Annotated in this window: 100 protein-coding genes; 54 read left to right on the top strand and 46 right to left on the bottom strand. The window is 71.6% G+C overall.

Annotated features, from left to right (window positions below; genetic code table 11):
* Positions 1–57 precede the first annotated feature (57 nt).
* From ACTJJZ_RS10790 to ACTJJZ_RS10770, 5 genes are all read left to right on the top strand, one after another.
* Positions 58–813 (top strand): IclR family transcriptional regulator, encoded by a 756-nt coding sequence (locus ACTJJZ_RS10790; RefSeq protein ID WP_440721185.1) that lies wholly within the window; start codon positions 58–60, stop codon positions 811–813.
* A gap of 447 nt (positions 814–1,260) precedes the next feature.
* Complete coding sequence (locus ACTJJZ_RS10785; RefSeq protein ID WP_440721184.1) at positions 1,261–2,778, top strand: xanthine dehydrogenase small subunit; 1,518 nt, start codon at positions 1,261–1,263, stop codon at positions 2,776–2,778.
* Positions 2,775–5,165, top strand: a complete 2,391-nt coding sequence (gene xdhB / locus ACTJJZ_RS10780; protein WP_440721183.1) for a xanthine dehydrogenase molybdopterin binding subunit — start codon at positions 2,775–2,777, stop codon at positions 5,163–5,165. Before ACTJJZ_RS10785 ends, xdhB begins: the two co-directional genes overlap by 4 nt.
* Positions 5,166–5,356: 191 nt before the next feature.
* Positions 5,357–6,184, top strand: a complete 828-nt coding sequence (gene xdhC, locus ACTJJZ_RS10775) for a xanthine dehydrogenase accessory protein XdhC (protein ID WP_440721182.1) — start codon at positions 5,357–5,359, stop codon at positions 6,182–6,184.
* A gap of 189 nt (positions 6,185–6,373) precedes the next feature.
* Complete coding sequence (locus ACTJJZ_RS10770) at positions 6,374–8,026, top strand: APC family permease (protein WP_440721181.1); 1,653 nt, start codon at positions 6,374–6,376, stop codon at positions 8,024–8,026.
* A 21-nt stretch (positions 8,027–8,047) separates the two neighbouring features.
* Here the strand turns inward: ACTJJZ_RS10770 and ACTJJZ_RS10765 are convergent, their stop codons facing one another.
* The 3 genes from ACTJJZ_RS10765 to ACTJJZ_RS10755 all read right to left on the bottom strand — a co-directional run bounded on the left by ACTJJZ_RS10765 (position 8,048) and on the right by ACTJJZ_RS10755 (position 10,862).
* The gene (locus ACTJJZ_RS10765; protein WP_440721180.1) at positions 8,048–8,587 is read right to left on the bottom strand and encodes a YaeQ family protein; all 540 of its coding nucleotides are present in this window, start codon (positions 8,585–8,587) and stop codon (positions 8,048–8,050) included.
* Positions 8,588–8,772: 185 nt separating this feature from the next.
* On the bottom strand, positions 8,773–10,287 hold the full coding sequence (locus tag ACTJJZ_RS10760) for an NCS2 family permease (RefSeq protein ID WP_440721179.1): 1,515 nt from the start codon (positions 10,285–10,287) through the stop codon (positions 8,773–8,775).
* Between the two features lie 47 nt (positions 10,288–10,334).
* Positions 10,335–10,862, bottom strand: a complete 528-nt coding sequence (locus ACTJJZ_RS10755; RefSeq protein WP_440721178.1) for a nucleoside deaminase — start codon at positions 10,860–10,862, stop codon at positions 10,335–10,337.
* A gap of 243 nt (positions 10,863–11,105) precedes the next feature.
* Between ACTJJZ_RS10755 and ACTJJZ_RS10750 the strand changes: the two genes are divergently transcribed.
* The 5 genes from ACTJJZ_RS10750 (at position 11,106) to moaA (ending at position 15,461) form a co-directional block, all read left to right on the top strand.
* Positions 11,106–11,507 (top strand): TOBE domain-containing protein, encoded by a 402-nt coding sequence (locus ACTJJZ_RS10750; protein ID WP_440721177.1) that lies wholly within the window; start codon positions 11,106–11,108, stop codon positions 11,505–11,507.
* Positions 11,507–12,298 carry a molybdate ABC transporter substrate-binding protein gene (gene modA / locus ACTJJZ_RS10745; protein ID WP_440721176.1) on the top strand — a complete coding sequence of 264 codons (792 nt, stop codon included), beginning with the start codon at positions 11,507–11,509 and terminating at the stop codon, positions 12,296–12,298. Before ACTJJZ_RS10750 ends, modA begins: the two co-directional genes overlap by 1 nt.
* Positions 12,295–13,137, top strand: a complete 843-nt coding sequence (locus ACTJJZ_RS10740) for an ABC transporter permease (RefSeq protein ID WP_440721175.1) — start codon at positions 12,295–12,297, stop codon at positions 13,135–13,137. The genes modA and ACTJJZ_RS10740 overlap by 4 nt, the downstream gene beginning before the upstream one ends.
* Positions 13,134–14,300 carry an ATP-binding cassette domain-containing protein gene (locus tag ACTJJZ_RS10735; protein WP_440721174.1) on the top strand — a complete coding sequence of 389 codons (1,167 nt, stop codon included), beginning with the start codon at positions 13,134–13,136 and terminating at the stop codon, positions 14,298–14,300. Before ACTJJZ_RS10740 ends, ACTJJZ_RS10735 begins: the two co-directional genes overlap by 4 nt.
* A 66-nt stretch (positions 14,301–14,366) precedes the next feature.
* The gene (gene moaA / locus ACTJJZ_RS10730) at positions 14,367–15,461 is read left to right on the top strand and encodes a GTP 3',8-cyclase MoaA (RefSeq protein ID WP_440721173.1); all 1,095 of its coding nucleotides are present in this window, start codon (positions 14,367–14,369) and stop codon (positions 15,459–15,461) included.
* A gap of 84 nt (positions 15,462–15,545) precedes the next feature.
* Here the strand turns inward: moaA and ACTJJZ_RS10725 are convergent, their stop codons facing one another.
* Complete coding sequence (locus ACTJJZ_RS10725; RefSeq protein ID WP_440721172.1) at positions 15,546–15,953, bottom strand: molybdenum cofactor biosynthesis protein MoaE; 408 nt, start codon at positions 15,951–15,953, stop codon at positions 15,546–15,548.
* Positions 15,950–17,083 (bottom strand): ThiF family adenylyltransferase, encoded by a 1,134-nt coding sequence (locus tag ACTJJZ_RS10720; protein WP_440721171.1) that lies wholly within the window; start codon positions 17,081–17,083, stop codon positions 15,950–15,952. Before ACTJJZ_RS10720 ends, ACTJJZ_RS10725 begins: the two co-directional genes overlap by 4 nt.
* Positions 17,084–17,175: 92 nt before the next feature.
* On the opposite strand from ACTJJZ_RS10720, the gene ACTJJZ_RS10715 reads away from it, so the two are divergent.
* The 3 genes from ACTJJZ_RS10715 to ACTJJZ_RS10705 are packed head-to-tail and all read left to right on the top strand — an operon-like array spanning position 17,176 to position 18,427.
* Entirely contained in the window at positions 17,176–17,466 is a 291-nt protein-coding gene (locus tag ACTJJZ_RS10715; RefSeq protein WP_440721170.1) for a MoaD/ThiS family protein, read from the top strand.
* Positions 17,467–17,477: 11 nt separating this feature from the next.
* On the top strand, positions 17,478–17,948 hold the full coding sequence (gene moaC / locus ACTJJZ_RS10710) for a cyclic pyranopterin monophosphate synthase MoaC (RefSeq protein WP_440721169.1): 471 nt from the start codon (positions 17,478–17,480) through the stop codon (positions 17,946–17,948).
* The gene (locus tag ACTJJZ_RS10705; protein WP_440721168.1) at positions 17,945–18,427 is read left to right on the top strand and encodes a MogA/MoaB family molybdenum cofactor biosynthesis protein; all 483 of its coding nucleotides are present in this window, start codon (positions 17,945–17,947) and stop codon (positions 18,425–18,427) included. Before moaC ends, ACTJJZ_RS10705 begins: the two co-directional genes overlap by 4 nt.
* A gap of 103 nt (positions 18,428–18,530) precedes the next feature.
* Here ACTJJZ_RS10705 and ACTJJZ_RS10700 read toward each other — a convergent pair whose 3' ends face one another.
* From ACTJJZ_RS10700 to ACTJJZ_RS10685, 4 genes are all read right to left on the bottom strand, one after another.
* Positions 18,531–21,734: an efflux RND transporter permease subunit gene (locus ACTJJZ_RS10700; RefSeq protein ID WP_440721167.1), complete on the bottom strand. Its 3,204-nt coding sequence runs from the start codon at positions 21,732–21,734 to the stop codon at positions 18,531–18,533.
* Positions 21,735–21,737: 3 nt separating this feature from the next.
* Complete coding sequence (locus ACTJJZ_RS10695; protein ID WP_440721166.1) at positions 21,738–22,313, bottom strand: TetR/AcrR family transcriptional regulator; 576 nt, start codon at positions 22,311–22,313, stop codon at positions 21,738–21,740.
* Positions 22,314–22,420: 107 nt separating this feature from the next.
* Complete coding sequence (locus ACTJJZ_RS10690) at positions 22,421–22,786, bottom strand: fluoride efflux transporter FluC (protein WP_440721165.1); 366 nt, start codon at positions 22,784–22,786, stop codon at positions 22,421–22,423.
* Positions 22,783–23,190 (bottom strand): fluoride efflux transporter FluC, encoded by a 408-nt coding sequence (locus ACTJJZ_RS10685; protein ID WP_440721164.1) that lies wholly within the window; start codon positions 23,188–23,190, stop codon positions 22,783–22,785. The genes ACTJJZ_RS10690 and ACTJJZ_RS10685 overlap by 4 nt, the downstream gene beginning before the upstream one ends.
* 194 nt (positions 23,191–23,384) lie before the next feature.
* Between ACTJJZ_RS10685 and ACTJJZ_RS10680 the strand changes: the two genes are divergently transcribed.
* The gene (locus ACTJJZ_RS10680) at positions 23,385–24,137 is read left to right on the top strand and encodes a Pr6Pr family membrane protein (protein WP_440721237.1); all 753 of its coding nucleotides are present in this window, start codon (positions 23,385–23,387) and stop codon (positions 24,135–24,137) included.
* A 59-nt stretch (positions 24,138–24,196) separates the two neighbouring features.
* On the opposite strand, the gene ACTJJZ_RS10675 is transcribed toward ACTJJZ_RS10680, so the two are convergent.
* On the bottom strand, positions 24,197–25,585 hold the full coding sequence (locus ACTJJZ_RS10675; protein WP_440721163.1) for an FAD-dependent oxidoreductase: 1,389 nt from the start codon (positions 25,583–25,585) through the stop codon (positions 24,197–24,199).
* A gap of 194 nt (positions 25,586–25,779) precedes the next feature.
* Positions 25,780–26,601: a MerR family transcriptional regulator gene (locus tag ACTJJZ_RS10670; RefSeq protein ID WP_440721162.1), complete on the bottom strand. Its 822-nt coding sequence runs from the start codon at positions 26,599–26,601 to the stop codon at positions 25,780–25,782.
* A gap of 106 nt (positions 26,602–26,707) precedes the next feature.
* Between ACTJJZ_RS10670 and ACTJJZ_RS10665 the strand changes: the two genes are divergently transcribed.
* The 3 genes from ACTJJZ_RS10665 to ACTJJZ_RS10655 all read left to right on the top strand — a co-directional run bounded on the left by ACTJJZ_RS10665 (position 26,708) and on the right by ACTJJZ_RS10655 (position 30,811).
* Positions 26,708–29,212: a glycogen/starch/alpha-glucan phosphorylase gene (locus ACTJJZ_RS10665; protein WP_440721161.1), complete on the top strand. Its 2,505-nt coding sequence runs from the start codon at positions 26,708–26,710 to the stop codon at positions 29,210–29,212.
* A gap of 118 nt (positions 29,213–29,330) precedes the next feature.
* Positions 29,331–30,182 carry a DUF4097 family beta strand repeat-containing protein gene (locus ACTJJZ_RS10660; protein ID WP_440721160.1) on the top strand — a complete coding sequence of 284 codons (852 nt, stop codon included), beginning with the start codon at positions 29,331–29,333 and terminating at the stop codon, positions 30,180–30,182.
* Positions 30,179–30,811: a PadR family transcriptional regulator gene (locus tag ACTJJZ_RS10655; RefSeq protein ID WP_440721159.1), complete on the top strand. Its 633-nt coding sequence runs from the start codon at positions 30,179–30,181 to the stop codon at positions 30,809–30,811. The genes ACTJJZ_RS10660 and ACTJJZ_RS10655 overlap by 4 nt, the downstream gene beginning before the upstream one ends.
* Before the next feature lie 57 nt (positions 30,812–30,868).
* On the opposite strand, the gene ACTJJZ_RS10650 is transcribed toward ACTJJZ_RS10655, so the two are convergent.
* Positions 30,869–31,420 (bottom strand): universal stress protein, encoded by a 552-nt coding sequence (locus tag ACTJJZ_RS10650; RefSeq protein ID WP_440721158.1) that lies wholly within the window; start codon positions 31,418–31,420, stop codon positions 30,869–30,871.
* A 150-nt stretch (positions 31,421–31,570) separates the two neighbouring features.
* Here ACTJJZ_RS10650 and ACTJJZ_RS10645 point away from each other — a divergent pair, with 150 nt between their 5' ends.
* Positions 31,571–31,756, top strand: coding sequence for a DUF3073 domain-containing protein (locus ACTJJZ_RS10645; RefSeq protein WP_440721157.1), 186 nt, complete (start codon positions 31,571–31,573; stop codon positions 31,754–31,756).
* Between the two features lie 142 nt (positions 31,757–31,898).
* Here ACTJJZ_RS10645 and ACTJJZ_RS10640 read toward each other — a convergent pair whose 3' ends face one another.
* Complete coding sequence (locus tag ACTJJZ_RS10640) at positions 31,899–32,969, bottom strand: LacI family DNA-binding transcriptional regulator (protein ID WP_440721156.1); 1,071 nt, start codon at positions 32,967–32,969, stop codon at positions 31,899–31,901.
* 194 nt (positions 32,970–33,163) lie between these two features.
* Here ACTJJZ_RS10640 and ACTJJZ_RS10635 point away from each other — a divergent pair, with 194 nt between their 5' ends.
* Positions 33,164–34,930: a glycoside hydrolase family 35 protein gene (locus ACTJJZ_RS10635; protein ID WP_440721155.1), complete on the top strand. Its 1,767-nt coding sequence runs from the start codon at positions 33,164–33,166 to the stop codon at positions 34,928–34,930.
* A gap of 47 nt (positions 34,931–34,977) precedes the next feature.
* Entirely contained in the window at positions 34,978–35,802 is an 825-nt protein-coding gene (locus tag ACTJJZ_RS10630) for an MOSC domain-containing protein (RefSeq protein WP_440721154.1), read from the top strand.
* Between the two features lie 45 nt (positions 35,803–35,847).
* Here the strand turns inward: ACTJJZ_RS10630 and ACTJJZ_RS10625 are convergent, their stop codons facing one another.
* From ACTJJZ_RS10625 to purM, 3 genes are read right to left on the bottom strand one after another with little or no spacing between them, the layout of a single operon-like run.
* Positions 35,848–37,167, bottom strand: coding sequence for an MFS transporter (locus tag ACTJJZ_RS10625; RefSeq protein WP_440721153.1), 1,320 nt, complete (start codon positions 37,165–37,167; stop codon positions 35,848–35,850).
* A 13-nt stretch (positions 37,168–37,180) separates the two neighbouring features.
* On the bottom strand, positions 37,181–38,656 hold the full coding sequence (purF, locus tag ACTJJZ_RS10620; RefSeq protein ID WP_440721152.1) for an amidophosphoribosyltransferase: 1,476 nt from the start codon (positions 38,654–38,656) through the stop codon (positions 37,181–37,183).
* A 6-nt stretch (positions 38,657–38,662) separates the two neighbouring features.
* Positions 38,663–39,826 (bottom strand): phosphoribosylformylglycinamidine cyclo-ligase, encoded by a 1,164-nt coding sequence (purM, locus tag ACTJJZ_RS10615; RefSeq protein WP_440721151.1) that lies wholly within the window; start codon positions 39,824–39,826, stop codon positions 38,663–38,665.
* 214 nt (positions 39,827–40,040) lie between these two features.
* Here purM and ACTJJZ_RS10610 point away from each other — a divergent pair, with 214 nt between their 5' ends.
* The 3 genes from ACTJJZ_RS10610 to ACTJJZ_RS10600 all read left to right on the top strand — a co-directional run bounded on the left by ACTJJZ_RS10610 (position 40,041) and on the right by ACTJJZ_RS10600 (position 42,125).
* Positions 40,041–40,772: a hypothetical protein gene (locus ACTJJZ_RS10610; RefSeq protein WP_440721150.1), complete on the top strand. Its 732-nt coding sequence runs from the start codon at positions 40,041–40,043 to the stop codon at positions 40,770–40,772.
* Between the two features lie 37 nt (positions 40,773–40,809).
* Positions 40,810–41,460 (top strand): PRC-barrel domain-containing protein, encoded by a 651-nt coding sequence (locus tag ACTJJZ_RS10605; RefSeq protein WP_440721149.1) that lies wholly within the window; start codon positions 40,810–40,812, stop codon positions 41,458–41,460.
* 65 nt (positions 41,461–41,525) lie between these two features.
* Positions 41,526–42,125 carry a zinc-binding alcohol dehydrogenase gene (locus ACTJJZ_RS10600; RefSeq protein WP_440721148.1) on the top strand — a complete coding sequence of 200 codons (600 nt, stop codon included), beginning with the start codon at positions 41,526–41,528 and terminating at the stop codon, positions 42,123–42,125.
* Between the two features lie 42 nt (positions 42,126–42,167).
* Here ACTJJZ_RS10600 and ACTJJZ_RS10595 read toward each other — a convergent pair whose 3' ends face one another.
* Positions 42,168–42,485, bottom strand: coding sequence for a potassium transporter Trk (locus ACTJJZ_RS10595; protein ID WP_440721147.1), 318 nt, complete (start codon positions 42,483–42,485; stop codon positions 42,168–42,170).
* Positions 42,486–42,540: 55 nt separating this feature from the next.
* A complete protein-coding gene (locus tag ACTJJZ_RS10590) occupies positions 42,541–42,909 on the bottom strand; it encodes a sterol carrier family protein (protein WP_440721146.1) in 369 nt (122 codons plus the stop codon).
* A gap of 69 nt (positions 42,910–42,978) precedes the next feature.
* On the opposite strand from ACTJJZ_RS10590, the gene ACTJJZ_RS10585 reads away from it, so the two are divergent.
* Positions 42,979–43,674: an NUDIX hydrolase gene (locus ACTJJZ_RS10585; protein WP_440721145.1), complete on the top strand. Its 696-nt coding sequence runs from the start codon at positions 42,979–42,981 to the stop codon at positions 43,672–43,674.
* 223 nt (positions 43,675–43,897) lie between these two features.
* A complete protein-coding gene (gene purD, locus ACTJJZ_RS10580; RefSeq protein ID WP_440721144.1) occupies positions 43,898–45,175 on the top strand; it encodes a phosphoribosylamine--glycine ligase in 1,278 nt (425 codons plus the stop codon).
* A 142-nt stretch (positions 45,176–45,317) separates the two neighbouring features.
* Here purD and ACTJJZ_RS10575 read toward each other — a convergent pair whose 3' ends face one another.
* The 3 genes from ACTJJZ_RS10575 to ACTJJZ_RS10565 all read right to left on the bottom strand — a co-directional run bounded on the left by ACTJJZ_RS10575 (position 45,318) and on the right by ACTJJZ_RS10565 (position 48,190).
* Complete coding sequence (locus ACTJJZ_RS10575) at positions 45,318–46,784, bottom strand: MFS transporter (protein ID WP_440721236.1); 1,467 nt, start codon at positions 46,782–46,784, stop codon at positions 45,318–45,320.
* Between the two features lie 121 nt (positions 46,785–46,905).
* On the bottom strand, positions 46,906–47,514 hold the full coding sequence (locus ACTJJZ_RS10570) for a PadR family transcriptional regulator (protein WP_440721143.1): 609 nt from the start codon (positions 47,512–47,514) through the stop codon (positions 46,906–46,908).
* Between the two features lie 100 nt (positions 47,515–47,614).
* Entirely contained in the window at positions 47,615–48,190 is a 576-nt protein-coding gene (locus tag ACTJJZ_RS10565) for a GNAT family N-acetyltransferase (protein ID WP_440721142.1), read from the bottom strand.
* A gap of 114 nt (positions 48,191–48,304) precedes the next feature.
* Between ACTJJZ_RS10565 and ACTJJZ_RS10560 the strand changes: the two genes are divergently transcribed.
* A complete protein-coding gene (locus ACTJJZ_RS10560; RefSeq protein ID WP_440721141.1) occupies positions 48,305–49,195 on the top strand; it encodes a phosphoribosylaminoimidazolesuccinocarboxamide synthase in 891 nt (296 codons plus the stop codon).
* A gap of 136 nt (positions 49,196–49,331) precedes the next feature.
* Entirely contained in the window at positions 49,332–50,678 is a 1,347-nt protein-coding gene (locus ACTJJZ_RS10555; protein ID WP_440721140.1) for a uracil-xanthine permease family protein, read from the top strand.
* 98 nt (positions 50,679–50,776) lie between these two features.
* On the opposite strand, the gene ACTJJZ_RS10550 is transcribed toward ACTJJZ_RS10555, so the two are convergent.
* The 4 genes from ACTJJZ_RS10550 to ACTJJZ_RS10535 all read right to left on the bottom strand — a co-directional run bounded on the left by ACTJJZ_RS10550 (position 50,777) and on the right by ACTJJZ_RS10535 (position 55,628).
* Entirely contained in the window at positions 50,777–51,403 is a 627-nt protein-coding gene (locus ACTJJZ_RS10550; protein WP_440721139.1) for a response regulator, read from the bottom strand.
* The gene (locus tag ACTJJZ_RS10545) at positions 51,400–52,695 is read right to left on the bottom strand and encodes a sensor histidine kinase (RefSeq protein ID WP_440721138.1); all 1,296 of its coding nucleotides are present in this window, start codon (positions 52,693–52,695) and stop codon (positions 51,400–51,402) included. The genes ACTJJZ_RS10550 and ACTJJZ_RS10545 overlap by 4 nt, the downstream gene beginning before the upstream one ends.
* Before the next feature lie 385 nt (positions 52,696–53,080).
* Positions 53,081–54,166 (bottom strand): LacI family DNA-binding transcriptional regulator, encoded by a 1,086-nt coding sequence (locus ACTJJZ_RS10540; RefSeq protein ID WP_440721137.1) that lies wholly within the window; start codon positions 54,164–54,166, stop codon positions 53,081–53,083.
* A gap of 4 nt (positions 54,167–54,170) precedes the next feature.
* A complete protein-coding gene (locus ACTJJZ_RS10535; RefSeq protein WP_440721136.1) occupies positions 54,171–55,628 on the bottom strand; it encodes a GH1 family beta-glucosidase in 1,458 nt (485 codons plus the stop codon).
* 425 nt (positions 55,629–56,053) lie between these two features.
* Here ACTJJZ_RS10535 and ACTJJZ_RS10530 point away from each other — a divergent pair, with 425 nt between their 5' ends.
* From ACTJJZ_RS10530 to ACTJJZ_RS10515, 4 genes are all read left to right on the top strand, one after another.
* Positions 56,054–56,575, top strand: a complete 522-nt coding sequence (locus tag ACTJJZ_RS10530; RefSeq protein ID WP_440721135.1) for an adenine phosphoribosyltransferase — start codon at positions 56,054–56,056, stop codon at positions 56,573–56,575.
* Between the two features lie 143 nt (positions 56,576–56,718).
* Positions 56,719–56,967: a phosphoribosylformylglycinamidine synthase subunit PurS gene (purS, locus tag ACTJJZ_RS10525; protein ID WP_440721134.1), complete on the top strand. Its 249-nt coding sequence runs from the start codon at positions 56,719–56,721 to the stop codon at positions 56,965–56,967.
* Positions 56,964–57,671, top strand: coding sequence for a phosphoribosylformylglycinamidine synthase subunit PurQ (gene purQ, locus ACTJJZ_RS10520; protein WP_440721133.1), 708 nt, complete (start codon positions 56,964–56,966; stop codon positions 57,669–57,671). Before purS ends, purQ begins: the two co-directional genes overlap by 4 nt.
* A 295-nt stretch (positions 57,672–57,966) precedes the next feature.
* Complete coding sequence (locus ACTJJZ_RS10515; protein WP_440721132.1) at positions 57,967–58,542, top strand: dihydrofolate reductase family protein; 576 nt, start codon at positions 57,967–57,969, stop codon at positions 58,540–58,542.
* A gap of 170 nt (positions 58,543–58,712) precedes the next feature.
* On the opposite strand, the gene ACTJJZ_RS10510 is transcribed toward ACTJJZ_RS10515, so the two are convergent.
* Together ACTJJZ_RS10510 and ACTJJZ_RS10505 are read right to left on the bottom strand one after the other, a co-directional pair.
* A complete protein-coding gene (locus ACTJJZ_RS10510; protein WP_440721131.1) occupies positions 58,713–60,269 on the bottom strand; it encodes an SDR family NAD(P)-dependent oxidoreductase in 1,557 nt (518 codons plus the stop codon).
* Positions 60,266–60,901, bottom strand: coding sequence for a TetR/AcrR family transcriptional regulator (locus ACTJJZ_RS10505; protein WP_440721130.1), 636 nt, complete (start codon positions 60,899–60,901; stop codon positions 60,266–60,268). The genes ACTJJZ_RS10510 and ACTJJZ_RS10505 overlap by 4 nt, the downstream gene beginning before the upstream one ends.
* A gap of 95 nt (positions 60,902–60,996) precedes the next feature.
* Between ACTJJZ_RS10505 and ACTJJZ_RS10500 the strand changes: the two genes are divergently transcribed.
* The 3 genes from ACTJJZ_RS10500 (at position 60,997) to ACTJJZ_RS10490 (ending at position 64,912) form a co-directional block, all read left to right on the top strand.
* Entirely contained in the window at positions 60,997–61,839 is an 843-nt protein-coding gene (locus tag ACTJJZ_RS10500) for an alpha/beta fold hydrolase (RefSeq protein WP_440721129.1), read from the top strand.
* A 268-nt stretch (positions 61,840–62,107) separates the two neighbouring features.
* Positions 62,108–63,028, top strand: a complete 921-nt coding sequence (locus ACTJJZ_RS10495) for an NAD(P)-dependent oxidoreductase (RefSeq protein ID WP_440721128.1) — start codon at positions 62,108–62,110, stop codon at positions 63,026–63,028.
* 222 nt (positions 63,029–63,250) lie between these two features.
* Positions 63,251–64,912, top strand: coding sequence for a glycoside hydrolase family 13 protein (locus ACTJJZ_RS10490; protein WP_440721127.1), 1,662 nt, complete (start codon positions 63,251–63,253; stop codon positions 64,910–64,912).
* A gap of 12 nt (positions 64,913–64,924) precedes the next feature.
* On the opposite strand, the gene ACTJJZ_RS10485 is transcribed toward ACTJJZ_RS10490, so the two are convergent.
* From ACTJJZ_RS10485 to ACTJJZ_RS10455, 7 genes are all read right to left on the bottom strand, one after another.
* Positions 64,925–66,208 carry an MFS transporter gene (locus ACTJJZ_RS10485; RefSeq protein WP_440721126.1) on the bottom strand — a complete coding sequence of 428 codons (1,284 nt, stop codon included), beginning with the start codon at positions 66,206–66,208 and terminating at the stop codon, positions 64,925–64,927.
* Between the two features lie 106 nt (positions 66,209–66,314).
* Positions 66,315–68,600, bottom strand: a complete 2,286-nt coding sequence (locus ACTJJZ_RS10480) for a glycoside hydrolase family 3 N-terminal domain-containing protein (protein ID WP_440721125.1) — start codon at positions 68,598–68,600, stop codon at positions 66,315–66,317.
* Positions 68,597–69,721, bottom strand: a complete 1,125-nt coding sequence (locus ACTJJZ_RS10475; RefSeq protein WP_440721124.1) for an ABC transporter permease — start codon at positions 69,719–69,721, stop codon at positions 68,597–68,599. Before ACTJJZ_RS10475 ends, ACTJJZ_RS10480 begins: the two co-directional genes overlap by 4 nt.
* A 2-nt stretch (positions 69,722–69,723) precedes the next feature.
* Entirely contained in the window at positions 69,724–70,860 is a 1,137-nt protein-coding gene (locus tag ACTJJZ_RS10470; protein WP_440721123.1) for an ABC transporter permease, read from the bottom strand.
* Positions 70,857–71,669, bottom strand: coding sequence for an ABC transporter ATP-binding protein (locus ACTJJZ_RS10465; protein ID WP_440721122.1), 813 nt, complete (start codon positions 71,667–71,669; stop codon positions 70,857–70,859). Before ACTJJZ_RS10465 ends, ACTJJZ_RS10470 begins: the two co-directional genes overlap by 4 nt.
* Positions 71,666–72,490, bottom strand: a complete 825-nt coding sequence (locus ACTJJZ_RS10460) for an ABC transporter ATP-binding protein (RefSeq protein WP_440721121.1) — start codon at positions 72,488–72,490, stop codon at positions 71,666–71,668. The genes ACTJJZ_RS10465 and ACTJJZ_RS10460 overlap by 4 nt, the downstream gene beginning before the upstream one ends.
* A gap of 82 nt (positions 72,491–72,572) precedes the next feature.
* Entirely contained in the window at positions 72,573–74,243 is a 1,671-nt protein-coding gene (locus ACTJJZ_RS10455; RefSeq protein WP_440721120.1) for an ABC transporter substrate-binding protein, read from the bottom strand.
* Between the two features lie 138 nt (positions 74,244–74,381).
* Between ACTJJZ_RS10455 and ACTJJZ_RS10450 the strand changes: the two genes are divergently transcribed.
* The 5 genes from ACTJJZ_RS10450 to ACTJJZ_RS10430 all read left to right on the top strand — a co-directional run bounded on the left by ACTJJZ_RS10450 (position 74,382) and on the right by ACTJJZ_RS10430 (position 78,604).
* The gene (locus tag ACTJJZ_RS10450; protein WP_440721119.1) at positions 74,382–75,050 is read left to right on the top strand and encodes a TetR/AcrR family transcriptional regulator; all 669 of its coding nucleotides are present in this window, start codon (positions 74,382–74,384) and stop codon (positions 75,048–75,050) included.
* Between the two features lie 79 nt (positions 75,051–75,129).
* On the top strand, positions 75,130–76,344 hold the full coding sequence (locus ACTJJZ_RS10445; RefSeq protein WP_440721118.1) for an amidohydrolase: 1,215 nt from the start codon (positions 75,130–75,132) through the stop codon (positions 76,342–76,344).
* Positions 76,345–76,488: 144 nt separating this feature from the next.
* On the top strand, positions 76,489–77,298 hold the full coding sequence (locus ACTJJZ_RS10440) for an ABC transporter ATP-binding protein (RefSeq protein WP_440721117.1): 810 nt from the start codon (positions 76,489–76,491) through the stop codon (positions 77,296–77,298).
* Positions 77,291–78,073 (top strand): ABC transporter permease, encoded by a 783-nt coding sequence (locus ACTJJZ_RS10435; protein WP_440721116.1) that lies wholly within the window; start codon positions 77,291–77,293, stop codon positions 78,071–78,073. Before ACTJJZ_RS10440 ends, ACTJJZ_RS10435 begins: the two co-directional genes overlap by 8 nt.
* 51 nt (positions 78,074–78,124) lie before the next feature.
* A complete protein-coding gene (locus ACTJJZ_RS10430) occupies positions 78,125–78,604 on the top strand; it encodes a hypothetical protein (RefSeq protein ID WP_440721115.1) in 480 nt (159 codons plus the stop codon).
* Between the two features lie 59 nt (positions 78,605–78,663).
* Here the strand turns inward: ACTJJZ_RS10430 and ACTJJZ_RS10425 are convergent, their stop codons facing one another.
* Positions 78,664–79,356, bottom strand: coding sequence for a GTP pyrophosphokinase (locus ACTJJZ_RS10425; protein WP_440721114.1), 693 nt, complete (start codon positions 79,354–79,356; stop codon positions 78,664–78,666).
* 339 nt (positions 79,357–79,695) lie between these two features.
* Here ACTJJZ_RS10425 and ACTJJZ_RS10420 point away from each other — a divergent pair, with 339 nt between their 5' ends.
* The 8 genes from ACTJJZ_RS10420 (at position 79,696) to ACTJJZ_RS10385 (ending at position 90,128) form a co-directional block, all read left to right on the top strand.
* The gene (locus tag ACTJJZ_RS10420; RefSeq protein ID WP_440721235.1) at positions 79,696–81,669 is read left to right on the top strand and encodes an APC family permease; all 1,974 of its coding nucleotides are present in this window, start codon (positions 79,696–79,698) and stop codon (positions 81,667–81,669) included.
* Between the two features lie 169 nt (positions 81,670–81,838).
* The gene (locus ACTJJZ_RS10415; RefSeq protein WP_440721113.1) at positions 81,839–81,979 is read left to right on the top strand and encodes a hypothetical protein; all 141 of its coding nucleotides are present in this window, start codon (positions 81,839–81,841) and stop codon (positions 81,977–81,979) included.
* Positions 81,976–82,065: a potassium-transporting ATPase subunit F gene (locus ACTJJZ_RS10410; RefSeq protein ID WP_440721112.1), complete on the top strand. Its 90-nt coding sequence runs from the start codon at positions 81,976–81,978 to the stop codon at positions 82,063–82,065. Before ACTJJZ_RS10415 ends, ACTJJZ_RS10410 begins: the two co-directional genes overlap by 4 nt.
* A complete protein-coding gene (kdpA, locus tag ACTJJZ_RS10405; RefSeq protein WP_440721111.1) occupies positions 82,065–83,747 on the top strand; it encodes a potassium-transporting ATPase subunit KdpA in 1,683 nt (560 codons plus the stop codon). Before ACTJJZ_RS10410 ends, kdpA begins: the two co-directional genes overlap by 1 nt.
* Positions 83,744–86,005 (top strand): potassium-transporting ATPase subunit KdpB, encoded by a 2,262-nt coding sequence (gene kdpB / locus ACTJJZ_RS10400; protein WP_440721110.1) that lies wholly within the window; start codon positions 83,744–83,746, stop codon positions 86,003–86,005. The genes kdpA and kdpB overlap by 4 nt, the downstream gene beginning before the upstream one ends.
* A 39-nt stretch (positions 86,006–86,044) precedes the next feature.
* Positions 86,045–86,698 (top strand): potassium-transporting ATPase subunit KdpC, encoded by a 654-nt coding sequence (gene kdpC, locus ACTJJZ_RS10395; protein WP_440721109.1) that lies wholly within the window; start codon positions 86,045–86,047, stop codon positions 86,696–86,698.
* Positions 86,699–86,739: 41 nt separating this feature from the next.
* Positions 86,740–89,451, top strand: a complete 2,712-nt coding sequence (locus ACTJJZ_RS10390) for an ATP-binding protein (RefSeq protein WP_440721234.1) — start codon at positions 86,740–86,742, stop codon at positions 89,449–89,451.
* The gene (locus tag ACTJJZ_RS10385) at positions 89,448–90,128 is read left to right on the top strand and encodes a response regulator (protein WP_440721108.1); all 681 of its coding nucleotides are present in this window, start codon (positions 89,448–89,450) and stop codon (positions 90,126–90,128) included. Before ACTJJZ_RS10390 ends, ACTJJZ_RS10385 begins: the two co-directional genes overlap by 4 nt.
* A gap of 59 nt (positions 90,129–90,187) precedes the next feature.
* Here the strand turns inward: ACTJJZ_RS10385 and ACTJJZ_RS10380 are convergent, their stop codons facing one another.
* The 3 genes from ACTJJZ_RS10380 to ACTJJZ_RS10370 form a co-directional block, all read right to left on the bottom strand.
* Positions 90,188–92,392, bottom strand: a complete 2,205-nt coding sequence (locus ACTJJZ_RS10380) for an iron ABC transporter permease (RefSeq protein WP_440721233.1) — start codon at positions 92,390–92,392, stop codon at positions 90,188–90,190.
* A gap of 19 nt (positions 92,393–92,411) precedes the next feature.
* Entirely contained in the window at positions 92,412–93,437 is a 1,026-nt protein-coding gene (locus ACTJJZ_RS10375; protein ID WP_440721107.1) for an ABC transporter substrate-binding protein, read from the bottom strand.
* A gap of 290 nt (positions 93,438–93,727) precedes the next feature.
* Positions 93,728–94,597: an ABC transporter ATP-binding protein gene (locus tag ACTJJZ_RS10370; protein WP_440721106.1), complete on the bottom strand. Its 870-nt coding sequence runs from the start codon at positions 94,595–94,597 to the stop codon at positions 93,728–93,730.
* Between the two features lie 29 nt (positions 94,598–94,626).
* Here ACTJJZ_RS10370 and ACTJJZ_RS10365 point away from each other — a divergent pair, with 29 nt between their 5' ends.
* Entirely contained in the window at positions 94,627–95,586 is a 960-nt protein-coding gene (locus ACTJJZ_RS10365; RefSeq protein WP_440721105.1) for a siderophore-interacting protein, read from the top strand.
* Positions 95,587–95,803: 217 nt separating this feature from the next.
* Here the strand turns inward: ACTJJZ_RS10365 and ACTJJZ_RS10360 are convergent, their stop codons facing one another.
* A complete protein-coding gene (locus ACTJJZ_RS10360) occupies positions 95,804–98,641 on the bottom strand; it encodes a helix-turn-helix transcriptional regulator (RefSeq protein ID WP_440721104.1) in 2,838 nt (945 codons plus the stop codon).
* Between the two features lie 245 nt (positions 98,642–98,886).
* Entirely contained in the window at positions 98,887–99,225 is a 339-nt protein-coding gene (locus ACTJJZ_RS10355) for a hypothetical protein (RefSeq protein ID WP_440721103.1), read from the bottom strand.
* A 178-nt stretch (positions 99,226–99,403) separates the two neighbouring features.
* Between ACTJJZ_RS10355 and ACTJJZ_RS10350 the strand changes: the two genes are divergently transcribed.
* The gene (locus ACTJJZ_RS10350) at positions 99,404–100,441 is read left to right on the top strand and encodes an FUSC family protein (RefSeq protein ID WP_440721102.1); all 1,038 of its coding nucleotides are present in this window, start codon (positions 99,404–99,406) and stop codon (positions 100,439–100,441) included.
* Between the two features lie 230 nt (positions 100,442–100,671).
* Here ACTJJZ_RS10350 and ACTJJZ_RS10345 read toward each other — a convergent pair whose 3' ends face one another.
* Positions 100,672–102,516, bottom strand: a complete 1,845-nt coding sequence (locus tag ACTJJZ_RS10345) for a glycoside hydrolase family 35 protein (RefSeq protein WP_440721101.1) — start codon at positions 102,514–102,516, stop codon at positions 100,672–100,674.
* Between the two features lie 173 nt (positions 102,517–102,689).
* On the opposite strand from ACTJJZ_RS10345, the gene ACTJJZ_RS10340 reads away from it, so the two are divergent.
* Together ACTJJZ_RS10340 and deoD are read left to right on the top strand one after the other, a co-directional pair.
* The gene (locus ACTJJZ_RS10340) at positions 102,690–103,352 is read left to right on the top strand and encodes a DNA alkylation repair protein (RefSeq protein WP_440721100.1); all 663 of its coding nucleotides are present in this window, start codon (positions 102,690–102,692) and stop codon (positions 103,350–103,352) included.
* A gap of 196 nt (positions 103,353–103,548) precedes the next feature.
* A complete protein-coding gene (gene deoD, locus ACTJJZ_RS10335; protein ID WP_440721099.1) occupies positions 103,549–104,262 on the top strand; it encodes a purine-nucleoside phosphorylase in 714 nt (237 codons plus the stop codon).
* Positions 104,263–104,386: 124 nt separating this feature from the next.
* Here the strand turns inward: deoD and ACTJJZ_RS10330 are convergent, their stop codons facing one another.
* On the bottom strand, positions 104,387–104,785 hold the full coding sequence (locus ACTJJZ_RS10330) for a hypothetical protein (protein WP_440721098.1): 399 nt from the start codon (positions 104,783–104,785) through the stop codon (positions 104,387–104,389).
* On the opposite strand from ACTJJZ_RS10330, the gene ACTJJZ_RS10325 reads away from it, so the two are divergent.
* A complete protein-coding gene (locus ACTJJZ_RS10325; RefSeq protein WP_440721097.1) occupies positions 104,784–107,348 on the top strand; it encodes a DEAD/DEAH box helicase in 2,565 nt (854 codons plus the stop codon). The two genes, ACTJJZ_RS10330 and ACTJJZ_RS10325, sit on opposite strands and share 2 nt — an antisense overlap.
* A 5-nt stretch (positions 107,349–107,353) precedes the next feature.
* Here ACTJJZ_RS10325 and ACTJJZ_RS10320 read toward each other — a convergent pair whose 3' ends face one another.
* Complete coding sequence (locus ACTJJZ_RS10320) at positions 107,354–108,397, bottom strand: hypothetical protein (protein ID WP_440721096.1); 1,044 nt, start codon at positions 108,395–108,397, stop codon at positions 107,354–107,356.
* A gap of 184 nt (positions 108,398–108,581) precedes the next feature.
* Here ACTJJZ_RS10320 and ACTJJZ_RS10315 point away from each other — a divergent pair, with 184 nt between their 5' ends.
* On the top strand, positions 108,582–109,697 hold the full coding sequence (locus ACTJJZ_RS10315) for a M4 family metallopeptidase (protein ID WP_440721095.1): 1,116 nt from the start codon (positions 108,582–108,584) through the stop codon (positions 109,695–109,697).
* A complete protein-coding gene (locus tag ACTJJZ_RS10310) occupies positions 109,678–110,148 on the top strand; it encodes a protealysin inhibitor emfourin (RefSeq protein WP_440721094.1) in 471 nt (156 codons plus the stop codon). The genes ACTJJZ_RS10315 and ACTJJZ_RS10310 overlap by 20 nt, the downstream gene beginning before the upstream one ends.
* On the opposite strand, the gene ACTJJZ_RS10305 is transcribed toward ACTJJZ_RS10310, so the two are convergent.
* From ACTJJZ_RS10305 to ACTJJZ_RS10295, 3 genes are all read right to left on the bottom strand, one after another.
* Positions 110,139–110,363 (bottom strand): hypothetical protein, encoded by a 225-nt coding sequence (locus ACTJJZ_RS10305; protein ID WP_440721093.1) that lies wholly within the window; start codon positions 110,361–110,363, stop codon positions 110,139–110,141. The genes ACTJJZ_RS10310 and ACTJJZ_RS10305 overlap by 10 nt on opposite strands.
* A 125-nt stretch (positions 110,364–110,488) precedes the next feature.
* The gene (locus ACTJJZ_RS10300; RefSeq protein WP_440721092.1) at positions 110,489–111,544 is read right to left on the bottom strand and encodes a DUF998 domain-containing protein; all 1,056 of its coding nucleotides are present in this window, start codon (positions 111,542–111,544) and stop codon (positions 110,489–110,491) included.
* Positions 111,545–111,660: 116 nt separating this feature from the next.
* On the bottom strand, positions 111,661–112,227 hold the full coding sequence (locus ACTJJZ_RS10295) for a hypothetical protein (protein WP_440721091.1): 567 nt from the start codon (positions 112,225–112,227) through the stop codon (positions 111,661–111,663).
* Between the last annotated feature and the right edge of the window lie 196 nt (positions 112,228–112,423).

The raw sequence follows: 112,423 nt of genomic DNA, 5'->3' as shown, positions 1-112,423 counted from the left end.
CCTGGCAAGTCTTTCCGCTATGCGGATGCATGCCTCCAGAGCGCGAAAGGTTCCGCCATGGCCGCCAAGGCACCCACCACCGTGAAGTCGGTGACGCGCGTCTTCGATCTGCTCGAGCTCATCGCGGGAGCCGGGGGCTACCTGACCATCAGCCAGATCTCGCCGATGGCCGGCCTCCCGCTCACGACCACGCACCGGCTGCTGCAGACGCTGATCGAGTGCGGCTACCTGCGCCAGCTGTCCGATCGCAGCTACGCCCTGGGTCCGCGCCTCGTCCGCCTCGGCGAGATCGCGAACCGGCAATTCGGCGCGATCGCGATGCCCCAGCTGAAGTCGCTGGTGAGCACGCTCGGCGAGACGGCCAATCTGGCGACCCTCGACGACGACCGGGTGGTCTACGTCTCGCAGGCGCCCTCGCCGCACGCCATGCGCATGTTCACCGAGGTCGGCGGCCGCGCGCACCTGCACTCCACCGGCGTGGGCAAGGCGATCCTGGCGCAACTCTCGGACGACCAGGTGCGCGCGATCGCCGCACGCACCGGGCTGCCCTCCTCGACGCCGAAGTCGATCGTCTCGATCGACGCGCTGCTCGAGGATCTGGCGCTCACGCGCGAGCGCGGGTACGCGATCGACGACGGGGAGCACGAGGTCGGAGTGCGCTGCTACGCCACGCTCGTCCCGAGGATGCCTGCGCTGACGGCCATCTCGGTGTCGGTCCCGATGGCGCGGGTGGACGAAGGTTTCGCGGATCGCGCGATTCCCGTCATGCAGGGGATCGCCGAGGAGATCTCGACGGCCGCCAACGCGCACTGACATACGCGGCTGGTTTCCGCTGTGCGGTTGCCGAAGCCCGCAAAGCGAAAAAGTCCTTGCGGACGGCACCGCCCCGCGATACCCTGGGATCCAGGCCTAGGCGGGTTACGACTGTGAACCATCTACCGGGCAACCACGGCGATGTCGCCGGGGATCAGACCCGGGTTCCGACCCGCTCGCGACCTCTGCGCATCGCCTCTCACAGGCGCCTTTCCGAAGGCGCCTCGACCGGGAGGTGCTCATGTTCGATCCGCAGACCGCTGCCGCCGGCGGTCGCGTCCCGGGCGCGTCGCGCCCCGGGTTCCTGCGCCCGTTCCCGGCCTCCCGCTCCGCGGCCCGTTCCACGGCCGCCGCAATCCCCGCGTACCCCTTGTCCTGACATCGCCCACGCGGCACGATCGCCTTAGGACGACGATCGGGTGTGTCGCCGGCTCCGAGGAGACTCCCATGACAGACATCGCCGTCACCGTCAACGGCCAGCGCCGTGACCTCGCGGGAACGCCCGCGCACGCCACCGCCCTCGACTGGCTCCGCGACACCGGTCTCTCCGGCAGCAAAGAGGGCTGCGCGGAGGGCGAGTGCGGCGCCTGCGCGATGCTGCTGGCGACGCCGACCACGGATGGCGGCACCGCCTGGACCCCGGTCAACGCGTGCCTGGTGCCGGTGTACGCGCTGGACGGCCAGGAGGTCGTGACCGCCGAGGGCCTCGGCTCCGTCGACGACCTGCATCCGGTGCAGGCGAAGCTCGCCGAGGCCGGCGGGTCGCAGTGCGGCTACTGCACCCCCGGCTTCGCCTGCAGCATGGCCGGCGAGTACTACCGGGCCGACCGCGCGCCGGCCGCGGAGGCTCTCGAAGACTCGGGCGCGACGACCGGCGCGGCGACCGATTCCTGCCCGGTCCACGACCCGGAGCATGGCCCGAACGGCTTCGACCTGCACGCGCTGAGCGGCAACCTCTGCCGCTGCACCGGCTACCGGCCCATCCGCGACGCCGCCTACACGCTGGGCTCCCCCGAGGCCGGCGACCCGCTGCAGCAGCGGCTCGGGCAGCCCGCGCCCGCCCCCGTCGCGACCGACGCCGAGGTCGGCGGGGCACGGTTCGTCCGCCCGTCGACGCTGGACGAGGCCCTGCGGATCCTGCACGACGAGAAGGACGCGCTGCTCGTCGCCGGATCCACCGACTGGGGCGTCGAGGTGAACATCCGCGGTCGCCGCGCGCCGCTCGTCGTCGCGATCGAGCAGCTGCCGGAGCTGCGCACCCTGACGATCGCCGAAGACCTCGACTCCGGCGCGGGGGGCTGCGTCGAGATCGGCGCCGCGCTGCCCCTGAGCGAGGTGGAGAAGCGCCTGGACGGGCGGATCCCCCTGCTCGCGCAGCTGCTCCCGCAGTTCGCCTCTCGCCTGATCCGCAACCGCGCCACCATCGGCGGCAACCTCGGCACCGGTTCGCCGATCGGCGACACCCCGCCGGCCCTGCTCGCCCTGCGGGCGAGCGTCGTTCTCGCGTCGGTCGACGGCGAACGCGAGGTCGAGCTGGCGGAGTACTTCACCGGCTACCGGCAGACCGTCAAGCGTCCCGACGAGCTGATCAAGGCGATCCGGATCCCGCTGCCGCTCGCGACCACCACCGCCTTCCACAAGATCGCCAAACGCCGCTTCGACGACATCTCCAGCGTCGCCGTCGCGTTCGCGCTCGACATCGACGCGGGCGTGGTGACCGGCGCGACCATCGGCCTCGGCGGCGTCGCCGCCACCCCGCTGCGCGCCCGCGCGACCGAGGAGGCGCTCGTCGGCAAGCCGTGGAACATCGCCACGGTGAAGGCGGCCGCCGAGATCCTGCGCGGCGAGGGCACCCCGATGTCCGACCACCGCGCGAGCAGCGAGTACCGCTCGCTCATGCTCAACACCGCGCTGCTCAAGCTCTACAGCCAGACCACTCTTGAGTCGAAGGAGGTGTCGGCATGAGCACTCTCGCCGACCGCCCGGAGAACCCCGTCGTCGGCCTGAGGGCCGCGCACGAGAGCGCCGCCCTGCACGTCACGGGTGCGGCGATGTACACCGACGACATCGCGGAGCAGACCGCGGGCGTGCTGACCGCGTGGCCCGTGCAGTCCACGAACGCGCATGCGAAGGTCACGATCGACGTGTCCGGCGCCTACGAGGTGCCCGGCGTCGTCCGGGTGCTGACCGCCGAGGACGTGCCCGGCCTGAACGACGCCGGCATCCGCAACGACGAGCCGCTGTTCCCGAGCGAGGCCATGTTCTACGGCCACGCCCTGGTCTGGGTGCTCGGCGAGACGCAGGAGGCCGCACGCCTCGGCGCCGAGCGCGTGACGGTCGAGTACGAGCCGCTGCCCGCTTTGATCACGGTGCAGGACGCGCTGGAGGCGCAGTCCTTCCAGGGCACCCCGCGCACGGTCGAGCGCGGGGACGCCGCGGCCGGCCTCGCCGCATCCGCGCACGTCTTCGAAGGCGTCACCGAGTTCGGCGGCCAGGAGCACTTCTACCTCGAGACGCACGCCTCGTTCGCGCTCCGCGACTCGGAGGGCCAGTACTTCATCCAGTGCTCGACGCAGCACCCCACGGAGACGCAGGATCTCGTCTCGCATGTGCTCGGGATCCCCGCGAACGAGGTGACAGTGCAGTGCCTGCGCATGGGCGGCGGCTTCGGCGGCAAGGAGATGCAGCCGCACGGTTTCGCGGCGATCGCGGCCCTCGGCGCCAAGCTCACCGGTCGCCCGGTGCGGCTGCGCCTGAACCGCACCCAGGACATCACGATGACCGGCAAGCGGCACCCCTTCCACATCGCGTGGAAGGTCGGCTTCGACGACGGCGGGCTGCTGCAGGCGCTGGACGCGACGCTGACCTGCGACGGCGGCTGGTCGATCGACCTGTCCGAGCCGGTGCTCGGCCGGGCGCTCTGCCACCTGGACAACTCGTACTGGATCCCGAACGTGCACGCCTACGGGCAGATCACGAAGACGAACAAGCAGTCGAACACCGCGTACCGCGGCTTCGGCGGCCCGCAGGGCGTGTTCCTCATCGAGGACATCCTGGGCCGGGTGGCACCGCAGCTCGGGATCGACCCGCTCGACCTGCGCCGGCGCAACTTCTACCAGCCCGGCCAGACCACGCCCTACGGCCAGCTCGTAAAGGACGCCGACCGGCTGGAGACGATCTGGGGCCAGCTCAGCGACGAGGCAGAGGTGGCCGCACGTCGCGAGGAGATCCGCGCGTTCAACGCCGCCAGCCCGCACACCAAGCGCGCCCTGTCGATGACGCCGATCAAGTTCGGCATCTCGTTCAACTTCGCGGCGTTCAACCAGGCCGGCGCCCTCGTGCACGTCTACAAGGACGGCTCGATCCTCGTCAACCACGGCGGCACCGAGATGGGCCAGGGCCTGCACACGAAGATGCTGCAGGTCGCCGCGACCGCGCTCGGCGTGGAACTGCGCCAGGTGCGCCTTGCGCCGACCCGCACCGACAAGGTGCCGAACACGTCCGCCACCGCCGCGTCCTCGGGCGCCGACCTCAACGGCGGCGCGGTCAAGAACGCGTGCGAGCAGATCCGCGACCGGCTCGCGAAGGTGGCCGCCCGGCTGCTCGGCGTCGACGAGCGCGACGTGCGCTTCGGCGGCGGCTACGCGACCGCGCTGGGAGCACCGGTGAACCGCGTCTCCTGGGGCGAGGTCGTCAAGGCCGCGTACTTCCAGCGCGTGCAGCTGTTCGCAGCGGGCTACTACCGCACCGAGGGACTGCACTGGAACCCGGAGATCATGCAGGGTTCCCCGTTCAAGTACTTCGCGTACGGCGCCGCGGCCACCGAGGTCGAGGTGGACGAGTTCACCGGCGCCTACCGGGTGCGCCGGGTGGACATCGTGCACGACGTGGGCGACTCGCTCTCGCCGATGCTCGACATCGGCCAGATCGAGGGCGCGTACGTGCAGGGCATGGGCTGGCTGACCCTGGAGGAGCTGCGCTGGGACGAGTCGGACGGTCCGCACCGCGGCCGCCTGCAGACCCAGTCCGCCTCGACGTACAAGCTGCCGAGCTTCTCCGAGATGCCCGAGGAGTTCCACGTGCGCCTGTTCGAGAACGCCCGCGAGGAGGGCGCCGTCTACGGATCCAAGGCCGTGGGCGAGCCGCCGTTCATGCTCGCGTTCAGCGCCCGTGAGGCGATCCGCGATGCGGTCGCGGCGTTCGGTCCGGCGGGGCACTCCGTCGAGCTGGCCTCCCCCGCGACGCCCGAGGCCGTGTTCTGGGCCGTCCGCGCGGCGCAGGAGGCGACTGCCCCCGCTCCGGCTATGGCCGGAGCGAGCGCGCACGCGCTGGCGGCGGTCACCGCGGACTGATCGCCGGTCCCTGAGCCCGTCGAAGGGACCCCGCACTCACCGCACACCGGTCCCTGAGCCTGTCGAAGGGACCCCGCACTCACCGCACACCGGTCCCTGAGCCCGTCGAAGGGACCTCGCACTCACCGCACACCGGTCCCTGAGCCCGTCGAAGGGACCTCGCACTCACCGCACCGCCATCGAGGAGCGACATGGACTGGCTGGACGCGCTGCAGGATCTGCGGTCGCGGCGGATCCCCGCCGTGATCGTGACCCTGGCGACCGTGCGCGGCCACGCACCGCGCAACGGCGGCGCGAAGATGGTGGTCGCCCCCGGCGCGGTGCACGGCACGGTCGGCGGCGGCAACCTCGAGCAGACCGCGATCGAGCACGCCCGCCGGATGCTGGCCGACGGATCCGCTGAGCCCGAGCTGCTGGCGCTCACGCTCAGCGACAAGGCCGTCACCGAATACGGCGTGCAATGCTGCGGAGGAGAGGTCACGATGCTGCTGGAGCCGATCCGGGTCACCCCGGCCGTCGCCGTGTTCGGGCTCGGCCACGTCGGGCTCGAGCTCGCGCGCATCCTCGCCCGGCACGAGCTGGAGCTGACGCTCGTCGACTCGCGCGCCGAGATGCTGGACCCGGCACGCATCGGCGTCCCCGGCGAGAGCGGCCCGCTCGGCGACGCCCTCGCCCGCGTGCGGGTCGTGCACGCGCCGGCGCCGGAGACCGCGCTCGCCGAGCTCAGCCCCGGGGCGCACGTGCTGGTCATGACGCACGACCACGTCGAGGACCTCGCGATCGTCGATCAGGCGCTGCGCACCGCGGGGATCGGATCCATCGGCCTGATCGGATCCGCCTCGAAGTGGGCGCGGTTCCGGAAGAAGCTGCACGAGCTCGGCCAGACCGACGCCGACCTCGCCCGCGTGACGACGCCGATCGGCATCCCCGAGGTCAGCGGCAAGCAGCCCGCCGTGATCGCGGTGAGCGTCGCGGCGCGGATCCTGCAGCTCATCGACCAGGCTGCCGTCAGCGGATAGCGGCCACGCGACACACACCTGGCGACCCGGCGCAAGGGCCGGCGCGTCATCGAACTGATGAATCGGTTACCGACTTCATAGGTCCTTGCTGGACGCCGGGCATTCGGCCTACGTCCAGGAATAGCGTTCTCTGTGCCCGATCGCCACAGGATTCCTCTGTGGACGTGCCCGCAATGAAGGGGGCCCAAGATGTCCGATACCGCTGAATCAACTTCGACTGCCGCACAACTCACCACCCTGCGCCGCACTGTCGGGTTCTGGGGCCTCAGCTTCGTCTCGCTCGGATCCATCATCGGGTCCGGCTGGCTGCTGGGGGCGCTCACCGCGGCGTCGATCGCCGGCGGCGGCGGCTCGCTCATCTCCTGGGTCCTCTCGGCGGTGATGCTGATGGTGCTCGCGCTGATCCACGCCGATCTCGGCGCCGCCTACCCGGTGGCGGGCGGAACGTCCCGTTATCCGTTCTACGCGTTCGGCGGGTTCGCGGGCTTCAGCGCGGGCTGGACCACCTATCTGCAGGCGGTCGCCATCGCCCCACTCGAGGTCGAGGCGTCGCTCAGCTACGTCAATTCCATCGGCGACGTGAGCAAGACCTTCCCACTGATCAACCAGGACGGCACTCTGACGCTCAACGGCATCATCATCGGCGTGCTGGCGATGGCGCTGTTCGCGTTCATCAACCTCGGCGGAGCCCGACTGCTCTCCGACAGCAACACCGGCATCGTGCTGTGGAAGATCTTCGTACCCGTGCTCACGATCGTCGTCCTGCTGCTCCTGGACTTCCACCCGGGCAACTTCACCGCCCACGGAGGATTCATGCCGTTCGGCTGGCACGGCGTCTTCGCCGCCCTCCCCGCCGGTGTGGTCTTCGCACTGCAGGGCTTCGAGCAGGCCACGCAGATGGCCGGCGAGTCGGTCAACCCGCGGAAGCACGTCGCGAAGGCCATCATCCTCGCGATGATCATCGGGTCCCTCGTCTACATCGGGCTCGAGATCGCGTTCGTCGGTGCCCTCGACCCGGCGAAGCTGCTCGCGAACGGATGGGCGAACCCGATCGGCAAGGGCGACTACGGCCCGTATTACACGCTGGCGATCTCTCTCGGCGTGGGCTGGCTGGCGGTGATCCTCATCCTCGATGCGATCATCTCCCCCGGTGGCACGGGCCTGATCTACGTCGGCACCACAGCGCGCATCTCCTATGCGCTCGGTCTGCCGAAGGCGCTGACCACCGTGAACAAGCGCGGGGTTCCCGTCTGGTCGATCCTCGTCGCGACGGTGTTCGGCGTGCTCTTCCTGCTGCCGGCGCCGAGCTGGCAGACGCTCGTGAACGCCATCACCGGCGCCACCGCGATCATGTACGGATTCGCGCCGATCGCTCTCGGCACGCTGTACAGGAAGGATACGACCCGCGACCATCCGTACCGAATGCCCGTCCCCGCGGTGCTCCTGCCGGTCGGGTTCATCTTCGCCAACCTGATCGTCTACTGGGGCGGATTCCACGTCACCTGGATGCTGGCGGTCGGCCTGCTGTTCGGCCAGGTCATCTACATCATCGCGAACGTCGTCAAGAACCCGGTCGCCGCGCAGCCCCGCTGGTCGTCGGCGCTCTGGATCTGGGTGTGGATGGCCGGCAACGTGCTGATCGCCTGGCTCGGCAACTACGGCGGCGGGCTGGGTGTGCTGGGCAACGGCCTCGATGCACTGGTGGTCGCCGTGTTCTCGCTCGCCCTGTACTACTGGGTCACCCGCACCGGCCAGGAGGAGTCCACGATCCGGCAGTCGTTCAAGGAAGACCTCATCCAGGGCCAGGGCGCCGAGCTGGAGCCGCCCGTCGGCATCGCGTGACGCCGCTTGGGGGACGCGGGGTCACTGGGCCCGCGCCTCGTGGATCGCGGAGTCCCATGTGGCGCCGTTCAGCTCGAGGTAGAGGCGTCGTTCGGTGATCGAGACGGTCATCGCGTTGCGACGCTCGAGCTTCGCCGCGGCCGCGTCGATGAAACCGGGATCGAAGGAGTACAGCACGACGTCCGAGCCGCGGTGGATCCGCTTGCCCTCCCAGAGGGCGGCCACCTTCGCGGGGTCCCGATGCGTGTAGACGACGGTGCGGGCGGACTGCATGCTGCCGGTGTGCAGTCGCGCGGCGTCCGGGGCTCCCACCTCGATCCACGCGGTCAGCCGGCCGGTGAGGTCGCGCACGACGACGGCGGGCTCCTCGGTGGACGAGACCGTGCCGCCGAAGGCGATCCCCTCCTCGAACTCGAGGCAGTAGGCCAGCACGCGCGTCAGCATGTACGCGTCGGTCTCGGACGGGTGCCGGGCCACGCGGAGGGTGATGCCCTCGTAGACGCTGCGGTCCACATCCGCCAGCTGCACTTCGAACGTGTGGATCGTCGCTCCGATGGCCATAGCCCTCGACCCTAGCCCCTGGCGTCACCCGAGAGCCGCGGCGCGACGCCTGATCCGCTGTCCGCCGCCACCAGTCCGAGGCGCCGCGAAGCCCCGGACCCGCGCGAAGCGGATCCGGGGCGTCACGGCGAGCGGGTTCCCGACGAACCCGGCTCGCGGGTCGGCCGCCACCACGGCCGACCGGATCAGTGGGCGAGCAGGTGCTCCACCGGGCCGCGCACGAAGTACAGCGCGAAGCCGGCGGCGACCACCCACATCAGCCAGTGCACCTTGCGCGCCCGTCCGGACAGCGCGTTGATGAGCGCCCAGGAGATGAAGCCGACCCCGATGCCGTTCGCGATCGAGTAGGTCAGCGGCATCGTCACGATCGTCAGGAACGCCGGCAGCGCGACCGCGAACTTGTCGAAGGTGATCTCGCGGATCTGCGCCATCATCATCGCGCCGACCACGACCAGCGCCGCCGAGCCGACCTCGATCGGCACCACGAGGGTCAACGGCGTCACGAACATCGACAGCAGGAACAGCGCGCCCACCACGAGCGAGGCGAGGCCCGTGCGGGCGCCCTCGCCGATGCCGGAGGCGCTGTCGACGTAGACGGTGTTCGACGAGGTGGAGGTGACGCCTCCCGCGACGGCGCCGAAGCCCTCGACCACGAAGGCGGAGCGCAGGCGCGGGAACGTGCCGTCCTTGTACGCGAGGCCCGCGTTCTTGGCCAGGCCGGTCATCGTGCCCATCGCGTCGAAGAAGTTCGAGAACACCAGGGTGAAGACGAGCATCGTCGCCGACAGCGCACCGATCCGGCCGAAGGCGCCGAAGAGGTCGAAGTGGCCGACCAGGCCGAAGTCCGGGATGGTCACCCACGAGCTGGGCAGCTGCGGGATCGTCATGTGCCAGCCGTTCGGATCCTTGAACGAGGGACCCAGCTGCAGCACCGCCTGCGTGATGAGCGCCACGATCGTGGTCGCGACGATCCCGATCAGGATCCCGCCCGGGACCTTGCGCGCCACCAGGATGCCGATGACCACCACGCCGAGCAGGAAGATCAGCGTCGGCACGGACGTGATGGAGCCGCCGTCGCCCAGCTGCACGGGCGGGCCGCCCTGGGTGCGGTTCACGAAGCCCGAGTCCACGAAGCCGATGAACGCGATGAACAGGCCGATGCCGACCGTGATCGCGGCCTTCAACGGCTGCGGCACGGCATGGAAGATCGCGGTCCGGATGCCCGTCGCGCCGAACAGCACGATCAGGATGCCGTTGATCACGACGAGGCCCATCGCCTCCGGCCAGGTCACCTGGCCGACGACCGACACTGCCAGGAACGAGTTGATGCCCAGGCCCGCGGCGAGCGCGAACGGCAGCCGCGCGATGAGCCCGAACAGGATCGTCATGACGCCGGCGGTGAGGCCGGTCGCCGCGCCGATCTGCGCGGCCTGCAGCGCGTGGTGCGCCACGTCCTTGGTGCCGCCGAGGATCAGCGGGTTGAGGATCACGATGTAGGCCATCGTGACGAAGGTCACGATGCCGCCGCGGATCTCGCGTCCGACGGTGGAACCGCGGCGGGTGATGCCGAAGTAGCGGTCGAGCGCGTTGCGAGGCGCGACGTCGACCGTCGAGGTGGCGCCGGTCTTCAGCGGCGGGAGGGTCTCGGAGGTGCGGGAGAACGGCGACGAGGCGTCGCCGTCCGGAATGGATGACGTCATTGTCTTCTCCAGATCGGGGGTTGAGAGGTGCGGATCGTCGCGTCGGGTCAGTACTCGATGCGGGTGGTGGTGCGGCTCCACTCGGAGAAGGGCGCGACGCGCTCCTCCGGCGGCAGGACGATGTCGGCGACGGGCATGATCTGCCGGTCCTCCGGACCGCCCTCGAAGTAGCGGTAGAACAGCGCGTCGTCGAAGCCGGCGTCGGCCGCGTCGCGGCGGTCGGCGGCGAAGTAGACGCGGTCGATCCGCGCCCACAGCGAGGTGGCCAGGCACATCGGGCACGGCTCGCAGCTCGTGTAGAGCACCGCGCCGGACAGGTCGAACGTGCCGAGCCCCTGACACGCGGCCCGGATCGCGGTGACCTCGGCGTGTGCGGAGGGGTCGAGGTTCGCGGTGACGCGGTTCACGCCCTCGAAGACCCGGCCGTCGGCCGAGACGATGATGGCGCCGAACGGGCCGCCGGAGTTGCGGACGTTGTCCGTGGCGAGGGCGACGGCCCTGGCCAGGTATTCGGCGGGCGAAGGGCTGCCTGCCGGCGACGTGCCGGCGGCGGATGAAGACGAGGTCGTATCCATGCGAAGAGCTTCCTTGCTTTCGTCGCAGTGATACGGCTTATCGGGTCGGGTCCGGAGTCGGACCGTTCCTCGAGATATACGTCGAACCGCTAGGTTTCTTCGTCCCGATGCCGCTCATGGGGCTTCGGGCTGGAACGACTGTAACAGCGCAGGCCCCGCCCGTCCAGAGATTTTCGGAACCCGACTTCCACACAGCGATATTCGACGTTGTTGTTCCGCATCTGCGGCGGTATCGTGCTTGTCATGACGCATTTTCGGATCCGCGAGGCCGCGAGTCTCCTCGGCGTGAGCGACGACACCGTCCGCCGCTGGGCCGGCGACGGGATCCTCACGATCTCCCGCGACGACAGCGGGCACCAGGTGGTCTCCGGCGCCGACCTCGCCGAACGCGCCAAGGCGATCGCCTCGGGGGCGGACGCGGACGGCGTGCTGCGCAGCGCCCGCAACCGGTTCACGGGCCTCGTCACGAACGTGCGGGTCGACGGGCTGATGGCGCAGGTCGAGCTGCAGAGCGGCCCGCATCGCGTGGTCTCGCTGATGACCGCGGAGGCCGCCGAGGAACTGGGCCTCGAGGTCGGCTCCAAGGCCGTCGCCGTCGTCAAGGCGACCATGGTCATCGTCGAGACCGAGCGCGCGGACTTCTGATGACGCGTCGCCCCCTCGCCGCCGCGGTCGTCGCCGCAGCCGTCCTCGCGCTGACCGCCTGCTCCGGAACGACCGCCGCCTCGCCCGACGCGTCGCCGAACCCCCGGGCGAGTGCGAGCGGGGAGCTCACCGTCTTCGCCGCGGCCTCGCTGAGCGGCGCGTTCGCGAAGATCACCCGGGCGTTCGAGGCGGAGAACCCGCACGTCGCGGTCAAGCCGATCACGTATGACGGATCCTCGACCCTGGCGACCCAGATCATCGCCGGCGCGCCCGTCGACGTGTTCGCCTCGGCCGACACGAAGAACATGGACGAGGTCGCCCAGGCCGGACTCGCGGGCGACGCCCCGGTGTTCGCCACGAACGTGCTGCAGCTCGCGGTCGCCCCGGGCAACCCGCACCACCTCACGGGTCTGTCCTCGCTCACCGATCCGGCGCTCAAGGTCGTGCTGTGCGCACCCGCCGTGCCGTGCGGGAACGCCGCGAAGACCCTGCTCGACGACGCCGGCGCCAAGGTCGTCCCCGCCAGCGAGGAGCAGAACGTGAGCGCCGTGCTCGCCAAGGTGAAGGCCGGCGAGGCCGATGCCGGCCTGGTCTACACGACCGACGTGAAGGCCGCGGGGAGCGCGGTCACGGGCATCCCGATCCCGAACGCCGGCAAGGCCGTCAACGCGTACCCGATCACGGTGCTGAAGGGATCCAGGAACCCGAAGGCCGCCCAGGCCTTCGTCTCGTTCGTGCGCTCCGCGGCGGGGCAGCATATCCTGAAGGATCTCGGGTTCGGGGCGCCATGACGCGCACGGACGGGGAACCGGTCGCCGCTCCCCCCTCGGCGCGGCCCGCGGGCGAGCGCCTGCCCGTCTGGCTGCTGATCCCGGCCGGTGTCGCCGCCCTGCTGCTGGTGCTGCCGTTCGTCGCCCTGCTGACGCGGCTGGACTGGGCCACCGTGCCCTCGGCGATCACCTCGCCCGAGGCCCTGCAGGCGCTGGGACTGTCACTCGGCACCGCCGCCGTCGCGACCGCGATCTGCGCGGTGCTGGGAGTGCCGCTCGCCCTGGTGATCGCGCGGAGCCCCGGATGGCTCGCGGCGGTGCTGCGCACGCTCAGCACGCTGCCGCTCGTGCTGCCGCCGCTGGTCGGCGGCATCGCCCTGCTCGCGCTGCTGGGCCGCAACGGGCTGCTCGGCGGTGCGCTCGCGGTCGCCGGCATCCAGCTCCCGTTCACGACCGCGGCCGTCGTGATCGCGCAGACGTTCGTGGCGCTGCCGTTCCTGGTGATCTCGATCGAGGGCGCTCTCCGTGCGATCGGCACCGACCACGAGCGCGTGGCCGCGGGCCTCGGCGCGAGCCGGTTCACCGTGTTCCGCCGGGTCACGCTGCCGCTCGCCGCGCCCGGCCTGGTCGCCGGGACGGTGCTGTGCTTCGCCAGGGCGCTCGGCGAGTTCGGCGCGACGGCCCTCTTCGCGGGCAATTCCGCGGGCGTCACCCGCACCATGCCGCTCGCGATCTATACGGCCTTCAACGGCGCGGGCGTGCAGCAGGACACCGCGATCGCCCTGTCGCTCCTGCTGATCCTCGTCGCGATCGCCGCCCTCGTGCTGGTGCGGGGCTGGCGGCCGGGAGCCGTGCGGTGAGCGAGCGGCCCGCAGACGCGCAGGGGGCGATGGGCGGGCGGCTGAGCGTCGACCTCCGGGCGGAGCGCGCCGGCTTCCGGATGCGGGCCGCGTTCGGCGTCGCGCCGGGCGAGATCGTCGCCGTCATCGGGCCGAACGGATCCGGGAAGTCGACGCTCCTGGAGGCGATCGCCGGGCAGCTCCCCGCGACCGGCCGCGTCTCGATCGGCGGACGGGTGCTGGATGCGCCCGTCGGTTCCGGCGGCCCCGGCGCTCCGCGCGCGATCCGTCTTCCCCCGTCCGAGCGGCGTCTCGCGCTGCTGGGGCAGCGTGCGCTGCTGTTCCCGCACCTGTCCGTGCTGGAGAACGTGGCGTTCGGGCCCCGCGCGCAGGGTGTCCCGCGCGCGGAGGCGCGGCGCCGCGCCAGGGCGCGGCTGGAGGAGGTCGGGCTCGGCGCCTTCGCCTCCCGTCGTCCCGCCGGCCTCTCCGGCGGCCAGCAGCAGCGGGCCGCGATCGCCCGCGCGCTCGCGGCCGCGCCGGAGGCCCTGCTGCTGGACGAGCCGTTCGCGGCGCTCGACGCGCAGACCGCCGCGCAGGCCCGCCGGCTCGTCGCCGCGCAGCGCGACAGCGCCGGGATCCCGATCGTGCTCGTGACGCATGACCCGATGGACGCGCTGCTGCTCGCCGCGCGGACCCTCGTGATGCAGGACGGAGCGGTCGTGCAGGAGGGCGCCACCGCCGAGGTGCTCGGCCATCCGCGCTCCGACTTCGTCGCCGCGGTCGCCGGCGTGAACCGGCTCGCGGTGACCGGTGCGGCGGGCGGGGCCGTGCGCGCGGCGGGACTGGAGCTCCGGGGCCACGGCGATGCCCTGCGCGACGGCGAGCACGGCACGGCCGTGTTCGCGCCGGGCTCCGTCCGGGTGCGGGCCATGCCGGTCGCGCCCGCCGCGGCGGAGCCGAACGGCGTGAACCGGTGGAGCGGAACCGTCGCGCTGCTGGAGCCGCTTCCCGGCGGCATCCGCGTGCACACGGTCGAGCAGCCGGGGATCGCGGTCGACTGCCCTTCGACGGTCGCGGTCACGGTCGGTCTCCGGCCGGGCCTGCCGCTCGCGTTCGAGCTGTCCGCCGATGACGTCTCGGTGCGCCGGGACGAGCGTCAGGAGGACGAGCGTCCGGAGCGCTGATCCGTGACGTTCGGCGCCGCCTCGTGCGGGCGGTGCTACGGTTGACCACTCGAAAGGGGGTGCTCGGTGTCGTTCACGCCAAGACCTGGGCCCGACGGTGCCACGCGCACCGGTGCTCGGCGTCTGCCGTCGACCGGCACCCTCGACGCTCTCGACCGGCCGCTGCGCGATCTGCGCATCTCCGTGACCGACCGGTGCAACTTCCGCTGCGTGTACTGCATGCCGGGCGAGGTGTTCGGTCGCGACTATGCATTCCTCGAACGGCATGAACTGCTCACGTTCGAGGAGATCGAGCGGATCGCCCGCGCCGCGCTGTCTCAGGGAGTCCGCAAACTCCGCCTCACCGGAGGCGAGCCGCTGCTGCGCCGCGGCATCGAAGACCTCGTCGCGCGCCTCGCCGCGTTGCGCACCCTCGACGGAGTCAAGCCCGAGATCGCGCTCACCACGAACGGCTCGGCGCTCGCGGTCAAGGCCGAGGCGCTCAAGGCGGCGGGGGTCGATCGGGTCACGGTATCGCTGGACTCCCTCGACGACGCGCTCTTCCAGCGCATGAACGACGTCGGCTTCCCGGTCGCGCGCGTGCTGCACGGCATCGACGCGGCGCACGCTGCCGGTCTCCCGGTGAAGCTGAACACCGTGGTCAAGCGGGGCATGAACGACGGCGAGATCCTCGACCTGGCGGAGCGGTTCCGCGGCACCGGCTACGTGCTGCGCTTCATCGAGTACATGGACGTCGGCGCGACCAACGGCTGGAGCATGGCGGACGTCGTCCCGTCGGCCGAGATCGTGGCGACGATCGACGCGCGCTTCCCGCTCGATCCGGCCGAGCCGACCGCTCCCGGCGAGACCGCCCAGCGCTGGCGGTACCGCGACGGCGCGGGCGAGATCGGCGTGATCTCCTCGGTCACCAACGCGTTCTGCGGATCGTGCAACCGGGCCCGCCTCTCCACCGAGGGCAGGCTCTTCACCTGCCTGTTCGCGAGCGAGGGGCACGACCTGCGCGCGCTGCTGCGCAGCGGGGCCGACGACGCCGCGCTGACCGCCGCGCTCGCCTCGATCTGGGGGACGCGCGACGACCGCTACTCCGAGGTCCGCTCGCTGCTCACGCCCGAACTGCGCGCCGACCGCTCCCGCATCGAGATGAGCTACATCGGCGGCTGACCCGACCGGCCCCGTCCGCAGCGCGATCTCTGCGGCCTCCGAGGCCGCGAAGGAGCAGACACTGCGCTTCCAACGGCGACAGGACTACAGCCCGACCCACTCCGACACGCCGTCCGCGTAGTGCTGGCGCTTCCAGATCGGCACGCCGCGCTTGATCTCCTCGACCAGCCGCTCGCAGGCCGCGAACGCCTCGGCGCGGTGCCCGGCCGAGGCAGCCGCGAACAGCGCCACGTCCCCGATCCTGAGATCGCCCACCCGGTGCGCGGCGGCGAGCAGCAGCCCGGTCTCCGCGGCCACGCGCTCGACGATCTCGCGCAGGAACCGCTCGGCGTCCGGATGCGCGCGGTAGTCCAGGGACCGCACCTCCTGGCCGCCGTCGTGGTCGCGCACGACCCCGCAGAACAGGGCGATCGCGCCGTGGGCGCGGTCCTCCACCGCGGCACGCACGGCGGCCTCGTCCAGCGGCTCCGCGGTGATCACGGCCAGCGTCATGCGCGGTCTCCTTCCAGGGTCTCCCCGCCCACCGCGGCGAACGCGCGGATCCCTCCGGCGAGGTACAGCGCGTCGATGCCGCGCGCGCGCAGCGCCCGGACCGCACGACGGGAGCGCGGGTCCTTCTCGCAGTACACGACCAGCGGCTCGCCAGGGCCCGCGGCCACAGGATCGGTGCCGTCTTCGAGAGTGCCGAGCGGCAGCGTCTCGGCGCCGGGGATCCGCCGCTGCGCCACCTCGTGCGGCTCGCGCACGTCGAGCAGGCGCATCGGCCGGCCGTCCCGGAGCCGTCGGAGCAGCTCGGCCGCGGACAGCACCGGAAGGTCGTCGCCCGCGATGCCGCAGAACAGGTCGTAGTCGACGAGCCCGGTCACCGAGGGCGCGTCGTCGGCGCGCGCGAACGGGATCTCCCTGGTGCGCGCGGTGAGCGCGTCGTAGAACAGCACCCGCCCGACGAGCGGCTCGCCGACGCCGGTCACGAGCTTGATCACCTCGGTCGCCATGAACGAGCCGATCGCCGTGCACAGGCTGGGCAGGACGCCGCCGAGCTCGCAGGACAGCACCTCGTCGGGTGCGGGCGGCACGGGGAACAGGTCGCGGAAGCCGGCCTCGGGCACGGAGACGCCGACCTGCCCCTGGAAGCGCAGGATCGACCCCCAGACCAGGGGCTTCCCCGCCAGGCGTGCCGCGTCGTCGGCGAGATAGCGGGTCGGGAAGTTGTCGCTGCCGTCGACCAGCAGGTCGTAGCCGGCGAGGATCCCCGGCAGGTTCGCGGCGGTCGCGCGCTCGGCGTGCCGCATCACCGCGACGGCGGGATCGATCGCGCGGACGGTGTCGGCGAGCGAGTCGGTCTTCGGCCTGCCCACGTCCGCGACGCCGTGGCTGAGCTGACGGTGCAGGTTGGACAGCTCCACGGCGTCGTCGTCGATGATCCCGATCGTGCTCACGCCGGATCCGGCCAGCACGGGGACCAGCGCACTGCCGAGCCCGCCCGCGCCGATCACGAGCACCCTGGCTGCTCGCAGGCGTCGTTGCGCGTCTTCGCCGAAGCCGGGCAGCATGAGCTGCCGGCTGTACCGGGCGATGTGCTCGGGCTGCAGTTCCGGCCCCGGCTCGACGAGCGCGATCATAGGATCGAGTGTACGCGGAGAGATCCTCCGCAGACCCGGTTCCTTCCGTATTGCGGATGCGGTTTTCCGCGATACGGGCTAGCGTGAGGGATATGACGATCGTCGCAGGCAACGAGCAGACCGAGGCGTCGGCGCACGCCGAGCGCACGCTCACCGTGCGTTATTTCGCCGCGGCCGCCGAGGCCGCCGGCCGCGACCAGGAGCAGCTGACCGTCGTCGACACGCTCAGCGCGCTGCGCGAGGAGCTGCTGCGCCGCTACGGCGACCCGATGGCGCGCGTGCTGCGCTCCGGTTCCTTCCTCATCGACGGCACCGTGAGCCGCGACCTCGACCGCCCACTCGGGGAGACCGTCGACATCCTGCCGCCTTTCGCGGGCGGCTGAGAGGCGAGAGCATGACCGATCTGACGCACCTGCGGGCCGACGGCTCCGCGCACATGGTCGACGTCACGGACAAGGCGACGACCCGGCGCGAGGCCACGGCTCAGGCCGTGCTGCAGACCACCGCCGAGGTCGTGGCGCGGATCGCCGACGGCTCGCTGCCGAAGGGCGAGGCGCTCGGCACGGCGCGGATCGCGGGGATCATGGGGGCCAAGCAGACGTCTGCGCTGATCCCGCTCTGCCATCCGCTCCCGCTCAGCAAGGTGGTCGTCGACCTCGAGCCCGAGGGGGACCGGGTCAGGATCCTCGCCACCGCCGTCACGAAGGGCGTGACGGGCGTCGAGATGGAGGCGCTCACGGCCGCCAGCGTGGCCGCGCTCACCCTGTACGACATGATCAAGGCCGTGGACAAGCACGCCGTGATCACCGACATCCGCGTGCTCGCGAAGGCGGGCGGCAAGAGCGGCGACTGGACGGCGGAGTGACGCCGCGCACCGCGGTCGTCCTGGTCGTGTCGACCCGCGCGGCCGCCGGCGTGCACGCCGACGAGACCGGACCGATCATCCGGGACTGGCTGATCGCGCGGGGGTTCGCGGCGCAGGACCCCGTCGTCGTCGCGGACGCCGAGGTCGCGGACGCGCTGGCCGCGGCGCTGCGCGAGGCCCCGGACCTCCTGCTGACCACGGGCGGCACCGGCCTCTCCCCCGATGACCGCACTCCCGAAGCGACTGCGGCCCAGCTCGACCGCGAGATCCCCGGACTCATGGAGGAGCTGCGCCGCCGCGGACTGGCGGCGACTCCCATGGCCCTGCTCACCCGCGGCGTCGCCGGGGTCGCCGGCCGCACGGTCGTGATGAACCTCCCCGGATCCCGCGGCGGGGTGCGCGACGGCCTCGCCGTGCTGGATCCGATCCTCGACCACCTGCTCGCCCAGCTCGGCGGCGCCGGCGACCACGCGCTCTGACGGCGCGCTCGCCCGTCGAGATCCCGCGGCCGACCGCAACCGCCTCGCGGAGGCCGCACCCCGTCGGGATCCAGGCGCACGGCGCCCCGACGGAACATCGGGATCAGCCCGCGGCCGGCCCGTGCTCGCGCAGCTCGCGGCGGGTCACGGCATGAGCGGCCGCACCGTCGGCGGACCCCGGGAGCGACGGGCCCTGCTCCGGCGCCGCTCCGCCCGCACCGGGCTTCGCCGCGCGCCGCGCCGCCCGACGCTCCTTCGCCCCCTCGACCAGGTTGTACAGGGTCGGCAGCACCAGCAGCGTCAGCACGGTCGACGACACCAGACCGCCGATCACGACGATCGCGAGCGGCTGCGAGATGAACCCGCCGTGGCCGGTGATGCCGAGGGCCATGGGGGTGAGCGCGAAGATCGTCGCGAGCGCGGTCATCAGGATCGGGCGCAGTCGCCGCGATCCCCCCGCGATCGTGGCGTCGTGCGCGGTCATGCCCTTCTCCCGGTACTGGTTCACGAGGTCCACGAGCACGATCGCGTTCGTCACCACGATGCCGATCAGCATGAGCACGCCGATGAGCGAGGCCACGCCGAGCGGCACGCCGGTCGCGATCTGCAGCAGGATCGCGCCGGTCGCCGCGAACGGCACGGAGACGAGCAGCAGGATCGGCTGCCGCAGCGACTTGAAGGTCGCCACCATCACGATGTAGACGATCAGGATCGCGGCGAGCATCGCGAGGCCGAGCTGACCGAACGCGTCCTGCTGCTGCGTGACCACCCCGCCGAGCGACGCATCAGCGCCGGACGGCAGCTTGGCGTCCTTGATCGCCTTCGCGACGGCGGCGGACGCGCTGGCGAGGTCGTCGCCCTTCGGGGTCACGCTCACGGTGGCGGTGCGCTGGCCGCGCTGGGTGGTGACCGACGCGGGGCTCTCGCTCTGCTGCACGAAGGCGATCTGATCGAGCCGGAGGATGCCGGTGCGACTGGGGATCGCCAGCGCCTTCAGCTCATCGACCGTGGCCGGCGGGTTCGCGCTCTGCAGGTACACCGTCAGCGACGATCCGTCGATCTCGACCGACCCGAGCTGCTGCGGGCGCATCGCCTGCGACACCATGCCGCCGACGGCGACATCGGTGAGGCCGTGCTCGGCGGCCGCGCCGCGGTAGACCTGCACTGAGATGTACGGCAGCGACGCGGAGAGGTTGCTGGACACCTGGTTCACGCCCGACGCGTGCGCCAGCGCGTCCGTGAGCGCGGAGGTCGCCTCGCTCAGCGTCTTCTCGTCGGGGGCCGTGACCTTGACCTGGATGTCGGAGGATCCGAAGCCCTCGGACGCGGCGATCGTGAGGTCGCCGACGCCGTCGAGCTTCTTCACCGCGGCGCGGACGTCGGCCTGCACCGCTGCCTGGTCGGCGGACGGATCGGTCGTGATCGAGTAGGTGATACCGGATCCGCCGCCGGAGAAGGCGTCGCGGAGCGCGGATCCGCTCGAGCCGATCGACACCTGCACGGTCTTGATGCCGTGGATGCCCTTGATCGCCTCCTCGACCTTCTGGCTCGCCGCGTTCTCGGCGTCGAGGCTGGGCGCCTGGCCCAGCGTCTGCGTCATCCGGAACGTGTTCTGCCCGCTGGATCCGAGGAAGTTCACCTTCATCAGCGGGGCGGCGGCGGCCGTGCCGACCAGCACCACGACGGCCAGCAGGACCGTGATCCAGGAGTGCGCGAGCGTCCAGCGCAGGATCGGCAGGTACGCCTTCTGCAGCCGCGACGGCGGTGCGTCCTCGTGCTCGGGGTCGCCCTTCGACGGGCTCACGGACCGGGCGCGCCCGTCTGCGTCGCGCAGCGCCTTGCCCGGGCGCAGGAACCAGTACGCCAGCACAGGGACGATCGTCAGCGCGACGAACAGCGACGCGAGCATCGCGATCGTGACGGTGAGCGCGAACGGGCGGAACAGCTCTCCGGTCACGTCGCCGACGAAGGCGATCGGCAGGAACACGGCGACCGTGGTCATCGTGGAGGCGCTGACCGCCGTCGCGACCTCGCGCACGGCGGTGAGGATGGCGGTCCTCTTGTCGGCGCCCTGCACGTAGTGCCGTTTGATGTTCTCGATCACGACGATCGAGTCGTCGACCACGCGGCCGATCGCGATCGTCAGCGCGCCGAGGGTGAGGATGTTCAGCGAGTAGCCGAAGGCCTGGATCCCGATGAAGGTGATCAGCACGCTGGTCGGGATCGAGATCGCGGTGACCAGCGTCGAGCGCACCGACAGCAGGAAGACCAGGATGATGATCACCGCGAAGACGAGACCGAGCAGGCCCTCCTGCGCGAGCGAGTCGATGGACTGCTGGATGAACGGGGCCTGATCGAACACGGTCGTGAACGTCGCGCCGGGGAGATCCTTCTTCAGCTGCGGGATCAGCGCGGTGACGCCCCTCGACACGTCGACCGTGTTCGCCGACGGCAGCTTGGTCACCGCGATCGTGAGCGCCGGCTTGCCGTCCACGCGGGACAGCGACGTGACCGGATCCCCCACGATCGCCACCTTCGCGACGGACCCGATCGTGGTGCCGGGCGCCGCGCCGACGAGCGGGATCGCCTGGACCTGGTCGATGCCGGTGAGCTTCTCGCCGGTCTGCACGGTGAGGGTCTTGTCGCCCTCGGTGATCGTGCCGCCCGGGAAGAGCGCGCCGTTCTGCTGCAGCGCATCCTTGATCGCGGTGGGCCCGGCACCCGAGGCGAGCAGCGCCGCCGGGTCGGGGGTGATCGTGACCCGCTTGCCCTGACCGCCGACGAGCGAGGCCGCGTTCACGCCCTTCACGCGCTGGATCTTCGGGATGATCGTGTTCGTGATGCGCTGCTGCGCGGTCTCGGCATCGGAGAACCCGGTGACCGCCAGCTGGATCACCGGGAAGTCGTCGATGCTCGCGCTGATGACCTGGGGATCGATGCCGTCCGGCAGCTGGGACTTGATGCGCCCGATCGCCTGGTTGATCTTCTGCTCGGCGGTCGCGAGGTCGGTGCCGTACGTGAACGACGCCTGGATCACGGACGAGTTCGTGGTGCTCGTCGCCGTGGACGTGTCGAGCCCCGGCACGCCCTGGATCGCGGTCTCGACGGGCGTGGACACGTCGTGCTCCACGACCTCGGGCGAGGCGCCGGGGTAGCTCGTGACGATCGCGAGCTGCGGGAACTCGATCGACGGGATCAGCTCCTGCTTCAGGTTCGTGAGCGCCAGGCCGCCGAACACCGCGGCGACGATGGTGATGAGGGCGATCAGTGCGCGGTTGCGCAGACTGAGGACGGCGAGTCTGGACACGTCTTACTCTCTCGGTCGGAGCGGGCTGTCGGTCGGGGTCAGGATGGCGGTCAGGCCCGTCTCGATGAGGGCCTGCGACGGCGCGGACTCGTCGATGAGCGCGGACCAGAGCAGGCCGTCGATGAACACGGCGGCGGCCTTGGCGCGCAGCGCGCCGTGCCGGGGGCGGAGGAACTCCGTGAGCGCGGCGGACCAGAGCCGGGCCAGCTCGCGCACGCGCGGGTCGTGCACCGCGGCCGTGACGACCGTCCGATCGGCCTGCACGGCCTCGGCGTCGCCCAGCCCCTGGACGATCAGCCGGGTGAGCACGGCCGGGGTGGCGCCCTCGGCCTCGATGATCGCGCCCAGTTCCGCGGTGCGGGTCTCGATCTCCTCGGCGAGCTGGGCCAGGGCGGCCGCGCGCAGGTCGTCGAGCGTGTCGAAGTACTGCGTGGTCGCGCCGAGCGGCACGGCGGCGCGCGCGGCGATCATGCGGTGGGTGACCGCGTCGACGCCGACCTCCGTGATGAGCTCGGCCGCGGCGGAGACGATGGCCTGCCGGCGCGCCGCGGGATCGCGTCTGGGTCGCGTCTGCGCCATGCGTCCCCCTGTCTGCCGGTCTCCGCGCGGCCTGTCCCCGCGGCACTTCTGTACAGATGTACAGAAGTGAGTTTAGAGCGGCCTGAACAGCGAGTGCGTTCCCGGTGTCACCCGGCGACCGCCGCGCCGAACGCCAGCCCCGCCACGGCGGCGAGGATGCCGAGGAACAGCATGCCCGCCGCGTTGAACGCGGCGGCGCGGGAGGATCCGTCCCGCCACAGCGCGACCGTGTCGAGCATCGCCGTGCTGAACGTCGTGTAGCCGCCGAGGAGGCCGGCGCCCACGATGAACGCCGCACCGGGGAAGCCGCCGGTGACCACGCCGAGCGCGAAGGATCCGGTGAGGTTGATCACCAGCACCCCCCACGGGTAGCGCGTGCCGACCAGGCGGGCCACGCCGAGATCGACGAGATAGCGCAGACCGGCGCCGACGCCGCCGGCGAGCGCGGCGCACAGGAACAGCAGCGGGCTCATCCGTGCGCCTGGGTGTGCGCGGACCGGGGGCGGGCGAGGTCGAGGCCGAGGGCGGCGGCGGCGATGCCGAGGATGACGCTGCCTGCGGCGTACCCGGCGGCGAGCAGCGGCTGCGCGTGCCACAGGGTCGCCGTGCCGACGGCCAGAGAGCTGTAGGTGGTGAACCCGCCGAGCATTCCGGTGCCGAGGAGCACCCGGACCGCGGAGGATCCCGGCAGCCGCGCCGCCAGCACACCGATCAGGAACGCGCCGGCGAGGTTCACGGCGAGAGTCGCCCAGGGAACGCCGGTGAGTCCCGCACCCGTCGCGGCGGGCAGGAGGAGCCCGAGACCGAGGCGGCCCGCGGTGCCGATCGCGCCGCCCGCCACGACGAGCGCGAGGCGGAGCGGGACGGACGAAGTCACGCCCGACAGCCTATGCCGAGAACGCCGCGTCCGTGTCCGCCGGGCGTCGCACGCCCTCTCCGCCCCTCGACCGGCCTGTCCGCGGGCAGCCTTCCCCGATCCGACGTTACGTAGACTCGCGAGGGACGGTCGGGCCCGTCCGAAGCCCGGCCGACCGCACCGAGCCGACCGAGGAGGACGACGCGCGAGTGACCATGAGGATGGCCTACGCCTGGTCGCGTCTGCTCGCCGCGGCCGTGTGCGGAGTCGCCCTCGTGGACCGGCTGTTCTGGGGATTGGGCTCGCAGACCGTCGCCGGCCAGAACTTCTTCGCGTATCTCACGATCGAGTCGAACACCGTGTTCGTGGTCCTCGCCGTGATCGCGGGGATCATCGCGCTGCGCACGAGGGAGGACCCGCGCTGGCTCACCACGGCCCGGGCGATCGTGCTCAGCTGGACGATCACCGCCGGCCTGGCGTACGGCCTGATCCTCTGGCAGGCCGGCATCCGCGACATCCCGATCTGGGTGCCGTGGTCGGACATCGTGCTGCACTTCGTGATGCCGGCCTGGACCGTCGCCGCCTGGATCTTCGGACCGGGCCGGCGCGCGGCGTCCTGGCGGATCGTGCCGTACGTGCTGCTCTATCCGTGCGCCTGGGGCGTGTTCACGATCTGGCGGGGCGGGCTGGTCGGCTGGTATCCGTACTACTTCCTGGATCCGCGCCAGGTGTCGGGACCGCTCGAGATGGGTCTGACGTGCGCGCTCGCGCTGACGGTCTTCGCGCTCGTCGCCAGCGGGCTCGTGGTGGTGAGCAGGCTGCATCCGACGGTGGCGGGGCCTGCGGAGGATCCGCTCGGAGCGGATCCGGCATCCGTGGACGATCCGGAGCCGGCCGACGATCCGGCCCGGAGGGAAGCCGCGCCGCTGCGGACCGAGGAACCTGCGCGCGCCGAAGACCCCGCCTGAGCGCAGAAGAGCCGGCCCGAGTCAACGACCCCGCCTGAGCTCCGACGACGTGCAGCGCCTCAGGGGGTGGGGGTCGCCGTGGCGGCGACGAAGAACATCAGCGACTCCCGGGCCGTCGCCTGGGCGTCGGCATCGCCGAGCTTCGCGAAGGCCTCCGCGTCCGGTCCGCCGACCAGCCCCACGACGACCGGTGCCCCGGTCGCCGGCTGCAGGTTCAGCCAGGTGCGCACGGGCCCATCACCGCCCACGACGTGCCAGAGGTCCGCGTCCACGTTCCAGAAGGTCTCGTCGAAGCGCAGCCACACCGTCTCGACGTAGCCGGAGGCGAGCCCGGCGATCGCCCCGCGGTGCGCGAACGGCAGAGCGGGGGCGAACTCGATCGCGCGCTGCTGCAGCACGCCGAGCGGCACGGTGACCACGACCCGGTCGAACGACAGCGACTCGCCGGTCCCCAGCCGCAGGCTCACACCGGAGTCGTCGTGCGCGATGCGCACCACAGGCGAGGCGAGCGTGACCTTGACATCCTTCAGCGCGTCCTCGACGAGCACGCCGAGGTCGCCGTCCGCGCCGACCAGCGCATCGGGCGCGAGCTCCGGCGGGTACCAGCTCGAGGCCTTCGCGGTGTCGACACCCGTCGTCGCCTGCACCCACGCCAGTGCCGCGGCCAGCGCCGGATCGCCGGGGTCGGCGCCCGCCGTCTTCAGCGCGTCTGCGAGAGAGACGTCGGAGGCGCCGTTCGCGGCCTGCGCGATCGCCTTCTGCAGCGGCGCCCCGTCGACCGTTGCGGCGGCGCCGTCCTTCGACCAGCCGGTCGCCGTGCCGAACGTCAGCCGGTGGATGCCCTGCGCGGCGAGGACGCCGCCGAGCGTGTCCGCGTCCTCCCCGTTGGAGAGCCACGCGCCCAGCTGCACCGGGATCGGCCAGTTCTTGTCGGTCACGGAGCGGATCCGGCCGCCGAGCCGCTCGCGGGCCTCGAAGACCGTCACCGTGCAGCCGGCATCCGTCAGGACACGAGCGGCCGTCGCTCCCGCCGCTCCTGCGCCCACGACCGCGATGCGCTCGCCGCTCGCGGAGGCGCCGAGCACCGCGGCCGCCGCGGCGCGGCCCGAGGAGATGGCGCCCGGCACGGTGCCGGGGCGGTCGGAGTCGGTCGCCTCGCCGGCCAGGAACACGCGGTCCCCGATCGGCACCGCGAGGTCCTTGCGGAGCTGCGGAGCGGCCCCCGCCGGGAGGTAGCTCATCGCGCCGCGGGAGTACGGATCCGTCGACCAGGTGCTGCGCATCCACGCCGTCGGCTCCGGCACGGCCCCGGTCGGGATCGTGGGCCGCGGCGAGGGCCGCGCGGACGAGCTCGGCTTCGGCCGCGGCTCACCCGTGCAGGCCGCGAGCACCACCGCGACGGCACCGGATCCGGCGCCGACGAGCAGAGTTCGACGCGAGATGCCCATCGTGCTGCCAGCCTATCCCGGGGCGACGGCAGGGTGTCGCGACCGGGCCGCCGCCACCGCGGCGGCACCGTTCTCAGGATGGATCGGCGCTCAGCCGCCATGTGCACGTGGACACGGCCGGTTCAGCCCGATCCGTCCTGAGAACGATCGACGGCGCCGGCCGGTCGAGCCGGCGCCGTCTCGCCCGAGTCCGCCTACAGCGCGCGCTCGGCGTAGCTGCGCAGCGCGTCGCGGACGAACTCCGCGCCCGCGCTGCCGCCGCCGCTCCGGTCCGCGTCGGTCGCATAGTTCGCGCCGAACCGCGGATCCGCGACGTACATCTCGCCGAGCCCGATCACGTACGCCCTGCGGTCGCCGTCGGCGCCGTAGGCGGGCGTGCCAGGGATGCCGGTCAGCCACTCGACGTGGCGACGCGCCAGGTCCTGCGCCTCGGGCGACGCCGGATCCGCCCCGGCCGAGGCCAGCGCGATCCAGTCGGCGTTGAGGTCGGCGACGCGCTGCTTCCACGCCGCCTGCCCGTCCTCGCCGAGCCCGCGCCACCAGCGGTCGCTGTCGGCGTAGGCCTGCTTCCCCCAGCGGGCCTCGACCTCGTCCTTGTACCGGGTGTGGTCGAAGCCGTCGAACATGTTCTGAGGCATGAGCGCCCCTCCTTCTCTGAGTGCGGTGATGGTGTTCTCGACCGAAGCGATCTGCCGCGTCAGCCGGTTCTTCTCCTCGCGCAGCAGTGCGAGGTGCTTCTCGAGGGCGGCCGACTCGACCGCCGTGCCGCGCCTTCCGGCGCCGCCGCCTGCCGGGTCGCCGATGACCTCGGCGATCGCCGGCAGGCCGAGTCCGAGCTCGCGCAGCAGCAGGATCCGCTGCAGCCGCACGAGCGCGCTCTCGTCGTAGTGCCGGTAGCCGTTCGAGGCGATGCGCGTCGGCGGCAGCAGCCCGATGTCGCCATAGTGACGCAGCGCACGGCTCGTGGTGCCGGTCAGCCGGGCGATCTCCTGGATCGACCAGTCCTTCTCCGCCATCGCGTGCTCCTTCCGTCGTCGATAAGACCACGGTAGAAGTTGACGTCGCGTCAATGTCAAGCGGATTATCCTCCGACCTCGCCGCCGCGCGCGGTACGGTCATCCCGTGAGCCTCCCCGACGCCGCCACCACGCACCCGCTCTCCGCCACGCACACGCTCGCCCTCGCACCGGTGTTCACCCCGCCGGTGACGGTGGACGGGTTCGTCGAGCAGTTCCTGCACAACCTGAACTACGACGGCGGCGTGACGCTGTCCGCGTCCAGCACGAACGACCGCTACCTGGCGCTCGCCTGCACGGTGCGCGACTACCTGATGGCCCGCTGGCTCGAGGATCGGCGCCGCCAGCAGGAGACCCAGGCCAAGGCCGTCTGCTACCTCTCCGCCGAGTACCTGCTGGGCCGTCAGCTCGACAACGACCTGCTCGCCTCGGGGCTCACCGAGATCGCGACCGAGGCGCTCGCGTCCTGCGGGATCGACATCGCCGACCTGCGCGGGCACGAGATCGAGCCCGGCCTCGGCAACGGCGGACTGGGCAGGCTGGCGGCGTGCTTCGTCGACTCGCTGGCCACGCTCGGGGTGCCGAGCACCGGCTACGGGATCCGCTACGAGTACGGCATCTTCCGGCAGACGTTCGAGGACGGCCAGCAGGTGGAGCAGCCGGACGCCTGGCTCGCGATGGGCTCGCCGTGGGAGTTCCCGCACCCGGAGAAGGCCCAGACGATCTCGTTCGGCGGCCGGACCGAGACCTTCGACGACGAAGGCACGACCCGCACCCGGTGGATCCCCGCCTGGAACGTCAGCGCCGTGCCGTACAACCACATGGTTCCCGGCTTCCAGAACGGCCGCGTGAACACGCTGCGGCTGTGGCGGGCGAAGGCGACCGACGCGTTCGATCTGCGCATCTTCAACTCCGGCGACTACGAGCAGGCCGTGCGCGCGCAGATCTTCGCCGAGAACATCTCCAAGGTGCTCTACCCCGAGGACTCGACGCCGCAGGGCAAGGAGCTCCGGCTGCAGCAGCAGTACTTCTTCGTCGCCGCCTCGATCCACGACTTCCTGGACGGGCTGCCGGACGACTTCGACCTCGCCCGCCTGCCGGAGCGGGTCATCTTCCAGCTGAACGACACTCACCCGGTGATCGCGGTGCCGGAACTGCTGCGGGTGCTGGTCGACGAGCGCGGGATGGGCTGGGACGCGGCCTGGGCGATCACGCAGCAGTGCTTCGCGTACACGTGCCACACGCTGCTGCCGGAGGCGCTCGAGATGTGGTCGGTGGACCTGCTCGGCCGGCTGCTGCCACGGCATCTCGAGATCATCTACCGGATCAACGACGAGTTCCTGCTCGCCGTGCGCGAGCGCTTCGGCGACGACGAGATGCGGATCCGCAACATGTCGATCATCGCCGAGTTCCCCGAGCGATCGGTGCGCATGGCGTACCTCGCCACGGTCGCGGGATCCAGGGTCAACGGCGTGGCGGAGCTGCACTCCCAGCTGCTGCGCGACAAGGTGCTGCCGGCATTCGCCGAGTTCTTCCCGCAGAAGTTCACGAACGTCACGAACGGCGTCACCCCGCGCCGGTTCCTGCGGCTGGCGAACCCCGCCCTCTCCGCGCTCATCACCGACGCGATCGGCGACGGCTGGGTCACCGAGCTGGACCGGCTGCGCGAGCTCGAGCCGTTCGCCGAGGACGCCTCGTTCCGCACCGCGTTCGCCGAGGTCAAGGCCGGGAACAAGCGCCGGCTGAACGATGTGCTGCGCGAGCGCGACGGGATGGCGGTGGGCGAGGGCCATCTCGTCGACGTCATGGTCAAGCGCCTGCACGAGTACAAGCGGCAGCTGCTCAAGGTGCTGCACGTGGTGAGCTGCTACGAGGGCGTGGTCTCGGGGCGCATCCCCCTGGATGAGCTGACGCCGCGCACGGTCGTGTTCGGCGCCAAGGCCGCCCCTGGCTACGCGATGGCGAAGCGGATCATCCACCTGATCAACGCGGTCGGATCCGTCGTGAACGGGGATCCGCGCCTGCAGGGACGCCTGCAGGTGCTGTTCCCGCCGAACTACAACGTGACGCTCGCCGAGAGCGTCATCCCCGCCGCCGATCTCTCCGAGCAGATCTCGCTCGCCGGCATGGAGGCGTCGGGCACGGGCAACATGAAGTTCGCCCTCAACGGCGCTCTCACGATCGGCACCGACGACGGCGCGAACGTCGAGATCCGCCGGCTGGTCGGCGACGACAACTTCTTCCTGTTCGGCATGACCGAGCCCGAGGTCGAGGAGGTCGGCCGCGCCGGCTACCGCCCGAGCGACTTCTATCAGGCCGACGAGGGCCTGCGCAGGGCGATCGACCTCATCGCCTCCGGCGCGTTCTCCGGCGGCGATCGCTCGGTCTTCGAGCCGATCGTGTCGAACCTCCTCTACGAGGACCGGTTCATGGTGCTGGCCGACTTCTCCGGCTACCTGGCCGCGCAGCAGCGCGTGGACACGGCCTACGCGGATCAGGACGCGTGGACCCGGTCCGCGATCCTCAACGTCGCCCGCTGCGGCTTCTTCTCCTCCGACCGCTCGATCCACGACTACATCGACCGGATCTGGCACACCCCGCCGACGACCTGAGCCCCGACCCCCGATGCGGGGATCCTCTTGACGTGATCGAGATATATCGTGTTACAGTGATCAAACACGATATATCTCGATCGCTGGGATCGGGACCCTCGACTCAGGAGAGACAGACATGACCGAGAAGTGGCTCATCGCCCCCGGGCAGGAGCGCGTGATCGACATCGAGCGCGCGTCGAAGCTCAAGATCGGCCTCGTCGGCGGGCAGGTGGACGTCATCGCGCACGACGAGCCGGGCATCAGGATCGAGGTGCACAACGTCACGATCAAGGACCTGCGCGTCGAGTCCGACGGCACTCAGATCGAGATCGACCATCCGCAGATCGGCTGGGACAACTTCCTCGAGGTGTTCCGCAACTTCGGCGCGGGCGGCCCCAAGGCCGAGATCAGCGTCGCCGTCCCCCGTGACATCGCGCTCACCCTCGGCGTGGTCAGCGCCGGAGCCCTCGTCTCCGGCCTCACCGAGGAAGCCCGCCTGAACACGGTGTCGGGCGACCTCATCGTCGACACCCACGCCGGCGATCTCAACCTGAACACGGTGTCCGGCGACGTGCAGGTGCGCGGCCTCACCGGCTCCGCGACGGCGAACACGGTGTCCGGCAGCGTCGCGCTGACCGGCGCCATCCGCAAGGCCACGATCGACAGCGTCTCGGGCGCCATGCTCATCGACGCCACCGGGCCGGTCAACACCGTGTCCCTGAACAGCGTCGCCGGCGATGCCACCGTGCGCCTCGACGAGAACCTCGCCTCCAACTACGTCACCAGGACGATGAGCGGACGGGTCACGATCGACGGCGTCTCGCGCGGATCCTCCGGCCCGACCAGCTTCACGGGTCAGCGCGGCGAGCTGGCCGGATCCTTCGCCGATGTCCGCGTGAACACGGTCTCGGGCGACATCACCGTGCTGCGCCGCGACGCCGCAGAGGCGCCCGTGTCGTTCACCGCCGACGGGGAGGATCTGCTGTGAGCCCCGCGGTCTTCTCGCACGGCGATCTGCGCCTGTACCTGCTGGCGCTGCTCGCCGAGTCGCCGCAGCACGGCTACGGCATCATCCAGGCGCTCACCGACCGCACCGGCGGAACCTACACGCCGAGCGCCGGCACGATCTACCCCCGCCTCGCGAAGCTCGAGGAGGAGGGGCTGGTGACGAAGACCGTCGACGGCCGCACCACGATCTACGCGATCACCGACGCCGGACGCGCCGAGCTCGCCTCCCGCGAGGGCGACCTGCAGGGCATCGAGGCCGGACTCAACGACTCGGTCCGGCTGATCGCGAACGAGGTGCGCCAGAGCGTGCAGGAGGCGATGAAGAGCCTGCGTGCCGACCTCGCCGCCGCCGCGCGAGAGGAGCGCTCAGGAGCGTCCGGCTCGCACCGGGAGGCGTCCGCGCGAGCGGACGACCGGATCGCGAGCCGCGAGGAGCTGCGCCGCGCGGACGCGTCGATCAACGAGTTCCGCGCACGGGTGCGCACCGACCTGCGCACGCACGTCGCCCGGGGCGGGATCCTGCCGTCGCGGGTCGTCTCCGAGCTGGACGGCGCGCTCGACGCCGCCGCGCACGCGGTGACCGCCGCCCTCGCGAGCCTCAAGCCCTGAAGACAGCCTCGCGGTTCCTGAGCGGCCTTCGTCTCGCTTCGCCCGCTCAGGAGCCGATCACTCCCAGGGATCCTTCTTGTCGTCCGGGAGGGGCTCCTCGAGCGGGACGACGAGGATCGGCCGGGACTGGCGGTGCGACAGGCGGGCGGCGACCGATCCGGTGAAGAACTCGCGGATCGACTCGCCGAGCCCGCGGCTGCGGGTGCCGACCACGATGAGCTGCGCGTCCAGCTCGCCGGCGAGGTGCTTGATCGCGAGCGCCGGGTCGCCCACGAGCTGGCGGGCCGTCCAGGTCAGACCGGATCCGGCGAGCGCCTTCTCGGCCTCGGCGCGGATCTGCGCGAACTCCTCCGCACCCGTGTCGATGTTCAGATCGATCGGCGCGGAATGCACCATCCCGTCCGGATCCTCGAAGGTCACGAAGCGGGTCACATCCACGTGCACGACCACGAGCGGGACGTCCAGCAGGGCGGCGTACTTCTTGCCCTCCGCGAGCACGCGAGGCGGCTGCCCGGCGCGGACGGCGACGATCACCGCCTTCTGCAGACGGGCGTCCTGAGGCTCATCGACGTGCTCGTCGTCCCGGGGGGCGGAGGTGCTGTCCGACATGATCATCCCTTCCGTTCCGCTGGTCGATCACGGCGGGGTGATCTGGCCCTCGTGCTATCCTGGATGCTACTCTTACCGGCCTTGAGCCGGTGCCGTAAATAGACATCGGGCCCCGTTCCGCCCGTTGCTTACAGTAAGGGGGTCTCGCGCATGGGCCGTGGCCGTCAGAAGGCAAAGCACACCAAGATTGCCCGCGAACTCAAGGCGTACAGTCCGTCGGTGAACTACTCCGCGCTGGAGCGCGAACTCGGGCACCCGGACACCGAAGACCAGTACGTCGACAAGTGGGCCGACCAGTACGCCGACGAAGACGAGGACGAGCTCGAAACCGCCTGAGCTCCTCCCGTCGAGACCCCGCCCGTGCGCATCCGCACCGGGCGGGGTTCGTTGTTCCTGCGGGCGGTGACGGCACCGTTCGCCGCCGACAGCCGTCTGCGATCCCGGATCCGCCCGCGAGCCGGCGCTCCACCGCCCGGCGTCACTCCGACGCCGGCGACGCCGTGCTCTCGCGGACGATCAGCTCCGTGGGGATGAGGCGCACCGCGGCCGCATCGCTTCCGCCCTCCGCCGGCCCTCTGTCCGCACGGCCGTCGAGCTCCTCGATCAGCGCGTCGACCGCGAGCGCGCCGACCTCCTCGAAGTGCTGCCGCACGGTGGTCAGCGGCGGCCAGAGGTAGCCCGCCTCCGCACTGTCGTCGAAGCCGACGACGCTGACGTCCTGCGGCACCCTCAGCCCGGCCTCGTGCAGGGCGCGCAGCACCCCGACGGCCATCCCGTCGTTCGCCGCGAACACCGCCGTGGCGTCTTCCCGAGCGGCGAGCGCGCGTCCGGCCGCGTACCCCGACTCGGCCGACCAGTCGCCCACCAGCACCTCGGGCACCTCCGCGCCGCGCTGCTCGAGCACGGCCCGCCAGGCCTCCTGCCGCCGCGCCGCCGCGTACGAGGCCTCCGGCCCTGCGACGTGCCAGACCGTGCGATGCCCGAGGTCGAGCAGATGCTCGGTCGCCTGCCGCGCACCGAGCGCCTGATCGTTGTCGACGAACGGGTGCGCGAGACGCTTGTTCGAGTCGATCACGACGATCGGCAGTCCCGGCGGGACCTCGATCTCGGATCCGTCCAGCTGATGCGCCTCGATGAGGATGATGATGCCGTCCACCGCGTGCTCGGCGAGGCGATGGAACGCGCCGCTCACCGTCGACAGGTTGCCGGCCTCGACCGGGATGAGCGTGAGCGCGTACCCGGCCTGCGCCGCGCGCACGGCGATGGCGTCGAGGGTGCGGTGGTTGCCGTAGGGCGCGAGCGTGAACATGATGACGCCGAGCGCGCGGAACCGGCCGGAGCGCAGCGCCCGCGCGGCGCTGTTCGGGCGGTAGCCGAGTGCGGCCATCGCGGCCTCCACCCTGGCCCGCGTCGTCGCGCCGACGTAGCCTCGCGCGTTCACGACACGGGACACGGTCTGCCCCGACACGCCGGCTTCGCGGGCGACGTCCTCCATCGACGGCTCGCGCCGCCGGGTGCCGCCGGCGGCGGACTGCTCCTCGTTCCCCATGGCGGACGCCCTTCGTGTTGACGTTGACACTTTAGCGCCGCACCCGCTATGTTGACGTTGACATACGGCGATCCCCTTTCTCCGAGCACGGCGACTCCCGGGGCTTCACCGTCGACACGTAACCGCATCATCGGCACGGCGGCGCCGCCGCCCCGATCCGTCCGGTGCTCTCGGGCACCTCGGGAGCACCGCGCATGGCCACCTTCTCCATCGGCGAGACCGACTTCCTCCGCGACGGGCAGCCGCACCGCATCCTCTCGGGTGCCCTGCACTACTTCCGCGTGCACCCGGACCAGTGGCAGGACCGCATCCGCAAGGCGCGGCTCATGGGCCTGAACACGATCGAGACCTACGTCGCCTGGAACGCGCACGAGCCGCGCCGCTGCGAGTGGGACGCGACCGGGGCGAACGATCTCGGCCGGTTCCTCGACCTCGTCGCCGCCGAGGGCCTCGACGCCATCGTGCGGCCGGGGCCGTACATCTGCGCCGAATGGCACAACGGCGGCCTGCCGGTCTGGCTCACGCGGGCGGAGGGGATCCGGCTGCGCAGCTCGGACCCGGCCTTCCTCGCCGAGGTCGACGCCTACCTGCGCCGGGTCTCGGAGATCCTGGTGCCGCGGCAGATCGACCGCGGCGGACCGGTCGTGCTGGTGCAGATCGAGAACGAGTACGGCGCCTACGGCGACGACGCCGCGTATCTGCATGAGCTGGTGCGGATCACGCGGGACAGCGGGATCACCGTTCCGCTCACCACGGTGGACCAGCCGCAGGACCGGATGCTCCGCGGCGGCAGCATTCCCGGCCTGCACCGCACCGCGTCCTTCGGCTCGCACGCCGCCCGCCGGCTCGAGACGCTGCGCGCCCACCAGGCGACGGGGCCGCTGATGTGCTCCGAGTTCTGGGACGGCTGGTTCGACTGGTGGGGCGGCGCGCACCACACCACCGGCGTCGAGGACGCGGCCGCAGAGCTCGACGCGCTGCTGAGCGCCGGCGCCTCCGTGAACATCTACATGTTCCACGGCGGCACCAATTTCGGCCTCACCAACGGCGCCAACCACAAGGGCCGCTACCTGCCCATCACGACCTCGTACGACTACGACGCCCCGCTCGACGAGGCCGGGGATCCGACGGAGAAGTTCCACGCGTTCCGCGCGGTGATCGCCCGGTACGCCCCCGTGCCGGACGAGCCGGTTCCGTCGTCGGCGTCGCGTCCCTCGGCCTGTGCTCCGCTGGTCCCGCTCGGCGCGTGGACCGCGGGGCCGGCGGCAGCGGGGCCGATGCACGAGGATCCCCCGTCCTTCGAGGCGCTGGACGCCCTCGCACCGCTCGTGCGGTACGTGACCGAGCTGCCGCCCGCAGCCACCGGCTCGACCCGGCTGCTCGCGTTCGGCGAGGTCCGCGACGCGGCGCACGTCGCCGTCGACGGGGTCCCTGTGGGACGGATCTCGCGCACCGCGGGTGAGCGCTCGCTGCGGATCCCCTCCGGACGGCGGCTCACCGTGCTGGTCGAGGAGCAGGGGCGGGTCAACTACGACCACCGGCTCGGCGAGGCCAAGGGGCTCATCGGCACCGCGACGCTCGACGGAGAGCCGCTGCACGGCTGGCGGGCGGTGCCGATCGATCCCACGGCGGCGTTCACGAGCCTGGAGGCGGATCCGGCGCCTCCCGGGGCCGACGCCTTCGACTCGGTGGACGGGCCGAGCGCGTGGCGCGCCGAGATCGCGCTCGACGCGCCATCCGACCTGTTCCTCGACACCGCGGGCTGGGGCGAGGGGTACGCGTTCGCGAACGGCTTCCTGCTCGGCCGCTACCGGCGCACCGGTCCGCAGCGCACGCTGTTCGTGCCCGAGCCGGTGACGCGCGCCGGCGCGAACACGTTCACTGTGATGGAGCTCGAGCACCTCGACGATCCGACGCTGCGGCTCGTCCCCGAGGCTCTGCTCGGTCCGCGCGAGGAGTGACGCCGCGGGCGGCATCGGGTCGCCCGCGGCCCTGCGAGGATGGAGGCATGCCCCGCGTCGTCGCCCTCTACCGTCACCCCGTGAAGGGCTTCACGCCCGAGCCGCGGGAGTCGCTCACCGTGCAGGCGGACGGGCGGATCGCAGGCGACCGCGTGCTCGCGTTCCGCTTCGCGGATGCCGCGACGCCCGAGGACCGCGACGGGCTGGACCACTGGCCGAAGTCGAAGGGCCTGGCTCTGGAGTCGTTCCCCGGGCTCGCCGCCCTGCGGCTGACGCACGACGACGACGCCCAGCGGGTGCGGATCGAGCACGGCGGATCCACGCTCGTCGAGGCCGGGCTGGACGACGACGGCCGCGCCGAGCTCAGCGCCGCGGTGACCGACTTCGTGCTCGCCTCAGCCGAGGGCAGACGGCTGCGGCGGCCGGGACGGCTGCCGCTGACGCTCGTGGGCGACGGCGTGCGCGCGCGCTTCCAGGACCGCGCTCAGGGATACGTCTCCGTGCACGGCACCGCGAGCGTCGCCGCGCTGAGCACGGCGCTGGGGCAGACCGTCGGCGACCGTCGGTTCCGCTCGAACGTCGTGATCGACGGGCTCGAGGCGTGGGAGGAGCTCGGCTGGGAGGGCGGGATCCGCATCGGCGAGGTGCGCTTCGACGCCGCCGGTCCGATCGTGCGCTGCCTGGCCACGCACGCCGACCCGGACAGCGGCGAGCGCGACGCGAAGGTGCTCACGACGCTGACCGGCACGGTCGGTCAGCAGGAGCCGACGCTGGGACGCCTGCTGATCCTGCCCGGCGTGAGCGGCGCGGTGGACGACGCGACCGGCACGGGCGGCACGATCCGCGTCGGCGACGAGGTCGTCGTCGGCTGAACGGACGCGCAGGACGTCAGCGGGATCGGCGGCGACGGCGCGGCATCACCAGAGCCGGCCGTTGCGACGCTCCCACGCCGCCTCGACTGTGAGGTGACGGCCGGCGTAGACGCCCGCGGGGATCGACGCGATCAGCGCGGCGAGCAGGATGATCAGCGGCACCTGCCAGCCGCTCGTGGCGGTGTGCACGACGCCGAGCAGGAACGGGAAGACCGCCGCCATCACATAGCCGACGCTCTGCACGAATCCGCTCAGTGCGACCGCGGTCTCCGGCTCCCTGGCGCGGATGCTGATCAGCACCAGCGCGAGCGGGAACAGCAGGCCCGCCAGGCCGTACAGCAGGACCCAGAGCCAGCTGAGCGCCGGATCCGGCACCAGCAGCAGCCCGAGCAGCCCGACTGCGGCGCTGGCTGCGCCGATGGCGTACAGCACGCTCGTCGCGCGGAACCGCACGATCAGCACAGGGACCACGAGCGAGGCGGGCAGGCCCGTGAACGCGAACAACGAGAGCAGCAGGCCCGCGGCCTGCGGGCTGACGCCGGTCTGCTCGGTCAGGATCGTCGGAAGCCACGCGAACGCGGTGTACGCCATGCTCGCGGAGGTGCCGAACACGACCGCGAGCACCCAGGCCAGCGGGATCCGCGCCAGGCGCCCGAACGCCCGCGAGCTCGACGGCCTCACGACGATCGGTCCCGTGGAGATCGCGGCGGCCTCCTCGAACGCGTCCCGCCCGGCCGGCTCGTCGTCCGGCTCGTCGGCCTCCTCCGCCGCGGAGGCAGCGGTGTCGGCCGTGCCCCGCGCACGCGCCAGCATCACCAGCCACGGGATCGTGCCGGCCAGGCCGAACACCGCCCACATCGCGAGCGACGTCCGCCAGCCGGCCGCGTCCGCCACCGGAACAGCGACCAGCGGGGGCAGGAACGTGGAGAACGCCATCACCGTCGTGTACAGCGTCATCATCAGGCCGAGGCGATCCGGGAAGTACTTCTTCACCAGCGGCGGCATCAGGATGTTCGCCATGCCGACCCCGGCGAACACGAGCGCCGTCGCGAGCAGCAGGGTCGGTGCGTTCAGGGCGAGGCCGCGGGCGACGAGCCCGATCGTGACCGCGGCGAGCGCGATCACGGTGACGCGCTCCAGCCCCAGCCGGCGCTCCACGAGCGGGGTGAGCAGGCCGAACAGCGCGAAGCACACGGGCGGCGCGGTGCCGATCAGGCCGACCACCGCGGCGGGCATCGGGAAGTCGCGCGCGATGTGATCCACCACGGGCGACAGCGACGCCACCGCGGAGCGCAGCGAGAACGCGACCAGCACGATCCCGAGCACCGCCAGCGTGCGCCCGCGCCACAGCGGCCGCGCGGTCATCGCGCGAGCCTCGTCACGAGCTCTGCGATCCCTCGAGCCAGCCCAGGTACTCCTCGGTGACGGTCCCGGTGACGTACCGGCCGTCGAACGGGCTCAGATCGAGGTCGGTGAGCTCGGATCCCTCGGTGATCGCAGCCTTCAGGTCGTCGACCTCCTGGTACACCAGCCGGTCGGCGCCGAGGACCTCGGCGATCTCGGGGATCGTGCGGCCGTGCGCGATCAGCTCGTGCTTGGAGGGCATGTTGATGCCGTACACGTGCGGGTACCGGATCGGCGGCGCCGCGGATGCGAAGATCACGGAGGCCGCACCGGCATCGCGGGCCATCTGGATGATCTGCTTCGAGGTGGTGCCGCGCACGATCGAGTCGTCGATGAGCAGCACGTTCTTGCCCTTGAACTCGGTCGACATCGCGTTCAGCTTCTGCCGCACGCTCTTCTTGCGCGCGGCCTGCCCCGGCATGATGAACGTGCGTCCGACGTAGCGGTTCTTGTAGAAGCCCTCGCGGTACTCGATGCCGAGCTTGCGGGAGACCTCCATCGCGGCGGGACGCGAGGAGTCCGGGATCGGCATGACCACGTCGATCTCGTCGAGCGGGACGTGCTTCGCGATGGTGTCGGCGAGGCGGTCGCCCATGCGCAGCCGCGACTCGTAGACCGAGATGCCGTTCATGACCGAGTCGGGGCGCGCGAGGTACACGTACTCGAAGGCGCACGGTGCGAGCACCGGAGCCGCCGCGCACTGCTTGGTGAACAGCTCGCCCTCGTTCGTGATGAACACGGCCTCGCCGGGCTCGATCTCGCGCACAACCTCGTAGTCGCCGTTCTCGAGCACCAGCGACTCGCTCGCGACGACCCACTCGTCCCGATCGGTCCCTGAGCTCGTCGAAGGGCGGGTCCGCTTGCCGAGGATCAGCGGACGGATCCCGAACGGATCGCGGAACGCGAGCAGGCCGTAGCCGGCGAGGATCGCGATCACGGCGTAGGCGCCCTCGATGCGTTCGTGCGTGCGCGCGACGGCCTCGAAGATGCGGTCGGAGTCGAGGTCGACCGTGGAGGTCGTGGTCTGCAGCTCGTGCGCGAGCACGTTCAGCAGCAGCTCGGTGTCGCTCGACGAGTTCAGGTGGCGGCGGTCGCGCTGCGCCATGTCGGCGGTGAGCTCGCGGGTGTTCGTGAGGTTGCCGTTGTGGATGAGGATGATGCCGTACGGCGCGTTCACGTAGAACGGCTGGGCCTCCTCCTCGCTCGATGCGGTGCCCTTCGTGGCGTAGCGGACGTGACCGAGGCCGACGTTGCCGAGCAGGGACCGCATGTCGCGGGTGCGGAAGGCCTCGCGCACCATGCCCTGCGCCTTGGCCATGTGCATGACCCCGCTCGGCTCAGCGGTGGCGATGCCGGTCGCATCCTGCCCGCGGTGCTGCAGCAGCAGGAGAGCGTCGTAGATGTCCTGGTTGACCGGGGCGTGCCCGACCATTCCGACGATGCCGCACATGGGTTGTTATTCCGTCCCGTTCTCTGCACGGCCGCGGGCGCTGTCCGCGTAGGCGCCGACCAGGCGCACGGCCCCGCCGTCGACGCCCTTGGCGCCCTGCTCGAAATCGCCGGCCGGGCGGGCGGCCGCGGCGTCGAGCCGCACCGTGCCGACCTGCCAGGTGTCGATGCCGCCGGTCGTGAGCGCCTGGGCGATCGCGGCGGCGGATCCGGCGTCGACCACCGCGAGGAAGCCGATGCCGAGGTTCCAGGTGCCCTCGCTCGACTCGAGCGAGGTGCCGGCGATGTCGCTCAGCACGCGGAACACCGGGGCGGGCGACCAGGTGGCGCGGTCGACCTCGGCCCAGGACCCCTGCGGCAGCACGCGCGCGAGGTTCGCCGCGATGCCGCCGCCGGTGACGTGGCTGAGAGCGTGGACGGGCCCGGTCGCTGAGCCTGTCGCGGCGCCCGAGAACTCGTCGATGACCCGCAGCAGCGGCGTCGTGTACAGGCGGGTAGGGGTCAGCAGGGCCTCACCCCAGGTCGTGCCGAGGTCGTCGGAGCGGTTGCCGTAGCCGATGCCGGCCTTCGCGAGGATGTGCCGCACGAGGGAGTAGCCGTTCGAGTGCAGGCCGCTCGAGGCGAGCGCGAGCACGACGTCGCCGTCCTGCACGCGCTCGGCGCCGAGGATCCGGTCCGCCTCGACGATGCCGGTCGCCGCGCCCGCGACGTCGTAGTCGTCGACGCCGAGCAGACCCGGGTGCTCGGCGGTCTCGCCGCCGACGAGGGCGGTGCCGGTGAGCTCGCAGGCCTGGGCGATGCCGCGCACGATGTCGGCGATGCGCTCGGGGACGACCTTGCCGCACGCGATGTAATCGGTCATGAACAGCGGCTTCGCACCGACGACCACGATGTCGTCGACGACCATGCCGACCAGGTCGTGCCCGATCGTGTCGTGCTTGTCGATGGCCTGCGCGATGGCGACCTTGGTGCCGACGCCGTCGGTGCTCGACGCGAGCAGCGGGCGGCGGTAGCCGAGCAGGGCCGAGGCGTCGAAGAGCCCGGCGAATCCGCCGACCCCGCCGAGCACCTCGGGTCCGTGCGTGGCACGGACGGCGGACTTCATGAGTTCGACGGCGCGATCGCCGGCCGCCGTATCGACGCCGGCCTCAGCATAGGTGCGGGAGGACACCAGACGATCCTACCGGCGGGAGGCTGTGCGAGAGGCCGGGTTCCCGGGCGGTGCACCGCCGGCCGGCCGGTGCCGGCGACCGGCCGACGGCCACGTCCGACTGCCACGTCTGCGGAGGAAGGTCAACCCCCGTCCATGTTCGGGCGGAGTCGCGCAATCTGGAGCTTGACAGGATCCGCCCCGGCGGTCCTGCTCGAGCGCAAGGAGGGTCGACATGACTGATCGCCTCGGTCCCGATGACCGCGAGTACGACACTGCCGCCGTCCCGGCGGAACGCGGATCCGCCCGGTCCGAAGACGCCACCGCCGCCGTCGCCGCAGAGCGCGGGCCGCGCCCCGAAGACGCCACCGCCGCCGTCGCCGCGGAGCGCGGGCCGACCCGTCGCGAAGAGGTCCTCAGCCGCCAGCAGGACCAGTACGGCGGGATCAAGTGGGGTTCCGCCTTCTTCGGATGGCTCGCCGCGGCGGGCACGGGCGTGCTGCTGACCGCGCTGTTGAGCGCGATCGGCGCGGGCGTCGGGCTCGGCGCCGCCGGCGGGAACGTGCAGAACGCGACGAAGCAGCTCACCTCGAACGGCGGCACCGTGGGCATCATCGGCGCGATCGGGCTCGCCGTGATCCTGTTCGTCTCCTACTACTGCGGCGGGTACGTGGCCGGGCGGATGGCCCGGTTCTCGGGCGCGAAGCAGGGCCTCGCGGTGTGGGTGTGGGCGATCGTCATCGCCATCATCGTCGCGATCATCGCGGCCGTCGCGGGCTCCCAGTTCAACATCCTCGGGCGACTGAACAGCTTCCCGCGGATCCCGGTGGACGAGGGCACCCTGACGGTCACCGGCATCGTCACCGTCGTCGTCGCCGCGCTCCTGAGCCTCGGCGGCGCGGTGCTGGGCGGGACGTACGGAATGCACTACCACCGCAGGATCGACCGGACGGGCCTCGGCCGCTAGACGACGGCCCAGGACAGACGAGAAGGGAAACGCGAGCATGATCGAACGCAGCGACGTCAACAGCCTCTTCGACGCGAAGGTCGTCGGCGGGGACGACGAGAAGGTCGGCACCGTCACGCAGGTGTACCTGGACAACGACACCGGCGAGCCGTTGTTCGTGGGGGTCGTGACCGGGCTCTTCGGCACCTCCCACGCGGTGATCCCCCTGCGCGACGCCTCGTTCGACCGCGAAGTGCTGCACGTCGGATACGACAAGGCCGCCGTCAAGGACGCCCCGCACATCGACGACCGTGAGGCGCTGTCGGTGGGCGAGGAGGACCGGATCTGGGCGTACTACGACGACCTCGACCACGGGGCAGATGAGGAGGACGCAAGCCGCCGGGCCGATCGCGACCGCGGCGATGCGGCTCCGCGCTCCCGCCGGCTGCGCCGGCATGTCGTCCCGTTGCCCGTGCCGCCGGACGGCGCGCCGCCCCTCAGCGAAGCGCCGGTCATCGAAGAGCCGGTCGTCGAAGCGCCCGACCGCGAAGAGCCCGCCCGCGAAGTGCCCGCCCGCGAAGCGCCCTTCCGGGAGGAGGGCGGACGACCCGTCGACGAAGGCGTCGACGTCCCGCGCGGGGACGGCGCGGGAGGCGCAGCGGGCCGCGGCGTCGACGAAGGCGGGACGACGGCAGACGGCCCGCGTTGAGACCCGGTCCGACGGCGCTGGCCGGAACCGCCCTCTCCGGGGCCGGAGGTCCCTAGCATGGTGCAATGATCCAGAAGCCGCAGTGGCTCGTGCGCGAGGAGGCCGGAATCCCGGTCCTCGTCGCGCTCGCCCTGCGGCAGGGACTGGGGATCCGGGCGCCCGCAGAACTCCCCCTGCTGCGCGACTTCCCTCGGCACGTCTTCGAGGACGGGGACGCGGACGAGACCCTCGAGCGCGAGTGGCGGGCGTATTGGGAGATGACCGTCGAACCGGAGTCCCACCCTTCCGCGGCACCGCTGGAGCTGATCGACGGCTTCGACACGATCGTCGCCCTGCCCGCGGTGGGCGCGGAACGGCTGCGTGACGCGATCGCGCCGCACGCCGACGAGGTCGTGCCGTATGCCAGGGAGGTGCAGCGGCGCTACATCCGCTCGGTCGCCGGCCGGGGCGACCCCTATCGGGCGTATGCCGCCGCCCTGGCCGAGTTCGAGCGCGAGTCCGGCCGCAGGGCGCACTCGTTCGAGCTGAACGTGCAGGTGCTGCCGCTCGCTCAGCGCGGCATCTGGCGGATCGGGGCGTACAGCGTCGCGGTGACGGACAGCCTGCGGCACGACCCGGTGGACTTCGACGAGGCGATCAGACCGATCATCGCCGAGCTCGCCTGAGCCGGCCGCTCGCCGTACGCCGCTCGCGTCACTCCGCTCGCGTTACTCCGCCACGGTCTCCCGGTCGACCCGGACGACGCGCTCGGTGCGGCGGGCGAGCCGCTCCAGGATCAGCGCGAGCACACCGAGCACGGCGATGCCGAACGGAACCGTCCCCAGCAGCAGGAACCCGAAGACCTGGCCGAACGGATAGGTGACCTGGGTCGCCTCCGAGGCCTGGAAGCTACCGCCGATCGTGAGCAGGAACGCCAGGATCACGCCGACCGCGACGCCGATCCCGAGGAAGACGCCCCAGCGCGGCGCGCGGCGCACTCTCGCCTCGACGGTCTGCTCGGAGCGGAACGGCTGCGGAGTGCTCATGTCCTCATTGTCCCACGGGCGCCTGTGGGCGGGTCCTGCGCAGCGCGTCGGGGCGTCAGGGACGCAGCGGCAGCAGCTCGGTGAGGTCGGCGCGGGTGCCGGAGGCGTGGATCCTGCCCGCCTCGAGCGCCGAGGACCAGCTCTCCGATCCGGTCGCAACCGCGATCCAGGTCGCGGGATCCAGCTCGACCACGTTCGGCGGCGTGCCCCGGGTGTGCCGCGGGCCCTGCACGACCTGCACGGCGCCGAACGGCGGCACGCGCACCTCGACGCTGTTGCCGGGCGCCTTCTCGTCGAGCAACTGCAGCAGATACCGCACCGCCGTCGCGTAGTCGGATCGGGCCGGCCTCTGCCCCGCGGCGAGGGCCGCCCTGGCCGCATCGAGCGCCGCGCGGCCCGCCGTGGTGTCGATCCTGATCGCCATGGATCCAGGCTATTCGCGGGAGCTCCGCCTGGGGCCCGGACAGGGCGCGGCGGGCATAGGCTCGGCACGATGACTTCCTCCGCCGACACCCCCGCCTCCGGTGCGGTCGTCGGTGCCCGCGCCGAGTTGATCGCCGCCGCGGCGAAGGGCCCCCTCGGCCTCGGCCGCTTCCCCACGGTCGACGACGGCGCGCACGCGGCCTCCGTGCTCATCCTGTTCGGGCGGCTGGACACCGAGCCGTCGGACGCTGAGGCGATCACCGTGCCCGCCGATCTCGACGTGCTGCTGCAGCGCCGCGCCGCCACGCTCTCCTCGCATCCCGGCCAGATCTCCTTCCCCGGCGGCCGCCGCGAGACAGCGGATGCCGATCCCATCGCGACCGCGCTGCGGGAGGCGCAGGAGGAGACCGGACTGGATCCGGCCGGCGTCGAGATCCTCGCCACCCTGCCGGAGATCCCGCTCGCCGCCAGCAACCACCTGGTCACGCCGGTGCTGGCCTGGTGGCACTCGCCGTCCCGGGTCGCCGCCGTCGACCACGCCGAGACCGTGGACGTGTTCCGGGTGCCGGTCGCCACCCTGCTGGATCCGGCGAACAGGTTCACCTCGACGCTGGCCCGGATCGGGCGGACGTTCCGCGGGCCCGCGTTCGATCTCGACGGCACGATCGTCTGGGGGTTCACCGCGATGGTGCTGGACGGCCTGTTCGACGCGGCCGGCTGGACCCTGCCCTGGGATCAGTCCGACGAGCGACCGATCGCGCTCTGACCGCTTGCCGGCCGGCCGGCAACGCACGGGATCGGGCGCGCCTCCTGCCACACTCTTTGACCGGCGCCGCATCGATCGGTGGCGCAGGCGTCGAAAAGTGTGGCAGGGCACGTGGGACAAGCACGGGGGAACCACCGGCAACCACCGGGACCCGCGGGGACCCACGGGGAGGGGACCCACGGGGAACCGTCATCGACGCCGGCCCGCTCGGTAGGCTGACGGGGTGAAGATCCTCGTCCTCGGTTCCGGTGCCCGTGAGCACGCGATCATCCTCGCCCTGGGCGCCGAGCAGGAGGCGCACGAGATCCTCTGCGCTCCCGGGAACGCCGGGATCGCGCAGGATGCGACGCTCGTCGAGGTGGATCAGATGGACGGCGCCGCGGTGAAGGACTTCGCCGACGCGCACGCGGTCGACCTCGTCGTGGTCGGCCCCGAGGCGCCGCTCGTCGCCGGCGTCGCCGACGTGGTCCGCGCACACGGCATCCCGGTGTTCGGCCCCGGCCGCGCCGCCGCGCAGCTGGAGGGCTCGAAGGCATTCGCGAAGCGGATCATGGAGGCGGCATCCGTGCCCACCGGCCGCGCGGTGCGCGCGGGCTCGACCGCCGAGGTCGAGGCGGCGTTCGACGCCCTCGGCGCCCCCTACGTGGTGAAGGCCGACGGCCTCGCCGCGGGCAAGGGCGTGATCGTCACCTCCGACCGTGACGCGGCGCTCGCACACGCCGAGCACTACCTGCCGGGCGGTCCCGTGCTCGTCGAGGAGTTCCTCACCGGACCCGAGGTCTCGCTGTTCTTCCTGAGCGACGGCGACACGGTGCGCGCGCTCAGCCCCGCACAGGACTTCAAGCGCGCGATGGACGGCGACGAGGGCCCGAACACCGGCGGCATGGGCGCATACTCCCCGCTGCCGTGGCTGGACGAGCAGTTCGGCAGCGAGGCGGCGTTCGTCCAGCAGGTCACCCGCGACGTCGCACTCCCCGTGATCCGGCAGCTCGACGCCGAGGGGACGCCGTTCATCGGGCTGCTCTATGCGGGCCTGATCCTGACCCCGGACGGCGTGCGCGTGATCGAGTTCAACGCCCGCTTCGGCGACCCGGAGACGCAGGTCGTGCTGCCGCGGCTGCGCACGCCGCTGTCACGGCTGCTGCTCGCCGCCGCCTCCGGCACCCTCGAAGACGAGCCGCAGCCGGAATTCGCGGAGCGGGTCGCGATCACGGTCGTGCTCGCCAGCGAGGGCTACCCCGAGGCGCCGCAGACCGGACGGCCCATCGAGGGCCTCGCCGAGGCCGCCGCCGTCGACGGCGTGAGCATCGTGCACGCCGCCACCGCCGGTCCCGACGCACCGGGAGGATCGCTCATCGCGTCCGGCGGTCGGGTGCTGAACGTCGTGGCGACCGGCGCGGACTTCGCCGACGCCCGCACCCGCGCCTACGAGGCGATCGGACGGATCCGCCTCGACGGTGCGCACTACCGCAGCGACATCGCGGCCCGCGTGGCGCAGTAGTCCGCCTCGCCGCCCCCTCGCACACGAAAGGGCGCCGCACACGAAGGCTCGCCGCCCCGAAGAGGCGCCGCACACGAAGCCCCACCGCACACGAAAGGGCGCCGCACCCGGGCGGGGTGCGGCGCCTCTTCGCCGGTGCGGATCAGCCCTCGACGGACGTGCTCTCGGCCGTGGAGCCGGCCGCCCCGCCGTCCGCAGGAGCCGCTGCGGACTCCGGCGCGCGGTACCGCGTCAGGAACAACGAGGCGACCAGCGCCACGATCATGACCGCGGCCGGCAGCAGCAGCGACTCGCTCATCGCCTTCGAGAAGCCGTCCACCACGAACGGGGGCATGGAACCGCTCTGCGCCATGCTGCCGGGGGCGCCGTCCGCGCCGGGCAGGTGATCGTTCAGCCGCGCCTGCATGAAGGCGGCGATCGCGGCCGATCCGAGCACGGATCCGATCGTCCGGGTGGTGTTGTAGATGCCGGATCCCGCACCCGCCTGCCGCGGCGGCAGCTTGCGCGTCGCGGTGGTCGCGAGCGGACCCCACATGCCGGCGTTGCCGATGCCCAGCAGGGCGGACGGCAGCAGGAACATCCAGATCGGCGTGGTCGCGTTCATCAGCAGCGAGAACCACAGGAAGCCCGCCCCGACGAAGAGGAGACCGGGGACCAGGATGACGCGCGGATCCACCTTGTCCAGCAGCTTTCCCGCGGGCTGCGCCAGGCCACCGGAGATCAGCGCCATCGGCACCATCAGCAGCGCGGCCTGGGTCGGCGTGAGGTGACGGGCGAGCTGCAGATAGAACATGAGGGGGAGGCCCTGACTCGTGACCGCGAAGCCGACGGCGGCGATCGCGACGTTCGACCAGGAGAAGTTGCGGTCGCGGAAGAGGTCGAGTGGGACCAGCGGCTCGGTCTTCGTCTTCGCCTGTTGCCAGAGGAACAGCGCCATGATGACGACGCCGGCTCCGATGACCTCCCAGACGGTGATCGGCCCCCACATGGCGCCCCACTTGTACTTCTCGCCCTCCTGCAGGCCGAAGACGATGAGGAAGAGTCCCAGCGCGCTGAGCACGACGCCGACGACGTCGAAACGGTGCTCGTGCGTGGCGAGCTTGGGGACCAGGATCCAGGCCAGCACGAAGCCGATGACCCCGACCGGGAGGTTGATGAAGAAGATCCACTGCCATCCGGCGGCGTCGACGAGCAGACCGCCGAGCAGCGGTCCGACGAGGGTGGCCACGCCCGCCGTCGCCCCCCACAGGCCCATCGCGGCGCCACGGCGCTGCGCCGGGAAGGTCCGCGCGATCACGGCCATGGTCTGCGGTGTCATGCACGCCGCGCCGAGGCCCTGCACCGCGCGGGCGATGACCAGCCCGACGAGCGTCGTGGACAGGCCGCACCAGAGCGAGGCGCCCGTGAAGACGAGCAGGCCGATCAGGTAGATGTTCTTCGGGCCGAACCGGTCGCCGAGACGGCCGGTGATCAGCAGCGGCACGGCGTAGGTGAGCAGGTAGGCGCTGGTGACCCACACCACGTTGTCGAGGTTGTTGGTCGCCGGGTCGAGGTGCGCCTTGATCGCCGGATTCGCCACCGAGACGATCGTGGTGTCCACCAGGATCATGAAGAAGCCGATGACCAGGGCCCACAGGGCGGGCCAGGGGCTCTTCGGCTTGTGGCCGACGGCGTACGTGCCGGTGTTCGTGCCGATGGGTTCGGCGGATCGCGCCGAGGCGCGGGAGGGATCAGTCATTCTGACGAGCCTTTCGGTGGACAGGAAGGTGTTCCGGATCCGGTCCCCACGCGTAATCGGGGGAGGACATCCGGTGGATGAGGGAGGCGAGCCAGTCGACGTCCGCCTGCAGCATCAGACGGTGCCGCAGGGGCTCGAGGAGGTACTGCTCGTGCACGTCGCGAGCGTTCGCGCCGTGCAGCGCCTCGCTCAGCGCATCGAGCTCGTGCCGCAGCAGCGCGAGCCGCTGCGTGAGCAGGTCGATCGCCTCGGACCGCTCGAGGTTGTGGGCCTCGGCGAGCGCGACGCGGAACGGCGTCTGCCGTCGGGTGCCGCCGAGCTCGCGCCGCACCCACTCGCGCACGGCCTCGGTGCCCGCGGGCGTGACGGCGTAGGTGGTGCGCTCCGGCCGGTTGCCCTCGCGATCGACCCCGACCTCCTCGAGCAGGCCCTGACCGTGCAGACGGGAGACCGTGTGGTACAGCGTCCCGTTGGAGATCGGGATGATCCGGTCGTCGCGGCGCGCACGCAGCAGCCGCGCCATCTCGTACGGGTGCATGTCGCCCTCGCGCAGCAGCGCGAGCACCATCACCCCCAGCGGGGTGAGCGCCGGATTCGTCACGATCACTCCATCTCAACTAGTCCACATGGACTATACGGGTTGGACTATACGCGGTCGGGAGCGGGGACGCCAGTCCGGAGGCGACGCTCACGCCCGAGGTTCATCGCATCGCCGTCGCGAGCTGCGCCGCCGTGAGCGGCCGGTCCGCGTACACGAGCCGGGTCACGGAGGGATCCGGATTGCCCGGGTCCGGAGCCCGGTGCACCAGCTGGAGCCCGACCTTCTCCGCGACCCCGGCGGAGGCGCGGTTGTGCGCGACGAGATACGCGATGACGGGGACGTCAGACGCGATCCGTGCGGCCGCGGCGAGCGCCGCCCGCGACAGCTCGGTCGCGAGGCCGCGCCCGTGATGATCCGCGGAGAGCCGGTAGCCGAGGTTCCAGAGACGAGCGGCCGGATCGTCCGGATCGGATCCGATCATCGTGCAGCCGCCGTTGCCGATGACCTCGCCGGTCTCCCGCAGCCGGACCACCCAGGATCCGAGCCCCCTGCTCTCCCAGCCGCGCAGCCAGCGTTCGATCATCGTGTCGATCTGCGCCGGCTCGGTCGGACGCAGGCTCGGGAAGTGCGTCCAGAGGCGCGGATCCGCGTTGATCGCGAAGACCGCGTCTCGATCGGCGGGCTCAGGTCGGCGCAGGAGGAGCCGGTCGGTCCGGGTCTCGGCAGGAGTGCTCACCCGCGCACGCTACTCCGGGCCTCCGACGTTCGGCGCCGGCCGGCGCTCCGCCCGCGACGACCACGACCACGACCACGGACACGAGGGGCAAGCCGTGACCGCGATAATGGGCGGGTGAGCACTCCTTCCCCCTCCTCAGGCCTCGCACTCCCCGGCTGGCGTCACCTCTATTCCGGCAAGGTCCGCGACCTGTACGTGCCGGAGGACCCGGCCGACGAGCGTCTGCTGGTCGTCGCGAGCGACCGGGTGAGCGCGTTCGACTTCGCCCTCGAGCCGGGGATCCCGCGCAAGGGCGCCCTGCTCACCTCACTCAGCCGCTGGTGGTTCGACCGCCTAGCGGAGGGCGCGGATCCGATCCCGAACCACCTGGTCGGGGGCGAGATCCCGGCCGAGGTCGCCGACCGCGCGATGCTCGCGATGTCGCTGGAGATGCTGCCGATCGAGTGCGTGGTGCGCGGCTACCTGACCGGATCCGGCTGGGCCGAGTACCAGCAGAGCGGCACGGTGTGCGGGATCCCGTTGCCCGCCGGCCTGCAGAACGGAGACCGGCTGCCCGAGCCGCTGTTCACGCCCGCGTTCAAGGCGCCGATGGGCGAGCACGACGAGAACATCACCTTCGAGCGGACCGCCGAGCTCGTGGGCGCCGAGCGCGCGGCCCAGCTGCGCGACGTGTCGCTCGCGGTGTACCGCCGCGCCGCCGCGATCGCGGAGGAGCGCGGCCTGATCCTCGCCGACACGAAGTTCGAGTTCGGCGTCGATGAGAACGGCGTGCTGCGGCTGGCCGACGAGGTGCTCACGAGCGATTCCTCCCGGTACTGGGACGCCGAGTCGTGGCGGACCGGATCCACCCCGTCCGAGCGGATGGCGAGCTTCGACAAGCAGATCGTGCGCGACTGGCTGAGCGCCCACTGGGACAAGCAGGGCACCCCGCCCGTGCTCCCCGACGAGGTGGTGGCGCAGACGGCCGCGCGCTACGCCGAGCTGCTGGAGCGCCTGACGGCGTAACCGCTCGGGGCGTGTCCAGCCCCGAGCCGCAGCTCCCGCACCGCACCGTCCGCGCCGAGAGCGGCGGATCCGCTTCCCAGGGAACGCCCAGGATAGGGTTTCAGCAACCCCTCCCCCGATCCCGAGGAGCACACTCATGGCTCTGTGGACCATCCACGGCAACGGACGCACCGTCGAACCCGGCGCCGTCGTCCGCCCGGACGAACGCCTGAGCTGGCCCGCCACGATCGCGATCGGCGTGCAGCACGTCGTGGCGATGTTCGGCGCGACCTTCCTGGTGCCGATCCTCACCGGCTTCCCCGTGCCGACCACCCTGCTGTTCAGCGGTGTCGGGACGCTGCTGTTCCTGCTCATCACGCGGAACAGGCTGCCCAGCTACCTCGGATCCTCGTTCGCGTTCATCGCCCCGGTGACCGCCGCGACCGCCGCCCACGCGGTCGGCGGCGACAGCGGCATCGGCGCCGCCCTCGCCGGCATCGTCGCGGTCGGGGTGCTGCTCGCCGTCATCGGCGTCGTCGTGCACGTCGCCGGCGTGAAGTGGGTGGACCGCTTCCTGCCGCCCGTGCTGGCGGGCACGATCGTCGCGCTGATCGGGTTCAACCTCGCCGGCGCCGCGTACGGCAACTTCTCGAAGTCCCCGGTCACCGCGACGTTCACGCTCGCGATCACGATCGTGTTCGCCGTGCTGTTCCGCGGTTTCCTCGGCCGGATCTCGATCTTCCTCGGCGTGATCGCCGGCTACGTCTTCGCCGGCTTCCAGGGCGAGCTCGACTTCACGGCGGTCGACAAGGCCGCCTGGGTGGGCCTGCCGACGTTCCACTTCCCCGACTTCGGCACCCCGAGCGTGTGGAGCGGGATCGCGATGTTCCTGCCCGTCGTCCTCGTGCTGATCGCCGAGAACGTGGGTCACGTGCGCGGGGTCGCGACGATGGTCGAGGATCCGGAGATCAACGCGCAGACCGGCAGGGCGCTGATCGCCGACGGCGTCTCGACGACCATCGCGGGTCTGTTCGGCGGATCCGGAACGACCACCTACGGCGAGAACATCGGCGTGATGGCGTCGACCAGGGTCTACTCGACCGCGGCGTACTGGGTCGCCGGCATCGCGGCGATCCTGCTCAGCCTCTCGCCGAAGTTCGGCGCGATCATCAACTCCGTGCCGCCGGGGGTGCTCGGCGGCATCACCACGGGCCTGTACGGCCTCATCGGCGTGATCGGCATCAAGATCTGGGTGGACAACCGCGTCGACTTCTCCCGCCCGGTGAACCAGTACACCGCGGCCGTCGCGCTCGTGATCGCGGTCGGCGGGTTCTCGATCGCGATCAAGGACTCCGGCTTCGTGCTCGGCGGCATCGTGATCGCCACGGTGGCGGCGATCGTCGTCTACCACGGCGGCAACGCGATCGCCCGGCTGCGCAGGTCGGGCGCCGACGACCCGCGGCCGCTGCAGGCGGTCGGCCCGATGGGCGGCGACCCGGCCTGACGCTCGCCCGCGGCTCGAGCGGCGCGGCCGCGCGCTCCCGCTCCTTGTGCCATGCCCCGCCAGGAGGCGGGGCGCCGTCGTCATCCGAGGCGACGCCGTCAGCGCCGAATGATGCGCTGCTCGATCGCGGCCGCGACGGCGCCCGCCCTGGTGTCGACGCCGAGCTTGGCGTAGATGTGCGAGAGGTGCGACTTCACGGTCGCCTCCGAGACGAAGAGCGTCTTCGCCAGCTCCCGGTTGCCGAGACCGTCGGCGAGCAGCTCGAGCACCTCGACCTCGCGCTCGGTCATGCGCGGCTCCGGCGAGGAGGCCCGGCGCATGAGCACGGCGGCGACCGAGGGCGCGAGCGCGGGCTCGCCGCGCGAGACGGCGTGGATCCCCGCGAACAGCTCGGCGGGCGGGGCGTCCTTGAGGAGGTACCCCGCGGCTCCGGCGTCGAGGGCGCGGAGGATGTCGGATTCGCTGTCGTAGGTGGTCAGCACGAGCACGGCGGGCGGATCCGGCAGCGTGCGGATCCGCGCCGTCGCGACGATCCCGCCCTCCCCGTCGCCGAGGCTGAGGTCCATCAGCACCACGTCCGGCCGCTGCTCCGCGACCGAGCGGCAGGCGTCGTCGGCGTTCGCGGCCTCGCCCACGACGACGAGATCCTCCGCCGATTCGAGCAGGGCGCGCAGGCCCGCGCGCACGACAGGGTGGTCGTCCACGAGCACGATCCGCAGCGTCATCGCTCCTCCGTCCGGGGTCCTCCGCCGCGGACTTCGCGCGGCTCGTCATCGGACGCCCGGCGCTCCCTGCCGGAGGCCGGCTCATCCCGCGGGAACACCACGGACAGCGTCGTCCCCTCCCCCGGACCGCTCTCCACCTGCAGCGTGCCGCCGAGCTGCGCGATCCGCTCCGCCATGCCGGGGATCCCCTGCCCCCTGCCCGCACGCCGGCGCTGCGCCGCGCGCGCTGCCATCGCGGAGGGCCGCGCATCGAACCCGACGCCGTCGTCGCGGATGTCGAGGCGCAGTTCGTCGGGCTGAGCGGTCAGGCTCACCACCGCCCGGCCGGCCTTCGCATGCTCGGAGACGTTGGCGAGGGCGCCGCGCACCGTCCGGATGATCGCCGACGCCACCGGCAGCGGAACCTCGGTCGCGGTGCCGTGGCTGCGGAACTGCACGTCCACCCCGCGTCGTGCCGTTTCGGCGACGACGCGGGCGAGCGCCGCGGGAAGGGAACCGGCGGCGCCCTCGAGCTCGCGCGGGGCGAGGTCGCGCACGACGCGGCGCACCTCGTCGAGGGCGGAGCGCGCGGTGTCGGCGGCGGAACGGACCTGGTCGCGCGCCGCCTCGGGGCGCCGCTCCCAGCCCTGCTCGGCCGCCTGCAGCAGCAGGTTGATGCTGGACAGGTCCTGGCCGACGGAGTCGTGGATCTCGCGCGACAGCCGTGCGCGCTCGGCGAGCGCGCCGGCGCGGTGCTGCGCGGCGGAGAGGTCGGCCTGGGTCGCGGTGAGCTCGTCGAGCAGCTGCTGCCGCGCCGTCGCCTCGCGATCCAGCGCACGATAGGCGACGATCGTCGCGAACGCGATCCCGAGCGGCCCCGCCACGAGCGTGGGATCGAACAGCGTCGCGAGCCGCAGCTCGGCCGCGATCACCACCGCGGTCATCGCCGCGACCACGCCCGTGGCCGGCCAGAACGGCAGGATCTGCAGCACCCCGAACGCAAGGGGGACCGCGCACCACGCGAACGAGGGAGCGGCCAGGGTCAGGCCGGTCCACAGCGCGCACACCACGAGCGTCCACGCCGCAGGCCACGCGCCGCGACGCGGCACCAGAGTCTGCAGCACCGCGGCGACCGCGAGCACGATCGCGCCCGCGAGCACCGGCACGGCGTTCTCGCCCTCGCCGTGCCGGAGCAGGTAGCGGATCGCGCTGACGACGACCAGCGCGATGAGCACGATCTGCAGCGCCCGTCCGAAGCGCACCGGTGCGAGGATCCCGCGCACGCCGTCTCGCATGCCCTCCTCGACGTCCATGGCCACAGCCTAGAGAGGCCGAGACCCGGCCCACATCATCCGATCGGCCATGACCCCGTTGCGCCGCGCGTCGCGTGCACGGACTCGCGCCGCCAGTCGCGTGCACGGACTCGCGTCGCACCGTTCTCAGGACGAGCGTCGCGTGTTCACGTCCACACGCCGGGTTCCCGGCTCCCGTGCCGAATCCATCCTGAGAACGGTCATGCCCGTCACGCCGAACCGCGCTCACGCCGACCCGGACCGCCAGCCCGGTGCCATGCCGTCACGCCGACCCGGACCACGAGCCCGGGGCCATGCCGTCACGCCGACCCGGACCGCCAGCCCGGTGCCATGCCGTCACGCCGACCCGGACCACGAGCCCGGCGCTGCGGACCGGGCCCGGCGCTCACGCCGACCCGCGCACCACCAGCTCGGTGCCGAGGATCGTGTGCCGCGGCGGGTGGGCGCCGCGAAGGCGGTCGATCAGCACGCTCGCCATCGCGACGCCCTGCTCGTGCATCGGCTGGCGGATCGTGGTGAGCGGCGGATCGGTCGACAGCGCAACCGGCGAATCGTCGAAGCCGACGATCGCGACGTCCTCCGGGATGCGCACTCCCGCGGCGCGCAGGGTCTGCAGCGCGCCGCGCGCCATCAGGTCGCTCGCGACGAAGAGCGCATCCGGCAGCTCGCCCGCGCCGGCCAGCAGTATCAGCGCCGCGCGGGCGCCGTCCCCCTCGGCATAGTCGCCGGGCAGTTCCGCGAACGGCTCGAGTCCCGCGTCGGCGAGCGCCTGCCGGAACCCGGTCAACCGGTCCACGGCCGCGGCCATCGAGGGCGGGCCGGTGATCGTGGCGATCCGTCGCCGGCCCGCGCGGATCAGGTGCTCCGTCGCCGCCCTCGCCGCCGCGATGTTGTCCACGTCCACGACGTGGTCGGTGTCGCGCTCGCGCGCAGGGCGTCCGCCGAACACCACGGGCACCGACTCGGCGATGCGGTCCACGAAGGCGTCGCTGGTGTGGTGGGACAGGATGATCGCGCCGTCAACGCCGCCGTTACGCACGAACCGGGTCATCCGCCCGTCCGGGTCGTCGCTCGCGATGAGCAGGTTCAGGATGTAGTCGGATCGGCCGATCCTGTCGCTGATGCCTGCGACCACTGCCGCGAAGAACGGATCGCCGAAGAACCGTGTGGTGTCCTCCGGCACGACCAGGGCGATCGCGTGCGTCTGCCGGCTGGCGAGCGAGCGGGCGGCGCGGTTCGGCACGTAGCCGAGCCGCGCGATCGCGTCCTGCACGGCGGTCAGCGCCTCGGGGCTCACCGCGGGAGAGCCGTTCACGACGCGCGACACGGTCGAGCGGGACACCCCCGCCGCCGTGGCGACCTCCTCGATCGTGGCGCGCCCCGCGCGTGCCGGATCCGGATCCTCCGTCCGGGCGTCCGGATCGCCCGCTCCGGAACGCGACCGGCCGGGTGCGCCGCTCCCCCCGCTCATGCGCTCAGACCGCCCGCGCGGCGATGATCCGCGCGTACTCCCGGCCCGAGTCCTTGACGATCCGGTCCTGCGTGTCGTAGTCGACCCGCACGATCCCGAACCGTTTGCTGTAGCCGAACGCCCACTCGTAGTTGTCCAGCAGCGACCAGGCGAAGTAGCCGCGGACATCGACGCCCTCCTCGATCGCGTCGTGGGTCGCCGCGATGTGCTCCCGCAGGAAGGCGGCGCGTTCGGCGTCGTGGACCTGACCGCCCTCGATCACGTCGTCGTACGCCGCGCCGTTCTCGGTGACGAAGAGCGGCAGGCCGGGGGCGTACTCGGTGCCGATGCGGCACAGCAGCCTGGTCAGCCCCTCGGGCTGCACCTCCCAGTCCATGCCCGTGCGCGGAAGCCCCCGCTCCACCCAGTGCACATCGTCGGCGGCCGGGAACGGCGAGCGGGTGCGGCGCACGACGGCGCCCTGTTCGCCGTCGTGCGGCGTGCCGGCGCCGCCGGGCTGCGGCGATCCGGAGAGCATCTCGCCGTGGTAGTAGTTGATGCCCAGGCAGTCCAGGGGCGCGGCGATCGTGTCGAGGTCGCCGGCCTGGATCGCGTTCGCCCAGCGGCGCACCGCGATCGGGTCGACCGCGCGGATGTCGTCCACCACGTCGGCCGGGTACGCGCCGCGCAGGATCGGATCCAGGAACCAGCGGTTGAACTGCCCGTCGATCCGGCGCGCGGCGTCCACGTCGCCGGCATCGGCCGGGTCCGCAGGATCGGCGACCGTCAGGTTCAGGGTGATCCCGAGGTCGAGCTCGGGGTCCCTGGCGCGCAGCGCCTCGATCGTGCGGCCGTGCGCGAGCAGCAGGTGGTGAGCGGAGAGGATCCCGTCCTCGACGCTCGTGCGCCCCGGCGCGTGCACGCCCGCGGTGTACGACAGGAACGACGAACACCACGGCTCGTTCAGCGTGGTCCAGTGCTGCACGCGGTCGCCGAGCACGTCGTGCACGCTGAGCGCGTACTCGACGAACCGGTCGACCGTGTCGCGTGACGTCCAGCCGCCCTTCTCCTCGAGCGCCTGCGGCAGGTCCCAGTGGTAGAGCGTGAGCCAGGGGACGATCCCGTTCCCGCCGGCTTCGCCCGAGTCCGCCGCGAGCAGCTCGTCGACGAGGCGGTCGTAGAACGCGAGGCCCTCCTGGTTCACCGCGCCGCCGTCGGGCCGCACCCGGGCCCAGGACGTGGAGAACCGGTACGCCTGCAGCCCCAGCTCGGTCATCAGGCGCACGTCGTCGCGGTAGCGGTGGTAGTGGTCGCAGGCGACGTCGCCGGTGTCGCCGTTGTTCACCGCGCCGGGCACCCGGGCGAACGCGTCCCAGATCGACGCGGTGCGCCCGTCCTCGAAGGCCCCTCCCTCGATCTGGTACGCGGCTGTGGCCGCGCCGAACAGGAAGCCGTCGGGGAAGCGGCGGGCGGACGCGGTCATGGCGCTCCTTGGGTCGGTCGCGCCTGTGGCGCGGGAAGCTGGGCGGTGAGGCGGATGGGTGCGCAGGAGCGTTCCCATCAGGTTCGAGTCAGGATATGAGAGCGCTCCCACGCTGTCAACCACCGTGGTCACAGCGCGGACGAGTTCCGAACTCAGTCGATTCGGGCTCCAACGACGGTCTTGCGAACCGCAGCCCCCGAATCGACTGACTTTCGCACATCGCACGCCCGGGAGGCGCCGGACTGGGGTAGCGCGCCCGGGGATGCGGCGTCCCGCCCGCAGGTTGGACGCCCGGAGTGGGCGGCGCTCCGCACGCAGGTTGGACGCCCGGGATGGCGGCGCCCGGCCCGTCCCGCATGTGCGCGTCAGGGCAGGAGACACGCACCCGGCGATGCTCCGGCGAGGCCGACGCGTACCCTGGACCGGTGACCTCCTCGCCCGCGCTCGTCCGCGCAGAGTCCCTCATCCGCTCCGTTCCCGACTACCCGCAGCCCGGCATCCTGTTCCGCGACATCACGCCGCTGCTCGCCGACCGCGAAGCGCTGCAGGCCACGACCGAGGCGCTGGTCGCCCCCTTCCGCGGGGCCTTTGACGTCGTCGCGGGCATCGAGGCGCGCGGTTTCATCCTCGCCGGGGCCGCCGCGATCGAGGCCGGATCCGGCTTCGTGCCGATCCGCAAGGCCGGCAAGCTCCCGCTCCCCGCCGCCGCGGTCGACTACGCGCTGGAGTACGCCACGGCGACGATCGAGATGCACGAGGACCTGCCCGCCGGTTCCCGGATCCTGCTTATCGACGACGTGCTCGCCACCGGCGGCACGCTCGCCGCAGGCCGGCGGATCGTCGAGGAGCTCGGCTACGTCGTCGCCGGCATCTCGGTGCTGTTCGAGATCGAAGGGCTCGGCGGCCGGGACGTGGTCGGAGACGTGCACACCGTGTTCCGGTCCTGACCGGCGCCCGCGCCGCGAGATCGGCGTCCCCCGCTGCGCCTCCCGCGCCGCCCGGGATGCTCCTGGCGCCGGGACCGGCAGGAACGGCGACGGCCGCAGGATAGACTGGCCGCTGCCCCCGCCCGCGACATCCGGAGCCGTTCATGCCCACCATCGTCGTCGACGTCATGCCCAAGTCCGAACTGCTCGACCCGCAGGGGAAGGCCGTCTCGGGAGCTTTCGCCCGCACCGGCGTGACCGCGTTCAGCGACGTCCGCATCGGCAAGCGCTTCGAGCTCACCGTAGAGGGCGAGGTCACCGACGCCGTGCTCGCCGAGGCCCGCCGCGTCGCCGAAGAGGTGCTCTCCAACGCCGTGATCGAGGACGTGGTAGGCATCGAGGTCGCCGAATGACGGTCCGGATCGGGGTCGTCACGTTCCCCGGATCCCTCGACGACCGCGACGCGCAGCGCGCCGTCCGCATCGCCGGCGCCGAGCCGGTCGCCCTCTGGCACGGCTCGCACGACCTCGACGGCGTGGATGCCGTGATCCTGCCCGGCGGCTTCAGCTACGGCGACTACCTGCGCAGCGGCGCGATCGCCGCGCTCTCGCCGATCATGACCGAGGTCAAGGACGCGGCCGCGAAGGGGATGCCGATCCTCGGGATCTGCAACGGCTTCCAGATGCTCGTCGAGGCGCACCTGCTGCCCGGCGGGCTGATCCGCAACGACCACCAGCACTTCGTCCGCCGCGACCAGAAACTCACGGTCGAGAACGCCGACACGGCGTGGACGCGCGACTTCTCCCGCGGCCAGGAGATCGTCATCCCCCTGAAGAACGCCGAGGGCGGCTACATCGCCTCGGACGAGACGCTCGACCGCATCGAGGGCGAGGGCCTGGTCGCGTTCCGCTACGCGGGCGTGAACCCGAACGGATCCCTGCGCGACATCGCCGGCCTCACGAACCCGGCGGGCAACGTCGTCGGCCTGATGCCGCACCCCGAGCACGCGACCGAGCCCGGCTTCGGCCCGGATACGACCGCCGCCATGCGCAGCGGCGTGGACGGCCTGCCGTTCTTCACGAGCGCGATCGCCGCGGTCGCCCGCGTCGCGGCCTGATCCGTCCGCTTTCGGGCTGACCGGGCCCCCGGTCCGTTCTCGGGTACCCATCGGGGCTCGGGTGCCCATCGGCTCCGCATCTGGTCGCACCCCCTCGTAGCGTCTTCACCCCCTCTGAGTTACGTCACTGCGGGGAGGTGTGGACGCTGGAGGGGGTGATTGTGCGGCCCGGCGGGGGCTTCCCGCCCGGGCGGATCCGGATCCGCAGCACGGGGATCCGTGTCGCTCCGGATCCGTTGCGACCCGCGGACGCACCGGGCTAGCGTGACCTCGAAGCCGAGGAGCGGAGGAGCGCATGGGCCGTTTCGTGTACTGGATGAACGTGTCCCTGGATCTGCGGATCGAGGCGGCCGCGGGCGAGAACGGCGGCGGCGACTGGATGCGGATCGGCGAGCCGCTGCATCTCGAGTTCAACCGGCGGGCGCGTGAGCTGACGCTCATGGTGCAGGGTCGGCGCGTGTTCGAGATCATGGAGGCGTTCTGGCCGGCGGCGCGCGATGACACGTCGCTGCCGGCGTTCCTGCAGGAGTACTGCGCGATCTGGACGGACAAGCCGAAGATCCTGGTCTCGCACACCCGGTCGGAGGCGCCGTACAACACGAGGGTGATCGGCGAGGACGCGATCGCCCGTCTCGCCGAGGTCCGGGAGTCGACGGACGGCGACATCGGGGTGGGCGGTGCGAACCTCGCGACCGCGCTCCTGCGGGCGGGCCTGCTCGACGAGCTGCTGCTGTTCACGCACCCCGCGATCCTCGGATCCGGCAGGCCGCTGTTCGACGAGGCCGGCGACCGGCCCGTGCAGTTGGACCTGCTCGAACAGGCCGCATTCGACGAGGGCGTGACGATGCACCGCTACTCGGTGCGGCGCTGAGATCGGGAGGCCCCTTCGACAGGCTCAGGGACCGGGGGCACGAAGGACCGGAGGGCGGGAGGTCCCTTCGACAGGCTCAGGGACCGGGAGGCGTCAGGGGCCCGGGGGGCGCGGGGGACGTGAGGTCCCTTCGACAGGCTCAGGGCCCGGGAGGCGGCCGGGACCGGGCGTCACCAGGGGCTGGGCTCGTAGTCCTTCAGGAAGACGCCGTGGATGTCCTCGCCGGCCTCGCCGCGCACGATCGGGTCGTACACGCGCGCCGCGCCGTCGACCAGATCGAGCGGGGCGTGGAAGCCCTCCTCGGCCAGGCGCACCTTCGTGTAGTGCGGGCGCTCGTCGGTGATCCAGCCGGTGTCGACGGCGGTCATCAGGATCCCGTCGGTCTCCAGCATCTCGCCCGCGCTCGTGCGCGTGAGCATGTTCAGCGCGGCCTTCGCCATGTTCGTGTGCGGGTGGCCTGGGCCCTTGTACCGCCGGGAGAACTGCCCCTCCATCGCCGAGACGTTCACGATGTGCTTGCGCCGCGCGGGCGAGGCGGCCATCGCGGGGCGCAGCCGGCTGATCAGCAGGAACGGCGCCGTGGTGTTGCAGAGCTGCACCTCGAGCAGCTCGAGCGGATCGACCTGGTCCACGCTCTGCACCCAGCTGTTCACCCGGTTCACGTCGGGCACGAGCCCGCCCGCGTCGATCGCGGTGCCGTCCGCGTGCTTCGCGAGCGACGAGGATCCGGGCGCCATCGCGAGCCGGGACAGCTCCTCGGCGGTGAGCGCCTGCCCGCCCCGCTCGGCGATCGTGCCGCCGAGCGAAGCGATCGACAGCAGCGGGTGCGCGTCGACCGAGGCCTGCAGCGCCTCGGGATGCGGATCCGCGGTGTGCCCGAAGGTCTCCATCTCGGGCAGCGGTCCGGCAGGCAGCGGCTGCAGCTCGGCGTCGACGAGCAGCGAATACGCGCCCGGCGAGCGGCGCACGGTCTGCGCGGCGTTGTTGATGAGGATGTCGAGCGGCCCCTGGGCGGCGACCGAGTCGGCGAGCGCGATCACCTGGGCCGGGTCGCGCAGGTCGATGCCGACCACGCGCAGCCGGTGCAGCCAGTCGGCCGAGTCGGGCAGCGCGGCGAACCGGCGCACCGCGTCGCGCGGGAACCGCGTGGTGATCGTGGTGTGCGCGCCGTCGCGCAGCAGCCGCAGCGCGATGTGCATGCCGATCTTGGCGCGGCCGCCCGTGAGCAGCGCACGCTTTCCGGTCAGATCGGTGCGGGCATTGCGCTTGCCGTGGCTGAAGCGTGCGCAGTCCGGGCAGAGCTGGTGGTAGAACGCGTCGACCGTCGTGTACAGCTGCTTGCAGATGTAGCAGTTGCGGGGCTTCAGCAGCTCGCCGGCGATCGGGGCCTCGACGACACTCGACGCCAGATCCAGGCCGCGGGTCTCGTCGTCGATGCGGTCCGGGGCGCCGGTCGCGGTCGCGGCGATCACGGCGCGATCCGCCTCGGCGATCGCGTCGCGGATCTCCCTGCGGCGGACGCGCTTGGCGGCTTTGAACATGGCCGAGGTCGCCCGGCGGACAGTGATGAAATCGGGGTGGTCCTGGTCGAGCTCGTGCAGCTCGGCGAGCACCCGGAGCGTGGTCGCGAGGTCTGCCGGGTCGATGCCGGATCCTGCGGTTTCGCCGCCTGTCGTGGCGCTGCGGTCGCTCTGCGTCGACGGAGCGTCGGAGGGGGCGTCGGTCATTGTGACGATTCTACGCGAGCAGTCTGGGCGGGACCCCCGACGGCGTGGGACGCCGCAGCGCTCTCATCGAGGTCCGCGAGCGCGGACTCGATCAGCACCTCGGCGGCACGGCGCGCCTGCACGGCGACCTGCGGATCTCCGGAGATCGCGGCCGTGCTCTGCGCCCCTTCCGCGAGGATGGAGAGCTGCGCCGCGAGCAGCGGCGAAGCGCCGGTCGCCGAGACCAGGTGGGCCATGTATGCCTGGAACGACGCCTTGTGCTCCTTCACGATCTGCGCGATCGCGGGATGGGTGCCGCCGAGCTCGCCGAACGCGTTGATGAAGGCGCACCCGCGGAAGCCGTCGTCGCAGAACCATTCCTCGAGATAGCGGTAGACCGCCAGCAGCCGCTCGCGCGGCGTCGGACCGGCACCCGCCACCGCCGCCGAGATCGCGCCCTCCCATTCGGCGTGCCGGCGCTCCAGCACCGCCGCGACGATGTCGTCCTTCGCCGGGAAGATCCCGTACAGGCGGCGCAGCGACACGCCGGCTGCCGTGCGGAGCTCGTCCATCCCCACCGCCGCGAATCCCTTGCGGTAGTAGAGCTCTTCGGCAGCCGTCAGGATCTGTTCGCGCGCCTCGTCTTCGGTCATGGCATCAGTCTACTTGACAACGAGAACGATCGTTCTCTATGGTTGTGGTCATCGCGAGAACGATCGTTCTCATTCGAACTCAGAAGGGCACGCACATGGGCTACATCACCGTCGGCACCGAGAACAGCACCTCCATCGAGCTGTACTACGAGGACCAGGGAAGCGGTCAGCCCGTCGTCCTCATCCACGGCTACCCGCTGAACGGACACAGCTGGGAGCGCCAGACCCGCGAGCTCCTGGCACAGGGCTACCGCGTGATCACGTACGACCGGCGCGGCTTCGGCCAGTCGTCGAAGGTCGGGACGGGCTACGACTACGACACCTTCGCCGCGGATCTGAACACCGTGCTGACCACGCTGGACCTGCGCGACGTGGTCCTGGTCGGGTTCTCGATGGGCACCGGCGAGCTCGCCCGCTACGTCGCACGCTACGGATCCGACCGGGTCGCGAAGCTCGCGTTCCTCGCCTCGCTCGAGCCGTTCCTCGTGCAGCGCGATGACAACCCGGAGGGCGTCCCGCAGCAGGTGTTCGACGGGATCGCGGCAGCCGCGAAGGGAGACCGCTACGCCTGGTTCACGCAGTTCTACAACGACTTCTACAACCTCGACGAGAACCTCGGCACGCGCATCAGCCAGGAGGTCGTGACCGCCAACTGGAACCTCTCCGTCACGAGCGCGCCGGTCGCCGCCTACGCGGTCGTCCCGGCCTGGATCGAGGACTTCCGCGGCGACGTGGAGGCGGTCCGCGCCGCGCAGAAGCCGACCCTGATCCTGCACGGCACGAAGGACAACATCCTGCCGATCGACGCGACCGCACGCCGCTTCCACCAGGCCGTCCCCGCCGCGGACTACGTCGAGATCGACGGCGCGCCGCACGGGCTCCTGTGGACGCACGCCGACGAGGTCAACGCCGCCCTGAAGGACTTCCTCGCGAAGTGACCCCGTAGCCGCTGCGGCCCGTCGTCCACGAGACGGCGGGCCGCCGTCGCGTGCCGGGGATCGCCGGGACGCGGCCACGACGCGGTCGCTCACGCGTCTCGGTCGCGGTCGCTCGCGTGGGCCCGTCGCAGTTGCGATCGCGGTCGCGGTCACTCGCGTGAGCCCGACCCCGGCCGCGTCCGTTCCGGCGATCCCCCAGCCGCGTCCGTTCCGGCGATCCCGCCGTCGTCAAGAGCACCCCGAGCCCGCAGAGGCCTACCCTCGAATCGTGAGCCTTCTCGTGACCGTGCCCGACGCCGAACTCGCCGCGGACCTGCTGCCGCTCCCGCCCGGGGTCGAGGTCCGCGTCTGGGACATGTCGACGCCAGCGCCCGCCGAGCGGATCGACATCGTGGTGCCGTCCTATCTCGGCCGTCAGCGCCTGTCCGCCCTGCAGGGCATCGAGGTCGGTCTCGTGCAGGGGCAGATGATCGGCTACGAGGCCGTGATCGAGCGCATCCCCGCCGGGATCCCGTTCGCGAACGCGGCGAGCGTGCACGAGACCGCCACCGCCGAGCTGGCGGTGGGCCTGACCATCGCCGCGCAGCGCGAGCTGCCGCGGTTCGTGCGCGCACAGGACCTCGGCTTCTGGGATCGCGGGTTCACCTCGAGCCTCGCCGACCGCCGCGTGCTGCTGGTCGGGATCGGCGGAGTGGGCAAGGGCATCGCGCGGCGCCTGGCCGGGTTCGAGACCTCGATCACGGCCGTGGGACAGACCGCGCGCGTCGAGACCGTCGAGGGCGTCGGGAAGATCGCGGTGCACGCGCTCCCTGCCCTGCCCGCGCTGCTGCCCGAGGCCGAGATCGTGATCCTGTCGCTGCCCGGCGGAGCAGAGACGCATCGGCTGTTCGACGCGAAGATGCTGGCGCACATGGCCGACGACGCGCTGCTGGTGAACGTCGGCCGGGGCACGCTCGTCGACACCGACGCGCTGGTCGCCGAGGCGGGACGCATCCGCGCCGCCCTCGACGTGATGGATCCCGAGCCCCTCCCCGACGGCCACCCGCTGTGGACCGCCCCCGGCGTGCTGTTCACCCCGCACATCGGCGGCGCGTCGAGTGCGATGCAGCCGCGGATGGTCCGTCTCATCCGCACCCAGCTCGACCGCATGCTCGCCGGCGAGGAGCCGGTCAACCTGATCGCCCGCTGACGCCACTGCGGCGGATCCGGTGGGCCGGCCGGCTTGCCGAGAGCACCGTTCTCAGGATGGATTCGCGATTCCGCGCTGCGCGGCACCGGATTCCGCGGATTCGCGAAATCCGTCCTGAGAAACGGCCGCCGAGTTCGCCCGGCGGCACGGGATCCTTCGCGCTCGAACCGATTCGATCCGCACGATTCCGGGAAAGCCGACCCGATCCCGTAGCCTGATCGCATGACCGAGCTCGAGCAGTTCTCCGCCCCTGGCGCCGAATGGTGGCGGACCGCCGTGATCTACCAGATCTACCCGCGCTCCTTCGCGGACGCGAACGGCGACGGCATCGGCGACCTGCCCGGCATCACCTCCCGTCTCGACGCGCTGTCCGAGCTCGGCGTCGACGCGATGTGGCTGAGCCCGTTCATGCCCAGCCCGCAGAAGGACGCCGGCTACGACGTCTCGGACTACCGCGGGGTGGATCCGCTGTTCGGCACGCTCGACGACTTCGACGCGATGCTCGCCGCCGCGCACGAGCGCGGGATCAGGGTCATCGTCGACCTGGTCCCGAACCACTCCTCCGACCAGCACCCCTGGTTCCAGGAGGCGCTGAAGGCGGCGCCGGGCAGCCGGGAGCGCGCCCGCTACATCTTCCGCGACGGCAAGGGCGTCGACGGCGAGCTGCCGCCGAACAACTGGGAGAGCGTGTTCGGCGGCGGCATGTGGACCCGCGTGACCGAGGCCGACGGCACCCCGGGCCAGTGGTATCTGCACATCTTCGACTCCAGCCAGCCCGACTTCGACTGGACGAACCAGGAGGTCCTCGAGGAGTTCCGCGGCGTGCTGCGGTTCTGGCTGGATCGCGGCGTCGACGGCTTCCGCGTGGACGTCGCGCACGGGCTCATCAAGAAGGCCGGCCTGCCCGACTACACGCCGTCCGAGGGAGCCGACTCGATGGGCGGCGACCAGGAGGACGTGCCGTACTGGGGTCAGCCGGGCGTGCACGAGATCTACCGCGACTGGCACGCCGTGCTCGCCGAGTACGACGGCGATCGCGCGCTCTGCGCGGAGGCGTGGCTGCCGACGCTCGACAAGATCGCGCTCTGGGTGCGGCCGGGCGAGATGGACCAGGCCTTCAACTTCAACTACCTGATGACGCCGTGGAACGCCGGCGAGCTGCGGGACGTGATCCGCGACTCCCTCGACGCGTTCGGCGCGGTCGGCGCTCCCAGCACGTGGGTGCTGTCCAACCACGACGTGGTGCGGCACGCCTCGCGTCTCGCGCTCACCTGGGACAACCCGCAGGGCGACGGCATCGGCCCGCGGGACGAGCCCAAGCCCGACCGTGCGGTCGGCCTCTCCCGCGCCCGCGCCGCCACGACCGTGATGCTGTCGCTGCCCGGATCCGCGTACCTCTATCAGGGCGAGGAGCTGGGCCTTCCGGAGGCGATGGAGATCCCGGACGAGTTCCGGCAGGATCCCAGCTGGTTCCGCACGAACGGCGAGCGCTACGGCCGCGACGGCTGCCGCGTGCCGCTGCCGTGGACGGCCACCGCGCCCGCGTACGGCTTCAACGGCACCGGCGCCTCCTGGCTGCCGCAACCGGCGGAGTGGGCCGAGTACGCTCGCGACGCCGAAGAGGCCTCCGACACGTCGACCCTCGCGCTCTACAAGACGCTGCTGCGCCTGCGAGCCGAGCGCGGCCTGGGATCCGGATCCATCGTCTGGGAGGATCTCGGCGACGACGCCGTCGCGTTCCGCCGCGGCGATCTGCATGTCGCGGCGAACCTCGGCGAGGCGCCGCTCGAGCTGCCGGCCGGGGCGTCCGTCGTGGTCCGCAGCGAGCCGTTCTCCGGGACCGCACTGCCGCCGGACTCCGCCGCCTGGTACACGCTCGCCTGAGAACGCCGCGGCTCAGGCACGCTCGGCACCGCCCATCGGAGGCTCTCCGGTGCCGGCCGCGCTGTCGACCGCACTGCCGGCCGCACTGTCGGCCGCACCGTCGACCGCGCTCCGACGGCGGAGCACGCCGACCGAGAGCAGGTGCGCGGCCAGCGTGACGGCGAGCACAGCGCCCGAAAACGGCAGCAGCTGATCCGGCAGCGCCCCGGCGGCGAGCGCGACGCCGCCGAGCGCACTCCCCAGCCCGCTGCCGAGCATCATCATGCTGCCGTTGAGGGCGAGGACGAGTGCCGCCACCGCCGGCGGCACCATCGCGGAGAGCCGGGTCTGCGCGGCGACCCCGGAGCCTCCGTTGAAGAACGCGCAGACCAGGAACCACGCGACACCGGCGACGGCGCCGGCGATCCCGGGGAGCATCAGCCCCGCCCAGCCGAGCAGGGCCGCCGCGAGCACGGTGGTGACGATGACCGTCAGCACCGCGACCGGGCCCCGGTGATCGGTGGCGCGGCCCGACACGATGTTGCCCGCGAGGCTCACGATCCCGTAGCCGAACAGCGCGCCGATCATCGGGTACCCCTCGCCGATGCGCGGGCCGAGGATGAGCGTCGCATAGGTGAAGCAGAGGTAGCTCGCGCACATGAGTCCCATCGGCACCACGAGCACGACCAGGATCGCGGGCCGGGTCAACGGGCTCAGCGCCTCGCGCAGCGACAGCACCGGCAGGTGCAGCCGGGGGACGCGGAGCAGGATCCCGATGAGCGCCGCCGCGCCGACGCCCACCACGAGGAACAGCGGGATCCGCCAGTCGGCCTGGCCGATCGCGAGCCCGATCGGCACCCCGAGTGCGGTCGCGAACAGGAAGCCGCCCATCATGAGCGAGAGCGCGCGGCCGCGGTAGCGCTCGGGCGTGCGGGCGATGACGTACGAGCCGATCACCGCGTTCAGCAGCGCCGCGCCCAGGGCGGAGACGACGCGCCCGAGCATGACCCAGAAGTAGGTCGGACCGAGCCCGACCAGCAGGTTGCCGAGCACGAACACGCCCAGCGCGAGCACGATCGTCGCCTTGCGCTCCCAGTGACCGGTGAGAGCGCCGAGCAGCGGGCCCGCGATGGCGCTGGTCGCCGCGAACACGCTCATGAGCTGCCCCGCCGCTGCTGCGTCCACGCGCAGGTCGGTGGCGATCTGCGGCAGCAGACCCGCCAGGACATAGCCGTCGATGCCCATCGAGAAGGTCGCGACGGCGAACCAGATCAGAGCTCCGGCCCGGAAGCCGTCGTCCTCAGCAGTGGTGCGCACCAGGTCATCCAAGCAGGGCGGAGCCGTCGCGCGAAGGCTTTTGCAAGGAATCCGGACGAATCGTCGGACGTCGCCGCGGACAGCCTGCCGTCCGCTCCTCGGTCGCTCAGCCCACGACCTCGAAACCCGCTACGAGCAGGACCTCGTCGCGGGACGACGGACCGACCAGCAGCTCGAACGCGCCGGGCTCGACCCGGCGGATACCGGCGGCGTCGACGACCGTGCAGTCCGGCACGGGCAGCTCGACGCGGACGCGCGCGGACTCCCCCGGATCCAGCTCGATCTGGCGGTACGTCTTCAGCTCCTTGTCTGTCCAGCTCACGCTCGTGACCGTGTCGCGCACGTAGACCTGCACGGTCTCGCGCACCGGCCTGGCACCCGTGTTCGTCACCGTCACCTCGCCGACGATCGTGCCGGCCGCGTCGAGCACGGACGACTCCAGCGAGAGCTCGGAGTACTCCACGGTCGTGTACGACAGCCCCTCGCCGAACGCCCAGGCCGGCGCCTGGGTGAGATCGGCGTAGCGATCGCCGTGCTGGCCGCGGATCTGGTTGTAGTACGTCGGCTGCTGGCCCACGTGGCGCGCGAAGGAGATCGGCAGGCGGCCGGACGGCTCGACGGCACCGGAGAGGATCTCGGCGATCGCGCGGCCGCCCAGCATGCCGGGGTTCGCGGCCCACACCACCGCGGCGGCCCGGGCGACCGAGGCCGGCAGCACGAGCGGCTTGGACGCCAGCAGCACCACGACCACGGGCCGGCCCGTCGCGATCACGGCATCGAGCAGCGCCCTCTGGCCGCCGATGAGCTCCAGGGTCGCGGTCGAGCGCCCCTCGCCGACGAGCTCGATCCGATCGCCCACCACCGCGACCACGACGTCGGAGGACTCGGCCGCCGCGACGGCTTCGGCGATCAGCTCCCGATCGGGAGGGCAGGGTACGACGACCTTCGGCCGCGGCTGACCGTCCGGGAAGGTCGCGCCGAGCGGATCCTCCTCGAGCGTGAGGATCTCCGCCCCCTGCGCGTACCGCACGTCCCAGCCGTCGACAGCCCGCAGGCCGTCGCGCACCGTGGTGATCATCTCGCGGGGCTGACCGTCCAGCCAGCCGGCCTGCCCTGACCCGCCGGCCCAGTCGCCGAGCTGGGTCTGCGCGTCGTCGGCGAGCGGGCCGACCAGCGCGACCCGCAGCGGTGCGGCCGCCGGCCCGGTCTCGGCGGACCGCCCGTTCCCGGCCCCGAGCTTCCCTCCTGCCACGAGCGGCAGCGTCCCGTCGTTCTCCAGCAGCACGATCGACCGGCGCGCGGCCTCGAGGTTGAGCTCGGCGTGCGCGGCGCTGCCGACGACCGCGGCCAGGTCGCCGGCGGGCAGGCGCGGATCCTCGAACAGACCCAGGTCGAACTTCAGGGTGAGGATCCGCGCCACCGCGGCGTCGAACGCGTCCTCGGCGAGCAGGCCCTGCGCGACCGCGTCGAGCGCGCCCTCGTAGAAGCGGGGCGTGCTCATGATCATGTCGTTGCCGGCTTTCACGGCGGCGGCCGCCGCGTGCGCGTAGTCGGGCTGCACCTTCTGCTCCCACACCATGCGGCCGACGTTGTCCCAGTCCGTGATGAGCGTGCCGGTGTAGCCCCACTCGCCGCGCAGCACCTCGCTGAGCAGCCAGTCGTTCACGGTGATCGGCACGCCGTCGGTGCTCTGGTAGCCGAGCATGAAGGTCCGGCATCCCTCGCGCGCGACCCGCTCGAACGGCGGCAGGAACCAGGAGCGGAGCTTGCGGCGGGAGATGTCCGCCTCGCTCGCGTCGCGCCCGCCCTGCGTCTCCGAGTACCCGGCGAAGTGCTTCGCGGTCGCGAGGATCGCTGTCGGATCCCCGAGCCCGTCCCCCTGGTAGCCGCGCATCATCGCGCTCGCGAGCTCGCCGATGAGGAAGGGATCCTCGCCGAAGGTCTCGTCCACGCGTCCCCAGCGCAGGTCGCGGGCGATGCACAGCACGGGCGAGAACGTCCAGTGGATGCCGGTTGCGGCGACCTCCACGGCGGTGGCGCGCGCGACCCGCTCCAGCAGACCCGCGTCCCACGACGCGGCCATCCCGAGCTGGGTGGGGTAGACGGTGGCGCCGGGCCAGAACGAGTGCCCGTGGATGCAGTCCTCCGCGACCAGCAGCGGGATCCGCAGCCGGGTCTCGGCGGTGAGCCGGTTCGCCTCCAGGATCCGCTCCGGGGAGGTGTGCAGGATCGAGCCGACGTGCCGGCGCAGCACGTGGTCGCGCAGATCGTCGCGCGCGTCGAGCTGCAGCATCTGCCCGGCCTTCTCCTCGACGCTCATGCGGCCGAGCAGGTCGGCCACCCGCGCGGCCGTGGAGAGGGAGGGGTCCTGGTAGGGCGGGGCAGCCGTCATGCGGAGGTGCTTTCGGGGTCGGGTCCGGACGGGGTGCCGGAGGAGGGGACGGTGCGGACGACGGTCACGGCGGCGTTCGCGTCGATGCCGCGCTTCTTCAGCGCGCGGGCGCGCTCGCCGGCGGAGCGCAGGCGCGGGTTGACGTATTCGTCGATGCCGAAGTTCACCAGCGCGAGGGCCACGCCGAGCAGTGCGATGCAGAGGCCGGCGGGGACGTACCACCACCAGTAGTCCGGGAACGCGCTGTTCTGCTGCGCCCAGAACAGGATCGTGCCCCAGTTCAGGTTCGACACCGGGATGACGCCGATGAACGCGAGGGTCGTGAGTCCGAGGACCGCCGCGGTCATCGTGCCGACGAAGCTCGACGCGATGATCGCCATCAGGTTGGGCAGCATCTCCACGAGGATGATCCGGTGCAGCGGCTCCCCGTTGGCCCGCGCGGCCTGGATGAAGTCGCGGTTGCGCAGCGACATGGTCTGCGCGCGCAGCACGCGGGCGCCCCACGCCCAGCCGGTCAGCCCCAGCACGGCGGCGATGACGACCAGCGGCGGATCCTCGAACTGCGACGCGATGATGATCATCAGCGGCAGGCCGGGGATGACCAGGAACACGTTCGACAGCGCCGAGAGGGACTCGCTCTTCCAGCCGCGCAGGTAGCCGGCGGTCACGCCGACCACGATCGCGACCACGGTGGCCATGATCGTGGCGAGGAAGCCGACGACCAGCACGCCCCTGGTGCCGTAGATGAGCTGGCTGAGCACGTCCTCGCCGATGTGGGTCGTGCCGAGCAGATGCGCGAAGGACGGCGGCTGCAGCGTCGCCCCCAGGTTCTGCGCGGTCGGGCTGTAGGGCGAGATCCACGGCGCGAGGATCGCGACGAGCGTGAAGACGCCGAGGATGATCAGGCCCGCCGCCGACTTGCGGTTGCCGAACATCGCCAGCGCGGTCTTGAGCTGGCCCAGGAAGGTCTTCTCGGTCGTGCCCGCGCGGCGGTCGGCGGCGAGCAGCGACGCGGTCTCGGGAGCCCCTGCGCCGGGCTGGGCGAGAGCGGGCGGCACGGGACCGGGCGAGACAGGAAAGGGCGCTGCGAGGCCCGTGGACTTCTCTGCGGGAGTCGTCATGATCAGGCCTCCGTCTGCCGGGTGCGGGGATCGAGGATCGCGTAGGCGATGTCGGCGATGATGTTCGCCACGAGCACGGCCATCACGAGGACCAGGAAGATGCCCTGCATCAGGGCGTAGTCCTTCGCGTTCGTGGCGCTGAGCAGCAGCAGGCCGATGCCCGGGTAGGAGAACACCATCTCCATCACGATGGTGCCGCCCACGATGAAGCCGAGCGAGAGCGCGAAGCTCTGGATCTGCGGCAGCACCGCGTTGCGCGCGGCATAGCGCCAGAGCACGCGGCGATTCGGCATGCCCTTCGCCTGCGCGACCGTGATGTAGTCCTCGTCGAGGACCGTCAGCATCATGTTGCGCATGCCGAGCACCCATCCGCCGAGCGAGGCGATCACGATCGTGATCATCGGGAGCGCGGCGTGCGAGACCACCTGGCCGATGAAGTCGGCGTTCCAGCCGGGATCCACCCCCACCTCGTACGCGTGCCCCGCGGGGAACCACCCGAGCACGGTCGAGAAGACCGCGATGAAGATCAGGCCGAGCCAGAAGTACGGCACCGTGCCCAGGAAGGTCGTGACCGGGACGAGGGCGTCCAGCCGCCCGCCGCGCCGCCAGCCGATGACCGCGCCCAGGCTGGTACCGATCAGGAAGGAGATGACCGTGGCGAAGCCGACGAGGCCCAGGGTCCACGGCAGGGCCGCGGCGATCGCGTCGCCCACCGGCGCCATGCCGGTGGAGATCGAGACGCCCAGGTCACCGCGCAGCAGCATGCCCCAGTAGTCGAGGTACTGCTGCCAGAGCGGCACGGACTTGTCCAGGCCGAACAGCAGCCGCAGCGCCTTCTCGGCGGCGGGGGTCAGCTGGCCCTGGCTGCGCGCCATGTACGAGTCGACCGCGTCACCCTTCATCATCCGGGGGATGAAGAAGTTGATGGTGATGGCGGCCCACGCGGTGAACAGGTAGAAGGCGGCGCGGCCGCCCATGAACCGCCACGGCACGCGGACGCCGCCGCGCTCGGCCCTGGTCGCGGTCGTGCCGACGAGCGTGGGATCGACGGGCGCAGCGCCGGTGCCGGCGGATCCGGCGGAGGGATCGGACGGGTCCACGGCGGCGCGGTCCGTGGGCGTGGAGGTGTCGGCGCTCATCGGACGCCTCCGGAGGTCGGTGCCGGCATGGCTCGGAAGTACTCCTCGGGATCGGGGGATGCCGCGCGCAGCTCGCGCGTGTACGGGTCCTGCGGATGGAGGATGACGTCGTCCGCGGGTCCGCGTTCGACGACCCTGCCCTGGTTGAGCACCATGATCTCGTCGCTGAAGTGGCGGGCGGTGGCCAGGTCGTGGGTGATGTAGAGCACGCCCAGCCCCTCTTCGCGCTGCAGGTCGGCGAGGAGGTTCAGCACGCCCAGGCGGATCGACACGTCCAGCATCGACACCGGCTCGTCGGCGACCAGCAGGGCCGGGCGGGACGCGAGGGCTCGCGCGATCGCGACGCGCTGGCGCTGGCCGCCGGAGAGCTCGTGCGGGCGGCGTTCCATCACCGCGTCCGCGTCGAGGCGCACCCGCTCCAGCAGGCGGCGAACCTCGCCGTCGATCTCCTGCCGCGGCACCACGTGGTCCAGGCGCAGCGGACGCTCGATGTGGTGGCGGATCGAGTGGTACGGGTTCAGCGAGGCGAACGGATCCTGGAACACCATCCGCAGCTGCTGGCGGTACTTCCGCAGCCCCGTGCCGCGGCGCGGGATCGGGGTGCCGTCCAGCAGCACCTCCCCGTGCGTCGGCGTCTCCAGCTGGGTGAGGATCTTCGCGATCGTCGACTTGCCGCTGCCGGACTGGCCGACGAGGCCGATCGTCTGTCGCGAGTGGAGCGTGAAGCTCACGTCGTCGAGCGCCTTGAGCTGGCCGGAGCCGCGGACGTGGTAGATCTTCGTGACGTTGCGGAACTCGAGCGTGGTCATCGCACCACCACTCCTCTCTCGCCGGTCAGGCGCGGGAAGGACCGGAGCAGGTCCCGCGTGTACTCGTGCTGCGGATCGGTCCAGATCTGCCGGGCGTCGGCCAGTTCGACGATCTCCCCTTCGCGCATGATCGCGATGCGGTCGCTGATCTCCAGGAGCAGCGGAAGGTCGTGGGTGATGAAGACCACGGAGAACCCGAACTCGTGGCGCAGCTGCGAGATCTGCTTGAGGATCTCGCGCTGCACCAGGACGTCCAGCGCGGTCGTCGGCTCGTCCATCACCATCAGCTGCGGGCGCAGCGCGAGCGCCATCGCGATCATGACCCGCTGGCGCATGCCGCCGGAGAGCTCGTGCGGATACGAGCGCAGCCGCTGCCCGCCCACCTTCACGATCTCCAGAAGGTCGATCACCGCGGAACGCCGCTCCGCACGGCTCATCCGCGGGCGGTGCACCTGGAACACGTCGTCCAGCTGCGACCCGATCGTGGCGACCGGGTTCAGCGCGTTCATCGCCCCCTGGAACACCATCGAGACCTTGTCCCAGCGGAAGCGGCGCATCTGCTCGACGTCGAGCGCGTGCAGGTCGACGTCCTCGCCGCCTTCGTCGTGGAAGACGACGCTGCCGCTGGTGATGACCGCCGGCGGCTTCAGCAGCCGCTGCACGCCGTACGCGAGCGTGGTCTTGCCGCTGCCGCTCTCGCCGGCGAGGCCGACGATCTCGCCGCGGCGGATGTCGAGGGTGACGTTCTTGACCGCCGCGACCGGCGGATCCACGTCGTACACGACGGAGAAGTCGCGGACGGAAAGAAGGGAATCTGTCATGAGGACGTGCTCCTGTTCCGCTCGTCGGGCGAGCGCGGCGTTGCGTCTCGCTGCGCTCGCCCGACGACCGAGGGGTCGGGGGCTACTTGACCGGCTTCAGCTTCATGAGCACCTGCACGGCGGACGGCTGCGTCGGATCCGCGGTCGCGTACTGGTCCTTCTCGCTCGGCCAGCCCGTGAACGTGCGGGTGTTGTACTCGGCCAGCTGGGGATGGGTGCCGATCGGGATCGCCGGGACGTCCTCGACGAAGATCTTCTGGATCTTGGCGAGAGCGGCCGTGCGGGTCGCGTCGTCCGACGCCTGCGCGTACTCCTTGAGCAGCGCGGTCGCCTCCGGGTTGTCGTAGCGCCCGAAGTTGTCGGAGACCTTCCCGTCCGCGGCCTGCTCGAGGTAGGCGCCGTTCATCACGTCGTCGTAGATGTGCCACGGGTTCGATCCCGATCCGCTCCAGTGCAGCGCCGCGTCGAAGTTGCCGGTGGCCATGTTCGTGAACCAGGTGTCGGCGTCGGGCGTGGCGACCTTGGCGTCGGCGCCGAGCGTGGTCTTGATCTGCGTCGCGACCAGCTGGATGCCGGTGACGTAGTCGTTCCAGCCCTGCGGATCCTGCAGCGTGAAGGAGACCGGGTTGCCGGACGGATCGATCAGGGCGCCGTCCTTCCAGGTGTAGCCCGCGTCGCTGAGCACCTTCTTCGCGCCCGCGACATCGATCGAGAAGGTCTTGTCCTTGTAGTCGGGGGCGATGTACTGGTCGCCGGTGGGCTGCGGGATGCCGGTGACGCTGGTCAGCTCTGGGCCGGCGTTGCTGCGGGCCTTCTCGGCGTGCGCCTTGCGATCGACGACCATGTTCACGGCCTTGCGCAGCGCCACATCGTTGAACGGCGCCTTCGCGGTGTTGACGAGGATCATGTCGGGGCTGAGGACGTTGGCACCCCAGAACACGTTGTGCTTGGGATCCTTGTCGACGTAGTTCGTCTGATAGTCGGTGATGAAGATCTGCGCCCAGTCGGTCTCCTTGCTCTGCAGGGCGCGGAGCAGGCCGGTGTTGTCGTTGTACTCGAGGTACTTGAGCGTCGAGACCGGGACCTTGCCGCCCCAGTAGTCCGTGCGCGCGTTGAGCACGACGCCCTGCGACGAGAAGCTCTTGATCGTGTAGGGGCCGGTGCCCACGGCGTTCTTCACCGGGTCCTTCGTCGGGTCGGCGATGCCCTTCCACTGATGCTCCGGCACGATGCTGACCTGCAGCACGTCGCCCTGCTTGACGAACTTCGACTCGCTGAAGCTCAGCACGACGTTGCCGCCGTCCTTCTTGACGTCGGTCAGCTTCAGGCCGCCGAGGTCGAGCGCCGGCGTGTTCTTGATCAGGTTGTAGGTGAACACGATGTCGTCGGCGGTGAACGGCTTGCCGTCGCTCCACTTCACGCCGGCGCGCGGGGTGACCGTGAGCTGCGTGTAGTCGCTGTTCCACTCGACCTTCGAGGCCAGCCACGGCGTGGTCTCGTTCTTGCCGACCGGGTTCACCATCGCGAGCGGTTCGTAGATCATCCGGTCGTAGCCGAGCGACATGCCGGATCCGGTCGAGATGAACGGGTTGTTGGTCTGAGTGGAGAGGATCGCCGCGCCGTCCGGCTTCGCGATCGTCAGCGATCCGCCGCCCGCGGAGGACGAACCGGAGCCTGACGAGCATCCGGACAGCACCACGGTGCTGAGAGCGGCGATCGCGGTCACGGCGATCAGGGTCTTCCTGAGCTTCATTGCTTCTCCTTCGGCACGGGCCGTTGTGCGCGGGGCGGCGGAGAGTGCTCCGCCGATGGTTTACTTACTGTCGAGAAAGTAAGTACCGGTGACACTACTGACAAGTAGGCTGGCCGACAAGCTCGGGAAGGAAACGAAATGGTCACGGCGCACAGTGCCAAGCCCCGGCCGGAGACCGAGCGCAAGCGCACCGAGATCCTCAAGGCCGCGATCGAGATCTTCGGCGCCAAGGGGTCGACGAACGGCACCCTCGCCGACATCGCCGAGCAGGTGGGGATGACGCACGCCGGCGTGCTGCACCACTTCGGCTCGAAGCAGAAGCTGCTGCTCGAGGTGCTCGACTACCGCGATCACGCCGATGTCGCCGACCTCGCCGACCAGCACATCCCGGACGGCGCCGAGCTGTTCCTGCACCTCGTGCGCACGGCGTACGCGAACGCGCTGCGCCCGGGGATCGTGCAGACCTACACGGTGCTGTCCGGGGAGTCGGTGACCGACGGCCACCCCGGCCGGGCGTTCTTCGAGAGGCGCTACCGGATCCTGCGCGGCGACGTGGACCAGGCCTTCCGCGTGCTGTGCGCGCAGGAGGGGGTGACGGATCCGGCGAACGTGGACGCCGCGTGTGCGGCGATCCTGGCCGTCATGGACGGCCTGCAGCTGCAGTGGCTGCTGGATCCCGCCGCCGTCGACCTGGGCGAGACGAGCGCGTTCGCGATCCAGGCGATCGTGAACGGCGTGCTCCGCCCCGGCCCCGCGCTGGAGACGTACGCCGCACGCACGGCGGGCGCCGAACACTCCGCGGAGTGATGCGACGCATCGCTCCCGGACGAGTGCGTCAGGGACGCCGTCCGCGGACGGCGGCGCCCTTCCGCGTAGGCTCAGCCCTATGACGATCGACCTCGAAGCGCTCTTCATCGACCTGCACCGCCACCCCGAGCTGTCCTTCCAGGAGACCCGCACCGCGGCGATCGCCGCCGGGCACCTGCGCGACCTCGGACTCGAGGTCGAGGTCGGGGTCGGCCGCACCGGCGTCGTGGGAGTGCTCCGCAACGGCGACGGACCCGTCGTCTGGGCGCGAGCCGACATGGACGCGCTTCCCGTCGTGGAGCAGTCCGGCCTCCCCTACGCGAGCACCGCGACCGCGACGGATCCCGACGGCCACGAGGTCGGCGTCATGCACGCCTGCGGCCACGACATGCATGTCACCGCGATGATCGGCGCGGTCGAGGAGCTGGCCCGCACGAAGGACGACTGGTCCGGCACCCTGGTCGTCGTGATCCAGCCCGCCGAGGAGGTCGGCGGGGGCGCCCGTGCGATGCTCGACGACGGCGCACTCGACCGTTTCCCCCGGCCGGACGTCGTGATCGGGCAGCACGTCACGCCGCTGCCCGCGGGCATGATCGGCGTGCGCCCCGGCCCGCAGATGTCGGCCTCCGACGGTCTGCACGTGGTGCTGCGCGGTCGCGGCGGGCACGGATCCCGCCCGCACGCCACGATCGACCCCGTGGTCATGGCCGCGGCGACCGTGATGCGCCTGCAGACCGTGGTCTCGCGCGAGGTGGATCCGCACGACCTCGCGGTCGTCACGGTCGGCGCGATCCACGCCGGAACGAAGAACAACATCATCCCCGCCGAGGCCACGCTCGAGCTGAGCCTGCGCTATCCGGACGAGGCCCTCCGCGAGAAGGTGCTCGCGAGCGTCGAGCGCGTGATCCGCGCCGAGGCGATGGCGAGCGGCGCGGTCGAGGATCCCACGATCGAGACCCTGCACACCCTGCCGGCCACGATCAACGACGCGGAAGCCACCGCGCGCGCGACCGCCGCCTTCCGCGCCGCGTTCGGCGACGCCAACGTGGTCGATCCCGGCCTGTTCACCGGCAGCGAGGACGTGTCGTGGTTCGCCCGCGACGCCGGCGTTCCGCTGGTGTTCTGGTTCTGGGGCGGTGCGGACCCGGTCCGCTTCGCGGCGGCCGTCGCGAACGGCACGGTCGACAGCGAGATCGCGACGAACCACTCCCCCTTCTTCGCCGTCGAGATCCACCCCACGATCGAGATCGGCGTGCGGGCGCTCACCGTCGCCGCCCGCGAGTTCCTGGGCTGACTCGGCCCTGCCGCCCAGAGGTCCGGCGGCGAGCTCCCTCCGACAGGCCCGGGGTCCGGGGCCGCCCGACGAGACGACGAGCCTGTTCTCATAGCTCGTTGATAGCCGGCGGTGGAACGCTGAGCGCATTCCCAGGAGGTGCGCATGTCGAGTCCCATAGGCAAGTCGCAGATAGACCCGGCCGCGCACGGCGGCACCGTGCTGCGCGTCGACGGCCTGGTCGTGAGGTACGGCAGCCGCACCGCGGTGGACGGCGTCGGCTTCACCATCGCCCGCGGCGAGATCATCGGCCTGCTGGGCCCGAACGGCGCAGGCAAGACCACCACGCTGAACGTCATCGAGGGGCTGCGCAAGCCGATCGGCGGATCCGTCACGGTCGACGGGATCGACGCGCTGCGCGATCCGCTCGACGCCAGGGCCCGCATGGGCGTGCAGCTGCAGAGCTCCGGGTTCCAGCCGGAGCTGAGCATCGAGCAGCTGCTGCGCCTGTACGCCGGGCTGTACGGCGTGCGGATGTCACGGGAGGACGCACGGCGGGCGCTGGACGACACCGGGCTCGGCCAGGAGGCGGGGAAGCGCCTCAAGGGGCTCTCCGGAGGTCAGGCGCAGCGCTTCTCGCTCCTCATCGCCACCATCCACAACCCGCTGCTCCTGCTGCTCGACGAGCCGACGAGCGGTCTGGATCCGCAGTCGCGGCGGAGCCTGTGGCAGCGGATCGAGGCCTCGCGCCGGCGCGGCGGCAGCATCCTGCTGACCACGCACTCGATGGAGGAGGCACAGGCCGTCTGCGACCGCATCGTGATCATCGACCACGGCCGGCTGGTCACGACCGGCAGTCCGGCCGAGCTCATCACCGCCCACCGGGAGGATCCGCGCGTGCTCGCGATCGCACACGGCGAGCCCACCCTCGAAGACGTCTTCATCGCCCTGACGGGAAGTGATCTCCGTGACTGACACCGTCGTCACCACCCGGCCGCCGCTCGGCCTGACTCTGCGCTCGCTCTTCGGCGCCGACCTGATGGTCATCCTGCGCAGCAGGCAGACCCTGCTGCTCAACCTGCTCGTCCCGATCCTGATCCTGGTCGTCACGAACCAGATCGGGCACAAGCAGGGCAGCACGCTCGGACCCGACCGCTCCGGCATCCTGATCGCGATGGCGCTGAGCTACGGCCTGCTGTCATCGGCGCTGATGGGCTACTCGATCACCATCGCGCGGGACCGCGAGGCCGGCGTGTTCCAGCGCTTGCGCGTCACCCCGACGCCGACGTGGGCGATCATGCTGAGCCGGCTGCTCGTGCAGTTCGCGGCCGCGATCGTCACCTCGATCGTCGTGATCGTCGTCGGCAGCATCATGCACGGCGTCAGCTACGGCGCCGGCACCTACCTGCTCATCTTCGTCGTGGCGGTCTACGGCGCCGCGATGTTCCTCGGGATCGGCCAGGCGATCGTCGGGCTGATCCGCTCGACCATGGCCGTGAACGCCGTGGGGCGGGTTCTCTACGTCGTGCTGATCCTTCTCGGGATCCTCGGCGTCACCGGCGCGCTCGGCGACACGTTCTCGAACATCGCCAAGTGGACGCCCGTCGGCGCGCTCATCACGTTGTTCACCGCGGTCCAGGGCACCGCCGCGTGGACGAGCGACGACGGCTGGGCGATCCTCGCCATCGGCGCCTATCTGATCGTGTTCGCCGGGATCGGGATCCGCTGGTTCCAGTGGGAGGCCAGGTAGGTGCGGACGAGACCCTCATGACCGGATCAGCCACGAAGGAGCGCCATCGCGATGTCCACCTCGTTCGAGTACACGCCGCACGCACGTGTGGAGGAGCGCGCGAAGGCCGGCCCGCCGACGGTCAGCGCCGCCGCGAAGAGCCTGCACCCGCAGGACAGGGCGATCAACCGGTTCAACCGCAAGGTGGGCCTGGGTATCACCACGAGCGTCGGCACCATGTGGTGCGCCTACGCCTTCGCCGTCCTCGCTCTGGTGAGCCTGCCCGCCGCGCTCTCGAGCCATGATCCGATCATCATCGTCGCGTGGATCGCGCAGACCTTCCTGCAGCTCGTGCTCCTCCCCGTGATCATCGTGGGGCAGAACATCCAGGCCGCCGCCTCCGATTCGCGCGCCGCGGCGACGTACGAGGACGCGGGCGCGATCCTGGCGGAGGCGCAGCAGATCCAGGCGCATCTCGCGGCACAGGATCAGGCGATCGGCGCCCTTCTCGACAAGATCAAGAGCCTCGAGGAGGCGCTGCCGCGCGGCTGATCGACTCTCCGCGCCTCAGCGCGGCGAGCGCGTCCAGCAGAAGTCCGCGCGGGTGCCGGTCAGACGTCGACCGGCACCTGCACGAGCGCGGCGAGCGGACTGTGCGCCTCGCGATGCAGCTGCTCCATGCGCCCGTCGAGCTCGCTGGCCGCCTCGGCGGCCGCGGTCAGGCTGTCCACCAGGTGCGCGGGCACCTGCCCGCGGAATTTGTAGTGGATCTTGTGCTCGAGGCTCGCCCAGAAGTCCATCGCGATCGTGCGGAACTGCACCTCGACGGGCACCATGATCGGGCCGGAGGAGAGGAACACGGGGACCTCGAGGATCGCGTGCAGGCTGCGGTAGCCGTTCGCCTTCGGGGCGGCGATGTAGTCCTTCACGATCCGCACCGTGATGTCGTCCTGCGCGGTCAGCAGGTCGAACAGCCGGTACACGTCGGCCACGAAGCTGCAGGTCACCCGCACCCCCGCGATGTCGGTGATGTGCGTCCGGATCGAGTCGAAGTCGGGCTCGATGCCGCGCCGCGCCACCTTCTCCACGATGCTGTCGGGGGACTTCACCCGGCTCTTCACGTGTTCGATGGGGTTGTAGGAGTGATGGTGCGCGAACTCGTCGCGCAGGATCGAGATCTTCGTCTCGATCTCGCGCATGCCGAACTCGTACTCGTGCAGGAAGCGCTGGAACTCGTCGCGGAGCTCGCGCGCCTCCGTGAGGGTCCGGTTCAGCGCATCGTCGTCGACAGGAGCCGTGCTCATACCCGCGACGCTACGCACTCGGAGTTCGGATCTCCTGTGTGTTCGTCCTGAGCGGATTCAGTGCGTCGCTCCGGATCCGAAGGATCCGGATAGCGCTCTCCGCATGAGGGGACGTACCGCTTCGGGACACGCCCGGGGTCGGATCGGGGCGAAGAGTGATGGAACGGTGATGCAACAACCCGCGCGCGAAATTGCATCCGCCCCCAACCAGGCGTAACTTTGCCGCTCGTGGCAAATGACAGCCGTGAGAACGCGGACGCCCCGCTCGTAGCCAAGCGCATCCTCCTCGGGGAGCCGCTCAGTACCGAGAAGGCGAACGAGCAGCTGCTCCCGAAGCGGATGGCGCTGCCGATCTTCGCGTCCGACGCCCTTTCCTCTGTGGCGTACTCGCCGCAGGAGATGCTGATGACCCTGTCGCTGGGCGGGCTGGCCTTCCTGTTCTTCGCCCCGTGGGTCGCCGCCGCGGTCGTCCTGCTGCTCATCGTCATCGTGCTGAGCTACCGCAAGCTCATCGAGGCGTACCCCTCTGGCGGCGGCGACTACGAGGTCGCCTCCAAGAACCTCGGCGAGATCCCGGGCGTCGTCGTGGCGTCGGCTCTGCTCGTCGACTACATCCTCACGGTGTCGGTGTCGATCGCCTCCGGCGTGGACAACATCATCTCGGCGGTGCCGCAGCTGAACCCGTGGCGAGTGGAGCTCGCGGTCGGCTTCGTGATCCTCATCGTGATCGTGAACCTGCGCGGAGTGCGCGAGGCGTCCACAGTGTTCGCGATCCCCACGTACGTGTTCATCGGATCCGTGGGCGTCATGATCGTGACGGGACTGGTGCGGACGTTCCTCGGCGACGCGCCCGTAGCCGAGAGCGCGCACTACGGCGTGCATGGCGAGCATCTCGTGGACGCAGCCGTGATCCTGCTCGTGCTTCGCGCGTTCTCCACCGGCTGTTCGGCGCTGACCGGTGTCGAGGCCGTCTCCAACGGCGTGCAGGCCTTCCGGATCCCGAAGATCCGCAACGCGCAGCGGACGCTGGCGATGATGGGCGGCATCGCGATCACCCTCTTCGTCGGCCTCACCGCCCTCGGCCTGATCACCGGCGTGCACTACGCCGAGGATCCGTGCCACGACCTCATCGGTTTCAACTGCGCGCTCCCGCAGCAGTCGCTGATGGCACAGGTCGCCTCGGCCGTGTTCGGCGCCGGATCGTTGCCGTTCTTCATCATCCAGGCGGCGACCGCCTGCGTCCTGCTGCTGGCCGCCAACACTGCGTTCAACGGCTTCCCGCTCCTCGGCGCCGTGCTCGCCCGCGACGGCTACGCACCCAAGGCGCTGAACACCCGCGGTGACCGCCTGGTCTTCTCGAACGGCATGATCCTGCTCGGCATCGCCGCGGTGGGCGTGCTCGTGGTGTTCCAGGCGAACCTGACCAGCCTCATCCAGCTGTACATCATCGGCGTCTTCGTGTCGTTCTCGCTCGGCCAGCTCGGCATGGTGCGGCACTGGCGCGACATGCTCAAGAACGCTCATAGGAAGAAGGCCTCTGAAGCGGCCGCCGACCGTCGCACGGCCCGGACGGGGCTCGCGATCAACTCTCTCGGCGCGACCCTGACGATCGCAGTGCTCGTGATCGTGACCATCACCAAGTTCACGCACGGGGCCTGGATGGTGTTCCTCGCGATCCCCGTGCTCGCGCTGCTCATGGCGGGCGTCAAGCGCTACTACCGTGACGTCGAGCACGAGATCGCGATCGACGACACCACCCACTTCGGCTCCGAGGGCGACGTCGCGATCGTGCTGGTGAACCGCCTGCAGAAGCCGGTCATCAAGGCGATCGACTATGCGATCGCCGCGAAGCACCAGAAGACCGTCGCACTGCACGTCGCCGCGAACCCCGAGGACGGCATCCAGCTGCAGAAGGACTGGCAGTACCACCGGATCCCGATCCCGCTCGTGATCGTGGAGTCGCCGTTCCGCGCGTACGCCCAGCCCGTCGAGGCCTACATCCAGAAGTACCGCGCCAAGCACGGCCCCGCGGTGATGACCGTGTACCTGCCGCAGTACATCGTCGGGCACTGGTGGGAGTCGATCCTGCACAACCGGCGCGCCCGGCGCATGGCGAACCAGCTGATGCTGGTGCACGGCGTGACGATCACGCTGGTTCCGTGGCTGCTGGACTCGTCCGAGCTCATCTATGGCCGCCGCTCCCGCCCCGTGCCCGGACAGCAGCGCTCCGGCCGCCCGGTCGTCGCGTACGCCGATTCGATGCCCGCCGCCCGGCGCGTGCAGCGCCCGGCGGGCCCGCCCGAGAAGGACTGACCCGAGGCCGCCCCGACGCGCTCCGTGCGGTGCGGTGCGGTCCGGTGCGCGGGTATCGCCCCTTCCCGCGGTGCGATGTGTGTGAGAGTCGCATGCGTTTCCGGACGGCGGCGTGAGGGACTCGTGAGGATCCCCATCCGAGGACCGCCGAGCCGGTTCGATCGGATGCGTGCTCGACATCCTCTACGCAGCTTTCACGCTCGCGCTGTTCGCTCTCGTCGCGGTGATCGCGAAGGCGATCGACATCATGGGCCCCCGTTCCAGAGGCTCCGACCCACGCGAAGCGCCGGGGGGAGGGGATCGGAGATGATCGTCATCCAGATCGTGTCCGCCGCCCTCGCCGTCGCCGCGATCGGCTACCTCGTGGTCGCGCTCGTGGCCCCGGAGAAGTTCTGATGGGCGCGGGCATCTGGTTCGGCGTCCTGCAGGCCGCGACGGTCCTGGCCGCCCTGGCCCTGCTGTACCGCCCCCTCGGCGACTACATGGCGCGCGTCTACACGGGTGCGAGGGACCTGCGCGCGGAGCGCGGGCTCTACCGCCTGATCGGCGTGGACGCCTCCGCCGAGCAGACCTGGCGGGCCTACGCGCGCAGCGTGCTCGCGTTCTCCGTCGTCGGCATGCTGCTGCTCTACCTGCTGCAGCGCGTGCAGGAGATCCTCCCGCTCTCGCTCGGGCTGCCCGCGGTGCCCGAGGGGCTGGCCTTCAACACGGCCGCCTCGTTCGTCGCGAACACCAACTGGCAGTCGTACTCGCCCGAGCAGACCATGGGGCACCTCGTGCAGCTCGCCGGCCTCGCCGTGCAGAACTTCACCTCCGCCGCAGTCGGGATCGCGGTCGCGATCGCCCTCGTGCGCGGCTTCGCCCGGCGCGGCAGCGCCACGATCGGCAACTTCTGGGTCGACCTCATCCGCGGTCTCGTCCGCCTGCTGCTGCCCCTCGCCGTGCTCTCCGCGCTCGCCCTCATGGCGGGCGGCGTGGTGCAGAACCTGTCCGGCTTCACCGAAGTGCACACGATCGCCGGGGCTACGCAGTCGATCCCGGGCGGGCCGGCCGCCTCGCAGGAGGCCATCAAGCTCCTCGGCACCAACGGCGGCGGCTTCTACAACGCCAACTCCGCGCACCCCTTCGAGGACCCGTCCCCGTGGACCAGCCTGCTCGAGATCGTGCTGATCCTCGCGATCCCGTTCGCGCTGCCGCGCACGTTCGGCAGGATCGTGGGCGACGACCGCCAGGGCTACGCGATCGCGGCCGTGATGGGCACGATCTTCGTCGCCTCCCTCGTCGCGCTGAGCGCCTTCGAGCTCGGCGGAGGCGGATCCGCCACACGGCTCGCGGGCGCCGCGATGGAGGGCAAGGAACAGCGCTTCGGGATCCTCGGATCCGCGCTGTTCGGCACCGCGTCGACGCTGACGTCGACCGGGGCCGTCAACGCGATGCACGACTCGTTCACCCCGCTCGGCGGCATGATGCCGATGATCAACATGATGCTCGGCGAGGTCGCGCCCGGCGGCGTCGGCTCGGGTCTGTACGGCATGCTCGTCCTCGCCGTGATCGCGGTGTTCGTGGGCGGGCTGCTCGTCGGCCGCACGCCGGAATACCTCGGCAAGCGCCTCGGCCCGCGGGAGATCAAGCTCGCCAGCCTCTACATCCTGGTGACGCCGACCCTGGTGCTCGCCGGCACCGCGTTGAGCTTCGCGATCCCGCCGGTCCGCGCCGACGTCGAGAAGACGAGCATCCTCAACCCGGGCCCGCACGGCCTCAGCGAGGTCTTGTACGCCTTCACCTCGGCGGCGAACAACAACGGATCCGCCTTCGCCGGCCTCGTCGCGAACACCCCGTGGCTGAACACCGCGCTCGGGGCGGCGATGCTGCTCGGCCGCTTCATCCCGATCGTGTTCGTGCTGGCCCTCGCCGGATCGCTGGCCGCCCAGCAGCGCGTGCCGGAGACCGCGGGCACGCTGCCGACGCACCGGCCGCAGTTCGCCGGCCTCCTCATCGCGGTGACCGTGGTGGTCAGCGCGCTCACCTATTTCCCCGTGCTCACGCTCGGGCCGCTCGCAGAAGGACTCGCCCGATGACCGCCGTCGACACCTCGACCAGCCGCCCTTCCCCGGAGCCCGGATCCGGAACCGGGTCGGGTTCGCCGGAACCCGCACCGCGCGCGTTCGGCTGGAGCCAGCTCGTGCAGGCCCTCCCCGGCGCACTGCGGCGGCTCAACCCCGCGACCCTGCTGCGCAATCCCGTGATCCTGTTGGTCTGGGCCGGCGCCGCGTTGACCACCGTGCTCGCGGTCGCCGAACCGTTCCTCGGCGGCGCTTCCGGCGGCGCTGCGTCCGGCGGCGCAGCTCCCGCCGGCTTCACCTGGTCGATCGCGCTCTGGCTGTGGCTCACCGTGCTGTTCGCGAACGTCGCGGAGTCGGTGGCGGAGGGTCGCGGCAAGGCGCAGGCCGCCACGCTCCGCAGGACCCGGACGAGCACGCTCGCCCGGCGGGTCACGGGCCACGACCCGGCGGACGATCCGACCGCGGAGCGCGCGCCGGCCGAGGAGGTGTCCTCCGCCGACCTGCGGCGCGGCGACGTCGTGGTCGTCACGGCCGGGGAGCCGATCCCCGGCGACGGCGACATCATCGCCGGCATCGCGACCGTCGACGAGTCGGCCATCACCGGTGAGAGCGCACCCGTGGTGCGCGAGTCGGGCGGCGACCGCAGCGCCGTCACCGGCGGCACCCGCGTGCTGTCGGACCGGATCGTGGTGCGGATCACCTCGCAGCCCGGCGAGACGTTCGTCGACCGCATGATCGCCCTCGTCGAGGGCGCCGACCGGCAGCGCACCCCCAACGAGATCGCCCTGAACATCCTCCTCGCGAGTCTGTCGATCGTGTTCCTCGTGGTGGTGCTGGCGCTGAACCCGATCGCGTCGTACTCCGCCTCACCGGTCAGCATCCCCGTGCTGATCGCCCTCCTGGTCTGCCTCATCCCGACCACGATCGGCGCGCTGCTGAGCGCGATCGGGATCGCGGGCATGGACCGCCTCGTGCAGCGCAACGTGCTGGCGATGTCCGGCCGTGCGGTCGAGGCCGCGGGCGACGTCACCACGCTGCTGCTCGACAAGACCGGCACGATCACCTACGGCAACCGCCGTGCCACCGACGTGCTGCCGGTCACCGGCGTCTCTGCAGAGGAGCTGCTGCGCGCCGCCGCGCTCTCCTCGCTCGCCGACCCGACCCCGGAAGGCGCCTCGATCGTCGAGCTCGCCGCGGGCCGGGGCATCGTCGTGACCGCACTCGACGGCGCCGAGACGGTCCCGTTCACGGCGCAGACCCGCATGAGCGGCGTCGACCTGGCCGACGGATCCCAGATCCGCAAGGGGGCAGGGTCCGCCATCCGCGCCTGGATCGAATCGGAGGGCGCTTCGACGGGCTCAGCGACCGATTCGGCGGCCGCGGAGGAGGCCGCGTGCTTCGCCGATGAGATCGCCGCCTCCGGCGGGACCCCTCTGGTGGTGGCGGCCAGCGTCCCGCATCCGGTCGCTGAGCCTGTCGAAGCGACCTCCGCCACCCGGGTCTCGGGCCCTTCGACAGGCTCAGGGACCGAGACCCGGATCCTCGGCGTCGTGCACCTCAAGGACGTCGTCAAGGAGGGCCTCCCACAGCGCTTCGCCGAACTGCGCAGCATGGGCATCCGTACCTTGATGATCACGGGAGACAACCCGCTCACCGCGAAGGCGATCGCCGCCGAGGCGGGTCTCGACGACTACCTCGCCGAGGCCACGCCCGAGGACAAGCTCGCCCTCATCCGCCGCGAGCAGGAGGGCGGACGTCTGGTCGCGATGACCGGCGACGGCACCAACGACGCTCCCGCGCTCGCCCAGGCCGACGTCGGCGTCGCGATGAACACCGGCACCTCGGCCGCCAAGGAGGCGGGGAACATGGTGGACCTCGACTCGGATCCGACCAAGCTCATCGACATCGTGCGGATCGGCAAGCAGCTGCTCATCACCCGCGGCGCCCTCACCACGTTCTCACTCGCCAACGACATCGCGAAGTACTTCGCCATCATCCCGGCGATGTTCATGGGCGCGTTCCCGGGGCTCGCCGCCCTCAACCTCATGCAGCTGCACTCGCCGGCATCCGCCGTGACGAGCGCGATCGTCTTCAACGCCATGGTGATCGTCTTCCTCATCCCGCTCGCCCTGCGCGGCGTGACCTACAAGCCGGCGAGCGCCTCGCAGATCCTGCAGCGCAACCTGCTGATCTACGGGGTCGGCGGCGTCATCGCCCCGTTCGTCGGGATCAAGCTCATCGACCTCGTCGTCGCCCTCCTCCCCGGCTTCTGACGCTTCGACGGGCTCAGCGACCATTCCGAAAGGCACATCATGTCGAATCTCCGCGGCACCGTCCGCCTCACCGGCGTCGCCGTCCGGGCGATGCTCGTGCTCACCCTCGTGCTCGGGGTCGGATACGCCCTCGTGATCACCGGCATCGGCCAGCTCGCTCTCCCGTGGCAGGCGAACGGATCGCTCGTCGACGCCGCGGGGCGTGCCACGGGCGGGGCGGCCGGAGGCGGCGCCCCCGTCGGCAGCGCCCTGCTCGGCCAGTCGTTCACCGATGCAGAAGGGCACGCCCTGCCGCAGTACTTCCAGCCGCGCCCCTCGGCGGCCGGCCAGAACGGCTACGACCCGACCGCCTCGGGAGGCAGCAACCTCGGCCCGAACAACCCCGACCTCGTGAAGGCCGTCGCCGAGCGCCGTGCGGCGATCGCCGAGCGGGAGCACGTGGCCGAGTCCGCCGTGCCCGCCGACGCCGTCACCGCCTCGGCCTCGGGCCTGGATCCGCAGATCAGCCCCGCCTACGCGCTGCTGCAGGTGAACCGGGTCGCCGAGGCGCGCGGCCTGGCCCCGTCCGCCGTGCGCGCGCTGGTGGAGTCTAGGATTCAAACGCGCGACGCGGGCTTCCTCGGCGAGGAGCGGGTGAACGTCGTCGAGCTGAACATCGCTCTGGACCGGCTTCAGGGCGCCCCGCGACCGTGAACCGCGGAGAGGAGCGCGCACGCGCAGTGAGCGAGGCAGTGATGGCAGCGACCGAGGGGCGGCACGAGGGCGGATCCGCGTCCCGCGGTCGCCTGCGTGTGCTGCTCGGGGCGGCGCCCGGCGTGGGCAAGACCTACGAGATGCTCGCCGAGGGACGCCGGCTCGCCCAGAGCGGGCGCGATGTCGTGATCGGGATCGTGGAGACCCACGGCAGGGCCGCGACGCTCGAGCAGACCCGCGGCATCGCACAGGTGCCGCGGCGCAGCGTCTCCCATCGCGGCGTGCGGCTCGACGAGCTCGATCTGGACGCGATCATCGCCCGCCACCCCGAGCTTGCGCTCATCGACGAGATGGCGCACACGAACGCCCCCGGATCCCGCAATCCGAAGCGGTGGCAGGACGTGCAGGAGCTGCTGGACGCCGGCATCGACGTGATCACCACCGTGAACGTGCAGCACATCGAGTCGCTCAACGCCGTGGTCGAGAAGATCACCGGCGTCGCGCAGCAGGAGACCGTGCCGGACGAGGTGATCCGCGGCGCCGACGAGGTCGAGGTCGTGGACCTCGCGCCGCAGAGCCTGCGCGACCGGCTGTCGGCGGGGCAGGTGTACCCGGCCGAGCGGATCGACGCCGCCCTCTCGAACTACTTCCGTCTGGGGAACCTCACCGCGCTCCGCGAGCTGGCCCTGCTCTGGCTCGCCGACGAGGTCGACAGCGCCCTGCGCAGCTACCGCACCCAGCACGGCATCGACAGCGCCTGGCAGACCCGGGAACGGGTGGTCGTGGCGCTCACCGGCGGCCCCGAGGGCGAGACGCTGCTGCGCCGTGGCGCGCGGATCGCGGCGCGCTCGGCCGGCGGCGAGCTGCTCGCCGTGCACGTCACGACGCAGGACGGGCTGCGCGGTGACCGCCCCGGTGCGCTCAGCGCTCAGCGCGGACTCGTGGAGGCGCTCGGCGGCAGCTACCACCAGCTCGTCGGCGACGACGTGCCGGGCACGCTGGTGGAGTTCGCGCAGTCGGTCGACGCCAGCCAGCTCGTGATCGGGGTCAGCCGTCGCTCCCGGGTCTCGGCGGCCCTCACCGGGCCGGGCATCGGCGCGGAGATCATCCGCCGCTCCGGAGACATCGACGTGCACATCGTCACGCACGCCGCCGCGGGCGGGCGCGGACGGTTGCCGTCCCTCACCGGCGGCGCACTGGGCTGGCGTCGACAGCTCATCGGTTTCGCCGTGGCGCTCATCGGCGGCCCGCTGCTGTCGTGGGTGCTGTTCGCCCTGAAGACCCCCGAGTCCATCACCGCCGACGTGCTGAGCTACCAGTTGCTCGTCGTGGTCGTGGCGCTCATCGGCGGTCTGCGCCCCGCGCTGTTCGCGGCCGTCCTGAGCGGATTCACGCTGGACTTCCTGTTCGTGGATCCGCTGTTCACCGTGACGATCGCGGACCCGCGGCACGCCCTCGCCCTCGCGCTCTACGTCGTGATCGCCGTGCTGGTGAGCCTGGTCGTGGATCAGGCGGCCCGCCGCGCCCGCGCCGCGCAGCGCGCGTCCAGCGAAGCGGAGCTGCTCGCCGCCATCGCCGGCAACGTGCTGCGCGGCGACAGCGCGCCGACCGCGCTGGTCGCCCGGGCCCGCGAGGCGTTCGGGCTGAGCGGGATCCGGCTGCTCGCGGCGGACGGCGAGGTGCTCGCGGTCGACGGCGAACCGCTGGCCGAGGGCGAATCCGCGCGCGCGGCATGGGGATCCGCCACGCCGGCGCCGGGCTCCCGGGAGGGAGCGGATCCTCGCGTGGAGACCGTGCCGGTCGGCGTCGGTGCCGACGGCCGGCCACGGGCGCTCCTCGAGCTGCACGGCGGGCAGCTCGACGCGTCGGGGCGGCGCCTGCTGGATGCGATCGTCGCGCAGCTCGCCGCGGCGATCGAGCACACCGACCTCCGGGAGACCGCGAAGGAGGCCGCAGTGCTCGCCGAGACCGACCAGGTGCGCAGCGCCCTGCTCTCGGCGCTGAGCCACGATCTGCGTCGGCCGCTCGCCGCCGCGGTCGCCGCGGTCGGAGGGCTGCGCAGTGCGCACCGGCTGTCTGCCGCCGACCGCACCGAACTCGTCGAGACCGCCGACGAGAGCCTCGCCACGCTCTCGCGGCTGGTCACCGACCTGCTCGACGTCAGCCGGGTGCAGGCCGGCGTGCTGGCGGTGTCGCTCTCCCGCGTCGATGCGGGCGGCGGCGTGGTGTCCGCGCTCGACGAGCTCTCGCTCGGACCGGCCGAGGTCGAGCTGGCCCTGGACTCGGCGCTGCCGCCGTTGCACGCGGATCCGGTACTGCTGCAGCGCGTGCTGGTGAATCTGCTCACCAACGCCGTGCGGCACTCGCCGCCCGGCGAGCGGGTCATCGTGTCGACGAGCCGACTCGGCGGACAGGCGCAGATCCGCGTCGCGGATCGCGGCGCAGGGATCCCCGAGCACCAGCGCGAGAGCGCGTTCCTGCCGTTCCAGCGACACGGCGACACCGACAACACGACGGGCCTCGGCCTCGGCCTCGCCCTGTCGCGCGGCTTCACTGAAGGCATGGGCGGTACGCTGACCGCCGAGGACACCCCGGGCGGCGGCCTGACCATGGTCGTGTCGCTGCCGCTCGCGGATCCCGCCGACCCGCGTTTCGAGGAGCGAAGTTCGCTCGATTCCGACGTCGCGGACGACGAACATCGCTCCTCGAACGCTGATGACCGGCACCTCCCCACGAACGGAGATCCGCGATGAAACTGCTCGTCGCCGACGACGACCCGCAGCTGGTGCGTGCGCTGCGGATCACGCTCGCCGCGCACGGCTACGAGGTGACCGCCGCCCCCGATGGCGCGGCCGCGATCGCGATGGCTGCGCAGACCCGCCCCGACGTGGTGCTGCTCGACCTGGGGATGCCGAAGCTCGACGGGATCGCGGTGATCGAGGCGCTGCGCGGATGGACCGACGTGCCCATCCTGGTCGTGTCGGGGCGCACCGGATCCGCCGACAAGGTGGAGGCCCTCGACGCCGGAGCCGACGACTATGTCACGAAGCCCTTCCAGATCGACGAGCTGCTCGCCCGGCTGCGCGCGCTGTCCCGCCGCCGCGGCGNCCCTCCGGCAGAGTCGTCGGTCGCATTCGGCGAGGTGGAGGTGGATCTGGCCGCCAAGGCGGTCACGCGCGGCGGATCCCGCGTGCATCTGACGCCCACCGAGTGGCAGATCCTGGAGCACCTCGCCCGCCACCCCGGCGCGCTGGTCACCCGGCAGGAGCTGCTGCGCGAGATCTGGGGCACCGATCAGGTCACCGACACCGGCTATCTGCGGCTGTACCTGTCGCAGCTGCGCAAGAAGCTCGAGCGCACGCCCAGCGCTCCCGAGCACCTGATCACCGAACAGGGCATGGGCTACCGGCTCGTGCTGGATCCGGCCTGACCGGCCGCGGTGCTGCGTTCCCAGCGGCCGGACCGGATCCGACGACGAGCCCGACCCGGTCACACGTCCCGGGAGCGCCAGAGCAGCCACACGAAGTAGGGCGCGCCGAGCACCGCGACGACGAGACCCGCGGGCAGCTGAGCGGGCGCGATGACCGTCCGCCCCACCGCGTCCGCGACGCCGACGAGCACACCGCCGAGCAGCCCCGCCACCGGGATCACGCGTGCATGCCTGGCCCCGACGAGCGCGCGTGCGGCGTGCGGCGCGACCAGGCCCACGAAGCCGACCACGCCGACGGCGACGACGCCGAACGCCGCGAGGAGCGCCGCGGCCGCGAGCAGCAGCAGCCGGGAGCGTTCCATCCGCACGCCGAGCAGCCGGGGCGAGTCCTCGTCGAGCGAGAGCAGGTCCAGCTCGCGGCTGCGCGCCAGGACGACGGGCAGCAGGATCGCGAGCACGACGATGAGCGGAACGACCTGCTCCCAGACCCGGCCGTACGTCGTCCCGCTCAGCCAGGTGTAGATCCGCGGGGTGTCGAACGGGTTCGCGCGCAGCAGCACGAACGACGAGAGCGCGACCGTCGCGGAGGAGACGCCGACGCCGACCAGGATGAACCGGTCGGCACCGAGACCGCCCCTCCAGGCGAGCAGGTACACGAGCGCGAACGCCGTGACCGCGCCGATCACGGCCGCGGTGAGCATGCCGAAGGTCGAGGCCGCGGCGCTGGTCACCACGAGCACGGCGCCGAGACCGGCCCCGCCGGTGATGCCGAGCAGGCCCGGATCCGCCAGCGGATTGCGGCTCACCGCCTGGGTCAGGCACCCGGCGAGCGCCAGGGCCGCCCCCGCGGTGACCGCGGCGGCCACCCGCGGCGCCCGCTCGTCCAGCGCGAAGGCGATCTGCGGCGGCGCCTGTCCCTGCAGCCACAGCAGCACGTCCCCGGTGAGCAGCGGGGTGGCGCCGAGCAGCAGCCCCGCGACGACCACCGCCACGACGAGCACGATCGAGAGCGCCAGCACGATCCGGAAGCGCCGCGGCCCGCGGACCCCGAGCCGGATCGACGGCGGGATCCGCGTCGGTCCGGAGTCCCGCAGGCGTCGCGCCATCGCCACGAGCACGACGGAGCCGAGCAGCGTGGTGGCCACGCCCGTGGGAACGGCGATCGCCCCTTCGGGCCCGATCAGCAGTCGCAGCAGGGCATCGGCGACGATCACCAGAAGCGCGCCGATGAGCCCGGACACGGGCAGCAGCAGTGCGTGCCGCGCGAGCGCGGGGACCAGCCTCACGAGCAGCCGCGCGAGCACCGGCGCGCACAGTCCGACGAACCCGAGCGGACCGGCGAGGGTGACGGCGGTCGCGGTCAGCAGCACCGACAGCAGGATCCCGATGACGCGGGTCGAGCGGATCCGCACGCCGAGGGCCGCGGCCGCGTCATCGCCGAGCGCGAGCACGTCGAGCCGGCGGGCGAGCAGCAGCGCGAGCGCGCCGGCGACCACGACGACGGGCGCGGCGCGCAGGAACGCCTCGATGCCGAGCTGCGACAGGCTTCCGCTCGCCCACGCGAGGAGCCCCTTGGTCTGCTCGCTGAACAGGATCAGCAGCGCCGAGGTCGCGGCCTGAAAGGCGAGCGCCAGCGCGGATCCGGCGAGCACCAGCCGGGTCGTCGAGGATCCGGCGCCGCCCGCGAGGCCCAGCACGATCACGGCGGCCACGAGCCCGCCCGCGAACGCGACGATCCCCGACGCCCAGAACGGGATCGAGATCCCGAAGGCCGCGACCGCGGTGATCGCCAGGTACGCGCCCGCCGTGACGCCGAGCGTGTCGGGCGAGGCGAGGGCGTTGCGCGCGAGCGACTGCATGAGCAAGCCCGCCAGCCCGAGCGCCACTCCCACCGCGGCCCCGGCGGCGAGCCGCGGCAGACGGGAGCCGAGCAGGACGTCCGGGTCGGCCCAGACGGCGCCGCTGGTGCCCTGGGTGAGGTGCCACCCCGCCGCGGCGGTGAACGCGAGCAGGAGCAGGGCCAGTACGCCGGCGGCGCCGAGGCGCGCGCGAACGCCGGACGCGGGGCTCGTGCTCGCTGCTCCGGTCGTCGTCCGGGCGTCCGCGGTCGCCTCGGCGGCCGGGTTCGCGCCGCCCGGCCCGGGAGCGGTCGGCTCGGCAGCCGGGCTCGCGCGGCCCGTCGCGGGAGCCGCAGCGCCGCCCGCCGGGGCGGGCGCCTCGGCTGCCTGGCCGCTGACCGCCGGATCCTGCTCCTCGACCCTCATCGCGCTCACCGCGGCCGGATCACTCGGTGAACGCGGCGACGTACGCGTCGGCGATCTTCTCGGCCGAGCGGGGGCCGCCGAAGGTCCAGATCCCGGCCGGGAACGCGTGGATCCGCTTCTCCTCGACCGCCGGGATCGACGCCCACGCCGGGTTCTTCGCGGCGGCCGTGAGGAAGCTGCCGCTGCCGGGGTCGTCGGTGCCGGTGTGCAGCAGCGTGGCGGATCCGACCGTGGTCATGCCCTCGATGTCGGTGTGGCCGAGACCGTAGGCCGCATCGGTCTCGCCCTTCCACACGTTGGTGAGGCCCAGCTCGGCGCCGATCGCGCCGATCAGCGAGCCGGCGCCGAAGGGGCGCAGCGACACCGTGCCGCCGTCGACCCAGCCGTCGAAGTACACGAAGTCGGTGTTCGCAGGCTTCGCCGCGGCGAGCGTCTGCTTCGCCGCCGCGAGGTGGCCCTTCAGCTCGGCGGTGACCGCGTTCGCACGCTCCGTGCGCCCGGTGGCCTGGGCGATCAGGTCGAAGGTGGCGAGCAGCTGCTTCAGCGGATCCTTCGCGTCGGCGCCGATCGTCGCGAGCACGGGCACGCCGTACTTCTCGAGCTGGCCGATGATCGCGTCGTCGCGGGTCTGCGCCTCGACGATGACGAGGTCGGGCTCGGCCTGGAACAGCGCGTCGAGGTTCGGCTCCTGCCGGGTGCCGACGCTCTTCACGGTCTTCGGCAGGACCTCGGCCCTGTTCCACCGCCGGTACCCGTCGGCGTCGGCGACGGCGACCGGGGTGACGCACAGTGTGAGCGCGTCCTCCACCTGCTGCCACTCCAGCACGGCGACCCGCTGGGCCGGCTTGTCGAGCTTCACGGTGCGGCCGAGGGCGTCGGTCACGCTGACCGGGCCCGTGGCGGTCGTCGTCGCGTCGGCCGCGCACTCCGCGCTGGCGGCGGGAGCGGCGCCGCCGGTCGGGGCCGCGGCGGGGGTCGTGCCGCAGCCGGCGAGGGCGAGCGTGCTCACGGCGAGCAGCGAGAGGACGGCGAGGGGCGTGCGCATGGTTCTCCAGGGGTGTCGGGGATCGGGTCGTTCGGGTGGGGACGCGGGGGTTGAGGACGACGTCATCGTGCGGCGGTCGCGGGCCTGTGGCGGGCGGACGGGACCGTGCCGTCGCGGCTTTCGGGGGCGCGCGGAGCGGCGCGGGCGGATCGTGGCGCGCGGGCGGGGCGGAGCGATCACGGCGCACGGGTCAGTCGGCCGGATCACGGTCGTCACGCGGATCGCGGTCGTTCGGGCCGGTTGCGGGCTGCGGGCGGTCACACGGGTCGCGGTCGGGTGGGTCGCGGTCGTCACGCGGATCGTGCCGTCGGAAGAGGGGCGACAGAGCTGCGGCGGGTGCGATGCCGGCCGCGGGGGATCACCCGCACCCGGCCGTCGTCGTCGAGCGCGGTGTCGATGGGCAGCCCGTAGGCCGCGGAGAGGTTCGCACCGGTCAGCACCTCGGCGGGGGCGCCCTCTGCGTGGACGCGTCCGCCGTGCATGAGCACCACCCGGTCCGCGACCGCGGCGGCGTGGCCGAGGTCGTGCAGCACGACGCCCAGGGCCGTGCCCGCGTCGGCGAGGTCGCGGATGAGATCGAGCGTGCCGATCTGGTGGCGCAGGTCGAGGTGGTTCGTCGGCTCGTCGAGCAGCAGGATCGGCGTGGTCTGCGCGAGCGCGGTCGCGAGCCACACGCGCTGCAGCTCACCGCCCGAGAGCTCGTCCACGGGACGGCCGGCCATCGCGGCGAGGCCCGTGAGTGCGAGGGCGCGATCGATCGCCGCACTGTCGTCGGCGCGCAGGCCCGCGAACCGTCCGCGGTGCGGGTGCCGGCCGAACGCGACCACGTCGCGCACCACCAGCCCGGACGGATGAGGGCGCGACTGCGACAGCATCGCGACGGTCCGCGCGAACGCACGGGCATCGAGCGCCGCGGCGTCCTGCTCGTCTCCGGCGCGGTCGATCCGCACGGATCCTGCGCGCATCCGGTGCAGCCGGGCGATGGCACGCAGCGCGGTCGACTTGCCGCTGCCGTTGGGCCCGATGAGGGCCGTCACCGTACCCGGGCGCAGGGTCAGCGCCACATCGTGCACGACGGGCGTGCGGCCGTAGTGCAGCGCGAGGCCCTCCGCCACGAGCCCGGCAGGAGCGAGGGGGTCGGAGAGGTTCCGATTCGTCATGTTAGGAGAGCCTAACCTATCCTGGACGCGTGTCTTATCATCCGTACCGGACCTACCGCACCACCGTCGCCCGTCGCGAACAGCTGTCGCCGCACTTCGTGCGCCTGACCCTGACGGGCCCCGATCTCGGGCATTTCGGGACGACCGGCCTCGACCAGCGCATCAAGCTCGTGCTGCCGCTGGCCGACGGATCCTTCACCGATGTCGGGCAGTTCGACGAGTCGATCGGCATGATGCAGTGGTATCGCCGCTGGCGAGAACTTCCCGATGAGAAGCGCAATCCGATCCGGACGTACACGATCAGGTCGGTGCGCCCCCGATCCCGCGAGATCGACATCGACTTCGTGCTGCACGGCACCGAGGGCCCCGCATCCGCCTGGGCGTCGACCGCCGCCCCGAGCGACCCGGTCGTGGTGGTCGGGCCGGACGCGCGCTCCGCGGAGACCGGCGGGGTGGAGTGGAATCCCGGCACGGCGCGCTCCGTGCTCATCGCGGGCGACGAGACGGCGGTGCCTGCGATCTGCGCGATCGTCGAGGCGCTGCCCGCGCACCTGACCGGGTCCGTCTACATCGAGGTGCCCACGGAGGCCGACGCGCTCCCGCTGGCCGCCCCCGACGGCATGACGGTCACCTGGCTGGCGCGCGGAGGCACCGCGCACGGGTTGCGCCTCAGCGCCGCCGTGCACGCCTGGGGCGAGGCGCAGGCCGCCGAGCGCGCGCCGCGGTCCGCGGGAAGCCGAGGGAGGGCGGCGGCCGAACGCGGCGCGACGCCCTCTGGTCGTGCCGAGGCCGAGTTCTCGGAGCCGCGGGACGATGAGGTGCTCTGGGACGTGCCGGAGTCGTCGAGCGGATCCTGCTACGCATGGCTGGCCGGAGAGGCGAGCACGATCACCGCCCTGCGCCGGCATCTCGTCCGCGACCTCGGCATCGACCGCCGCTCAGTCGCGTTCATGGGGTACTGGCGTCGCGGGCGGGCCGAAGCGAGCTGAACCCCGGGACATCCGCCGGGCCCGGCCTGGCCGGGCTGGGTGGCCCGACCGGGCTGCGCGGGCTGACCGGGCTGCGCGGGCTGACCGAGCTCGCCGGGCTGGGCGGGCTAGCCGGGCCGGGATGCCGCCCGCACATCGCCTGGCGGACGCCCGAGCCGAGGGCCCGCAACCGAGCGACCGCTCGGGCGACGGCGACGGCGACGGCGACGGCGACGGCTCAGACTCGCGCGCGCTGCGCGACCGCCGCCTCGGTGCGGGTGGCGACGCCGAGCTTGCGCAGGATCGCCGACACGTGCACGCTCGCGGTCTTGCCGCTGATGAACAGCCGCTCGCCGATCTGGCGGTTGCTGAGGCCCTCCGCGATGAGATCGAGCACCTGCTGCTCGCGGGCGGTGAGCTCTGCCCCGGCCGTCGCTGGGATCCTCGTCGCCGGGTGCAGGCCGGCCGCGTCGACGAAGTCGGCGACGCGGCGGCGCAGCCGGTCGTGGCTGAGGCTCTCCGCGATCGCCGCAGCCTCCGCGGCCGCCTCGACCGCGGACGACCTGTCCCCGTCGCCGACCAGCGCCCTGGCGCGCTCCAAGCGCACCAGAGGACGGAACACCGCCGGGACGTCGTCGCGATCGGCGATCGTGGCGGCCTCCTGGAGCGCCTGCGCGTCCGCGTCGAGCAGGGCCGTCAACACCGTCGCCCAGGACGGCTGCTGGAGCTCGACCGGCAGCGACCGCCAGCGTGCGCGCACCGACTCCGTCATCGCCTCGGCGAGGGCCGTGTGCCCGTCCGCCCGCAGGTCTGCCACCACACGGCCGCCCTCCAGCAGGATCCTGCCCAGCAGGGCGAGACGCGGTCCCGGATCCTCGATCACCGTGCGCAGCTCGACGGCGGCGCGTGCCGGATCTCCGAGCCCGAGCGCGATGAGGATCTCGACGTCGTGCAACGAGTACCAGACCTGACGCTCGACATCCGCGACGGCTTCTGCGGTGGAACGCCACTCGCGCAGCAACTGCACCGCCTCGCTCAGGTCCCCGCGCCACACCAGCGCCCGGATCCGCGACATCGTGGAGTACATCCGGAACACCTGCAGCGTGCGCATCGTGAGATCGCGCACCGTCGCCTCCTCGGCGCGACGGATCTCGCCCAGCTCGATGAGCGGCTCCACCATGTTGTGGGAGAGGATCGCACCGGTCGCCCGCTCGACGCCGAGGCTCCGCGAGTGCGCGACGCCGGCCTCGGCGACCTCGACCGCCTCGCGGAATCTGCCCAGCATGTTCAGCGCATCGGCGTAGTTCACCCGGTACCGCAACTGAGCATCGTGGTCGGTGGCGTGCTCCCACGACAGTCGAAAGTCGGCCAGCCCCGCGTCGACCTCGCCGAGATGGATGCGGCTGCACCCGCGCAGGTTCGCCGCAACCGACATGGCGTTGTCGAACCCGATCCGTTCGGCGATCCGGTAGGCCTCGTCCGAGGTCTCCACCGCGCGCCGCAGACGCCCGCCCGTGAGATGCCGGCCTGCGAGGTAGTTGAGCAGCGTGGCGTGCAGCCGCTCCTCGCCCGCGCAGCCCTCGATCACGGAGAGCGCCTCGGTGAGCAGTTCGACGGAGCCGTGCCGCCCGAGGTTCTGCAGGTACAGGGCCTTGTCGCGCAGCAGCCGGGCGTGCACCGCCGATTCGACGCTCTCGTCGATCTCCTCGAGCGCGAGGGACACGACCGCCAGCGCCCGCTCCCCGTCCCCGCCGTTGCGCAGGATCGAGCCGAGCTGCGCCAGCAGCGCGATGCGCCCGATCCCGGCGACCTCCTGCGCGTCGGGAACCTGCTCCCACAGCTCCAGCGCGAGTTCCCCGAACCGCGCGGCGGTGGAGAAGGCATAGCTGTTCTTCGCCTGCACCATCGCGCTCACCGCGGCGCCGAGGGCGCGTGGCGAGTCGTGCGCCCGATGCCAGTGGAAGGCGAGCGCAGACGCCGAACCACCCGACGCCTCCAGCGCGTCCGCATATGCCCAGTGCAGGCGGGCGCGTTCGCCCGGCAGCAGGTCGTCGTGCACGGCCTCGCGCAGCAGCGCGTGCCGGAAGCCGTAACTGTCGTCGTCGCGCACCGCGAGGATCCCCGCGGCCATCGCCTCGCGCAGCGCGTCGTCGAGTCGCTCGCCATCGAAGCCGGCGAGGGTAGTGAGCAGGCCGTGCGAGATCGCCCCGTCCGATCCGGAGGAGAGCCGCACCACCTTCTTCGCATCGTCGCCGAGCGCGTCGAACCGGGAGAGCAGCACGTCGCGCAGTGTGTCCGGCATGGGTCCCTGCACGTTGCAGAGCAGCTCCTCGACGAAGAAGGGCACGCCCTCGCTGCGGTCCATGAGCCGCGCGAGCGCCGCGTCATCGACCGCCCCGCGCAGTCCCAGCACGAGGTCGCGCACCTCGACCGTGTCGAGCCGGCGCAGCGTGACCCGGTCGAGCAGCCGCGCCCGCTCGGCCTCGGCGAGGAAGGCGCGCACCGGGCCGCCGCGACGCACTTCGTCGATGCGGCAGGTGAGCAGGAACAGCACGGGCCGCCCGGCGAGCGCGCGCAGCAGGAAGGACAGCATCGACAGGGTCGCCGCGTCGGCCCAGTGCAGATCCTCGACCACGATCACCACGGGCCGGATCGCGGCCGCGGCCTCGAGCAGATTCGCGATGGTCTCGCGCAGCCCCTCCGGGCGGATCGCGGACCGGTCGACCGGTGCCGCGGCGCGCTCCGGCAGGAGCAGCTGCAGGGCGTCTCGCCCCGGGCCGGCCGCCTCGTCGGCGCGGTCCCCGAGGGCCTCGAGCAGCGTGCGCAGGATCGCCGGCAGCGGGCCGAAGGGCGCGGGAGTGGATCCGTAGTCCAGGCACCAGCCGGTCAGCACGGTCGCCTCGTCCGCCACGCGGCGACGGAACTCCGCGGTCAGCCGGGACTTGCCGATGCCCGCCTCGCCGCCCACGAGCACGGAGGCGGCCTCACCCGCGCCGACGCGGCGCAGTGCTTCGTCGAGCAGCGCGAGTTCGGCGTCGCGCCCGACCATGGCGGCCGACGTGGTGGCGAGGGACATGCCTTCATCGTGCCACCCGCCACCGACATCCGGCGGCGGGCCGGCCGGGTCGCCGCTCTCGGCAGATCCGGCAGCGCCACCTGACGGGGAAGAACCGGGCGAGACTCCCGACGCAGAAGAGCCGCCCGACGACAGCGGGTCCTGGAGCGGATCCGTCGCCGGGAGGCTCTCGCGTGCGCGGTCATCCGACCTCAGGGCCGGCGCCGACGTCACGCCCTCGGGTGCCGGGGCGGACGCCTGCCCGGTCATGCCGCGTGCGGTGCGCAGCCGACCAGCTCGCCCCGGCGGTCCCCTTCCTCGGTGTGCGCCGATGCGGCGGGCACGGACTCCGGGGTTGCTGCAGCGTCTCCGCGGCGCGGTGCGGGCGGCGCGCTCACGGAGGCCGTGGCGGGCGGGCCGGCGACCGGCGCGGGCACGCCGGCACGACGCGCCCGCAGACGCCGCAGCACCCGGCGCAGGATCCCGTCGCGGGGCACGATCATGTCGGCGTGCTCGGCGACCACGCGGGCGCGCTCGGCGCGGATCGCGGCCTGCTCGAGCTCGAGGGTGGTGATGCGGTAGCTCATCGCGTAGTTCAGATCCATGATGTCTCTCCTTCTCCGGTACTCATACGCTCGTCGCTAAGGCCCCCTCGCCCCATCGGGCAGATGCCTTAACTTCGCGAGGCGGCACCTCAGATCCGGATCCGCGTCACGGCAGCAGGCGCGATCGCCCGCTCGACGGGGACCGCCCGCACACAGCCGGCCGGACTACCGTGGAACCATGCGTCCGCTCGCCGCCCTCCGCGCCGCCCGACGCGCGCCGCTGACGCAGGTGGCGAAGTCGGCGGCGGCCACGATCGCGGCCTGGCTGATCGCCGGCTGGCTCGTGCCGGGCCACCTGCCGGTGTTCGCCGCGATCGCCGCCCTGCTCGTGGTGCAGCCCAGCGTCAACCAGTCGTTCGCGAAGGCCGTGGAGCGCAGCATCGGCGTGATCGCGGGCGTCGTGATCGCGGTGCTGCTCAGCCTGGCGCTCGGCGGGCTCAGCTGGGTCGTGCTGCTCGCGGTCGTCGTCGCGATGGTCGTGGCCTGGTCGTTCAAGGCCACCCCCGGCACCGCGAACCAGGTCGCCATCTCGGCGATGCTCGTGCTCGCGCTCGGGTCGTCCAGCCCGGACTACGCCGTGGACCGCATCCTGGAGACGCTCATCGGCGCCGCCATCGGCCTGATCGTGAACCTGGCGGTGGTGCCGCCCGTGCTGATCGCTCCTGTGCGGCGCGACCTCGCCCTGCTCGGCGGCGAGCTGGCCGCGACGCTGGACAGGCTCGGCGACGCCGTCGCGGGCGAGCAGAGCCCGCAGCGCCGTCAGGAGCTCATGCTCGAGGCGCGGTTGCTGCGCCCGATGAAGGACTCCGCCGACGTCTCCCTGACCGCCGCGGAGGAGTCGCTGACGCTGAACCCGCGCGGATCCCGCCACCGCCCGGAACTGGCCGCGATGCGCGCGCTCCTGGAGCGGCTCGGGCCGATCGTGACGCAGGTGATCGGAATGACCCGCGCCTACGTCGACCAGTACGACGAGACGCTGTCGGCCGAGCCGTCGGTCGCCGCGATCGCCGACCAGCTGCACCGCGCAGGCCACGACGTGCGCCTGGCCGTGCAGCTCGCCGCGGTGGACCCGGAGCCCGAAGCCCTCACCTCCGCGATCCCGGCGCTCACCTCGCCGCTCGACATCCGTCCGCCGTCGTCACGCAACTGGGTGCTGATCGGATCCCTGACCGAGGATCTGCGCCGGATCCGCGCGGGCCTGCGCGACGAGGCCTGAGGATCCGCGACGGCCGACGCCGGACCCGCGTGCCCGCATCTGCTCACTGGTCGTGAATTGCGGCTCCGGGCAACCGAAGACCGCAATTCGCGACCAGCGAGCGGACGGAGGGCATCTCTCATCGCCGCCTCCCGTTCTCAGGATGGATTCCGCCCGGTCCCCTCGAAATCCCCGTATTTCCGCCGTTCGGACAAATCCGTCCTGAGAACGGTTCGTGAAGGCAGGCGGCTTCAGACGCCGATGAACTCCTCGCGGGGTCCGAAGTCGGGCTCCTCGCGGATCTCCACCGCGGATCCGATCGCGTCGGTGTCGAGCACCCGGACCTCATTGCGGCCGGCCCGCCACAGCGGCCCCGGCGCGTACAGCGTGACCTGCGGACCCACCGCGCGGTTGCGGCCGAGCAGGAAGCCGTTCAGCCAGACCAGGCCGTTCCCGCCGCCGGGGAACGCCAGCCACGCGTCCGCCGGATCCGCGATGTCGAACACCGCCACGGCGAGACCGTCCGACGGCGCCGCGGCCTCGGGCTGGATCGACGGCGCCGAGGTCTCGGGCTGGATCGACGACGCCGCGGCCTCGGGCTGGCCCGCCAGGGCCTCGTCCTCGACCAGGGAATCCGCGGGCGCGGTCAGCGGCAGCACCCGATGCGTCCAGCCGTGAGCGAACCGACGGCCGATGCGCACGCCGGTGAGGATGCCCTTGTGCTCCCCCAGATGCGCGCCGTAGTTCACCCGCCCCTGGCTCTCGACGACGAGCGTCAGCAGTCCGGACACCGGCGTCTCTTCGCGGGAAGGCAACGCGAGCGACAGCTCGCCGTCGCGCTCCAGCACGCCCAGCCGCTCGCCGTCGAGGAACACCACGGCGCGGTCGTGCAGTCCGTCGACGGACAGCTCCGCCCCGGGCGGGAAAGAGATCCGCGCCTCGTAGGCGACCAGGCCGTCCTCCGCGGCGAGCCCTTCGAAGGTGAGCGGCATCGGCGCCGTGGCCGTCACAGGCATCGCGCGCACGACGTCGAGCAGGGAGCCCCGCGGCGTCAGGGGTGCCGATGCGGCCGGCTGCCGGCGCGGCGGATCCGGGACCGGCGGCAGATCTGCGTCATGGAACGGCGCGAACACCGCCCGCAGGGCGCGGAACTTGTCGTTCAGCGTGCCGTCCTCACCGATCGGCGCATCCGAGTCGTAGGAGGTGATCGTCGGCTGCAGCCGGCCGTCGTGGTTCGCCCCCGCCCACAGGCCGAAGTTCGTGCCGCCGTGCGCCATGTACAGGCTCACGGATCCGCCCTCGGCCAGCAGCTCCTCGACCGTGCCGATCATGCTCTGCGCCGACCGGACGTGGTGCTGCTCTCCCCAGTGGTCGAACCAGCCGCCCCACAGCTCCGCGCACAGCAGCGGTTCGTCGGGCTTGCGCAACGCGGCGGCGGCCGCGACCCCGGTGCCGAACGTGAAGGAGCCCATCGCGCCGTCGACGCTGCCGTTCACGACCATGTCCGCGGTGGTGCCGTCGGCGGTGGTGAGGAGCTCGACGATCCCTCGCGAGCGCAGTCCGTCGCGCAGGTGCTCGAGGTAGTCGCGGTCGCTGCCGAAGGATCCGTACTCGTTCTCGATCTGCACCGCCGTGATCGGCCCGCCGTGCGCGGCCTGCAGCGCCGCCAGCCGCGGGATCAGCTCGTCGTACCAGGCGTCGACCGCGGCGAGGAAGACCTCATCGCTCGTGCGCAGCGCCCGGGTGCGGCCGCTCAGCCAGAACGGGATGCCGCCGTTCGACCACTCCGCGCAGATGTAAGGGCTCGGGCGCACGAACACGTCCAGGCCGATCTCGCCGGCGAGCCGAATGAACCGCTCCGCGTCGCACCAGCCGTCGAAGTCGAACCGCCCCTCGACCCGCTCGTGGAAGTTCCACGGGATGTACGTGTCGACGGTGTTCGCGCCCATCGCCGCCAGCCGGCGCAGCCGGTCCTCCCACTGGTCGGGGTGGATCCGGAAGTAGTGCACGGCACCGGACAGCATCCGGAACGGCCGTCCGTGCCGCCGCAGCTCGCCGTCGCCGTAGGTGAGCGCGGGGCTCGGAGTCTGAGTCATGGCTCTCCCGGGGTGCGGTGCGATGTTTGCGTCACCATTGTGGCCTACGACCACGAGGGGACGCATGTGCCCGCGCGAAGCGGTGCGAAACTCAGTCGATTCGGCGGCTTTCCCTCGTCCTAACCCGACGGCGACCCGAATCGACTGAGTTCGGCGCGCCATAAGCTGAGCGCATGCCCACGTCCCTGGCGCAAGCGCTCGCCGACCTCGCTGCGCTGGAGGATCCGAAGGCCCGCGCGATCAACGAGCGGCACGGCGATGCGCATGGCGTGAATCTGTCGAAGATGCGTGCGCTGGCGAAGCGGATCGGCACGGATCCTGAGCTCGCCCGCGAGCTGTGGGGGTCCGGCGACGTCGCCGGACAGCTGCTCGGGATCCTGGTCGCGAAGCCGCGCGAGTTCGGTGCCGGGGAGTTCGATCGCATGGTGCGCGAGACGCTGAGCGCGAAGGCGCACGACTGGCTCGTGGCGTACCTGGTAAAGAAGTCGCCGCTCGCCGAGGAGCTGCGCATGCGCTGGCTGGACGACGCGGATCCCGACCCACGGGCCGCGGCCTGGTCGCTCACCTCGGCCCGGGTCGCGAACAGCCCTGAAACCCTCGATCTCGACGCGTTGCTCGATCGCATCGAGCACGAGCTCGCCGACGCCTCCGGCCGGGAGCAGTGGGCGATGAACGAGACCCTCGCCTCCATCGGCATCCACCACGCGCGCCTGCGGGACCGGGCGATCGCGATCGGCGAGCGCCTGCAGGTGCTCGCCGACTACCCCACCCCGCCGAACTGCACGTCGCCGTTCGCACCGCTGTGGATCGCGGAGATGGTCCGCCGTCAGGGCTGAGCAGGGCATCGGCGGCACCCGCAGGTGGATCGGTGGGCCGGCACCCGACGCGGATCGCCGCTCGGATGCGCATGCCGCCGATGCCCGGCGCGGGGCCTGCGCGCGCCACAGGACGGAGGCCGCGGATCCGCGCACGGTCCCCGCGCATCCGCGCACCGCTTCGCCGCAGACGGATCCGCCCCAATACCCTGATCGCATGAGCACCCACATCGCCGCCGCACCCGGTCAGATCGCCCCCGTCACGCTGTTCCCCGGGGATCCGCTGCGCGCGAAGTGGATCGCGGAGAACTTCCTCGACGGCGCGGAGTGCTACTCCGAGGTGCGCGGCATGCTCGGCTTCACCGGCACCTGGCAGGGGCACAGGGTCTCGGTTCAGGGATCCGGCATGGGGCAGCCGTCCATGTCGATCTACGCGAACGAGCTGTTCCGCGACTACGACGTGCAGACTCTCGTGCGCGTGGGATCCTGCGGGGCGCTCACCGAGAAGGTCGGCATGCGCGACATCATCATCGCGAACGGCGCGTGCACCGATTCCGGCATCAACCGGATCCGCTTCCACGGCCAGGACTACGCGCCCGTCGCCGACTTCTCCCTGCTGCGTCGCGCGGTCGAGGCGAGCGAGCGGATGGATCTCGAGCACGCCGTGCATGTCGGGCTGCTGTTCTCGGGCGACCAGTTCTACAGCACCCGCCCCGAGCTCACCGACCCGCTGGTGCAGCACGGGGCCCTCGCGGTCGAGATGGAGACCAGCGCTCTCTACACGCTCGCCGCCTTCTACGGCCGCCGCGCGCTGAGCATCTGCACCGTGTCCGACCACCTCGTCACGCACGAGGAGACCACGGCCCTGGAGCGCGAGCAGAGCTTCGGCGACATGATCCGCATCGCCCTGGAGGCCGCGACCGCGGTCTGAAGGGTCGGGCTTGCGGATCCGCGCGACGTCTGGGCGATCCGGCGACGCCTGCACGATCGGACTGGCGGATTCCTCGTGCATCCGTCGCACGATCGTGCGAACGCCGCACTCAGACGAAGTGCGCTCAGAGAACGCCGGACCCGCGCAGGATGTGGCTGCGCGCGTCGACGACCGCGGAATCGTCCGGCACCGCGGCCAGTTCCTGCAGGCACCGATCGGCGACGCCGAAGAACATAAGCCGTCGAGACGGAAGATCGCGATGCGCTCGTCTCCGGGAACCGCGCCCCAGGCTCGGCTCCCGGACGACTGCGCCGAGCGAGGCGGACTTCCTCAGCGTCAGGAAGGCGCGGCTGTCGATGCCGCCGTCGCCCCCAACCGTTCTCAGGACGGATTCTGCAGACCGGCGGAACGCGAGGCTGTTTCGGCGCGGAGCCGGGGTTTCATCCTGAGAACGGTGCGACAGCCCGCCCGCCCTCAGCGCCGGCGTACGGGCGCGCTTCGGGTGGGATGATCGAGGGATCATGTCTGTGCGCCTCGATCCGTCCGTCGTCCGCCCGGCTTCGGGGGTCGCGGATCCCGACGCCGTCTATCTCGCGTTCGTGGAGTGGGCCGAGTCCACCGGCATCTCGCTCTACCCCGCGCAGGACGAAGCGGTCATCGAGATCGTGTCCGGGCAGAACCTGATCCTGTCCACGCCCACCGGGACCGGGAAGTCGCTCGTGGCTGTCGCCGCGCACTTCGCGGCGCTCGTCGACGGCCGCCGCACCTACTACACGGCGCCGATCAAGGCGCTGGTCAGTGAGAAGTTCTTCAGCCTCGTCGACGTGTTCGGCGCGGAGAACGTGGGCATGGTCACCGGCGACTCCGCGGTCAACGCCGACGCCCCGATCGTGTGCTGCACCGCCGAGATCCTCGCCAACCTCGCCCTACGCGAAGGGCCGGAGGCCGACGTCGGCCAGGTCGTGATGGACGAGTTCCACTTCTACGGCGACCCGGAGCGCGGCTGGGCCTGGCAGGTGCCGCTGGTCACGCTGCCGCAGGCGCAGTTCGTGCTGATGTCGGCGACGCTCGGCGATGTGACGGCGCTCGCGGCCGATCTCACCCGTCGCACGGGCCGGGAGACGGCGGTGGTCACCGGGGTGGAGCGGCCGGTGCCGCTGCACTTCCTGTACGAGACCACGCCGATCCACGAGACGATCGACGACCTGCTGCACACGGATCGGGCGCCGGTCTACGTCGTGCACTTCTCCCAGGCCGCGGCGATGGAGCGCGCCCAGGCGCTGGCCAGCGCGAAGGTCGCCACCCGGGAGCAGCGCGACGAGATCGCCGAGCTGATCGGCGGGTTCCGGTTCACCACGTCCTTCGGCAAGACCCTGTCCCGGCTGCTGCGCCTCGGGATCGGCGTGCATCACGCAGGCATGCTGCCGAAATACCGCCGGCTGGTCGAACAGCTCGCCCAGCGCGGCCTGCTGCGCGTGATCTGCGGCACCGACACCCTCGGCGTCGGCATCAACGTGCCGATCCGCACGGTGCTGCTCACCGCGCTGACCAAATTCGACGGCACCCGGATGCGTCAGCTCAACGCGCGCGAGTTCCACCAGATCGCGGGGCGCGCCGGCCGTGCGGGTTTCGACACCGCCGGCACGGTCGTCGCGCAGGCGCCGGAGCACGAGTCGGACAACATCGCCGCGATCCGCAAGGCGGGCGATGATCCGAAGAAGAAGCGCAAGATCATCCGCAAGAAGGCGCCCGACGGCTTCGTGTCGTGGGGAGAGCCGTCCTTCCAGAAGCTGATCGCCGCCGAGCCCGAGACGCTCACGTCGCACATGCAGATCACGAGCGCGATGATGCTCAACGTGATCGGCCGCGGCGGCGACGTCTTCGCGAATATGCGTGCACTGGTATATGACAACCACGAGCCCCGGTCGCGGCAGCGGATCCTGGCGCTGCGCGCCCTCGGGATCTACCGGACCCTGCGGGAGTCGGGTGTCGTGCAGCAGGTGCCGCTCGACCGGTCCCCGAGCCTGTCGAAGGGCAGCGGCCGCATGGAGATCCGTCTCACTGTCGACCTGCAACCGAACTTCGCGCTCAATCAGCCGCTGTCGCCGTTCGCGCTGGCGGCGTTCGAGCTGCTGGATCCCGACGACCCTTCCTTCGCGCTCGACGCGATCTCGATCGTGGAGGCGACCCTCGACGATCCCCGCGCGATCCTGAGCCAGCAGGAGTTCCTCGCTCGCGGCGAGGCCGTCGCGGCGATGAAGCGCGAGGGCATAGAGTACGACGAGCGCATGGAGGCGCTCGAGGACATCTCCTATCCGAAGCCGCTGGAGGAACTGCTGTCGGCGGCGTTCGAGACGTTCAGCGCCGCCCAGCCGTGGATCCGCGACTTCGAGCTGCACCCCAAGTCTGTCGTCCGCGACATGTACGAGCGGGCCATGTCGTTCGGGGAATATGTGGCGCAATACAAGGTCGCGCGCTCCGAGGGCGTCGTGCTGCGCTACCTCTCCGACGCGTATCGCGCGGCCTCGCAGACCATCCCCGAGCATCTCAAGACCGAGGAGCTGCGCGATCTCATCGAGTGGCTCGGCGAGCTCGTCCGCCAGGTCGACTCGTCGCTCCTCGACGAGTGGGAGGAGCTGATCTCCGGCCATCTCCACCCGCACGCCGACGAGCCGGTGGTGCCCCCGGCGCCGAAGCGACTGACGACCAACGTGCGCGCGTTCCGGATCCTGGTGCGCAACGAGCTGTTCCGCCGCGTGCAGCTCGCGGCCAGGGAGAACGTCGATGCGCTCGCCGAGCTGGATCCGGAGTTCGGCGCGGACGGCTGGGACGCGGCCCTCGACGCGTACTTCGCGGAGCACGACGAGATCCGCACCGGTCCGGACGCCCGCAGCGCCGCGCTGCTGATCATCGACGAGACCGGCGGCCCCGACCGCGAACGGCCCGCCCGGTCGTGGGCGGTCCGGCAGATCCTCGACGACCCGGCCGGCGACCACGATTGGGGAATCTCCGCGACCATCGACCTCGACGCCTCGGACGATGCGGGCGAGGCCGTCATCGTGGTGACGGGCGTGGACCGGCTGTGACGGGATCAGCTCTGCTTGTCGAGTTCCATGATCAGCAGGTCCGCGTCCTTCGCGACCTCTGAGCAGGGGCGTTCGGCGGTCATGAACAGCGCCGTGGTCCGCGAACTGGTATCCGTGAACCGGTCATCGAGGGCGGGGTCTCCCGGGAACGCGATCGTGAGGCGACAGGTCTTCCCGTCCCACTTCTGCACGGCCGAGTGACCGGCGATGGTCGCGGTCTCCGCGTTGCCGCGCGTGTCGAGGCCGTCCGCCAGCCCTGAGCTGACCTGGAACCGGGGCGAGTCGGCGGCGTTCTGGCGCTTCTCCGAACAGCTGCGCGCATCGGGCGAGTCGACGACGAGCGGCCCGGCCTTCGGATCGCTCAGCCCTAGTGATCGCGGGAGGCCGGCCGCCTTCGCCGCGGCGCAGATGTCTTTCGTCAGCAGGTCGCCCTTCGCCCACGGGATCGTCGGCAGCGGCGGCTCGGCCGCCACGCGCGCGACCAGCCTCAGGATCGCGAGCTCCTTGTCCCGGTCGATGTCCGTGGTCGTGGGCTGCAGCGCCACGATCCGGTAAGCGACCCCGATGTCGGTGTACACGGTCGCCGTCGCCGCGCCGCTCACGACGCCGGACACCAGCACTCCTCCGTCGACGAGCAATCGGGGCCGATCGGGGGCCGTGATGGCTGCCCAATCGCGCGCCGTCGGCCAGGACGTGAGTGAGACGGCGTACGCCGGAAGTCGGTCGTCGGCGCTCTGCTCCGGGATGAACACGGCGCAGCCCGCCGGGTCCGAGGTGATGGACCTGGTGGCCGTGACCTCGCCGACCGCGACGAGCGACCACGACAGCTGAGACTGCGCGATCAGCGCGCAGACGTCCAGCGAGCGGATCTGCTGGGCGCTCATGGCCTTCGGCTGCGGCAGCACGGAGTGGGTCGGCGCGGGAGCCGGGCTGGTCCCCGTGCACCCCGCCAGCAGCAGTCCGGCGAGGCCGGCGATCGCGCCGACGAGCAGGCCGCGGCGCAGCGGTCCCTTCGAGCGCCAGGCTCCACGCTCACGCAGCTGACTCATCGCCGTCTCCCCCGTCATCGAGTCCGTTCCTGCGAGGCTACGCGCGTGGTTCCGCGGGCGGGATGGGGAGAACTCCCCATCGCGAGGATCCGCCCCCGCGGTCCGACGCATCGCGTCAACGGATCGTCGCAGTGTCGGCGGACCGGCGTATCGTCGGAGCAGGGGACGCGGATCGGAGGGCATCATGACCAACCACGAGCACGACGACCGGGCCCGTCGCGGCCGGGCCAGCCAGGGCGGCCGGATCCACCAGGGAATCGTCCCGTCCTATCTGCTGGCCAAGCTCGCGCAGTCGGAGCGCTATCCGCAGGCCGCCGATTCCGCGCGGCAGACGCTGATCGCGGGCCTTCCCGCACAGCACCGCGCGCAGCTGCAGCTGTCCATCGGCGCGGACGGATCGCTGGTCGCCGCGGTCGCGGCGGCTCCGGATCGCACGATCAGCGATGCGCACGCCACCGAGAACCTCCCCGGAACCGTCGTGCGCAAGGAGGGCGATCCTGCCGTCGCCGACACAGCGGTCAACCAGGCGTTCGACGGTCTCGGCGCGACGTTCGAGATGCTGCTGGACGCCTTCCAGCGCGACTCGGTCGACGGGAAGGGTCTGCCGCTGGATGCCACGGTGCATTACGGATCCGGCTACGACAACGCCTTCTGGAACGGCAAGCGGATGGTGTTCGGCGACGGGGACGGCCAGGTCTTCCAGCACTTCACCGCCGCGACCTCGGTGATCGGGCACGAGCTGGGGCACGGCGTCATCCAGTACACCGCTGGTCTGGGCTACCAGGACCAGCCGGGCGCGCTGAACGAGTCGCTCGCCGACGTCTTCGGCGCGCTCACCGAGCAGCACCTGCTCGGTCAGACGGCCGACAAGGCCACCTGGCTGATCGGCGCGGGCATCTTCACCCCGGCGGTGCACGGCAAGGCGCTGAGGTCGATGCTGCATCCGGGCACCGCCTACGATGACCCGGAGCTCGGCAAGGATCCGCAGCCGGCGGACATGAGCGGCTTCGTGCACACCACCGAGGACAACGGCGGCGTGCACATCAACTCCGGCATCCCGAACCGTGCCTTCGCCCTGTTCGCGGTCGCGCTCGGCGGCCACGCATGGGAGACGGCGGGATCGGTCTGGTACCGAGCGCTCACGGGCGGGCTCCCTGCGACCGCTTCGTTCGCGCAGTTCGCGAAGGCGACGATCGCCGAGGCGGATTCGGTGGACAAGACCACGGGCGATGCGGCGCGCACCGCCTGGACCTCGGTGGGCGTGACCACGGCGGCGGGCGATGCGCGAGCCGCCGGCTGACGACCGCGATCCGCGCGGCACCCCGGTGGACTCGTCCGCCGGGGCCGCTGCCGATGCCGCGGATACCGGCGGCCCCGCCCCATCCGTCGCAGACGCTGGCGGTCCCGCAGACGCCCCCGGTTCCGCGGCCCCCGAGTGCGACAGCGACGGCGACGGCGACGGCGACGGCGACGAGGTCACGATCCGCGTCGCCCGCAGCGGCGGGATCGCCGGCATGACCCGGCGCTGGCGCGTCGTCCCTTCCCGCACTGAGACCGAGCGCTGGGTGTCGCTGCTGGAGCGCTGCCCGTGGGATGAGGATCCGGGATCCGCGTCCGGCGCCGATCGGTTCCAGTGGCGGATCGAGGCGCAGATCCGGCAGGTGCGGCACGAGCAGGTGATCCCGGAGGAGCACCTGTCCGGACCGTGGCGCGACCTGGTCGATGCAGTGCGCGAGGCGGCTCAGGACTGATCAGGCGGAGGGACCGGGATCGACACGGGCGACCCGGATCCGATCGCATCCGGCCGCACCGGGATCACGACGTTCGTACCGGTGCCCAGGCCGAGCCCGAACGGATCCAGTGCGGGCGGTTCCGGGAGATCCGTCGCCTCGTCACGGTCGAGAGGCTCGGACGGAAGGCCCGCCCACTCGGTCGGCTCTTCCGGCTTCTGCGTGAACATGCCCATGCCTCCATTGTGCGCCCCGACAGGCGAGCGGGCCGCAGAGAGGACCATCAGCCGCACCGCCCGTCGAGCAGGGGAGGGACGAGCGGCGTCAAGACGGATCCGCCCGCAGCGGAGGGACGAGCGGCTCAGAAAGCGCGCAGGGTCGGCCGCGCAGACGGCCGTGAGACGTCGGGCGTGAGCACCGCCAGGACGCGGACGAGCGTGGTCATCCAGACCACGCCCAGCCCGACCGCGATCGCCTCGAGGCCCGCGGCTGAGTACAGCCGCAGCGGGACGTGCAGCACGACCGCGCCGATCAGCAGGATGCCGAGCCCGATCGTCGCGATGACGAGGGCCTGGGGAGGACCGGGCAGGGTGAAGAGCGTGACGAGCGCCGCGGCGCTGAACAGCACGAGCGCGCCGATCGCGGCGGTCAGGTGCACGGGGCGGTTCAGCTCGAGCGGCACGAATCCCACGACGGCGAGTGCTGTGCCCGTCGCCGCCCAGAGCACCACCACGACCGCGATCCGGCTCAGCGCCGCATCTCCGAGCAGACGGTGCAGGTCGCGGCCGATGTACGCGCCGATCGTCGCGAACAGCAGGCCGGCGACGATGAGGGTGCCGTTGAACGCCCAGCCGCCGACTCCGAGCCCGAGCTGCGAGAAGTTCCGCTGCCACCAGTGCGGATCCGCCGCCGTCGCCATCGCGAACAGCGTGCCGATCGTGAGGAAGCCGAACAGCAGCGCCGAGAGGTCCCGCGTGCGCAGACCGACGCCCGCGGTGTACGCGAACCTCCCGCCGATCGCCGCCGCGACCCCCGCGATCAGGGCGCCGCCGAACGCCGAGGGCTCGAAGCCGTGCAGCCCGACCGCCAGCACGACGCACGCCAGCAGCACGCCGAGGGCCGACACCGCCGCGAACACCACGGTCAGCGCCACCGTGGCGGCGTGGGACACCCAGGCCTGCCAGCGCGGCATCGGATCCGTCTCACCTCGGCGGTGCTGCAGCGTGCTGACCACGAACGCGGCGGCCGAGATGACTCCGGCGACCGCGGCGACCGGAGCGCTCAGCGATCCCGTGCCCGTGAGAGGCCGAGGGGCGCCCTGCAGCAGCACCGCTCCCGCCGCCGTGCCGAGCGCGAAGCAGACCGCCGTCGCCCAGACCGTGCGGGTCTCGCCGAGCAGCAGCTTCCCCGTGTCCATACCGCCATCGAATCACGCACCGCCGACGCGGGCGTCACGGCGGACCGCGGGCCGCAGGATCCGGAACGGCGGACCGAGGGCCGCAGGATCCGGAACGGCGGATCGCACCGGTCCGCTCAGCCCGCCCGTCCGGCGCCGGGGAAGCCGAGCGACTCTCCGCGCAGAGGCCAGCGCCCGTTCCGCTGCCGGAACTCGATCGCGCGCAGGAACGGCGACATGTCGTAGAGCCGCAGGTTCAGCCGCAGTCGAGGGCCTGTCGCCGCACGGACCGTCAGGATCAGCTGCATCCCGGTCCCTTTGACGGTGTAGTCGACGATGTCGCTGTACGCGATCACGCTCTCCCGTCCGAAGATCGTGCGGAAGGCGACCTCGGCGTCGCGGGGCGCGACGTAGAAGTTGCCGTACATCATCAGGAACGCGAGGCCGCCGAGCGCGATCAGCACCGCCGCGATCCGCATCGGCAGCAGCATGCCGGCGTCGTCCCGCTCGGTGAACGCGGTGAGCCCGAGCAGCACGCCCACCGCGATGAGGAGACCGCCCGCGATCGGCACCAGCCGGGGCATGCGCTGGCGCTCCGGGTGCTCCGCCGACCGGTTCGGGTGCCGGCGCAGCCGCGCCACCGCCGCGCCGACCATGATCAGCACGGCGAGCACGAGAAGGGTCTTCACCACGAAGCCGGACATGCCTCGACCGTACCAACGCCCGGCCCGCCCAGCCGGCCCTGCAGTCCCCCGGTCCCCTCGACTGGGCCGGCACGCACACCGGATCCCGGCCGCCCGGGCGATGAGCCGGCGGGCGACCGGGACCGTGGTGCGGGGAGATGCTCCTATGGATGTCAAGGCTGGATCAGGACGTAGTAGATTTCGCGGGCGATGAGTC

Source organism: Microbacterium sp. 22242 (assembly GCF_052045495.1).
Lineage (GTDB): Bacteria > Actinomycetota > Actinomycetes > Actinomycetales > Microbacteriaceae > Microbacterium.
Note: the sequence above shows the minus strand (reverse complement) of the source record. Positions and strands in the feature narration are given on the sequence as shown.

What these genes read in the sequence shown, in the direction of transcription:
- ACTJJZ_RS10790 (WP_440721185.1), top strand. Translation starts at nt 58, where the DNA reads ATGGCCGCCAAGGCACCCACCACCGTGAAGTCGGTGACGCGCGTCTTC.
- ACTJJZ_RS10785 (WP_440721184.1), top strand. Translation starts at nt 1,261, where the DNA reads ATGACAGACATCGCCGTCACCGTCAACGGCCAGCGCCGTGACCTCGCG.
- xdhB (WP_440721183.1), top strand. Translation starts at nt 2,775, where the DNA reads ATGAGCACTCTCGCCGACCGCCCGGAGAACCCCGTCGTCGGCCTGAGG.
- xdhC (WP_440721182.1), top strand. Translation starts at nt 5,357, where the DNA reads ATGGACTGGCTGGACGCGCTGCAGGATCTGCGGTCGCGGCGGATCCCC.
- ACTJJZ_RS10770 (WP_440721181.1), top strand. Translation starts at nt 6,374, where the DNA reads ATGTCCGATACCGCTGAATCAACTTCGACTGCCGCACAACTCACCACC.
- ACTJJZ_RS10765 (WP_440721180.1), bottom strand. Translation starts at nt 8,587, where the DNA reads ATGGCCATCGGAGCGACGATCCACACGTTCGAAGTGCAGCTGGCGGAT.
- ACTJJZ_RS10760 (WP_440721179.1), bottom strand. Translation starts at nt 10,287, where the DNA reads ATGACGTCATCCATTCCGGACGGCGACGCCTCGTCGCCGTTCTCCCGC.
- ACTJJZ_RS10755 (WP_440721178.1), bottom strand. Translation starts at nt 10,862, where the DNA reads ATGGATACGACCTCGTCTTCATCCGCCGCCGGCACGTCGCCGGCAGGC.
- ACTJJZ_RS10750 (WP_440721177.1), top strand. Translation starts at nt 11,106, where the DNA reads ATGACGCATTTTCGGATCCGCGAGGCCGCGAGTCTCCTCGGCGTGAGC.
- modA (WP_440721176.1), top strand. Translation starts at nt 11,507, where the DNA reads ATGACGCGTCGCCCCCTCGCCGCCGCGGTCGTCGCCGCAGCCGTCCTC.
- ACTJJZ_RS10740 (WP_440721175.1), top strand. Translation starts at nt 12,295, where the DNA reads ATGACGCGCACGGACGGGGAACCGGTCGCCGCTCCCCCCTCGGCGCGG.
- ACTJJZ_RS10725 (WP_440721172.1), bottom strand. Translation starts at nt 15,953, where the DNA reads ATGACGCTGGCCGTGATCACCGCGGAGCCGCTGGACGAGGCCGCCGTG.
- ACTJJZ_RS10720 (WP_440721171.1), bottom strand. Translation starts at nt 17,083, where the DNA reads ATGATCGCGCTCGTCGAGCCGGGGCCGGAACTGCAGCCCGAGCACATC.
- ACTJJZ_RS10715 (WP_440721170.1), top strand. Translation starts at nt 17,176, where the DNA reads ATGACGATCGTCGCAGGCAACGAGCAGACCGAGGCGTCGGCGCACGCC.
- moaC (WP_440721169.1), top strand. Translation starts at nt 17,478, where the DNA reads ATGACCGATCTGACGCACCTGCGGGCCGACGGCTCCGCGCACATGGTC.
- ACTJJZ_RS10695 (WP_440721166.1), bottom strand. Translation starts at nt 22,313, where the DNA reads ATGGCGCAGACGCGACCCAGACGCGATCCCGCGGCGCGCCGGCAGGCC.
- ACTJJZ_RS10690 (WP_440721165.1), bottom strand. Translation starts at nt 22,786, where the DNA reads ATGAGCCCGCTGCTGTTCCTGTGCGCCGCGCTCGCCGGCGGCGTCGGC.
- ACTJJZ_RS10680 (WP_440721237.1), top strand. Translation starts at nt 23,385, where the DNA reads ATGAGGATGGCCTACGCCTGGTCGCGTCTGCTCGCCGCGGCCGTGTGC.
- ACTJJZ_RS10675 (WP_440721163.1), bottom strand. Translation starts at nt 25,585, where the DNA reads ATGGGCATCTCGCGTCGAACTCTGCTCGTCGGCGCCGGATCCGGTGCC.
- ACTJJZ_RS10670 (WP_440721162.1), bottom strand. Translation starts at nt 26,601, where the DNA reads ATGGCGGAGAAGGACTGGTCGATCCAGGAGATCGCCCGGCTGACCGGC.
- ACTJJZ_RS10660 (WP_440721160.1), top strand. Translation starts at nt 29,331, where the DNA reads ATGACCGAGAAGTGGCTCATCGCCCCCGGGCAGGAGCGCGTGATCGAC.
- ACTJJZ_RS10650 (WP_440721158.1), bottom strand. Translation starts at nt 31,420, where the DNA reads ATGTCGGACAGCACCTCCGCCCCCCGGGACGACGAGCACGTCGATGAG.
- ACTJJZ_RS10645 (WP_440721157.1), top strand. Translation starts at nt 31,571, where the DNA reads ATGGGCCGTGGCCGTCAGAAGGCAAAGCACACCAAGATTGCCCGCGAA.
- ACTJJZ_RS10640 (WP_440721156.1), bottom strand. Translation starts at nt 32,969, where the DNA reads ATGGGGAACGAGGAGCAGTCCGCCGCCGGCGGCACCCGGCGGCGCGAG.
- ACTJJZ_RS10635 (WP_440721155.1), top strand. Translation starts at nt 33,164, where the DNA reads ATGGCCACCTTCTCCATCGGCGAGACCGACTTCCTCCGCGACGGGCAG.
- ACTJJZ_RS10630 (WP_440721154.1), top strand. Translation starts at nt 34,978, where the DNA reads ATGCCCCGCGTCGTCGCCCTCTACCGTCACCCCGTGAAGGGCTTCACG.
- ACTJJZ_RS10625 (WP_440721153.1), bottom strand. Translation starts at nt 37,167, where the DNA reads ATGACCGCGCGGCCGCTGTGGCGCGGGCGCACGCTGGCGGTGCTCGGG.
- purF (WP_440721152.1), bottom strand. Translation starts at nt 38,656, where the DNA reads ATGTGCGGCATCGTCGGAATGGTCGGGCACGCCCCGGTCAACCAGGAC.
- ACTJJZ_RS10610 (WP_440721150.1), top strand. Translation starts at nt 40,041, where the DNA reads ATGACTGATCGCCTCGGTCCCGATGACCGCGAGTACGACACTGCCGCC.
- ACTJJZ_RS10605 (WP_440721149.1), top strand. Translation starts at nt 40,810, where the DNA reads ATGATCGAACGCAGCGACGTCAACAGCCTCTTCGACGCGAAGGTCGTC.
- ACTJJZ_RS10600 (WP_440721148.1), top strand. Translation starts at nt 41,526, where the DNA reads ATGATCCAGAAGCCGCAGTGGCTCGTGCGCGAGGAGGCCGGAATCCCG.
- ACTJJZ_RS10595 (WP_440721147.1), bottom strand. Translation starts at nt 42,485, where the DNA reads ATGAGCACTCCGCAGCCGTTCCGCTCCGAGCAGACCGTCGAGGCGAGA.
- ACTJJZ_RS10590 (WP_440721146.1), bottom strand. Translation starts at nt 42,909, where the DNA reads ATGGCGATCAGGATCGACACCACGGCGGGCCGCGCGGCGCTCGATGCG.
- ACTJJZ_RS10585 (WP_440721145.1), top strand. Translation starts at nt 42,979, where the DNA reads ATGACTTCCTCCGCCGACACCCCCGCCTCCGGTGCGGTCGTCGGTGCC.
- ACTJJZ_RS10575 (WP_440721236.1), bottom strand. Translation starts at nt 46,784, where the DNA reads ATGATCCTGGTGGACACCACGATCGTCTCGGTGGCGAATCCGGCGATC.
- ACTJJZ_RS10555 (WP_440721140.1), top strand. Translation starts at nt 49,332, where the DNA reads ATGGCTCTGTGGACCATCCACGGCAACGGACGCACCGTCGAACCCGGC.
- ACTJJZ_RS10550 (WP_440721139.1), bottom strand. Translation starts at nt 51,403, where the DNA reads ATGACGCTGCGGATCGTGCTCGTGGACGACCACCCTGTCGTGCGCGCG.
- ACTJJZ_RS10545 (WP_440721138.1), bottom strand. Translation starts at nt 52,695, where the DNA reads ATGGACGTCGAGGAGGGCATGCGAGACGGCGTGCGCGGGATCCTCGCA.
- ACTJJZ_RS10540 (WP_440721137.1), bottom strand. Translation starts at nt 54,166, where the DNA reads ATGAGCGGGGGGAGCGGCGCACCCGGCCGGTCGCGTTCCGGAGCGGGC.
- ACTJJZ_RS10535 (WP_440721136.1), bottom strand. Translation starts at nt 55,628, where the DNA reads ATGACCGCGTCCGCCCGCCGCTTCCCCGACGGCTTCCTGTTCGGCGCG.
- purS (WP_440721134.1), top strand. Translation starts at nt 56,719, where the DNA reads ATGCCCACCATCGTCGTCGACGTCATGCCCAAGTCCGAACTGCTCGAC.
- purQ (WP_440721133.1), top strand. Translation starts at nt 56,964, where the DNA reads ATGACGGTCCGGATCGGGGTCGTCACGTTCCCCGGATCCCTCGACGAC.
- ACTJJZ_RS10515 (WP_440721132.1), top strand. Translation starts at nt 57,967, where the DNA reads ATGGGCCGTTTCGTGTACTGGATGAACGTGTCCCTGGATCTGCGGATC.
- ACTJJZ_RS10510 (WP_440721131.1), bottom strand. Translation starts at nt 60,269, where the DNA reads ATGACCGACGCCCCCTCCGACGCTCCGTCGACGCAGAGCGACCGCAGC.
- ACTJJZ_RS10505 (WP_440721130.1), bottom strand. Translation starts at nt 60,901, where the DNA reads ATGACCGAAGACGAGGCGCGCGAACAGATCCTGACGGCTGCCGAAGAG.
- ACTJJZ_RS10500 (WP_440721129.1), top strand. Translation starts at nt 60,997, where the DNA reads ATGGGCTACATCACCGTCGGCACCGAGAACAGCACCTCCATCGAGCTG.
- ACTJJZ_RS10490 (WP_440721127.1), top strand. Translation starts at nt 63,251, where the DNA reads ATGACCGAGCTCGAGCAGTTCTCCGCCCCTGGCGCCGAATGGTGGCGG.
- ACTJJZ_RS10480 (WP_440721125.1), bottom strand. Translation starts at nt 68,600, where the DNA reads ATGACGGCTGCCCCGCCCTACCAGGACCCCTCCCTCTCCACGGCCGCG.
- ACTJJZ_RS10475 (WP_440721124.1), bottom strand. Translation starts at nt 69,721, where the DNA reads ATGACGACTCCCGCAGAGAAGTCCACGGGCCTCGCAGCGCCCTTTCCT.
- ACTJJZ_RS10470 (WP_440721123.1), bottom strand. Translation starts at nt 70,860, where the DNA reads ATGAGCGCCGACACCTCCACGCCCACGGACCGCGCCGCCGTGGACCCG.
- ACTJJZ_RS10465 (WP_440721122.1), bottom strand. Translation starts at nt 71,669, where the DNA reads ATGACCACGCTCGAGTTCCGCAACGTCACGAAGATCTACCACGTCCGC.
- ACTJJZ_RS10460 (WP_440721121.1), bottom strand. Translation starts at nt 72,490, where the DNA reads ATGACAGATTCCCTTCTTTCCGTCCGCGACTTCTCCGTCGTGTACGAC.
- ACTJJZ_RS10455 (WP_440721120.1), bottom strand. Translation starts at nt 74,243, where the DNA reads ATGAAGCTCAGGAAGACCCTGATCGCCGTGACCGCGATCGCCGCTCTC.
- ACTJJZ_RS10450 (WP_440721119.1), top strand. Translation starts at nt 74,382, where the DNA reads ATGGTCACGGCGCACAGTGCCAAGCCCCGGCCGGAGACCGAGCGCAAG.
- ACTJJZ_RS10445 (WP_440721118.1), top strand. Translation starts at nt 75,130, where the DNA reads ATGACGATCGACCTCGAAGCGCTCTTCATCGACCTGCACCGCCACCCC.
- ACTJJZ_RS10440 (WP_440721117.1), top strand. Translation starts at nt 76,489, where the DNA reads ATGTCGAGTCCCATAGGCAAGTCGCAGATAGACCCGGCCGCGCACGGC.
- ACTJJZ_RS10430 (WP_440721115.1), top strand. Translation starts at nt 78,125, where the DNA reads ATGTCCACCTCGTTCGAGTACACGCCGCACGCACGTGTGGAGGAGCGC.
- ACTJJZ_RS10425 (WP_440721114.1), bottom strand. Translation starts at nt 79,356, where the DNA reads ATGAGCACGGCTCCTGTCGACGACGATGCGCTGAACCGGACCCTCACG.
- ACTJJZ_RS10420 (WP_440721235.1), top strand. Translation starts at nt 79,696, where the DNA reads ATGGCGCTGCCGATCTTCGCGTCCGACGCCCTTTCCTCTGTGGCGTAC.
- ACTJJZ_RS10410 (WP_440721112.1), top strand. Translation starts at nt 81,976, where the DNA reads ATGATCGTCATCCAGATCGTGTCCGCCGCCCTCGCCGTCGCCGCGATC.
- kdpA (WP_440721111.1), top strand. Translation starts at nt 82,065, where the DNA reads ATGGGCGCGGGCATCTGGTTCGGCGTCCTGCAGGCCGCGACGGTCCTG.
- kdpB (WP_440721110.1), top strand. Translation starts at nt 83,744, where the DNA reads ATGACCGCCGTCGACACCTCGACCAGCCGCCCTTCCCCGGAGCCCGGA.
- kdpC (WP_440721109.1), top strand. Translation starts at nt 86,045, where the DNA reads ATGTCGAATCTCCGCGGCACCGTCCGCCTCACCGGCGTCGCCGTCCGG.
- ACTJJZ_RS10390 (WP_440721234.1), top strand. Translation starts at nt 86,740, where the DNA reads ATGGCAGCGACCGAGGGGCGGCACGAGGGCGGATCCGCGTCCCGCGGT.
- ACTJJZ_RS10380 (WP_440721233.1), bottom strand. Translation starts at nt 92,392, where the DNA reads ATGAGGGTCGAGGAGCAGGATCCGGCGGTCAGCGGCCAGGCAGCCGAG.
- ACTJJZ_RS10375 (WP_440721107.1), bottom strand. Translation starts at nt 93,437, where the DNA reads ATGCGCACGCCCCTCGCCGTCCTCTCGCTGCTCGCCGTGAGCACGCTC.
- ACTJJZ_RS10370 (WP_440721106.1), bottom strand. Translation starts at nt 94,597, where the DNA reads ATGACGAATCGGAACCTCTCCGACCCCCTCGCTCCTGCCGGGCTCGTG.
- ACTJJZ_RS10360 (WP_440721104.1), bottom strand. Translation starts at nt 98,641, where the DNA reads ATGTCCCTCGCCACCACGTCGGCCGCCATGGTCGGGCGCGACGCCGAA.
- ACTJJZ_RS10355 (WP_440721103.1), bottom strand. Translation starts at nt 99,225, where the DNA reads ATGGATCTGAACTACGCGATGAGCTACCGCATCACCACCCTCGAGCTC.
- ACTJJZ_RS10350 (WP_440721102.1), top strand. Translation starts at nt 99,404, where the DNA reads ATGCGTCCGCTCGCCGCCCTCCGCGCCGCCCGACGCGCGCCGCTGACG.
- ACTJJZ_RS10345 (WP_440721101.1), bottom strand. Translation starts at nt 102,516, where the DNA reads ATGACTCAGACTCCGAGCCCCGCGCTCACCTACGGCGACGGCGAGCTG.
- ACTJJZ_RS10340 (WP_440721100.1), top strand. Translation starts at nt 102,690, where the DNA reads ATGCCCACGTCCCTGGCGCAAGCGCTCGCCGACCTCGCTGCGCTGGAG.
- deoD (WP_440721099.1), top strand. Translation starts at nt 103,549, where the DNA reads ATGAGCACCCACATCGCCGCCGCACCCGGTCAGATCGCCCCCGTCACG.
- ACTJJZ_RS10325 (WP_440721097.1), top strand. Translation starts at nt 104,784, where the DNA reads ATGTCTGTGCGCCTCGATCCGTCCGTCGTCCGCCCGGCTTCGGGGGTC.
- ACTJJZ_RS10330 (WP_440721098.1), bottom strand. Translation starts at nt 104,785, where the DNA reads ATGATCCCTCGATCATCCCACCCGAAGCGCGCCCGTACGCCGGCGCTG.
- ACTJJZ_RS10320 (WP_440721096.1), bottom strand. Translation starts at nt 108,397, where the DNA reads ATGAGTCAGCTGCGTGAGCGTGGAGCCTGGCGCTCGAAGGGACCGCTG.
- ACTJJZ_RS10315 (WP_440721095.1), top strand. Translation starts at nt 108,582, where the DNA reads ATGACCAACCACGAGCACGACGACCGGGCCCGTCGCGGCCGGGCCAGC.
- ACTJJZ_RS10310 (WP_440721094.1), top strand. Translation starts at nt 109,678, where the DNA reads ATGCGCGAGCCGCCGGCTGACGACCGCGATCCGCGCGGCACCCCGGTG.
- ACTJJZ_RS10305 (WP_440721093.1), bottom strand. Translation starts at nt 110,363, where the DNA reads ATGGGCATGTTCACGCAGAAGCCGGAAGAGCCGACCGAGTGGGCGGGC.
- ACTJJZ_RS10300 (WP_440721092.1), bottom strand. Translation starts at nt 111,544, where the DNA reads ATGGACACGGGGAAGCTGCTGCTCGGCGAGACCCGCACGGTCTGGGCG.
- ACTJJZ_RS10295 (WP_440721091.1), bottom strand. Translation starts at nt 112,227, where the DNA reads ATGTCCGGCTTCGTGGTGAAGACCCTTCTCGTGCTCGCCGTGCTGATC.